This is a genomic window from Salmonella bongori NCTC 12419 (genome assembly GCF_000252995.1).
In the GTDB taxonomy this organism is placed as follows: Bacteria; Pseudomonadota; Gammaproteobacteria; order Enterobacterales; family Enterobacteriaceae; genus Salmonella; species Salmonella bongori.
Window position 1 is genome coordinate 1,557,131 of sequence record NC_015761.1, and the last position, 115,343, is coordinate 1,672,473.

Here is a 115,343-nt window from a genome sequence, read left to right on the forward strand (position 1 = left end):
GCATTATAGCCGCTGACCAGACCGCAAAGCGGAATTCGCGCCGAGGTGTTGAGTAGCGGCAATACAGCATCAAAGACTTTACCGCCGACATTCTCATAATAGATATCAATTCCCTGTGGGCAGGCCTGAGCAAGCTGTTGCGAAAAATCACCGGCGTGATGATCAAGGCACAGATCAAATCCCAATACTTCCGTTGCGTGACGGCATTTTTCCGCGCCGCCGGCAACGCCAACAACCCGACAGCCCTTCAGCTTGCCAATTTGTCCTACCGTTGCGCCTACGGGGCCGGTAGCCGCAGCGACTACCAGTGTTTCCCCCGCTTTCGGCTGACCGATATCCAGCAGGCCCATATAAGCGGTAAATCCCGGCATCCCTAATATCCCCAGTGACCAGGATGGATGTTCCGGATTATCGCCCAGTTTTACCAATCCCTTGCCATCGGAAATGTCGTAATCCTGCCAGCCATTGTCACTCAGCACCCAATCACCCGGCCGATAATCAGGATGGTTCGATGCGACAACGCGGCTAATCGTGCCACCAACCATGACACAGCCAGGCTCGATGGGCGGCGCATAGGACGGTTCATCGCTCATGCGACCACGCATATAGGGGTCGAGCGATAAAAAAACGGTACGTAATAGCACCTGTCCTTCACCGGGCGTCGCGACCTCATCTTCCTCGAGGCGGAAGTTATCCATCTGGGGCGCGCCGTGGGGACGCGAAGCCAGAACCCAACGACGATTTCGGTGTGCGTGTTGCTCCATTATGTTCTCCTCATGCCTGGAATAATCCATTAATAGTAGTCGAACATTAGCCGCCCGGATGAGGTAAACTTGCTCAGATACAGGGATGGTTTTCCCGCTTCTGTGCATGTCAGGTATTATTCCCGGCGCCTCGTTGGCTGTCTCACACCCAAGACATATCCTTGTGCTAATTCGTTGATTTATGCCGTCTTCAGTAGTATTTCTAACGCTATAGTGACCCTTCTCTGGAGTACCCTTATGACGATTCGCTTTGCTGATAAAACAGACTGCGCTGCGATTACTGAAATCTATAACCATGCTGTATTACATACCGCAGCCATCTGGAATGATCAGACGGTTGATACGGATAACCGCCTTGCCTGGTATGAGGCCCGTCAGTTGCTGGGTTATCCGGTGTTGGTCAGCGAAGAAGATGGTGTTGTGACTGGCTATGCCTCGTTTGGCGACTGGCGCAGTTTCGAGGGTTTTCGCTATACCGTCGAGCATTCAGTCTATGTCCATCCGGCCCACCAGGGAAAAGGGCTGGGGCGAAAACTGCTCAGCCGGCTCATCGACGAAGCCCGGCTCTGCGGCAAACACGTGATGGTGGCAGGTATTGAATCACAAAATAGGGCTTCAATACGCTTGCACCAGTCGCTGGGGTTTACCGCCACAGCGCAAATGCCGCAGGTCGGCGTGAAGTTTGGTCGCTGGCTGGATCTCACCTTCATGCAGCTCCAGCTTGATAAGCGCGCTGCACCGGACGGGGGCTGTTAACCCCGTCCCTGACGCTATATTGCAGCGCCAATGTTGATGATTTACAGGATCGTGCCGCCTTTAGTGAACTGCTCGCGGCGCGCATCCCGGTCTTCTTTATGTTGCCTGCCATGATGTGCAATCGCCGTGCGTAAACGCTGTTGCTGCGCATAACGATCTTCCCGGCTTAATTCAGTATCATCGCTCAGGGCGATCAGTAATTCATTCATATGGGCAATAACGCTCTCTTCAATGGCGGCATCCACGCGAGCGCTCACTTCCTCCAGGTGCGACATAAACTCTCCTTCTCTTTATTCTGTAACAGCATGATTCGCCTATTATACGCGTTATTATCGCCCAATGCGGCAATTCGCCGCCGTTCTGATTTAACTTAAATCGTCAAGCGAAAACACGACGCGTAATAGACCGAGAATTCGCGCCTTTTTAGCTTTCTTCCGCCGTTTGCTTGCGTACAGACGCCGTAAAGTAGATGCGTGAAGAAGTCTAAGGGATAACAACGTGGCAAAAACTCTCTTGCGCAGCGGCAATCTGGATGATTATCAGGCCGTGGGCGGCGGCGGGCAGGCCGTATTTGAATCAGCATTGCAAATTCGCGAAACGCTTCGTCTGCGTAAACAGCAGGCGATGGCCGATTGTCTGGCCATACCGCAGCTTAACGATAATGGCGAGCGGGTCGACTGGTATTCGCCGATTGAAGGCCAGGCGATAGCGTGGAAAGCGGCTGATGAAGAGACGCGTTTTCGGGCATTACGTTACTTAGCCAGTACATTTGAAAACGCGGCCGCACTGAGCCGGAAAAGCCTGCAATCCGGCAAAACACCGTTACAGCTATTTGGTTCGCTGCTTGAAAAAGCAACGCAATTTCCCGGCGAAAATCATGTGTTTCTGGTGAACGGAAAACCGATTATTACCTTCTGGGGATTCGTTAATCTGAACGAAAACACACGCGAGGACGTCCTGGACTGCCTGCGGATAACCGAGGCGATACCCGAAATCTCTCTGGTGGAACCGGAACAGAAGCAGGAACCCGAAGAGGAACCGCTTGTGGAGGCGACATTCAACCAGGCGGATGAGCCCTTGCTGACCGCGGTTATCGAACCGCTAAAAACGCCAGAACCTGCTGCGCCGTCGATGATTGTCAGCGAGCCGGAACCCTCCTCCGCTGCCCTCCCTGTTGACCAGTGGAAACCGGCACGACGTCTGCCGCGGTGGAGCTTACCTGTTGCTGCGGTGGTTATTGCCGTTGCCGTCACGCCTTTTTTCTGGCCTCACTCCTCCGCTGAAGATCCCTCTCCTGTTCGCGCCGCACCTGTCGCTATCGCGAAAACCAGGGTTAACCCGTTGCCGGAGTTGATGGCGCATTTACCATTGCATCGCGCTGATGTGACGCCCGCCGTCAAAGCAGCGCCACAGCCGGAAGCGTCTGTTGTTATTGCCGCGATCCCAAAAGATACGCTGGTAATGGATGGTACGCAGATGAAACTTGGCACTACGCGATTTTTAAATGGTAACTGGCGAGTCAGCCTGGATGTCAAAGATCCGATTACTGGCAAGCCGCCCTCTCTACGCTATCAGATTCAAAATAATAAAGGTACCGCGCGCGTAGTACATGGCGATAACGTGATTTGCCGGGCGGAGATTTTCTCTGGCCTGCATCAAACGGGTGAACTGATGATAAAAAGTCGCGGTAATGCGCGTTGCACCGATGGTTCACGTTATCCGATGCCGGAAATTACCTGTGAAGCGGGCGCAAATGACGTTGCAACCTGTACTGCCCGTTATGACGACCACGCGGAGATTCCGTTGACGTTTAAAAAGATAGGTGCCTGATTTTATGTTGGTCAATCTGTGTGATTACAAACAGAGCGTCACGCTCATTGCGAACAGCGGCGTCCAGTTCCTTGATTTTGGCTTAACACCGCAAGAATCTGCCCACTACGGGCGCTTTGTGCGCAAAACAGCAAATGGTCCGCTACTGCGCCTCAATTTTGATTTGACCAGCGGGCGCTACACGTTGCCCGGACGCGCAGGCGGACAGTCTGAAGTCGTGAAACCGGAAAGTACCCAGGCGCTGCATTATTCGTTAGATGTGCTGGACGGGATCTGGCTTCCCCTGCCGTTCCTGCGCTTTAATCCGCCGCGTACCTTTATCGAAGGGCCTGATAACTGGGCACGCATTCAGGTACGTAAACTCAAAAAAACCGATAGCGCCGGAAACACGCACCGAATCACCCTCGCCTTCGACAGTCAGCTGGCAAAAAACAGGCCACCGGCATTAGCGCCTTGTGAAAACGATTTGCTTAACGGCACACGTTTTGCGCTTGCCTGGCGTGATGATGAAGTTGCCGATTTTCTGGATCAGACATGGATTGACGGCTGGCTGCGCGAGGTGTTTCTTCAGTATGCCACCCAGGTGGAAAACCGCCCGGAGCAGGCCATTCAACAAGCGCTGCGTAGTTTTGAGTATCAGGCGCACTGGCTGAATCTCCTGACACTGCTAGGCGAACAGCTTACGGTGCCGGAAGTGAAGTTTGTGACACATACCTTAAGCACGCCTGCGATCCCGGTCGATTTGATTCTGGATGTCGGCAACACGCATACCTGCGGCGTGCTGATCGAGGATCATGGCAATGCGAATGACGGATTACGCCAGACGGCAGAGCTTCAGGTGCGTTCTTTAAGCAAACCGCAGTATCTGAACGATCCTTTATTTACCAGCCGGGTGGAATTCTCCGAGGCGCGTTTTGGTAAACAACACTTTTCTGTTGAAAGCGGACGGGACGACGCCTTTGTCTGGCCTTCCATTGTACGTGTGGGCGACGAGGCTCGCTTGCTTGCTATGCAGCGTCTGGGAACCGAAGGCAGTAGTGGTATCTCCAGTCCGCGCCGTTACTTATGGGATGAAACGCCCGCCTTGCAGGACTGGCGCTTTAGCCAGATGAACGGTAAAACGCAGCGCGAACCGCTTGCTACCGCGTTTCCGTTGATGAATCTTATGAATGACGACGGGCAGCCGTTATTCAGCCTGCCGCATGAGGAGAGATTGCCGGTTTTTTCACCGCAATACAGCCGCAGCACCGTGATGACGCATATGCTGTGCGAAATTCTGGCCCAGGCGCTGGGGCAAATTAACAGCGTCGCCACCCGGCTGCGACTCGGCTTTCCCGCTTCGCCACGCCAGCTTAGAACGTTGATTTTAACGCTACCTTCCGCCATGCCGAAACAGGAGCGAGAAATTTTCCGCCAGCGAATGTTTGAAGCGTTGGCGCTGGTCTGGAAAGCCATGGGCTGGCACCCGCAGGACGAAGATTTTACCACGCCTAAGCAACGCGAAAAAAGCGTGGTTCCGGTACCGGAAATACAGATGGAGTGGGACGAAGCCAGTTGTGGCCAACTGGTATGGCTTTATAACGAAGCCGTTTCGCATTATGCCGGACGTACCGAAGCCTTTTTCAACGCGCAGGCCAGGCCGGATCGCCAGTCTGAACCCGGCGTTGGCCCCAGACGCGATCTGCGCGTGGCATCGATTGATATTGGCGGCGGCACAACGGATATGGCCATCGTTCACTATCAGTTGGATGATGGTGTGGGAGCTAATGTTAAAATTACGCCTCACCTGCTGTTCCGCGAGGGTTTTAAAGTCGCCGGGGATGATCTGCTATTGGATATCATTCAGCGTTGCGTGCTTACTTCCCTGCAAACGGCGCTGCAACAGGCAGGCGTTACCGATGCCGCCGCCCTGCTGGCCACTTTATTTGGCGATTCAGGACGCATGGATACCCAGGCGATTTTACGCCAGCAAACGGCGCTGCAATTATTTATGCCGCTGGGCCATGCAGTACTTTCCGCCTGGGAACAAAGCGACATTAACGATCCGTTTGCCGGTTTACATGCAACGTTTGGCGACCTGCTGTCCAGTCGTCCAACGTGTAACGTGATGAATTATATTCAGCAGGCGATCGATCATGCCTTACCATCAGGATCGCCCGCCTTTGACGTGCTCAATGTGCCACTGCAAATTCAGTTTAGCCAGCTTCAGGAGGCACTGCTGGCCGGACAGTTTACGTTGACGACGCCGCTCCACGCGGTCTGCGAGGCCATTTCCCATTACCACTGCGATATCTTGCTGGTAACGGGAAGGCCTGCCTGTTTACCCGGCGTGCAGGCGCTGATTCGACACTTACAGCCGGTACCCGTTAGTCGCATTGTCTGGATGGATAAATATCGGGTACATGAGTGGTATCCCTTTAATCAACAAGGGCGTATCGGTAACCCCAAATCCACTGCCGCGGTAGGCGCGATGCTATGCAGCCTGGCGCTGGATTTACGTTTACCACGCTTTAACTTTAAAGCAGCTGATATCGGCGCATACTCGACTGTGCGTTATCTCGGCGTACTGGATAATACTGTCAATACGCTTCGCGATGAAAATATCTGGTATCACGAGATTGATCTGGATAAACCCGGCGCAACTCTGGACGCTCGCCTGCATTTTCCACTGCGGGGCAACGTGACGTTGGGCTTTCGTCAGTTGGCCAACAGCCGCTGGCCAGCCACCCCGCTCTACACCCTGAGCATTAATTCCGCCGAACTGGCAAAAACCATCGCTGGCGACGGCGTACTGAATGTCCGACTGAAATTACGCAGCAGTAGTAAAGATAGCGCTCCGGAATCTTTTATATTACGTGATGCCTGGCTCCAGGACGGGACGCCGATCGCCGCCGATGCGTTGACGTTAAAATTGAATACGCTGGCTGACCGTCGCCATAGCGGTAGCCACTACTGGATAGATAGCGGGAGTGTATATCTGAAATGACAACGCCATTAAACACTACCCAGGCGGTTATCGAGTGGGTTAATCACACGCGTCGTTACGCAACGCGGCTGGATGACGAAGCTGATGCGTTGCTGACACAGCTTACTCTTGCCGCGGCGGATCAGTCGGCGCTCAATGCCGCCTGTACATCGCATGGCTGCGTCGGTCTGTATGGGCATTCCCAATCTGCAAAAGCACATCTGTTAACGACGCTATGCGGTAATGAGCATGGCAAGCTGGAAATTATTACACCAGACCGTCATTATGATTATTTTAACCATCTCAACCCCGGTCATGCACCCGCGAATATGGCCATTCGCTTTACGCGCAACGTCTGTTCAGATGACAGCGACTGGCCGTTACGCCTGCGCTTACTCACTGAAGCAGAACTGGTACAGGTCTTTATCGCCCGAACCTGTTCTTCCCCCGATTATCGCCAGGTTGAAAACTCCATTATTCTGTCGCGCCTGGAAAAATGGCAATCGCTCCGACAACCGCAGCCCGTCCCTGGCGTTACCGCTGAAGAGGTGGCGGTCATAGCTCGTTTCTGGCGTTCCTGTCTCCCTTTCGCCAGACAGCATATTGATGATGCGACATGGCAACGCTTTGCCTCTCTCTTACCTGCGTTGGATCTCACGACACGGGCGCACGCCTGGTCATTACTGTGGGGAGAACAGCCGGAAATTACACAGCAATGGCTGGCGCTGGCGCATACATTGCAACAAACCGGTCATGCACAGGAACTGGCAGCGCCGCTCAGCCTGCTGGTTGATCATTTTGGTTTACCAACGGAAAACTTCCTGGTGCAAACGGCACTGAGCGTCAGCAATACACAAAGCGATGTAGTGGTACATCCTGTTAAGCAGGGGCGCCTGCTCAATGCGGTTAGTCTTTCACTCGATTCGCTGGCGTTACTCACCTGCGAGCTGGTGCTGACGGTGGAAAACAGCGCGCTGGATAACGTTGATCTACTGGATATTCCGGCTGCGCCAGATGATCATCCTCATCCGTTATGGCGGGCGAAATTAGGCTGGATGTTGGCCCATTACCGCCAACAGATGCAGCCGGATGTTCTGGTGATCTGTAATGCTCTGGCGTCACGCTCACAAACATCCACCGCCGCCCGTCACTTGCTGAAGTGGGTTAACGCCACCCAGCCGCAACGTGAATCGGCGCTACCCGGCCTTGTCTGGGCAATTACCCCACAGGATTCCCGTTTTGCCACCCGGCAGAATCTGGACGAAGCCGTTCAGCAGTTGATGGGCAAACCTGGCGTGCATTGGGGAACATTGCAGGCGCTGGATAAACACAGTATGCAGCGTCTGGTGGAGTGGCTATCGCAGGCGACATCGGCGCCACAACGACAGGCGCGTTTACAGGCGTTACGCGAACAACTGCGACGCCATGTGCGCACTCTATTACCTGGGCTTAATGATGAGCCACTACCGGTTGAAACCGTAATCCGTCGTCTTCAGGCCCAGGCTGCCAGACATGGCGACCTGCTGGCCGGACTGCTACCGCCAGCCCAGTGTTTTGAAGCGCTGCTATGCACCCAACAGCCGCGAGAAGAACAGGTCAGTGGTTTATTTAATGACATTATCGATCTCTTTACCGATGAACCGGCGCGCCCCACCGCGTCAGAAGGTCGCAACACGGGTTATCAGGCACACAAAATGTGGATCAATTATCTGCGACAGTGGGCCCGATGCGAGGATAATGCACAGCGCCTGGGGCTGGAATCACCGTTGCTTAACGCCGTGGTGGATATTTTAATTACCGCCAGCTATCGCCTCGGTTTACCCCAACAGCTACAAAAAATTATGCAATGTGAGAACGTGAGCGGCGCGCAACTTCATGCGCTAATCGGTAACTTCATCGCCTGGCTTGGCTACGCCAGTGTCAAAGAAGTACACCGCCCGTCCAGCCGCATTCAGAAAGGCACAGCTATTTTCGCCGCCACGCCACACTCAACGATGCAGCGATTAACAAAGCTGGATGAACAGCCCGTTCACGCCGCCAGCCGTTATGTCTACGACTGGCTGGTTGCGCTATATACCCTGGCAAATGACAACACGGGATACCGCCATCCGCAGGACGTCACAGATGTGGACAGAGAACAGTTGATTGCCCTGATAGACTGATTTGGCACAAAACCCATGCCCGGTAACATTTATCGGGCTGGCTATGTCAGAAAAGCGAAAACAGCAATGCCACAGGGAAGCTCATCGGCCAGGTGGCACCCACCAAAAAAGCGCTCAGAAAGCGAATCCGTTTTTTATCATGAGTCAAAAACCAGGTGATGATAAATGCTATTACTGCCATGACGGCATAAAAAACTAACATCTTTTGATAGAGGGACATTTCAGGCATCCGCGCCAGCCAGAGGAAAAAACGCGCGCAATATGCTCTTTTTTTTGACACACATCAAGGTTTATCCGCATGAACAGCAAAACGTTCTTAATCTACAGCCCCGCTCACAGAATGACGTGTTTAAGTATTATTGCGGATCTTACCAACCCGTACTATACCCATAGGGGTTATGATGAAAGGTGGCAAAAATGAATGTTTCCAGTAAAACCGTAGTGCTGATTAATGTCTTTGCTGCTGCAGGACTTTTGGGGCTGATCTCACTGAGATTCGGCTGGTTTGCTTGATGTATTCAACCTTGAGTACTTGCTGCGCATGTTGACGGAGAGGTATCCCTCTCCGCCGACACCCGCTTATTTTTCCACGATTTTTCTGAACAGTAAATGGTCCTTAATGCTTGACCATGATATGGCGGACAATGGTGTAGTCTTCCAGACCATACAGTGACATATCCTTACCGTATCCTGACTGTTTCTGCCCGCCATGCGGCATCTCGCTAACTAACATAAAATGGGTGTTAATCCAGGTACAGCCATACTGCAATCTGGCGCTAAACCGGTGCGCCCGTCCAACGTTTTGAGTCCAGACGGAAGAAGCCAGACCATAGCGAGAATCGTTGGCCCACGCCAGAACTTGTTCTTCATCATCAAAGACAGTGATACTGACCACCGGGCCAAAGACCTCACGCTGTACGATAGCGTCTTCCTGTTTCGCGCCAGCCAGTAACGTTGGGGCGAAATAGTAACCGTTACCTTCCACTTTATTTCCGCCGGTAATCACGCGTATATGGCTGAGCGCCTTCGCCTCTTCCACTGCCGTTGTGACTCGCGCAAGATGCGCCAGCGAACTTAGCGGCCCCAACTCTGTTGATTCATCCTCCGGCGCGCCCATTTTCAGGCTGCTTACCGCCGCCCCCAGTTTTTCGACTAACGCGTCGTAGATACCGCGTTGCGCATAAATACGGCACGCCGCAGTACAATCCTGCCCGGCATTATAGAAACCGAATGTCCGGACGCCCTGGGCGACGGCATCCAGATCGGCATCCTCAAATACAATAACTGGCGCTTTACCGCCGAGTTCCATATGCGTGCGTTTTATCGCTGGCGCGGTATGACGCAGAATATGCTCTCCGGTAGCGATAGAGCCAGTTAAAGAGACCATGCGTACTTTTTCATGTCCGGTTAATACATCGCCAACAGTTTGCCCCCGTCCGAACAGGACATTGAGTACCCCTGGAGGGAAAATATCCTTCGCCAGCGCGGCGAGTTTAAGCGCCGTTAGCGGCGTAATTTCGGAAGGCTTAATCACTACGCAGTTGCCTGCCGCCAGTGCGGGCGCCAGTTTCCATGCCGCCATCATGAGTGGATAGTTCCACGGCGCGATAGAAGCCACTACACCAACAGGATCCCGGCGGATCATTGATGTATGTCCTTCCAGATATTCGCCTGCCGCCAGTCCATTCAAACAACGTGCGGCACCCGCAAAAAAACGAAAGACATCGACAATTGCAGGAATTTCATCATTGACTACGCAGTGCAAGGGTTTGCCGCAGTTTTGAGACTCCAGTCTGGCGAACGCCTGGGCGTTTTGCTCGATACTTTGCGCCAGTTTTAACAGACATTCCGCGCGTACTTTGGGGGACGTTTGCCCCCATTCGGTAAACGCGTTATTTGCAGCCAGCACAGCGGCATCAACCTGTGCGGGCGACGCCTCCGCAATCTCAAGGATGATTTCGCCGGTTGCCGGGTTATAAACGGACTGCTTTTCTCCCTCGCCGTCCACCAACACGCCATTAATCAGTAATTGATGTTGCATAGCATTTACCCATATCGTCGTTAATCATTTTTCCGGCGAAAAGGCCGCCGCTTTCCTAAAAATAGACGGCACACCAACGGCGCACCCGGTGCGGTGGGGAAATTTAGTCAGGTTGTGAGCTAACCCGCATTACACCTGCTACGGTAAGATTTTTATTGCAACATCTCGCGAATCAGGCGACCAAGCTGTTTTACGGCCTGCTCTTCCCGCTCTCCCCAGTGCCACGCGGTGTTAAAGCGAAAGAAACGCGTCCAGGTGCCAGACGTTGAAAACATTTTCCCCGGCGCGATACTGATATGGTGTTCAAGCGCTTTGGCGCTAAGTTCGCCGGCATCCAGCGGATCAGGTAACTCCAGCCAAAGAAAATAACCGCTATCGTTATGATGAATTTTTACTTCCGCCGGGAGATAGCGCAGAAGGGTTTGCCAGGCCTGCTGTTTGCGCTCAGCAAGCTGTCTTCTCAACCGACGCAGATGCGCGTCATAGCGGCGCGTCGAGAGATAATCTACTAACGCCAGTTGCATAGGGGAACTGGTGGATAATGTGCTCATCAGTTGTAAACGCTGAATTTGTCTGGCATGTTTGCCTGCCGCAACCCAGCCAATTCGAAAACCAGGCACCAGACATTTTGAAAAAGATGAACAGTGCAGCACCCTGTCGTCACGATCCCATGCTTTGGCGGGGAGTGGTTTTTCACGGCCAAAGTAAAGTTCGCTATAGACATCATCTTCAATTAGCGTCACGTTATAATGCGTAAGTAACGCAACCAGCCGCGCTTTTTTCTCCGGACTCAGCGTAAAGCCTAACGGGTTCTGGCTGTTGGTCATTACCCAACATGCCTTCACCGGATATTCTTGTAATGCCTGTTCCAGCGCGATGAGATCGATGCCCTCTTTGACATCTGTAGGTATCGACAGCGCTTTCAGGCGTAGCCGCTCCAGGGCCTGTAGCGCACCATAAAAACAGGGATTCTCCACCACGACCCAGTCTCCTGGCTCCGTCACCGCCTGTAGGCTGAGATTCAATGCCTCCAGCGCGCCAGCGGTAATTACGATCTCATCAGGAGAAACTGTAATTCCCTGCTGTGCATAACGGCGCGCTATCGCGTAGCGCAACTCTGCATTACCCGGCGGTAAATTTTCAATCACGCTCATTGCCGTAGCGGTTTTACTGACCTGCGCCAGAGAACGGTTCAATTGCGGCAAGGGAAACAGACGCGGATCGGGAAAAGCGGAAGCAAAGGGGACGACTGACGGGTCGCGGCTGGCCTGGAGCATCTCAAAAATATAGGTATTGATGTCGACGGCTTCATCCCGGACTACTTGTGCTGTGGTTGCTGTTGACCGACGAACAGGATGCGGCGCAACGTAATAGCCAGATTGTGGACGGGCAATGATCCGCCCCTGACTTTCCAGCAACTGATACGCATGGCCAACAGTCATAAAACTCATACCGCTACTGGCAACTTGTTCTCTCAGGGAGGGTAACCGATCGCCGGGTTGCCAAACGCCAGAGGCGATTTGTTCACGTATTTGCTCCGCCAGACGTTGATATTTTTTCATTACGCATTCTCATCGATCGCTGCTTGCAGGTGGCAACCGCAGTGTATATCAGTTAACAAAATTAACAACATTTTGCTAACTGTTATAGTATTTTTTAATCGACATCATGAGCCGATATCACAACATGACGTCGTTTCAGAGACGTTATTCCACGGGAAAGTCAAACCAGGTCTCCGGGTATGGTTCATTAGCAAGGGTGAAATGCCACCATTCGGTGTCCAGTGGCATAAAGCCTGCCTCACGCATCAAAGTTTGTAATAACAACCGATTCGCGCGTTGCTGAGGGGTGATCATAGTATTATCGGGATGGGATAATGGGCTAAAACAGTCAAAACCGGTACCAAAATCCAGGCTATTATCTGGTGAACGTTGTTCCGCTGGCGCAGCACAATCCATCAGTGGTTGCCCTGGTTCGTAAGTTGGTATCTCACTGCCGAGCGGAACGATGGTAAGGTCAAGCGTACTTCCCCGGCTGTGGCTGGAGTGGGCGGCAAGATAGCCCTCTTCAAACAGGCGGCTTTTCTCTACCTGCGGGTAAAATTCGTTTTTCATTTGCTCTTGAGAGGGATCTTTGGCCCAGGCGAGAAAATCGTTCACTGCCGTTTGCGGACGGTAACAGTCATATATTTTTAAGGTAAGGCCGAAGGGATGCAAACGATCGGCGACCTGTTTCACCGCGTTTGCGGCTGAGCGTGTTAACAGGCAAACAGGGGCGTTATAACCTTTAATCGGGCGACCAATAAAATTATGGGAAGTAAAGTATCGAATATCTACCTGTACATCGGGAGCAACGGTGGTTATATCAACAAAATCTTTTGGCCGACGGGAATCAATATGAACTTCAGTTGCCATCGTCTGACGTGACAACAGACTGAACAGGAAAAAGGGAAGTACGCGTTTTACCATATATTCACCTCGTAGTTATCATAGCGGTGGCTATGTATTGCTTTATAGCATTTTGATGAGAGTAATGGATTGTGTTTAAACAGATGGTTAAAATAACTATTTTTCTATTATGCAATAACGAAAAATCGTGTCAGCGTTCATGGGATGAAACATCGATGCTTTTCTTGCATAATATTAACAGACCAGTGAAAACGTCACTACTCCCCACTTACCCTATGGACAATGTACCTGTATGTCGATACGTCAGACCATTATGACCCATATCTTCTGGTCAACTGGTAGGCCTGTTTTAAGCCTTTATTTAGCGTACATCCCAGCATAAAAACAAAACCAGCGATGACACCATAATGCCATGTACATAATTTAAGCGTATGCCATAACTCAATCGAGACATGGTTTAACTTCTCGGTAGTTGCAATAGCTTGTACGACAGCAGCAGGATAGAAGAGCAAAATACCTAATAATAATGTTCCTAATACGATAATTGAAACCAGCTGGAATAACAACCATCCGATCACAAAGCGCCATACTAACAACAATAAAAATCGCAACGGGTTGTTTAGCAAATCCGATTCCAGCACATACCAAAGTGGCCTTTTCCCATGCGTATAGCGATCTGATTTCCTCATAATTAGATACCTCACAGGTTTTAATATTATTATCAACTAACTGATTAATGCAGTCAGCAATAATTACCATCAGAAGCATTGTAGTTTTTTATAGCGAAAAAATATTTTTCATACCCCTGCCGGAGTTGGTACCATGCCTGCACAGCTTAAGACATCACATCCTTGTTAATCTAATAATACATTCAGCATGATTTTTTGTAGCACAATATTTATATTGGTTGAGTAAAAGTTTACTTTTTTAAAAAATAATGCTGACGAGAATTAATGCATATAGTAATTATAAGAAAAGGTTCGAATGTGAGCGTACTAAGCAGTGAGTTGTTACTTATAATCAGGAAATATAATATAAACCAAAGTGTTAAATGAGATTTAACTAATAGCGAAACGTTTCGCCACGTCTGAGAATTTTACTATTAATCCCTTAATTTTGCTAAAATAAGCATTCTGCTGTGAGTTAGATTCCTGATCAATACCAGATATGTTCTTAAGTGGTATCATGACACTATTCATAATAGACTCAGCCACTCTATCGCTTTACTCATCTGTATATACTGATGGTGATTTCTCAACATGAGATTCCGCAACTGTTATTATCTCTAAACCACACTGAAACCACCAGGTCAGTTTTTAGGGACAAAATCAACTTTGACAAGTATACTTGTTTACGTTTCATGGCGCACTGTGAGTTACTTTCAGACCATAATCCTTCTCTACCACGATCAGCGTTCGGAATCACGAGTACGCAGTAGAGGAGACTCTTCAATTTTAAAATGGTCCTCTACTATTTCATCCGGAGCGATAGCGCCGGCTAAAAATATCTCATCGGCTATTTCGCTGGGGTCAGTTAACTGCATAATCCACTCATCAAGGGATTTAAAACGATCGTTTGGATCAAGTGCGTAAAATATCGTTTCAAACTCCTCACAAAGATTGCGCAATCCTCCTTCAACAATGAGGGTAGTTTCGCTTTTTTTAATCAGTACATTATTCTGTCTTAGTCCCTCTATAAACTCGACCTCCCCCACTTTGTCCAGCCCGTCATGTAACGGAACACTTACACTTGTATTCCCTTCGGCAACGGTCTGGCAAAGAAATTGATGAATAGTTCTCATATTACTGACATAAATACTTCTCGGCCGAACGTGAGATTCTGAATGGTTAATAACAGGCGCCATTTTGCAAATACTCATCTCGGAAAATGAGTCCAGCGTTCTATAACGTCCGCTAAGGTCGTAAAGCGCTGGCACCATGTCAAACTCTTTTTCCAGTTTTGCACAGATATCCTGAAAGGTACCGACAATTTCTTCAGTGTATGTGCCGTCAGATATTTGTACATATTTCTCCCCACTCGGCCAGGAGGTAAGCTCCTGTAACGTCAGAAGCCGGCCATCGCTAAGATAGACCCCTACCGCATCATCTAAACTTTGTAAGGCGACATGTACGGCAAGCGCAGCATGAATTTTTTCTGCATTAGCGCAAAATTCAGCCACTTTAGGCCGCACATTACGACATTCCTCAATTAACCGAAAAATACCGTAACCTATTCCCAGGGTCAGTACGCCCACAATACCTTTCGCAAACTTTGTTGCTAATGTATTCTTATAATTTCCTGCAGCGTAATGAAGTTTGTCCTCTGCTTTAAATGCTCTGGCATACGTTCCGGCTGATGTGACTGGCATACCCATTCCCCCCTTATTGATGAAATTGATTTTTACATCAAAAATATCCATGCATTAGCAAATCACTCCTTAAAAATAAGCGGCGTTTTTCCAGGAGGATTATTTACCCCATAGGTTGCGTTGAACCGCTGAGTGGCATCTGCGAGGCGTTTTGCGACCGCATCAGCCATACAATCTGCATCACGATCATAGACACTTTGTGGTGGAATCGCTCCTGCCGAGTTTTTATTTTTATTTACCCAAGCTTCAAATGTTTCAGCTTCTTTATCAGCATCTCTTAGATAAATTAAGAAATCCATGTCCTGACAGAGAGAGACAAAAGTGCTTTCCAGTTCAATTACCTGCTCTCCATTAATAACCCTTACCATACTCTGCCCGGAGTCAGGATTTAAAAAAGTTAAAAACTCAACCTCCTCTCCTCCGCATAATGCTACTTTCGCGCTGGATTCCCCACTATTGGAAGCCTGTAACAGGGCTGTATATATATTGTCAAGATTATATCCATATAAGTTCTTATATTGCTGCTTTGAAGGTATATAGTTGATAACTTCAGCTATTTTACAGGCGCACATCTCCATGAAAAATTCTGGAGGCTTATAATTATTACTGACATCATATATCCCGGGTGCGCTCTCAAATTCCCTGCTTAACCTTATCAGAATATCTTTAAAATTCCCTTTAATCACCTCTACATGCTTACCCTCTGATATCCGGACGTATGACTCGTTGTCATCTTTATTGACAACCTGTTCTAATTTTAAAACTCGTTTATCCGCAAGCGTCACCCTGACAACCTGCTCTTCTGTCACAAGCGTTCTTGCGAGACTATGATAGATATTCTCTGCATTAGCACGATATTCTTCCATTTTAGGAAGGACGTTGTGATAATGTTCAATTAATCGAATAATCCCGTATCCAATTCCTAGCGTCAGCGCCCCCACAATACCTTTCGCAAGTTTAGTTCCCAGCTTGTTTTCATAATTACCTGCTGCATGGTAAAGCTTTGACTCGGCGGCAAAAACTCTGGCGTAGGTGCTTGCTGACGTAATTGGCATCGCTTTTCTCCAGTTCTAATTATCTCCCGGTATTACAAGTTATGGCTGATGATCAAGATAAACATTCAAATAATGTCCACATCCTGAACGCTGTATGTTGACAGGGTATCCGCAAGGAAGAGACAGAGATGAACTCACCCATTAACAGGTGACTACCACCGCCTGCTATTATGCCAGTCAGGCTGAAAGGTTATGCTTACCCTTCACTGACATCATCTTATCGTTACCCGGTTCAGTATTACCTGTCACCATGGCTGAAGCATTGTGATTAGGGAGAAGACCATAACAGTAGAAAAACTGTTATGGGAAAATAGAACGGTTCTGTTTCTGCAACCCGGTCGTGCCGCGGCCTAGAATGCGCTGGATCAATTTTTTATGCGGAGTCAGACATGTTTGGTCTTGATGCATTTCATCTGGCGAGGATCCAGTTTGCGTTTACGGTTTCCTTCCACATTATTTTTCCTGCCATTACCATCGGCCTCGCCAGCTATCTGGCGGTCCTTGAGGGGCTTTGGTTAAAAACAAAGAATCCGGTCTGGCGCTCGTTGTACCATTTCTGGTCAAAAATTTTCGCCGTTAACTTTGGCATGGGTGTTGTTTCCGGACTGGTCATGGCCTATCAGTTCGGTACTAACTGGAGCGGTTTCTCTGAATTTGCCGGCAGTATCACGGGTCCCCTGCTTACCTATGAAGTGTTGACCGCCTTTTTCCTTGAAGCAGGCTTCCTCGGCGTGATGTTATTTGGCTGGAACCGCGTCGGTCCCGGACTGCACTTTTTCTCTACCTGTATGGTTGCGCTCGGCACGCTCATGTCTACCTTCTGGATACTGGCGTCAAATAGCTGGATGCAGACACCACAAGGCTATGAAATCGTCAACGGCCAGGTCGTACCGGTAGATTGGTTTGCCGTTATTTTCAACCCATCATTCCCTTATCGCCTGCTACATATGACGGTGGCAGCCTTTCTCAGTAGCGCCCTGTTTGTCGGCGCTTCCGCGGCCTGGCACCTTTTACGCGGCGCTCATACTCCCGCCATCCGCGCGATGTTTTCAATGGCGCTGTGGATGACATTGCTGGTCGCCCCCCTGCAGGCTGTGATCGGCGATATGCATGGTTTAAATACACTCAAGCATCAACCGGCAAAAATCGCCGCCATTGAAGGTCATTGGGAAAATTTCCCCGGTGAGCCAACGCCACTTTTTCTTTTTGGCTGGCCAGATATGGAACAGGAACGAACCCGGTATGGGCTGGCGATCCCCGCGCTGGGTAGCCTTATTCTGACGCATAGTCTGGATAAACAGGTGCCTGCGCTAAAAGAATTCCCGAAAGAAGATCGCCCTAATTCCGCAATGGTGTTCTGGTCGTTTCGCATTATGGCGGGGCTGGGAATGTTAATGATACTTCTTGGCGTTTGTGCCCTGTGGCTGCGTCACAAACAGCGACTTTATACTTCACGTCCGTTTCTGCGCTTTGCGTTATGGATGGGGCCCTCCGGATTAATCGCTATTCTCGCGGGCTGGGTCACGACTGAGGTGGGACGTCAACCGTGGGTGGTTTATGGCCTGCAGCGCACGCAGGATGCCGTATCCGCACATGGCGATCTGCATATGAGCATCAGCTTATTGACCTTTTTTGTGGTTTACAGCGCCGTCTTTGGCGTCGGATACAGTTACATGATCCGTCTGATCCGAAAAGGCCCGCAAGAAAATGACGATGCTATTCCGGCGACGGGTACACCAGCACGACCACTTTCGGCTGCGGTTCTTGATGCGCCACATGAGGGAGAACGCTAATGGGTATGGATTTATCAGTTATCTGGTTTGTTATCATTGTTTTCGCAACGCTTATGTACATCGTGATGGATGGTTTTGACCTGGGAATCGGTATTTTGTTTCCAGCCGTTCAAAACGCTGACGATCGCGATGTGATGGTGAATAGCGTAGCGCCAGTCTGGGACGGGAATGAAACCTGGCTGGTGTTAGGCGGCGCAGGATTGTTTGGCGCTTTTCCGCTGGCTTACGCGGTGATTATCGATGCGCTGACAATTCCGCTAACACTGATGCTTATCGGACTTATTTTCCGCGGCGTGGCGTTTGAATTCCGTTTTAAGGCCACGCCAGCACACCGCCCATTCTGGGACAAAGCCTTTTCAGGTGGTTCATTTCTCGCGACGTTTACTCAGGGAATCGTCGTGGGTGCGGTGATTAATGGTTTTACCGTGACCGGGCGAGCCTATAGCGGCGGACCGTTCGACTGGCTCACGCCTTTCACCCTGTTTTGCGGCCTGGGTTTGGTCGTGGCTTATGCGTTGCTGGGCGCGACATGGCTGGTGATGAAAAGTGAAAATCCGTTACAGGACGAAATGCGCAGTATTGCGAAAAAGTTACTGATCGCTCTGCTGTTGACTATCGTAATCATCAGCCTGTGGACGCCGATTGCACACCACGCCATCGCTGAGCGTTGGTTTACCCTGCCGAATCTGTGGTTTTTGATGCCGGTTCCACTGTTCGTCGCTCTGTTCAGTTCAGGGTTGTGGCGTTCCCTTAACCAACAGCACCACCATGCGCTGCCATTTATATTGACCTTAGGCCTGACTTTTTTAGGCTTTAGTGGATTGGGTATCAGTATCTGGCCGCATATTATTCCGCCGTCTATTACCCTGTGGCAGGCCGCAGCACCTGCGCAAAGCCAGGGATTCATGCTGGTGGGCGCCTTGCTGATAATCCCCATCATTTTGGTTTACACCTTCTGGAGCTATTACGTTTTCCGTGGAAAAGTGCAACACGGCGAGGGCTATCACTGATGCGCCACGAAATCTGGAAACGTTTACTGTGGATGGTTATCCTGTGGGGAGGCAGCGTTCTGGCGCTAACGGTGGTAGGAATGTTTTTCCGCCTGCTAATGACGGCCGCCGGTTTTAAATCTTGATCTTATCGCCGGGTAGCATAATCGTTTACCCGGCTACGCTTTCCCACACAACTCACCGCACTTATTGACAATCTATTTTCGCTAATTTGAAGTGTTAAATAATAACTCAAAAAAATGATTGGCATCATAACCTTACTACGTAACTGGAAGGTGGCATGATGTTTACAAAAGCGTTATCAGTAGTCTTACTTACCTGCGCGTTGTTCTCAGGTCAGTTACTGGCGAAACAGCAAGGCCATGAGTGTGTATGGTTTGCAACGGGAGGGCATCAGCTCAGACATGAAGCCGACAGCGACGAGCTACGGGCGGCGGCGGAAGAATCAGCGGAAGGCTTGCGCGAGCACCATAACTGGCAGAAATCGCGCAAACCAGATAGCCATTTCCGTTAACTAAACCTCTCTGCGCTTCGGCAGCGTTTTCATCAGCGCTTCAGGGCTGACTGAAGCGACAATGCTGCCGGGCTGCGGCATTTTCAAGATATGGTTTTTAATTTTGCCAATCACATGCATTTCACAAGGCCGGCAGTCAAATTTTAGCGTCAGCACCTCATCACCATGCACCAACTGCATCGGCGTTGCTTTCCAGCTCTTAATATTTCCTTTCGCCTGTTTTGGACAGAGATTGAACGCAAAACGCAGACAATGTTTGGTGATCATAACCGGGACATCGCCCTTTTCCTGATGAGCCTCATAAGCCGCATCAATAAGTTGTACACCATAACGGTGATAAAATTCCCGCGCTTTGTGGTTGTACACATTAGCAAGAAAGCTGAGATGCGTTTGTGGATAGACGGGCGCAGGCTGCGCTACGGGTTTCCGGCGGCCTCGTTGATAATGGGCCAGACGCGCTGTATCCAGCATGTCTGTCGCCTCCCGGCGAAACTGATTGAGCAGGCTGTTCGGCACGAATAATGCCATTGGCAATGCCACCTGTACATCGCGAGCGTAGTAGAGCGTTTGCCCCAGCTTCGCCAGACTATCTTTGAGGTTATCTGACGCTTTTTCAGGGTTATTGGCCTTTGCAAACGGCCCATCAAGCGTGTGCGTGACGGACACGCCGTCTTCACTGGTTAACGTCAGAATAAGCTGTTCCTGCCAGCCGCCCAACGTGATATCTACCGCCACACGACGCTCACTGGAGGGTTTTGTCAGCGCTTGCTGCCAGTGATGGTCCAGGTTGCGATTCAGCGGATGATGCGGCCGGACTTTATGCAGGTCGGCGGGCATTTCATTTGGCCAAACGCGGTAACGGTGATGGCCCATTTTTTCGACCGTATTGGCGCGGAACCCTACCACTTCACGCTTAATCAACACATTCAGGCCATCGCCATTGGCTAACGGCTCCGTGGCTGCCACATCAAGATAGTCCTTCGCGACATTAAGGACCTCGCCTACCGGCAACCCGATAAATTTCGGCGAGTCGAATGCGCCAATATCGCCTTTACGCGCGTTAACAAAATAGTCAGTGCTGCCGCGATGGAAGGTTTTCTCCGTGGAGGGGATAAAAAAGTGTTCGGTCCGGCCAGCCGACGCACGCGCCAGATCGTCGCGCTGCTCAATAATCGCGTCCAGCATCTGGCGATAATGCGCGGTGATATTTTTGACATAGCTCATGTCTTTATAACGACCTTCAATCTTGAAGGAACGTACACCAGCGTCGATCAGCGCGCTGAGGTTTGCGGTCTGATCATTATCTTTCATCGACAGCAGATGTTTTTCGTAAGACACCACCCGCCCCTGATCGTCTTTCAACGTATACGGTAAGCGGCAGGCTTGTGAACAGTCGCCCCGATTAGCACTGCGCCCGGTTTGTGCATGAGAAATATAACACTGTCCGGAATAAGCGACACACAGAGCGCCATGAATAAAGAACTCAATCGTGGCGTCGGTAGCCTGATGAATAGCCGCTATCTGGCTTAAGTTAAGTTCGCGCGCCAGTACGATCTGTGAAAAGCCGACATCAGCAAGGAACTTCGCTTTTTCCACGCTGCGAATATCGCACTGGGTGCTGGCGTGCAGCTCAATCGGTGGGATATCCAGTTCCAGAATCCCCATATCCTGTACAATCAGCGCATCCACGCCAGTTTCGTATAAATCCGTAATTAACCGTTGCGCGGGCTCCAGTTCATCATCATGCAAAATCGTATTGAGCGTGACAAAAATCTTAGCGCCGTAACGATGGGCAAACGGCACCAGGTCGGCGATATCGCGCAGACTGTTACTGGCATTATGACGTGCGCCAAAACCCGGCCCGCCAATGTAGACGGCATCCGCGCCATGCAAAATCGCTTCGCGGGCGATCGCCGCGTCACGGGCCGGACTTAATAGTTCGAGATGATGAGGTTGCTGGCGCATACAGTCTTTCTTATCCAATAGCAGCAAAATAGCGGCTATTGTAGTCAGAAGCGCAAACTAACGAAATAGTTTTCCCGCCTAATCGCGTGGGTAATGGATTAGCGAGTGAAAATGAACCGTCTGATCACTGCTGTTACGGTAAGTATGCGCCTCATCGCCGGCAAAACGCAGACCTTTACCTGTGTCTATTGTTTGCCATGCCCCCCCAGTACACATGTCCAGCCGCCCCTGAATCACGACCACATGTTCGATAACGCCGGATTTATGTGGCGTCGATTCGCTGACTGCGCCTGGCGCCAGCAATATAGAAAAATGGTCGAAACAGAGTTCAGGGTCCCAGGGAAATAGCGGCGTTATCACCATCGCTTGTTGTTGAGGATCGAATGCCGGTGGAAACTCAGCCTGCGGAGGCGAGATAAATATTGAAAATGGAACATTCATGCCAGTCGCGATTTTCCACAGCGTAGCGACCGTCGGGCTGGATTCATTACGTTCGATCTGGCCCAACATGGCTTTTGATACGCCGCAGACATCTGCCAGACGCGATAAACTCCAGCCTCGCTGTTGGCGTAACGCTCTTAACGTGGTTGCCAGATAGTGTGTCAGGTTATCCATTTTTCTCCTCCTGTAAAACACGAGCGTATCACTTGTGCGCTATAACGCACAATGCTACATTGATTGACCGTTATAACGCACAAGAGGCAATTATGCGTCTGGTCTCACTGCCATTACCTACTTTACTATCGGGTCTGGTCGCCGTTCTGGTCGGCTATGCAAGCTCTGCTGCCCTTATCTGGCAGGCGGCGCTTGCCACTGGCGCAACTGCCGAAGAGATCGCAGGCTGGATGACTGCCCTTGGTATAGCGATGGGAATAAGCACACTGGTATTAACTTTATGGTATCGTGCACCGGTTTTAACCGCCTGGTCGACACCTGGCGCCGCTTTGTTGGTGACCGGACTTCAGGGAGTATCGTTGCCAGACGCCGTGGGTATATTCATTGTCGCTAATGCGCTTATTGTACTGTGCGGCGTCACCGGCCTGTTTGCGCGTCTGATGCGCATAATCCCCCACTCTCTCGCCGCCGCGATGCTGGCTGGCATACTGCTACGTTTCGGGCTGCAGGCCTTCGGGACACTTAACGAAGAGTTTTTGATAAGCGGCAGTATGTTATTGGCATGGCTACTCTTTAAAGTATCTGCTCCCCGATATGCCGTGATTGCCGCCATGCTGGCAGGAATACTGACGGCGTTTATTCAGGGAAAATTAACTGTGAGCGGCGTTCATTTCGCCCCTGCGCTGCCTGTCTTTGTGGCTCCCCATTTTTCACTTGCTCACAGTCTGAGTGTCGCAGTACCGCTCTTCCTGGTCACGATGGCGTCACAAAATGCCCCTGGCGTCGCTACCATGAAAGCGTCAGGCTATCAGCTTCCTGTTTCCCCGTTAATCGTTTTTACCGGCGTGATGGCGTTGCTGCTTTCACCATTTGGTGTCTATTCCATCTGCATTGCCGCCATTACCGCTGCCATTTGCCAGAGTCCGGACGCGCATCCTGATCCAAAGTGTCGCTGGTTAGCCGCTGCCGCAGCAGGTGTATTTTATTTACTCGCCGGATGGCTTGGCGGTTCGATAACCAGTCTGATGGCTGCCCTGCCGGTTAGCTGGGTACAAATGCTTGCGGGCCTGGCTTTATTAAATACCATTAGCGGTAGTTTGTATCAGGCGCTGACCAACGAAAAAGAGCGCGACGCGGCAATTATCGCGTTTCTCGTCACCGCAAGCGGGCTAACGTTGACAGGTATCGGATCGGCATTCTGGGGGGTGATCGCCGGTGGGATCGGCTACGTAATATTAACGAGATGTCGTCGCCTGTTATTGCCTGGTTAAAAGGAGTGTGCGCCATCTTTTGATGGCGCAACAATATTATTTTTTGTTAACGTCAAACATTGAAGTATCTGTTGCCATGTCATCCACAACCTGTTTCAACGTGTCAAATGCCATCGGCGTGTTCGCGTTGCTCAGGTCCTGTCCTTCGCCCTGGCGCACCACTTTGACGACCGGCTTGTTGGTAGCGGCATCAATCAACTCACCCTCAAAATAGAGGTGGGTATCCATTGTCCGGTGACCCGTCGCCATTTGCGTGCCCGCCACAATCAGCGCCACAGGAATCACTTCATAGAACTGCAATCCCTCTTTGCTGGTATCAACGCCTGTAATTGCGCCACGGAAAATTAAACTGCGCGGCCCAGGTTTCGTCACCAATGGTTTGCGCTGTTCAATCGCCGATTTCACTTTGGTATTAGTATAAGCCAGCAGTTTATCAAGCACCTGCTGCCCTACCTGGGTCGTTGGTTTAGGCACCGGATAATACGTTATCGGATTATAAACAATGCTGTCATAGTGAGAATCATTGAAATTTGGATCAACCCAACGCAATACAGGTTTCCCCGTGGCGGAGGTGGTTTCCTTCAGATCCGAGTAGTTTTTTAAAAATCCAGAATATTTATCCGGCTGTGTGATTTTGGATGCACACCCGGATAACGCCAGCAAGCCAGTAAGCACTGCAACTTTAAATAAAGTATGAGTACGCATGAAACGATCCCTTTAGTCTTCGCAATGATGCAAAAAAAAATCATAGCAAAACGAAATCATTTTGGATGCACTAAAAATGGTAGCGACAGCACAATTTGCGTGCGGCGTTCGCCAGAAAAAATGCCGAACGCCGAAAGACTTACCTCGATTATCCTGGTCAGACAGGTTTCCGCGCCAGCATGGTGGCAAAACGCAGTTTGATACGGTTGCCGTTTTCATCTGTGCGGTGAAGTTCGCCGACATCTTCGTTATATTTCAGCATGTCCCACCCCTCGTAATAGCGGCGTAATTCGCCTTCTTTAAAGGCAAACGGGAATCCCACTGTACAGGGAAAATCTTCGGTATCCATAGCCGCGACGATTAAATTGTAACCGCCGGGTTTTGTACAGCGTTGCATATTGGCGAGTAAACCGGGGATGGTCTGCGCCTCAAGAAACATCATGACCACTGTCGAGAGAATAAAATCGTATTCGCCATCAAACGACAGAGTATTCAGATCGACGATGCTGGTTTGCAGATTATCCAGCCCCTCTGTCGCTTTAATACGCTCAAGATTAGCCATACTGACAGGATTTTTATCCCACGCGGTAACGTCATAACCGTTCGCGGCCAGATACAGACTATTGCGACCATTGCCACACCCTAAATCCAGCGTCCGGCCCGGCGCGACGACCTTCGCTGCAGCCAGTACCTCGGAATGCGTGCGGGTTAAACCGTATTTTTCAGTAAAATAATTTTCGTCACGAACGGTCATTTTTTTCCTCCGTTTTCAAGAGTGCAGCGCGCTCAGAGCGAATGAGCAGCTTCCCCTGCACCAGCAATAGAAATGTACGCACCAGTAGTAAGGCGATAATGGCGTTAGTGAAAATAAACAGGGGAAGCGCCAGCACATGGAAAAGCCCCGATTCACTGCTGTGACCAAGGTGTAATCCCGTGGTCGCCAGCGCAGAAACGCCGAAAGAAAAGCTCCAGAAGGAGGCATTAAACGGTTGTGATAAATACCAGGGCATTAATCGCAGCATAAATAAAAGCTGCAGCAGACCATAGCCGAATAACATTTTCGCTACTGTGTCGCCCTCCCCGCCATTCACACTTAGCCAGGCGCTACAGGCAACCAGCGCAGGCGCCAGTTGGATCCCCAGTGAAGTACGTAATACCGCCGGCAATTCGCCGCAGCTACGTAATCGCTGTAAAATAACCGGCTCCAGACTTAACCACGAAAAGACGCCCGCACCTAAAAATACCAGCCCGGCATCATTGTAGCCGAGCGCCCCACAGGCCATAGCGCTGATAAAATTGTTCGCCACCGTCGGCAGATAAAGCCCTGGCGTCGTCGCCTCTTCCGGATGCGCGCCGCGCCAAAGCCCGGCTGTCTGCCAGGCTGCGTATGCCAGTTGTATCACGACGCCAATGCTGAACAATGCCACCGCCAGCGGTCGAGACCAGGGAATAAACCCCATCGCGACCAACATCGTGGTGGCGGGAAACAGGCTGACAAAACTGCTCATTACCGGATGTCGTACTTCAGCCAGCACACTATGAGGAAAGCGCACCAGCCGACTCAGAAACGCCAGGGTCAACAGTCCCCAGACAATCATTGCCAGGATCACCATAATGTCGCCGGGCCAGTGGCTTACTGGCCATATCTGGCTGGCGTAACGCCAGGCGAATCCCATTCCGATAGTGCCAAGAACGATGCCAAAATAGCCGGCAGGCAGATTGAGAACACGATTGCTCTGCTTGTGATTACGCATTTTGTTTAATTTATAAAGTATATTTGAAATGCATTTTATGGAATTTCTGGTGGTTTCGCCAGTATCTTTGCTACGGTTATCTTAATCGTTGACACGGAAATTCCCTATGACCAAATATCGATTGAGTGAAAAATCCCAGGCGTTTACTTATCAGGTAGATGGTGAGAAAAAAAGCGTCCTACTGCGACAACTTATTGCTGAAACGGATTTTAACGATGTTAAAGCCGGTACACCCGGCGGCTGGGTTGATGCGGAGAGCGTACTGTCGCAGCAGGGGAACTGTTGGATTTATGATGAAAATACAATGGCTTTCGCTGGAACGCAAATTTCGGGCAATGCGCGTATCACACAGCCATGTATACTTTATAACCATGTGCGGATAGGCGATAGCGTCTGGATTGATCGCGCTAATATCAGCGATGGCGCCTGTATCAGTGACAACGTCACTATTAAGTCATCTACCGTACGCGGTGAATGTGCGATTTATGGCGATGCCCGTGTGTTAAACCAGTCAGACGTGTTCGCCGTGCAGGGGTTAACGCGTGAACATGCGCAGATTCTGCGAATTTACGATCGCGTTACCCTACGGTATTCACGGGTTGTGCATCAAGTCCAGCTTTATGGCGACGCCATCATCACGCACGCTTTTATTGAACACAGGGCGGAAGTTTTTGACTTCGCGCTGATAGAAGGCAATCAAAAAAATAACGTTTGGATTTGTGACTGCGCCAGGGTCTATGGTCATGCGCGAGTTATCGCCGGTACAGAGGAAGATGCGATTCCTACTCTGCGTTATAGCTCGCAGGTCGCAGAGCATGCATTCATTGAAGGCAACTGTGTGTTAAAGCATCATGTCCTGGTAGGCGGACATGCTGAGGTACGCGGCGGCCCGATTCTACTGGACGACCGCGTGTTAATTGAAGGTCATGCCTGTCTTCAGGGCGAAATGGTGATTGAGCACCATGTTGAAATTACCGGACGGGCAGCGGTGATGGCCTTTGACGGCAATACCATTCACCTTCGCGGTCCAAAAGTGATTAATGGCGAGGAGCATATTACTCGCACGCCCTTAATTGGTTCACTTTAAACCGCATTCAATAATGCGGGCATAGATATTAACGTCATGATAATCGCCGTTAAGATACTCTGCCTGCCTCATACAACCTTCCAGAATAAAATGGTTGCGTCGGGCGACCGCATTACTGGCCAGATTATCGACCCGGCATTTAATGACGAAGCGCCGGAGCTCTCCACGCCGGGCATAATGTGTTACCAGCGCCTGTAATGATTGCGACATTATCCCTTGTCCCTGGAGGGACTCATCCAGCCAGTAACCGATATACGCGGTTTTGTTTAACGGTTCGATGACATTAAATGAGAGAACGCCCGCCACGACATCATGGTAAAAAATCAGATACATTTTGGCGTAACCACGCTGGTGCAACAGCATATTGCCCTGGACATGCTTACGCGTTTCTTCCTGAGAAGTGACATATTGTGGCCAGTCCAGCGACTGCTGTAACCACGCTTTATTCTTAAGCACCAACTGGTGCAGTGCCGGAACATGGCTTTCCTCTACCGCTCGCAGTTCCAGCGTCGTGTTCACAGGAATAATTTCCGTCATCGCATTGCCCTTTCTCGTTGTTAGCCGTGATCACATAAATAGCCTGGTTTACCGATAACTCGCAGGCGACATGAGCGTTTTTATTGTATCGCCATCACATTATTTTTTACTGGTTATATTTAGCGCATTTTCGCGTGACATATTTCACACTTATCCAACCATTCTCCGCCTATAAAACGCTCAGTGACTGATTGTTTTATCATCGACGGAGACGCCAATGTCTTTTTCTGTGCAGGAAACACTTTTTTCATTATTACGGCTAAATGGGATTTCGGGTCATGAAAGCAGCATTGCAAACGTAATACAGCACGCATTTGAACAGCAGGCCAAAGAAGTCTGGCGGGATCGCTTAGGTAACGTTGTCGCCCGCTATGGCAGCGATAAACCTGACGCCCTGCGCCTGATGATTTTCGCGCATATGGATGAAGTCGGTTTTATGGTGCGAAAAATTGAACCCTCCGGTTTTTTACGGTTTGAACGCGTGGGCGGCCCGGCGCAAATTACCATGCCCGGATCGATTGTGACGCTTGCCGGACGCACCGGCAATGTCATGGGCTGCATCGGCATTAAAGCTTATCACTTCGCGAAAGGTGACGAGCGTACCCTGCCTCCCGCGCTCGATAAACTCTGGATTGATATCGGCGCGAAAGATAAAGCGGATGCTGAAAAAATGGGTATTCAGGTGGGGACACCGGTAACGCTTTATAACCCTCCGCAATGCCTGGGCAATGATCTGGTATGCAGTAAGGCGCTAGACGACAGATTGGGGTGTACGGCGCTACTGGGCGTCGCAGAAGCCCTCGCTTCCACGCCGCTTGATATCGCCGTGTTCCTGGTCGCCTCGGTGCAGGAAGAGTTCAATATCCGTGGTATTGTTCCCGTTTTACGCCGGGTACGGCCCGATCTGGCGATAGGTATTGATATTACCCCCTCCTGCGACACGCCAGATCTGCAGGATTATTCGGACATACGGGTCAACCACGGTGTCGGTCTCACCTGCCTGAACTATCACGGACGCGGCACGCTGGCGGGGCTTATTACGCCGCCGCGTTTGCTACGGATGCTGGAGACGACCGCGCACGAAAATCATATTCCCGTTCAGCGAGAAGTCGCGCCAGGCGTCATCACCGAGACAGGCTACATTCAGGTTGAACTGGACGGCATTCCCTGCGCCAGTCTTTCTATTCCCTGCCGTTATACCCATTCGCCCGCCGAAGTCGCCAGTCTGCGCGACCTGGCCGATTGTATTCGTTTACTGACTGCTCTGGCCAAAATGTCGCCAGAACAGTTTCCTATTGAGCCTGAAACAGGCACTACACAAGAGGCACGACAATGATGAAAAAGATCCTTGTGGCATGTGGTACCGGCATGTCGACATCCACCATGATTGCGCAAAAATTGCAGGACTTTCTCTCAGAGCAAGGTATTGCGGCAACCACGGCGCAATGCTGTCTGAATGAGATCCCGCTTAACTGTAACGGAATGGATCTCATCGTAACGTCTATGCGTACACAAAATGACTACGGCATCCCGACGCTCAACGGCGCCGCCCTGCTGACAGGCATCAATGACGACGCATTGAAACAAGAAATCAAGGCACTGTTAACGCAATAAAGGGGGCATCATGTTTGATTACATCCTGTCTCTCGGCGGTACCGTATTTGTGCCCATCATTATGATTATCATTGGCTTAATCTTTCGTATCCCATGGCTTCAGGCGGTGAAAGCTGGGGTAACGGTTGGCATCGGCTTTATCGGTATGGGGCTGGTGATCGTTATGGCGATCGACAGTCTCAGTCCGCCGATTAAAGTGATGATTGAGCGTTTTGGCCTGACGTTACATGTCTTTGATGTCGGCGCCGGTCCGGCGTCCGGCGTCGGCTATGCGACGGCCATCGGCGCAATGATCATCCCTATTATCTTTCTGCTCAACGTCGGTATGCTGGTGACTCGCCTGACGAAAACCATGAACGTTGATATTTATAACTACTGGCACTACGCCATTACCGGAACGGTTGCTCAAATGATGACTGGCAGCCTGATCTATGGCGTGCTGGGTGCCATTTGCCATGCCGCGTTGTCATTAAAAATGGCCGACTGGACGGCGAAGCGGGTGCAAAATATCGTCGGGCTGGAAGGGATTTCTATCCCGCAAGGATATGGCTCCAGTTCCGTGCCGTTGTTCGTATTGCTGGATGCGATATACGAAAAAATCCCGTTTATGAAAGGACGTAATATTGACGCTCAGGAGATCCAAAAACGTTATGGGATGATCGGCGACCCGGTGATTATTGGTGTTGTTCTTGGGCTGATCTTCGGTCTCGCCGCCGGCGAAGGTTTTAAAGGGTGCGCAACCTTAATGATTACCGTGGCGGCAATTATGGTGCTGTTCCCGCGAATGATCCGCCTCATCGTGGAAGGGTTAATGCCCATCTCCGACGGCGCGCGTAAGTTCTTTCAGAAGCACTTTAAAGGACGCGAAGTCTTTATCGGTCTGGATACCGCAGTAACGTTAGGTCACCCGACGACCATCGCCGTCGGATTACTGTTAATTCCCATTATGTTAATTCTGGCGAGCATCCTGCCGGGAAACAAAGTTCTGCCGCTGGCGGATTTACCGGTCGCGCCATTTTTTATCTGCATGGCCACGGTTATCCATCGCGGTGACCTGATCCGTACCCTGATAAGCGGCATCATTGTCATGATCACTGTTCTGCTGATAGCCACCCAGTTCGCGCCCTACTTTACCGATATGGCGCTCAAAGGCGGCTTCAGTTTTGCCGCTGAAAATACGCAAATTACCGCGCTGTCGGTGGGTAATATGTTTGGCTGGTCAATATCTGAACTGATGTCGCTTGGCATTATTGGCGTCGTGATTGTCGTCGGTATCGTCGCCAGCATTGTACTTGTCTTACGTAAACGTGAACTACCGGAATAAGGAGCAACCCAGAATGAGTTGGCTTAAAGACGTAATAGGAACAGAGAAAGTGGTTATCGCCATGTGCCATTTACGGGCGCTGCCGGGCGATCCGGGATTCGATGCAGATAAAGGCATGAACTGGGTAATTGACCGCGCCCATGACGATTTAATGGCGCTACAAAACGGCGGCGTGGATGCGGTGATGTTTTCCAACGAGTTCAGTCTGCCTTATTTAACACATGTCAGACCGGAAACCACTGCCGCAATGGCAAGAATTATCGGGCAATTAATGAGTGAAATTCGCGTCCCGTTTGGTGTAAATGTGCTATGGGATCCCGTCGCCTCTTTTGATTTGGCGATGGCTACAGGCGCAAAATTTATTCGCGAAATTTTTACCGGCGCCTATGCCAGCGATTTTGGCGTCTGGGATACCAATGTCGGCGAAACCATTCGTCATCAGCATCGCATCGGCGCAGGTCAGGTAAAGACGCTATTTAACATCGTTCCGGAAGCCGCTGTGTATCTGGGAAACCGGGATGTCTGTTCAATTGCAAAATCGACAGTATTTAATAATAACCCTGATGCTTTGTGCGTTTCTGGCCTGACGGCGGGCGCCCGTACAGATAGCGCCATCCTAAAGCGGGTAAAAGAGACCGTACCCAATACGGTAGTACTGGCGAATACCGGGGTTTGCCTGGAAAATGTCGAGGAGCAGCTCAGCATTGCCGACGGGTGTGTAACGGCAACCACGTTTAAAAAAGACGGCGTCTTCGCCAACTTTGTCGACCAGGCGCGCGTAACGCAGTTCATGGAGAAAGTTCGCCATATCCGCCAATAAAATGGGGATAAGCCAAACGCTTATCCCCTGCAGAGAGCGATAACCCTTCTGCCGATCTCCGCCGCCTTCGCCAAAAGACACGACGGGGATCGGTTTTAGAGTAACCCGAACCGGCAAGGAGTCAACGATCAATGATTAATGATGTTAAGTGGGTTCAGGCGCAACGCCATGCTGACAACTGGCAACACGCGCTGGCTATCGCCGTTCGTCCGCTGATTACCTTCGGCGCTGCGGCCCCCTGCTACCTGGACGGTATCATTGAGAACACGCTTAAATGGGGGCCGTATTATCTTATCGCGCCAGGAATCGCGCTGCCACATGCCAGACCGGAGCAAGGCGCCAACCACAACCAGATTAGCGTCACCACGCTGTCTACACCCGTCGCCTTCGGTAATACGGATTGTGATCCCATCTGGTTGCTGCTTTGCGCCAGCGCCACAGACGCCGATACACATATTCGCACCATTCAACGCATCAGCCAGTGGCTCGATACGCCGGAAAACGTCGTGCCGTTGCAAGATGCGCCAAATGATGCTGCACTCTTTGCTCAATTAACGGCATTTCGCTGAGGGAGGTTCCGATGATTCTGCATCCCTCGCTGGCCTCAGCCGATCCGCTACGCTATGCCGAGGTACTGACCGCGTTGCACAACGCGCCTCTCGGCTCGCTGCATATGGATATCGAAGATACCAGTTTCATTAATAATATTACCTTTGGCATGAAAACCATCCAGGCAGTTGCGCAATATACTCGCCATCCACTCTCATTTCATCTGATGGTCTCCTCTCCACAGCGCTGGTTGCCCTGGCTTGTAACCACCCGCCCCGGCTGGATTTTCATTCATGCTGAGAGTGTGCAGTATCCCGCAGAAATTCTGGCGGAAATACGCGCTATGGGGGCGAAAGCAGGGCTGGCGTTTAACCCAGGCACACCGCTGTTGCCCTATCGCTATCTGGCGCCGCAGATGGATGCGCTGATGATTATGACCAGCGAACCCGACGGATGCGGGCAGCAATTTATCGCCGCGATGTGTGAAAAAGTCAGCCAGAGCAGAGAATATTTCCCTGCTGCGGCGTGCTGGGCGGATGGCGGTATTACGCTTCGCGCCGCGCGGCTGCTCGCGGCGGCAGGCGCACAACATCTGGTCGTTGGCCGTGCGTTATTTACCACGTCAGATTACAACGTGACGTTGTCACAATTCAGTGCGGTATAAAGGAGTCATATGCTGATGAGCCAACAGCGCCCCGACCGTATCAAACAGATGTTGCATTATCTTTGGCAGCATCGGCACCTCTCCACACAGCAGGCTATGGAGCTTTTTGGTTACGCTGAGGCAACCGTACGCCGGGATTTCCACTATATTGCCAGTCGTTATCCCGGTATGGTCCGCGGACATGGTTGCATTGACTTTGATAACAGCACGGAAGATAAGGAATACGTCTTTGACGTTAAGCGGACGTTGCAAAGTGAGGCAAAACGTGAAATCGCCGCCCTCGCCCGCACGCTCATAAAGGATGGCGACTGCTTTTTCCTTGATTCCGGCTCCACGTGTCTGGAACTGGCAAAATGTCTGGTCGACGCCAAAGTAAAAGTGATTTGCAATGACATTAAAATCGCCAATGAGCTGGGCAGTTTTCCACATGTAGAGAGCTATATTATCGGCGGACTTATTCGCCCCGGTTACTTTTCGGTTGGCGAGAGTCTGGCGCTGGAGATGATTAATGCGTTTGCCGTTGAACGCGCCTTTATTTCCTGCGATGCACTATCGATAGAAACGGGCATTACTAATGCCACGATGTTTGAAGTCGGCGTTAAAACACGTATTATCCAGCGCTCACGCGAGGTTATATTGATGGCCGATCACTCAAAATTTGATACTGTAGAACCTCATGCGGTTGCGACGCTGTCGTGCATTACCACCATTCTTAGCGACAGCGCTCTGCCGTCTGCCATCGCCCGGCGTTATCAACAAGCGGGGTGCCGCCTCATCATGCCAGAACCGCCAGCAGGAGCGCGTTAATGGAAATCAGAAAAATGAATAAAACCGATCTGGAGCACTGGCGCGAATTGCGAAAACAGCTTTGGCCTGGTCACCCGGATGACGCTCATCTGGCAGACGGTGAAGAAATCCTGCAAGCCGATCATCTGACATCCTTTATTGCGCTGGATGGCGGTGTGGTAATTGGTTTTGCAGATGCGTCAATTCGTCATGATTATGTCAACGGTTGTGACAGTTCGCCCGTGGCTTTTCTTGAAGGCATTTTTGTTCTTCCCTCGTGCCGCCAACGTGGCGTAGCGAAACAATTGATTGCAGCAGTGGAACAATGGGGAGCCGCTAACGGTTGTCTGGAAATGGCTTCCGATACCTCGCCGGAGAATACGGTTTCACAGAGCGTTCATCAGGCATTAGGATTTGAAGAAACGGAGCGCGTAATTTTCTACCGGAGGCGTTGTTGAGCACAGGGACAGGAACGTTGAGCAGTAAAAAAGGTCGGGTATGATACCCAACCTTTTTATTATTGCTACAGATCTTTTTCAGATAATAAACGTGTATTTTTCACTTGCTCAATATTTCTGGCGCCACCCAGCATCATATTGATCGTCAGTTCTTTATTTAACTGTTCAATCACCGATGCCACACCCTGTGCGCCTCCCAGATTGAGTCCGTATAATACAGGGCGTCCAATGGCCACAATATCCGCCCCGCTGGCTAATGCTTTAAATACGTGCGAACCACGGCGTACTCCACTATCAAAAATAACAGGCACCCGTTTGTTGACGACTTTCGCAATCGCAGGAAGCATATCGAATGAGGATGGCCCGCTATCTAATTGCCGACCGCCATGATTAGAAACCCATATTCCTGCTGCTCCAGCCTGGATAGCAATTTCGGCATCTTCCGGCGATTGAATGCCTTTTATAATAACCGGCAGTCCGGAAATTCGGTGTACATAGGCGATATCCTCGGGCGTAAAGGCTTGTTTAGCCTGTGCGTAAATTTCGCTTATGCCCGCCCCTTTGCCGGTTTTTGAACCATCGTCATTTTTTCTGGCGAACATTTCCAGGTTTGCAAAACCCAACGGGAACTGGAAATCATTTTTAATATCCTCTTCCCGATAACCACCAACAGGTGAGTCTACGGTTAAGATAATCGCTTTAGCGCCATGCTTTACCGCTTGAGAAAGAATAAATTCATTAAACTTATTATTCTTACTCATATAAAGCTGGAAGAAGAACGGACTTTTCCCCGAAACCTTCGCCACGTCTGCAATGGTCTTGTTGCCATAGGTGCTCAACGAGAAAATCGAACCGACCTGCGCCATGCCTTTCGCCGTCGCCAACTCCCCAGAGGCGTGGGCCAGGCCCTGCGCCGCCATCGGCGCCTGGATTATTGGCGTTTTAAGCGGAATACCCAGTAGCTGCGTTGATAAATCGATCTCTTTTAACTCAATGCCCTGTAATACGCGCGGCATAATATATTTTTTGTCAAAGCTTTCAGTGTTGCTGCGAAGGTTATTCTCATCTTCGGCTCCACCGCGAATATAACCAAATGCCCCTTTATCCATTCTGGCCTGAACGCGCGCTTCCAGAGAGGCTACGTTCGTCATTTTTATTGTTTTTTCGTCCGTGCTGGCTTTGTACTCTTCAGCATAAGCCAGGCCTGACGTTGCCAGCATCGCCAGCGAGGCCACTACCCGAATGAGGTGACTACTTTTCATTATAATTCCTTTTATTGCTTAACCGCTTCTGCCTGGATTTTTATATCGACAACTTTCGTCATCCCCATATCGACCAGATAATCTACACCCCACTGGGTGCGATCTATTTGCGTGACAAAATCACCGCCGCAAACCTGCTTCTTGAATATCGGGCTCATATAACAACCAAACTTCGTGGTCGTTAATGTGACGGGCTTAGTTACCCCCTTCATTGTTAGCAAACCATCAATAGAAACCGGTTCACTATCTGCAAAATGCCATTTTGTCGATTCAAATACTATTTCTGGGTATTTTTCCGCATCCAGAATATCGCTGCTGCGGATATGTTTATCAAACGCATCCACCCCAGTATTTAAGGCGCTCACGGGAATCGTCACGCGCATCTCTGCGACTTGCTTTTCCGGTTGATATTTTAGTTCACCGCTAATAGCATAAAAACCGCCGTGATTGGTTGAGGTCTGGAAATGATCAATATTAAATACCGCATTGGTATGCGTATTATCAAATTTATATACATCTGCATGAGCAGCACTCAACAAACCCAGAGACAGAACAGCACCAAGAAGACTCTTTTTCATTATATTCACTTTATATCTTAAATAAGGTGAAGCTATCTTAATGTTCCCTGTTCGCGGGATCGAGAGGGATAAACAGGAAGGACTGTTGCAAAAATGGAACGATGGAAAGGCCGTGTCACAAAAACAGACAGCTTACGAGTGAGTTTATGTCAGGGCTATTTCCGGGACCTGTACCGCCTTTGTGGCGGTACAGAAGATAAACTGACTAACGCATGATACGATCGTCGACATAACGACGCTTATCCGGCGCGGGTGGGAAATACTGATACAGCCAGGTTTCGCTAATAGCCTCGCCCTGGCAACGCAGGAACATACGCATATCCACCGGTGCCGTAGAATCTGAGGTCGGATACCAGTCAAACTGGATACGATAACCGTCGAACGGCTCAACGTAGAGGATCTCAATCTGCTTTGCCTCGCCGCTGGAAAGTGTAATCACCGGCTCAATGCCTTTTGGCGCGGCCGCTTTCAGATCGCCGCCGACAAAATCAATAGCAAAACGGCGCGCCCACTTATCCGGGTAATGTTCACCCGGCGCCCAGCCTTCCGGGAAACCGCCCATCCCTGTGCGGGTCGCCATGACCCGTGCAAGCGGCGATTGCACGGGCGGCTGCGCGCTCCAGTACAAACGGTAGGTGAACGCCAGCGTATCCCCGGCTTTAATCGCTTTTTCCGGTTGCCAGAAGCACACCACATTATCCAGAGTTTCGCCAGTGGTTGGGATCTCCATCAGGCTAACCGCTCCTTTCCCCCACTTACTGCGCGGCTCCACCCACAGGCTCGGACGTTTGTTGTACCAGCCCATGACATCCTGATAATGCGAGAAATCGCGATCGAGTTGCAGCAGGCCGAACCCTTTCGGGTTGTCGTCCATATATGCATTGAACTGCAATTTCTGCGGATTATTCAGCGGGCGGCAAATCCACTCGCCGTTACCCCGCCACATCGCCAGCCGATCGGAATCGTGAATTTGCGGATGAATGGTGTCGCATACCCGGCGTTCATTATTTCCACAGCTAAACATACTGGTCATCGGCGCAATGCCAAGTTGCTTAATGTCTTTACGGGCGTAGAGATGGTTTTCTACATCCATGATCACCTGTGATTTTTCGCAATGGATCACGAACTTATACGCGCCTGTCACGCTGGCGCTATCCAACAGAGCATAAACGGTAAATGTGGTGTCGCCCGGCTTTGCGGCGTCAAACCAGAATGCGGTGAAGTCGGGAAACTCTTCCTGGCCGTCAGTATAAGTATCTACCGCCAGTCCACGAGCCGACAGGCCATACTGATAAGTATCATCTACCGCCCGGAAATAACTGGCGCCAAGGAAGGAAACGATATCGCGCCGCGCCAGTTCCGGCGCTTTAAAAACACGGAAACCGGCGAAACCGAGATCGGTCTGCCCCTCCAGCTGCGCCGTGTCAACGCCTGCATCGTTGTATTTGAACAACGCCGGACGAAAATGGATCTCGCGAGCAAGATGGGTCTTCGGATCAACGGAAAACATGCGTACACGACGGCGAAATCCCATCCCCACATGGAAAAACTGGATATCGAGCTGCCGATTAGCAACGTTGTTCCACAGTGAATGCGCCGCGTCATACTGGATACTGTTATAAGCCTGAGGCGTCAGATTGGCGAGCGTATCCGGCAGAGGTTTCGGCGCGCCGCCCCAGGGGGTTTTCGCTAAATCCTGGGCCATTGATTGCAGAATAGAAAAATCAAAGCGTACAGTCTTACCATCCGCAATGTCGGAGTCCGCGGCAAACGCCGCCTGGGAAAAGAGTGACGCAATACCGCTGGAACCGCACACGGCGGCCATTGCCATTGAACCTTTAATAAATCGTCTACGATTCATACCTGAAAATGAGTCCTTCTGGTCTGGTGAATGGTCCCGCGCTGGTTTTTTCAGCAGCAAGAGTGTGCCCGTTTCTGACCGCCCACTCTAGACAAAATTCATTAATAATCCAATTGTGGGTGGCCTGGAATCTGTTCAAAAGCGTAAATTTTTTATGTCGATAAGAACCGACTGAATCGGATGTAAACCAGGTAATGGCATTCTTCAGTTTATGAAAAGCTTAATCAAGGCTAACGTGATGTTTCATGACACGTTTAAACAGCGCCAGGCGCGCGCGCATAAAGCGATTTTCCACTTTAAAACCGGCAAACTTATTCAACCCAATTCGTAACAGGCGATCCCGCCCACGAACGCAAGCAGGCCAGCGAACCGGACCGTGCAGCATGTCACACTTCCGGCTGGCGTGGCGAGCAAAACTCACCCAGTAATCGGCAACCTGAGAGGCAAAGGCAAGGTCATTATCATTCACATAATGACACGCAGGTTCAGCCAGCGTTAACGTATCAAAAACATACGGAACTTCATTGCCATGCCAGGCGCCGTTAGCATAGGTGTCATGCGCCGCTTCGGCGACATAATCAAACCAGTAACGCCAGCACGGTTCGCCGATCCGCTGCTGCGCCTGCATGACGACGTAGCCCAACGTGGTAAACGCCATATCCCGACACACCTGCCGCCCTAATGCTTCGTCCCCCTTTACGCCAGGATAAAGCAGCCGGATTAACCCCAGCCCCAAACGCCGCTCGCGGCGCAGTTTTTGAATTTTTCCGGCAATATCGACGCCAAAAACCGCCATCACGCTGGCTTCATCGCTATTCGAGCCAATCATTACCGGCATCGGATGCTGTTTAGCGGCAAAGAAAGTCTCCAGCATCGGTTGCGGCAGCACTGCGTCGCCGGAAATCGGTGTTGGCGCAATGCTAAAAGGCGCGCCCAACGGCCAAAACGACTCCGCCGGTAAAGCGCGTAACTGCGCGGCAGTGGCATTGGCCAGGCCAACATGTTCCGCTAACGCCACGCCGTTTTTGAGCGCCACGTCGCGGGGTGTATCCGGCAGCGTATAACCGCTCTGAATAATTGCTTTATGGAAGAGTCCTTTCGCCAGGGGGGAGGTCATTAACGACAGCACGCTACGGGCGCCGGCGGATTCGCCAAAAAGAGTCACATTTTGCGTATCGCCGCCAAACGCGGCAATATTATCCTGTACCCAGCGCAGCGCAGCGATTTGATCGAGTAAAGCGAAATTATAGAGACGTTCCGCCTCTTCGCCTTCCAGCGCCGGGTGGGCGAAAAAGCCCAGATGCCCAAGCCGATAATTCACCGTCACCACGATCGCGCCACGCTTCGCTAGTGCATAGCCGTCATAAGGTGGCAGACTGCCCGCCCCAATGGTATAACCGCCGCCGTGTAGCCAGACCATTACCGGCAAGGGTTCATGGCGCACAGCAGGAGCCCAGACGTTCAGGTAGAGACAATCTTCTGAAAAATTTCCCGGATCGCCGCCGCCCAGTTCGCGACACCAGGTAATGTCCTGCCAACTGGCGCAGGAGAAACAATCTGCCGGGCGCACATCCTGCCAGGGCGTAACGGGCTGTGGCGCACGCCAGCGTAGTTCCCCTGTTGGCGGCGCGGCATAAGGTATACCACGCCAGATATGGATGTCATCCTTTGCGAGACCCACGACTTTACCGTGGCGCGTTTCCACTAATGGGATGGAGGGATTCAACATAACGCCTTCCTTATTACAGCATCCTCACAACCCGTGAAGCTTACCGTTTTTAAAGCAGACCGCAACGGCGTTTACTACGTTCCTCCGCCTCCTGATAGAGTGAAAACTCATCCAGTACCGGACACCCCAGCGCCTGTTCAAACGCATCGCGGCTGGCATTGCCATGGCCTCTGGCCTGCGTTTCATTTCCCAGATTTGACTGGAAAATGCCGGCAGCGCTAACCGGTAGAAAATCTTCATATGTAATAGGTTGCGCAATGAGCCAACCGCGTTCGATCAATGGTTGCGGATCGTCGCCAGGGTGAATCGCCTGGCGATGAGCCTCACCGGACGGTGTCAGGCGATAGCGAAACCAGGCAAGCCCCTGCTGACGGAGCAAAAATTCACTATCCGGAAAGGCATTAAAGACCTCCTGTAAATGGAGTTGATGTGTGAAGTTGTCTTTACCCGTTCCCGCCTTTTGTAACAGTTCATCATAGAGCTGACGACCTTTTGGCGTCAGTGCGACGCCACGTTGCTCAATTTCGCCGAAGCGTGCCGTGTGTGTACCCTGCTTTTCACCGACGAAAAGCACCTGTTCTTCCAGAGCTTTAAAACTGGTTTGACGCAGCAAAATGGGGACTTCACGGCGTGGCGGACCTTCGATAAGGGTTTTCGGCGTAATGCCGCACTCCGGCATCATCGCCTGTACCCGGTCAATATCCAGAGTACGTGGCGTCAAATGGTTTATATGACAGCCAGAAAAACAGACTACGTCCGCAATTAAGCGGTGTTCACGATGCAAGGCGCGGTACGTATCCTCATCAACGGTAGCCTGACGATGCCAGCGAAAGGTCTCCAGCGTTTCACGGACAAACACTTCCGCCTGCGCAGGATTGAAAGCGCCCTGTAGATCGTACTCATCCAATAATTGCCGGCAACGTGGCGTAAAAATATCCCGCTGCGCTAAAATATCCGCCGCCCGCTGGCGCAATGCAGTGTCTTCAATTAACTCCAGGCGTAATAACGAAGTGAATACGCGGAAGGGATTGCGAGAAAGCGAAGCGTCATCAACAGGACGAAACGCCGTAGAATGCACCGGTACGCCAGCCTGTGAGAGGTCATAATAGCTCACAGGATACATCCCCATGATAGCGAATATCCGACGTAATGTAGACAGTTCGTCTGCGTTGCCAACGCGAATAGCGCCATGTCGTTCCACGTTCAGCCGCGCCAGTTCATCGGCATTTGCCAGTTGTTCATGCAGTTTTGGATTATTTTCCAGCACCGCCAGATTCACGTCAGCCACAAGTTCCAGTAACGTACCGTACTGCGGAACTTCCTGCTGGTACATTGCCGACATTGCCTGCGAAAAACGTTCCCGAATCTCATCTGCCGTGATGGTGTTCGCCATAATGTCATGTCTCCAGTGAATGTTACCTGGAGTGTAGAAAACCTCGACCATTCCGGGGAGAAGAATTTACAAAGTGTGATCGCGCCTGAAGTGATCATTGCCGAACAGATTAGCGTGATTTGTCATATTCCCGGTGTTCAACGCTCGACCTCCAGGATTATCACGCGTCACGGCGGTTGAATCACCAACAAAATAAAATAGTTGTAACTTGAAATGGTAAAATGTTAATAATATTTTGCTATCAAGTTATCAAAAATAAACAACTTCACTTGTCACTCGCACGGCTCTGTTTTTAACATCGCTTATGGAAAAAAATGGTCTGTTTAGTCAGCGCATTCGGTTGCGCCACCTTCATACATTTGTCGCCGTTGCACAACAGGGAACTCTGGGGCGCGCGGCTGAAACCCTTAACCTGAGCCAGCCAGCACTCTCTAAGACGCTGAACGAACTGGAACAACTCACCGGAACCCGCCTCTTTGAACGCGGACGCCTTGGCGCGCAATTAACGGTTCCCGGCGAACAATTTTTGACCCATGCGGTAAAGGTATTAGATGCATTAAATACTGCCGGACAAGCGCTGAATCGCAAAGAAGACGCCAGTACCGATGTGGTACGTATTGGCGCGCTCCCTACCGCGGCGCTAGGTATCCTCCCGGCAGTCATTGGCCGGTTCCATCAACAACAAAAATCGACCTCTTTGCAGGTTGCCACCATGAACAATACGATGCTGCTTGCAGGTCTGAAATCAGGTGACATCGATCTGGGTATTGGTCGCATGTCAGATCCAGAACTAATGAGCGGTTTAAATTATGAACTGCTATTTTTAGAATCGCTGAAACTGGTCGTACGCCCAGGCCATCCACTGTTACAGGAGACGATTACCCTCAGCCGAATCATGGAATGGCCGGTTGTCGTCTCGCCAAAAGGCACCGTGCCGCGCCAGAATGCAGAAGCGCTATTACAGAGCCAGGGATGCAAGTTGCCTGCCGGATGCATCGAAACACTATCTGCATCGTTATCACGTCAACTGACTGTGGATTACGATTACGTCTGGTTCGTCCCTTCTGGCGCGGTTAAGGAGGATCTTCGCCAGGCAACGCTGGTCTCATTGCCCGTGCCGACCCAGAGCGCAGGCGAACCGATAGGTATTCTTACGCGGGTGGATACCCTGCTCTCAACCGGAGCGCAAACGTTAATTGCGGCCATTCGTAAATCTATGCCGTTGTGACAAAATCAATAAATATAAAAGCGCCTGCGGCTAGAAGTAGCCCGTAGGCGCTTGTTAATGATTAAAGGAAAGAGGGATCTGTCCCCTGTAAACGAAATGCGCCGACGGCTTGCGTCAGGCGGGCGGCTTGTTCTTCAAGTGAGGCCGCCGCTGCTGAAGCCTCTTCTACCAGCGACGCATTTTGCTGCGTAACTTTGTCCATTTCGGAAATCGCCTGACTTACCTGAACAATGCCACGGCTTTGTTCATCGGAAGCCGCCGCGATCTCAAGCATGATATCGTTGACGCGCTTTACGGCTTCCACAATCTCATTCATGGTGCTCCCCGCGGCGACAACCTCGTCAGCGCCCTGTTCTATCAGGTTGACCGATTCGCCGATCAACCCCTCAATTTCTTTTGCTGCCTGCGCGCTGCGGCTGGCAAGGGTTCGAACCTCACTGGCGACCACCGCAAATCCCCGTCCTTGCTCCCCGGCGCGCGCAGCTTCAACCGCCGCATTCAGCGCCAGGATATTGGTCTGGAAAGCAATACTATTAATGACAGCGGTAATTTCTGAGATTTTTTTCGAGCTGATGGAAATATTTCCCATTGTTTGAACCACCCCGGAAACGATCTGGCCTCCACGACTGGCTTTACCGGAGGCATCTTCCGCCAGTTTACTGGCGTGATGCGCATTATCCGCATTCTGTTTAACGGTTGCCGTTAACTGCTCCATACTGGCGGCGGTCTGTTCAATGGCAGCGGCCTGCTCTTCCGTTCGAGAAGACAAATCCGTGTTACCGGCAGTAATTTCGCTGGTGCCGCGATAAATTTCCTCCGCGCTCTGACGCACTGCCCCTACCGTTTGCTGCAACGAATGCTGCATCTGCTGTAGATGACGGCTCAGGCGGCCGATTTCGCTGCGTCCTGCGGGCTCGTCATCCATGGTGAGATCGCCCGCTGCAATACGTTCGATACGTAATGCAGCCTGTTGTAGCGGTCTGATCACCGTACGGCGCAGCACCATAAAGGTCATTAATGTCAGCACCAGCGCTAACGTAAATGCGCCAATCATAAACATCATACCAAGCCGGGTACGTTGGTACGCCTGCTCGCCCAAAAGCTTCGCCCGCCCGGTGCGCAGTTCAATGGCTTTCAGCAGGACATGATTATATGCCGTATCCAGTTGTTTTGCGTGCTCGTTTTCATGGTTAATAATCGCTTCGAACATGCCATTTTTGGCAAATTTCAGCATCGGTTGTAACCCATTGATATAGGCGGTGTAGCGGGCGTTAAGTTCGTTATCCAGCGCCTCATCTTCAGGTGTTTTAACTGCTCTGGACATATAAGCGTTAAAGCCATCCTGAGATTGCTTGATCTGCATTTCTGCGGCGGCAATATTGGCCTTCATTTCATCCATTTCGGCAATACGGCTCGCCGCGCCGGCGTGGATCATATTGATACGTGCGGTGCGCAAGTGGTTAGCGCTGTTGGATAATCCCATCCGGACCTGGATTTCGTCCGTTACATCACGCTGATCACGATCGGCTTGTAGCAGAAAATAGCCTGCCAGCCCGGCGCTTAATGCGAAAAGAAGAAGGATGCCACCGAGAATGGAGGAAAACAGCGGAACCAGCCGAATGTGATGCAGGAAGCCCCGCTTATGCGAGGCTTGTATCGATAATGTGTTGCCCATGACCTTCTACTCTCTTGTAGGTTTAATGCGTGTAAACACGCCCGTTAGAGAGTCATCGGCACGTCATGACGTTTGCTTACCACGAAAAGCGCAGCCTTCATCACATTTTCACAACATTCATTCCAGAAAATTCAGCAAAGCGCCAGCAGAAAATCCGCTGGCGGATGAATCAGTTATCACCAAAATGGATAACGGTACGGATGGATTTGCCCTGATGCATGAGTTCAAAGGCATCGTTAATCTGCTCCAGCGGCAGGCGGTGAGTAATAAAAGGATCTAAGCGAATTTTGCCGTTCATCGCATCTTCTACCATGCCTGGCAACTGCGTGCGCCCTTTCACACCGCCAAATGCGGAACCGCGCCAGACGCGGCCTGTCACTAACTGGAAGGGGCGGGTTTTAATTTCTTGCCCTGCGCCCGCGACGCCAATAATAATGCTTTCTCCCCAGCCTTTATGGCAGCACTCCAGCGCCGCACGCATCACATTAACGTTACCGATACATTCAAAGCTGAAATCCACGCCGCCATCTGTCAGCTCAATAATGACGTCCTGAATCGGTTTGTCATAATCATTCGGATTAATAAAGTCTGTAGCTCCCATTTCACCCGCCAGCGTAAATTTTTCCGGATTGGTATCAATAGCTAAAATACGCCCTGCTTTAGCCTGAACCGCCCCCTGAATGACTGCCAACCCGATACCGCCTAAACCAAAGACGGCAACGGTATCACCCGCTTTCACTTTGGCGGTGTTATGGACAGCGCCAATACCGGTCGTTACGCCACACCCCAGCAAACACACTTTATCCAGCGGTGCCTGCGGATTAACTTTCGCCAGAGAAATTTCCGCACAAACAGTATATTCACTAAAAGTACTGGTTCCCATGTAGTGATAAACAGGCTCACCATGATAGGAAAAACGGGTGGTGCCATCTGGCATAAGCCCTTTTCCCTGCGTTGCGCGTACGGCCTGGCAAAGGTTAGTTTTACCGGATTTACAGAACTTACACTCGCCGCATTCCGCCGTATACAGTGGAATAACATGGTCGCCAGGTTTCAGGCTGGTCACCCCCTCGCCGACCTCAACCACCACACCGCCACCTTCGTGTCCCAGTACTGCCGGGAATACGCCTTCCGGGTCGTCGCCGGAAAGCGTAAAGGCATCGGTATGGCAAACGCCCGTATGGGTGATTTTGACCAGGACTTCACCTTTTTTCGGCGGCGCAACGTCAATCTCGACAATTTTTAATGGCTGACCGGGACCAAAAGCAACTGCTGCACGTGATTTCATATGTCTCTTCCTGTTACGGTGAGGGGAATTGTTATTTTAGATAAGCACGAAGGAGATGACCGATTTCCGCCATCCGGAGCGCGCGCTGATCTGGCGTGGTATCCCCGCTGACCAGCTCATCTTTCAGGTGGATTTCAACCATTTCACCCATTAAACCATTGGATGCACCGCGTACGGCGGCTATCTGTTGCAAAATTGCCAGACAAGGTTCGCCGGACTCAAGCGCTCGCTCCAGCGCCTCGACCTGCCCGCGTATACGACGAACACGAGTAAGAATACGTTTTTTATCTTCAGGTGAATGCGGCATACCACTCTCCATATACTATAGAGGGGTATACTATCAGAATTTTTATTTAATTGTAAAACATAAGATTTTTTAATATCAGGGAGTTAGCAAATACGGGTGATGGACATATTGGGAGGCGCGCTTAAACGCCTGTACTATTTATTCGTAGTATTTCCAGTCCCGTGAGCCGCCGGGGCAACCCGGGCGGATACGCATAAACGTCAATAGCGTGTCCTGTCAGGTGGCGGCTCTTCATTGTCTGGCTCTTGCCTGCCGCCACCAGTTCTATTTGGCGCTCTTTCGTGCGCAAACTCTCAGTTACGCAAAAATCTACTGGCGAGAGCGAAAGCGTCACGCCTGCCAGACTCTTCTCACTGCATTTATTGAATTGAAAGGTCATATTTATCTCGCATATCGCAAAACGCAGTGGGTTATTTCATGAATTTATTTTTTAAACACATAAACGATCCCGATATTGGTTAATATCGACACAAAATTAATTACAAAAACTATTAAATTTTTGGCATAACGTTTCTGGGTTGTGTTTTTTATTATAAAGGGAAGTTTTATGGACTGGGATAAACACAGAGTTGTTGAATATGCACGAATGCACGCAGGCAGTTCAAGCCAACGCAAATGCGCTCATTTTGTTTCAAATGCGATCCGCGCTGGTGGGGCACGGCTAATCAACACTCATTTCGCAAAAGACATACGGGCAAATTTATACGCCGCAGGTTTCCGGCCAGTATCGGGCTCACCACAGGAGGGGGATGTCGCAGTTATCCAACCCACCCACGGACGCACGGAGGGTCATGCCTGTATATATGACGGTCACGGCACCTGGTATTCAGATTTCAAACAACGAACTATGTACCCAGGTGACACCTATCGTGCTCAACAACCACCCTATCAACTCTACAGGCATAACTGACATGAAACCCCTGATTATTTTCGGCGTGTTAATCTGCCCCACCGCTTTTGCAGGCGTGCCCTCTGACGGGCCTGAGGTGGCCGCCCTCAAATTCAATCACTGGTATATGTCCCAGCTCGCACAGGACAAAAACCCCCTGGCAGACTATGAGGGGCTCCGTCCCTACGTCACATCAAACACAATCACCGCCCTAAAAAAATCAAACTCAGCAGACCCTAACATCGGGGACGCTCCTGACGCCGATATGTTTATAAAGGCGCAGGAGTGGGATGATGACTGGCAGCAGATTGAGATCGTGTCATCAGACTATGATCCAGTCTGTATGCAAATCTACGTTTCGTTCGGTGTAAAGCAGAAGCACACCGTTATTGACTGCATGGTGCAAGAGGACGGGGTCTGGAAGGTCCAGTCTGTTGCTGGTCAGGCGATTCTACGAAACGTGAGCCTGAAATAACCCACCTGAAAACCCGCGAAATGAACTGCCCCCAGAAGTTGGACACTAAACCAACCGATGGGTGTGTAGTTCATGGTTTACCGGGTGTACTCATCGTGGATTAAAGAATTTAACGGTGGCCAGGTGAGTATGCTCAATGATAAATATAGCATTGTCCCCATTGCGCCCCTGAAGGCGGTAAATAACTAAAAAATATTAAAATTCAAATTGTTATGTAAACCACTCTATACAATAGAGGGGTTTACTATCATGTTTTTTAATTAATAGTAAAAAATCCAGACTCGGTCTTAACCTATACTTTTAGTCTAATGACTGGAGGTTTCTATGTGTGGACGCTTTGCACAAACTCAGGCACGTGAAGAATATCTGGCTTACCTGGCCCATGAGCCTGGGCGTAAGATCGCGTATGACCCCGAACCGATCGGACGATACAACGTTGCCCCGGGCACCAAAGTCCTGCTGCTGAGCGAACGTGACGGGCAACTGCATCTCGATCCGGTCTTCTGGGGATACGCCCCCGGATGGTGGAATAAGCCACCGCTTATCAATGCGCGCGTCGAAACTGCGGCCACCAGCAGAATGTTTAAACCTTTATGGCAGCATGGGAGGGCAATCTGTTTTGCTGATGGTTGGTTCGAATGGAAAAAGGACGGCGGCAAAAAGCAGCCTTACTTCATCCATCGCGAGGATGGTCAACCCATCTTTATGGCGGCAATCGGCAGTACACCGTTCGAACGCGGGGATGAAGAGGAAGGTTTTTTGATTGTGACGGCAGCAGCAGACCACGGTCTGGTCGATATTCACGACCGCCGCCCGCTGGTTCTGTCACCAGAGGCCGCACGGGAATGGGTGTGCCAGGATATTAGCGGAAAAGAGGCAGAGGTGATAGCAGCAGAGGGGGCCGTGTCCGCCGACAAGTTTATCTGGCATGCCGTAACGCGCGCTGTAGGAAATGTGAAAAATCAGGACCCGGAGCTGATCGAGCCAGTTACTTAACATGTAGCAGATCGGAAAACCTTGTCGTGTACCGCGGTGACAGCATTTCACGTTTCATTTGCCACTGCTGCTGTATCCCTTGCCCGGCGAAATACAGAGTGCCTTTTCCTTCCTTTGCATTAAGCGCATCGAGCGCTTGCATCAACTTCTCGCTGCCGGGACGAGGCGCATTGTCATCAAATAAATTAAGCTGGGCTAATCCCTGGCTGAAAAAGTCACCCAACAGTACCCCCGCTTTCTGATACCAGTGCCCATCCTGCCAGATTGCATCCAGACAGTGTGTCGCAGCGCTAATAATATCTCTGCTATCCTGGGTTGGCGTAAGCAGCTTTACCGATGCATGGTTACTGTAATACGGTTCGTTAAGCGCAAACGGAGACGTTTTGACAAAGGTCGATATAAAGCGGCAATATTGGTGTTCGCTGCGTAGTTTTTCCGCCGCTCGCGAAGCATAACAGCAGATAGCCTGGCGCAGAGAATTATAATCAGTAATACGTTCGCCAAATGATCGAGAGCAGATGATTTCCTGCCTTACGGGAACAAATTCCTTCAGATCCAGACAAGGTTCGCCACGTAACTCCCGCACTGTTCTTTCGAGTACGACATTGAAGTGTTTCCGGATAAAGTGAATATCGCTGTCAGCCAGATCCAGCACCGTTCTGATCCCCATGGCTTCAAGCTTCTTGCAGATACGGTGCCCCACTCCCCACACCTCCCCCACCGACAGTACCGCCATCAGTTTACGCTGACGCTCAACATTCGATAAGTCAACTACGCCACCCGTCGATTGATGCCACCGTTTTGCTGCATAATTAGCCAGCTTTGCCAGGGTTTTGGTCTGCGCAATACCTACCCCCACCGTCAGGCGGGTACGTTGTTGTATCGTGGCGCGAATTTCCCTGCCAAAATCGGTCAGATCACGGCAGTTTCTTACCCCTGTCAGATCGCAGAATGCCTCATCAATACTGTAATGCTCCACCTGGGGTGAGAGGGCTTCCAGAATGGACATCACCCGGTGGCTCATATCGGCATAAAGCTCATAGTTACTACTGAAACAAACCACGCCATGTCGGCTGAATATCGCTTTCTGTTTAAAATAGGGAGCGCCCATTGCTGCCCACGGCTTTGCTTCTGCCGATCGTGAAATGACGCAGCCATCATTATTTGACAAAACGACAACCGGTCTCCCTTTCAGGTCAGGCCGAAAGGCCTGTTCACAACTGGCATAAAACGCGTTCACATCAACCAGTGCAAACATGGTTACCCTGCCGTTTTCACGATAAAAGTCACGACGCCGAATATATCCAGTATATCCTCGCTGCCGATAATAATAGGCGTGTAGGCGCTATTCTCCGGTTTGAGCATGACAACCGGGTGGAGTTGTAGCCGTTTCACCGTGAATTCCCCCCCGACGGCAGCGATAACAATGTCGCCATGCGCAGGATTGCGGGCACTATCAACAATCAGTAAATCACCATCACCGATGCCCGCCCCAAGCATTGAATCGCCTGCGGATTTTACAAAATACGTGGCACTGGGATGCTGCACCAGTAGCTCGTTGAGGTCGATACGTGTTTCAACGTAATCCTGAGCTGGCGAGGGAAAACCGCAGGGAACAAGGTCGCTGAATAACGGAAAGGTTCTGAGTGTGCGACATTCCGCAGACTGAAAAAACATCATGGCAATCACCCTTTTAATTTACTGTTTTTATATACAGTAGTTTTTCATAAAGGATAGATCAAGACAGCCAAAGCTATCAATCTTTATGTCTGTATAACGCCATGATTTTTTACTCAGAAGACGGTGTCTGTTCAATGTACAGGCCCCTTAAACCTTGTTGAAGGTTTCCTGAGTGTGCATTGTACGCCAGCAAAGATCCTGACGAAGTTCAGGCAGGTGAAAATGGATAGAACTGATAAGCCACCACCATCATTGAAATACTGATTATCACACTGAAGATGAAGTATGTTTTAAAAGGTTGCTTCTGCGTTTTATGGCGGAAGAGCCGTTGACCAACGATCGCGCCAGGCCACCCTCCTACCACCCCAAAGACCAACAACGTGGATTCCGGTACTCTACGCCAGGCTTTACGTGCCGCCAGTTTGTCTACTCCATAAATCACCAGCGTTAACACATTGGCGAGCAGAAACCACATCACGAAGGGATGCAACGTAAAAAAACTTCCTGCCGCCGCGCAGGCCAGTAGCAAATAGCAAAAATGGTTAAGATTCATATCATTAGTCACAACAATGCTGAGAGGATATCAAAGCCGCATTATACGCAATATACAGAAATGCGTCATATAACTGTCACATGAATAACTTATACAATGAGAAAGGAAGGGATATTTATCGCCTAAATATCCCTGTTAATTTACTAAAGTCTGACCTTAACGAGGGCGATTTCATAAGAGTGACCATCATCTGGTCTAAAGATAATAAACCTATTATTATTACTGGTAAAGGATTTTGATAAAACAAAACTATCATGATACCTGGCCAATACATAGTACCAGCCACCGTCATATAATATCATCTCATACTCTTTTTTTAATTGCGGCTTATAAGCCCCAACAAAAAAAGAAAAGAGCCAAAAATATATAATAAAACCAACCATAATTATGGCCAAACAATTCTTTCGCACCCAGGTTAACTGAGTAAGGCAAATTACTGGCATCAATTTACTATAAAACCGCATTCCCACAGACAAGCATAAAGCCACCAGGAAAACGATAAGCAAAAACTCCCATAGAAATGTCTTCGTTAATATAGAAAATTCAACAACCAGAGGAATAAAAAACAAAACCGCGGCTAAAAAAAGACGTACAAAACTAAGATCTTTAATACGCGCTTTCTGCTTTACTATAAAAAATAATAAAATACCAACCCCCCATGCCATTATAAAAATAGCCATCAGGCTAATAGCATGAAATAGACTTCTGGCAATATTATCTGGTCCAACCCCCACATACCACCAGGGAAAACCATAATAAGCAGACACACCCCAACCATAAAAATAAGCGCTCCCCCAACCCAGACCACCTAAATAAGCTAAAAGTATCGAAGAATTTTTAATAATCGAATCATCATTCATTCTATATTAACCTGTATAAAATTATTTCAATAACTGACACAAAATCAAGAATACATCTTCAGGTTACATCAAGGTGATTAATAGATAGTATATGATAAGCACTCAAATTATTCAGTTTACACCCTCTCTATGAATCCATGAGGATATACTGTTAATTAAGATGACAGTCAATAACGAATAATAGCAGCCAGCCATTACATTTCTAAGATTAATTCCCGTTCGTTGACAATATATTTACTTTCATTATTAATAATAAAGAGTAAATGCATTTCATCTCTATTAATCTTCAATCACATTAGCCATATTAACTCCATAACGGTTCATAAACGGTGCGCCCCTTCTCACTCACTCAATCGGTGCAATCTCCATAACGAATCATAGCCTGCGAAGAAAACATTCTCGTACAGTAATGACATTCTGTCATTCCGTAAACGTTCCATTGCCAGCCGCTTTTCGTTAGCATGATAACAATATGGTGGTAATGTATTTTTGGGAGGGGAATGCGCAAAACCGACAAAAATATCACCGATTTTACCATTGGCAAGATAACTTAATGGAGAAACCACGTTACGCCTGTTTGTTATCCGGATAGAAATATTAATCCTGGATTTATTAGTTGTATTTATGTTTATCTCACAAGGTATATGATACTAATTTAAGAGTTTTGCATCTGTATCAATACATATTAAGAAATTTCTTAATTAAGGATTTTATCTATTAAAACAAGTTAACATTTTGATAACTATACTAACGTTGAAGGGGATACTGCCTGACTTTGACTGTCTGAACAGCCAAATAATCTATATGCTTACAAATATAGATAACGAGAAAACCAATAGCGCTCAAAAAATGTATTTGACAAGAAAAGATAAGCCGTTATATTGGCCCTGAATAGGTTGGTAAGATGATAATTAGAGACATTAAAACCCCGGTCACTGAAGTATTTATCTGCTTATCATAGATAACATGTAAACGTAAATGGAGCATAAACAATATCATATTGTTTATGTCTGCATATGTCAGGCGCAATCCTGATTGTTAATTTATAACACGTATGACCTTTCTACAGGAGCATAAATAACATGTTGTTCAAAAAAATCGTCTTACCGGTAGTATTAGGAATAATGTCATCATCAGCTTTTGCGGGCAGTATCGTTGAAGGAAAAACGCTTAATGTTGCAGTATCACCGGCCTCGCCTCCCATGTTATTTAAAAACGCTGATGGAAAATTACAGGGAATGGATCTGGAACTTCTCTCATCTTACTGTCAGTCACGGCATTGTAAACTAAATATCACCGAATATGCCTGGGACGGGATGCTTGGCGCGGTGGCCAGTGGTCAGGCAGATATCGCGTTCTCGGGCATTTCAATCACAGACAAACGTAAGAAGGTTATTGATTTCTCAGATCCTTATTACCTTAACTCTTTTTATTTAGTCAGTATGGCCAATAATAAAATAACCATAAAAAATTTAAGTGAATTAAATCAGTATTCTATTGGGTATCCCCGGGGGATGGCTTACTCTGACCTTATCAAAAACGATCTGGAGCCCAAGGGTTACTACTCGTTAAACAAAGTAAAACTGTATCCAACGTACAATGAAACCATAACCGATCTAAAAAACGGCAATCTTGATTTGGCATTCATAGAGGAACCTGTTTACTTTAGTTTCAAAAACAAACAAAACATGCCGATAGAAAGCCGTTATGTTTTCAAAGGAGTTGATCAACTTGGCGTCGCCTTTAAGAAAGGTTCTCCAGTGCGTGACGATTTTAATTTATGGCTTAAAGAACAGGGACCACAGAAAATATCCAGCATCGTTGATAAATGGATGAAATAGTAATTTATGTCATCACATAATATGCTGACAATATTTTATTTCTTACTGGAAGGAGTGAGTAACACTCTGCTTGTAACATTTACCTGTTTTCTCTCAGCTTTTTTTGTCGGGCTTGCAGTCGCCGTATTACGGCGGCTATGCCCTCGCCCACTGCAGCGAATGCTCGATATCCTGGTTTTTACACTTCGTGGAATTCCGGTATTAATTGCTGTTTTTCTTGTTTATTTTGGATTGCCATCGATTAGTATAAATGTTTCCCCGCTGATGGCCATGAATATCAGTATTGGCTTAATCAGCGGAAGCTATCTTGCAGAAGTGTTCAGGGGAGCACTGACCCTGGTTGAACCCGTTGAAATAACGGCAGCGAAAATTGCTGGCATGAGTCGATTACAAATTATCCTAAACATTGAACTACCACAGATGTTGCGTTTTTCTGTACCTGCCATTATCAATGAATTTTCTTCTGTATTAAAAGCAACGCCCTTTGCTTATACAGTTGGTATCGCCGAGATAACGAAGCAGGCCATGTCTCTGACCGCCTTCACAATGAACGGGTTGCAGATCTACGCCCTTTCCGGAGTCTTATATTTTACTATTTATAAAATATTTATTCTTCTGGCTGGATTCTTTGAAAAAAAGTATCGCATTGATTGAAGTATAAAATAAAAGGTAACTCATATGTTTTTAATCGAGTTAAAAGAAATAAGCAAAGAATATTCAAGCAAACGAATCCTTGATGCAGTCAACCTGAAGATTCAACGCGGGGAAATAAAAGTTGTCATGGGGCCATCTGGATGCGGAAAAACCACGCTTTTACGTTGTCTGGTCCGACTGGAACAACCTGATGATGGGACTATTTATTTTCATGGCAGGAATATTTATGATAAAGGATTTAATATTCTCGAGTTCAGGAAAAAGGTCGGTTGCGTATTTCAGAATTACGCTTTGTATCGTCATCTTACTGTCATGGATAATATTACTCTTGCGCTGTGTAAAGTGTTTAAGATGCCCCGAGAGGAGGCCCGGGATAAGGCCTTACATGAACTACAAAAACTTGACATGGTGTCACATAGCGAGAAATATCCTTCCCAACTTTCAGGTGGACAGCAACAGCGCGTTGCCCTGGTCCGTACAATGGTTACCGATCCCGAACTCATTATTTTTGATGAACCAACGTCTGCGCTTGACCCACTCATGACCCGCGAAGTCGGGATGTTGATCAAACAGCTTCACAGCAATGGCGTAACCATATTATGTGTTACTCATGACGTTCGTCTCGCCAGACAGCTAAGCAATGACGTAACATTTCTTAACCGTGGCAGGATTCAGGCAGAAGGTGCTTTTACAGATATTACTTCACAGGAAGCAGATCCGGAAATTCACTTTTTTTTTAGTGAGGCAAAACAATGATCGCTGGCTGGCTCCTTTTCTTTAATGACCTGGCTGAACAGCTTCCACTGGTCCTGGATGGCATAAAGGAAACCTGTAAGCTTGCGCTTATCGTTTCTGTTACCGGTTTTTTATGGGGAATTGTCATTTTTTTCCTGAGACTTAGTCATCGGGCAGTAGTAAAAACGATAGCCAAAATGTACATGGATTTCTTTATCGGCACACCACTTATTCTCATTTTATTTGTTATTTATTATGGCCTACCACCAATCGGTATTAATCTATCCCCTTTTACTGTTGCGGTGACAGGATTTACATTAAACGTGGGGGCTTATAATGCCGCATACATGACCACCGCCTATAATGCATTGAGTAAATATGAAACTGAAGCGGCAATCGTTCAGGGATTTAACAAACAGCAGGTGTTTTTTTTGATAATACTACCTCAGGTATTCCTGTCCTCTATTCCAGCCTTAACCAATCAGGTAATTAATAACCTTAAAGACAGCTCCATCGTTTTCCTAATCCAATACACGGAATTTTTTGCACGTATTCAGGAAGTTGCAGCAACAAACTTTAAATTTTTTCATGCCTATTTTTTTGCCGCCATTGTGTATCTTACGGGCGTTACGTTTATTGTCATTTTGAGCAGACTTCTGGAGCGTAAGTTGCTACGCCTCTACGATAAGGATTATTGAATTGAGCTTAATTCATTACTGAGTGCGATCAATATCACACCTATTGTTGATTGGTGTTTTAAGTTATATTATTGCGTTATATATATTCACTATCATGAGCTTCGCTATTATATGTATGTTTATTAACTGTCATAATATAATGGCCGCTTAATATATGCGATGAATTTCAACTACCGAATCATATTACTCACCCCCCTGATTAATGCTTGCCTAACGATTATTTCATTGTTTTAATCCCACCGCGAAACTATTTAGTGAGAGAACAATGAAGCATACACAACAATCAGGCGCAAAAGTCTATAACCCATTTACGCTTAGCTTATATGACTGGTGGGTACTCAATATTTCCAACAAATATGCCTGGAAGTGCCCTACTGATACGCGGCTCCTTCCTTTTTTCCTGCATCATATGGGCGAGACTCATCTGGATATTGGTGTAGGCACAGGATATTACCTGAAACATGCACCTGAGAACCATGCCATTTCACTGATGGATTTGAATCCGGATAGCCTGAAAATAGCCGCCGGCCGTGTGGGTGATGAAAAAATCCGCGACACACTACAACATGATGTTTTCGAAACGTTTCCCGCGGACTGGCAGGGACGGTTCGATTCCGTCTCAATGTACTATCTCCTGCATTGCTTACCTGGTGATATGGCAACGAAAGCGAAAGCAATTAAAAATGCCGGTATGGCGCTTAAACCTGGCGGCACGCTTTTTGGCGCCACTATTCTGGGCAAAGCGGTTTCTCATAACGCCTTTGGCAAGAAATTGATGGCGGTATACAACAAGAAAGGGATATTCAGCAATACCGATGATTCAGCTGATACGTTACACAGCGTATTAGATGAGCACTTCGCTAAAGTGACTCTGGAGCAACACGGAACCGTTGCGCTATTTTCCGCAACCGCACCTCGCCTGGCGTAGGTTTTGTTCGCTTCCACATCATCGGTGCAACACAGTTTTTATATTTAACGCATTGATTAAAATAAAATAGCAAGATATAAATTGCTTGTTTTATTTGTCATACAAATAAGTATAATACTTGCTTCCGATGTAGACCCGCTCTTCTTCGCCTGCGTCACGGGTCTCAATTAGACGCAGGCGTTTTCTGAACAGCACACGTTGTAAGCTATGATATCTGCTTTGGATTTCTGACGATAACAGGGAAACGTATCGCCCCGCCTGACGCGGGGCTGAGGGAAATGTCAGGAACGCTTACGCGGCATCATGCGTAACAGCGTATTGTCTTTCCAGAAATAATGATGCATCAGCGCAGCGAGGGCATGAAGTCCAATCACAAAATAGCCCAGATTCGCCAAAGTAACGTGCCAGGACTTTAGCATATCCACACGTTCAAAGTTAGCTTCAACGGCATACGGCATTACGATACCAAATGCGACCCAGGGATTGCCTCGGTTATACATCATGATCAGGCCAATAACAGGCAGCGCTATAAACAACAGGTAAATAACCAGGTGTCCCAAATGCGCCATTCCTGTCATCATGGGTTTTGGGCGGGGAGCAATCGGCGGCGTTGGATATTTCAGCCGGAGACACAAACGCGCCACCATTAAAATCAAAATCGTAATACCACATGAAACGTGCGTGATATTAAACCAGGGTCGATAACTGCGCGGCACGAACCCACGTAATTCCATCGCAGCGTAAGCCACAATAACCAGAAAAAAGACTAACCAGTGAATACCAATTTGCAGGCTGGAATACTTATTGCCCATAATACGTCCTGAATAGAAAGTATAAAGCGACAACATAACCAGCTTTTATAAATAATTCATCAATTTTGTGAGATGTTTTCGCCCTTGTCCGTGTGCATACGCTAACGGACGATCTTTAGCGCAACACTCGCTGACCAGCTATACCGCACAACGTCGTATCCGATTGCAATATATGCCATGCTGTTTCGACATCTTGTGGAATATCGACGTGAATAATAAAATTTTTACCGCGCGGCCCGTATCCTGTTTCATCGTCACGCAAACGTGGCAGCTCACCGGCAATCAGGGAAAGGTAACGCTCTACCGTCCAGACCCCCTCTTCAGCATTAACAAAATCTGTACCGTCGTTAAGATGACAGAGTTCCGGAATAAACCCGGGAAAACTCAGCCAGCGCGGCGCATCAATATCGTCGCCCGTCACGCGACGAAACGTCGCCATCGTGCGCCGCTGCATAGTGGGATCTTGCACAACGATAGCGGTGTTAATACTTTCTTTTGCCTGACGGAGTAATGCACAAGAAAAACGGGCATTTTCACCACAATTGGTAGACTGATCTTCCACCCAAATTTTCTCTGCCGGAATATGCCAGAACTGATTCGCAATATCAGCGAGGATTGCAGCTTCGGTACGTCCGGTGGTACGAATAATATTGTAGCGGGGATGCCGGGCGATCGCGGCGTACAAAAATGGCGTTGAATGGCCAATGCCGCCGCTAATCAGTAAAGGAACGCCCTGCGCTTTGGCGATACGACAGGCTGCATCGATAGTGGGGATCACTGCGTTGCCCGCCAGGATGACACAATCCGACGAATAAGGTTGTTCGCCGGAAAAATCATTTTGCGCCAACCACTGCCCAACGGTATTCACCGCAAATAATGTTCTTCCGGAGAGTACTGGAAATTGCCTCATTTGCATTGTTCCTCCTTTTTGCTCTCAATAGGCTACCGGACGCATACAGAATGAGTACCGGATCTCTCCGAAAGACGGCGTTATGCCGTAATCTGATCCATCGCCTGTAAAATACGCTTATCAGAAACAGGATACGGTGTACCAAGCTGTTGGGCAAAATAACTGACGCGAAGCTCTTCGATCATCCAGCGAATTGCTTTCACATCATCATCTTCTCGACGTGCCGGGGGCAGTTTGTTTATCCACTGCTGCCACGCTTGCTGAACGCTTTCAACTTTCAGCATCTGCGCCCGGTCACGGTGCGGATCGATCGCCATTTTTTCCAGCCGCTTTTCAATTGCCTGCAGATAACGCAGCGTATCGCCGAGGCGTTTAAAGCCATTGCCCGTCACAAAACCACGATACACCAGCCCGCTCATCTGCGCCTTGATATCGGACAGCCCCAACGCCATGCTCATATCCACTCGCCCTTTCAGACGTTTGTTGATATTGAATACGGTTGTCAGGATCTGTTCAACCTGCTTCGCGATATCCACTACAGTATCGTTCAGCCCGGCGCGCACCTTTTCGTGCAACGTGGCAAATCCCGCTTCTGTCCACACCGGTCCGCCATTGGCGTCGATCAGTTTGTCTACGCCGCAGGAAATACAGTCGTCGATCAGTTCCAGCACCTTGCCGTATGGGTTAAAGTACAGCCCCAGCTTGGCTTTGTTCGGCAACTTCTCATGCAGGTACTTAATCGGTGAGGGAATATTCAGTAATAGCAGACGGCGTAAACCGCACCACATCGCCTGCTGTTGTTCCAGCGGGTTATCAAACAGTTTAATCGCGACGCTGTCACGCTCATCTACTAACGCTGGCCACGCTTTCACTTTGTAATTACCGCGTTTCTGTTCGTAGCTTTCCGGCAACACACCGAAGCTCCAGATATGCAGCCCACTCTGCTCAATACCGTCATCCGCCACCGCAGAGAGCGTCTCCTGCACTTTACCTTTCAGCGCATTTTTAAGTTCAGCGAGCGAACGCCCCTCCTGCAGTTTCTTGTTTTTATCATTTACGACACGAAAGGTGATTTTCAGGTGATCGGGCACCTGATCCCACTGCCAGTCTTCCCGGTCAACCGTGACGCCAGTCATACGGCGTAACTCACGCTCCAGCGCGTCCAGTAATGGCAACTCCAGCGGCGTTACGCGACCTAAAAATGCTTCAGCATAGTTTGGCGCAGGCACGAAATTGCGGCGTACCGGTTTTGGCAGCGATTTAATCAACGCGATAATTAATTCGCGACGCAGTCCCGGGATCTGCCATTCAAAACCGCTCTCGTCTACCTGGTTAAGGAGCGGCAACGGAATATGGACGGTGACGCCGTCAGCATCCGCGCCCGGTTCAAACTGATAGCTCAAACGCAGTTTAAGATTGCCCTGATGCCAGAAGTTCGGGTAATCCAGTTTGCTGATTTTTTCCGCACCTTCTTTAATCAACATACTTTTTTCAAAGTTGAGTAAATCCGGCGTCTCGCGGCTAACTTTTTTCCACCAATTGTCAAAATGACGGGCAGAAATCACATCATGACTAATACGCTGGTCATAAAACTCAAACAGAGTATCGTCATCCACCAGAATATCGCGGCGACGTGATTTATGCTCAAGCTCTTCAACTTCCGCTCGCAATTTCAGATTCTCACGAAAGAAAGCGTGGCGGGTTTGCCAGTCCCCCTCCACCAGCGCATGGCGGATAAACAGCTCGCGACACAACGCAGGATCAATCTGGCTGTAATTTACCTTACGCGCAGCGACAATCGGCAGGCCGTAAACAGTCACTTTTTCCGTCGCCATCACTGCGCCTTGCGCCCGTTCCCAGTGCGGTTCGCTATATGACCGCTTAATCAGGTGCTGGGCTACTGGCTCTACCCATTCTGGCTCAATGCGGGCAGCGGTGCGTCCCCACAGACGGCTGGTCTCCACCAGTTCTGCGACCATCGTCCATTTCGGCGGTTTTTTAAATAAGCCGGACCCGGGAAAGATGGAGAACCGGGCATTACGCGCGCCGGTATACTCCTGCTTATCGGCATCTTTCATTCCGATATGCGACAACAGTCCCGTTAATAACGCAACATGAATTTCCCGGTACTCTGCCGGTTCGCTGTTTACCGGAATACCCAGTTCTTTTACCACCTGACGCAATTGAGTATAGATATCTTGCCACTCACGCACACGCAGATAGTTCAGGTAATCGGTGCGACACAAGCGACGGAATTGATTTGACGACAGGGCCTTTTGTTGCTCACCGAGGTAATTCCACAGGTTCACAAACGCCAGGAAATCAGATTCTTTATCGTGGAAACGTCGGTGCTTTTCGTCCGAAGCCTGCTGTTTATCCATCGGCCGCTCGCGCGGGTCCTGAATAGAGAGCGCGGAAGTAATGATCATCGCTTCACGCACACAACCGTGTTTTTGCGCTTCCAGCACCATGCGCGCCAGTCGTGGATCGACCGGCAACTGGGATAATTGTCGGCCCAGCGGCGTTAGTTTATACGTCGTCTGCTGCTCGCTGGTGGTAATTGCCCCCAGCTCCTCTAACAGACGTACACCATCCTGGATATTTCGCTTATCCGGTGCTTCGACAAACGGGAACGCAGCAATATCGCCCAGTCCCAGCGCGGTCATTTGCAAAATGACCGACGCCAGGTTAGTACGCAGAATTTCCGGATCGGTAAACGCCGGACGCGACAGGAAGTCGTTCTCCGAATACAGCCGAATACAGATCCCTTCCGACACGCGTCCACAACGCCCTTTACGTTGATTAGCGGAAGCCTGCGAGATCGGTTCAATCGGCAGGCGCTGGACTTTAGTACGGTAACTGTAACGGCTAATACGCGCCGTGCCTGGATCGATAACATACTTGATGCCCGGCACTGTCAGCGAGGTTTCCGCCACGTTAGTCGCCAGCACAATACGGCGTCCGCTATGCGACTGGAAAACGCGGTTCTGCTCGCTGTTTGACAAACGTGCATAGAGCGGTAACACCTCGGTATGCCGCAAATTCAGCTTACTCAATGCGTCGGCGGTATCACGGATTTCCCGTTCCCCGCTCATAAAAATCAGGATGTCTCCGGCGCTTTCATGCCCTAGCTCCTCAACGGCGTCAAAAATCGCCTGCAGCTGATCGCGTTCGGTGTCGTCGGCTTCTTCAACAATAGGTCGATAACGGACTTCAACAGGATACGTGCGGCCAGAGACTTCGATAATCGGCGCGTTATTAAAGTGGCGCGAGAAACGTTCCGGGTCAATGGTCGCAGAGGTAATAATCACTTTCAGATCAGGGCGACGCGGCAGGAGCTCTTTCAGGTAGCCGAGCAAAAAGTCAATATTCAGACTGCGTTCGTGCGCTTCATCAATGATAATGGTGTCATACTGCATCAGCAGCCTGTCCTGCTGGATTTCCGCCAGCAGGATACCGTCCGTCATCAGTTTGACCATAGTGTTACTACTCACATGATCGCTGAAACGAACTTTATAGCCGATGCAGCCGCCCGGCTCTGTTTGTAGCTCTTCGGCAATACGGTTAGCGACGGTGCGCGCCGCCAGGCGACGCGGCTGAGTATGGCCAATAAGTCCTTTAATTCCGCGCCCCAGTTCCATGCAAATCTTAGGTAACTGAGTCGTTTTACCGGAGCCGGTTTCCCCTGCCACAATCACCACCTGGTGATCGCGAATCGCTTCCAGAATGTCCTGCTTTTTCTGGCTAACAGGCAGGTTTTGCGGATAAGCGATCGAGGGGCGAGCGGCTTCTCGTAGCATGACCAGCCCCACGGCCTGTTCAATTTCTTTCGCCATTGCCTGGTAAATGGCCTGTTGTGCATCAGCATTTTTCACTTTCTTCACGCCATGCAAGCGACGCGCAAAGCGCTGCCGGTCACGCAGCATCAGAGAATCCAGCCGCTGCTGTAACGCCTGAAGTGTCAACGTAGATTGTTCTGTCATAAAGTCTTGGGCAGCGTTCTGCCTGTTCAAAATCATTTTAAATAATAGGTATAGAGTACCACATGGAGGCTTTTTTTACGTTGTTCAATAATTTCGAACAAAGAGTTCGATATATTGCACTATCCCTGCGGTGCAATTGTGAATAAAGTGTCAACAAGCAACGGGGCGCGCCCCTTCAAATCCATATAAAGGAAACACCCATGAGCAAGGTATTAGTTCTTAAATCCAGTATTCTGGCAGGGTACTCTCAGTCTGGTCAGTTAACTGACTATTTTATTGAACAATGGCGTGAAAAACACGTCGCAGATGAAATTACCGTCCGTGATCTGGCGGCCAACCCTGTTCCGGTCCTGGATGGCGAACTGGTGGGCGCGATGCGTCCAGGGGATGCGCCTTTAACGCCACGCCAACAAGACGCTCTGGCACTCTCTGACGAACTGATTGCTGAACTGAAAGCCCACGACGTCATCGTTATTGCGGCGCCGATGTACAATTTCAACATCCCAACACAGTTAAAAAATTACTTCGATCTGATTGCCCGCGCCGGTATCACCTTCCGCTATACCGAAAAAGGTCCGGAAGGTCTGGTAACAGGCAAACGCGCGGTGGTTCTGTCCAGCCGTGGCGGTATCCATAAAGATACGCCAACGGATTTGATTGCCCCTTACCTGAAAGTGTTCCTCGGCTTTATCGGTATCACCGACGTGAATTTTGTCTTTGCCGAAGGCATTGCCTACGGGCCGGAAGTAGCAGCTAAAGCCCAGTCTGATGCAAAAGCTGCGATTGACAGCGTAGTGGTTGCCTGATAGCGCAAACTGCCCCGAAAGTTGACGCTCAACGAGTAGGGGTTTAATCAAACAGCAAGCGCGAATAGCCATATCCCCCACAGCGCGGCTATCGTGACCAGAGTGCGGCGGAATTGTTTGAGCGCCCCCTGCTGACGCTCGCTTAGGGTTATCGCTCGTACTCTTTCGCGCCGCCAGATAATAAAAAGCCCTTCGCCAGCCTGGAAGTTATTCTCCAGCGTAATCAGCGCGAAATAACGCCTATCCAACCAAATCCGCCAACTACCCAAACAGGCCATACCGCTCAGCAATGCGATAACGACGCGCAGCGAGCCCGGCGGAGAGATAAATATCACCCATACCCCAGGAGGGAGGGTAAAAAGCAGGAAAAATCGCCAACTTGCTAATGTATGCGACAATAAATCACGCTGAAGTACATTCTCACTTATTACCTTGTCACTTTTTGTTGCCATTGCCGCAGTCCTTCCAGGTGTTCATCCATCAAAACAATTTGTGGCCGACACGCACGAATATGCGCTACCGCCTGTTCTACCGTTGTCGCATGGCCGTAGCTCAATAGCCATGCCGCAACCACCATCGCACTACGAGATAGCCCCAGCGAACAATGTACCAGCACCGTTCCGTACTCCACACGCAACGCCTCCAGCATGGCCACCGCCAGCCGGAGCTGCGCATCGTCCGGCGGGACCAGATCCAACATGGGTACGCAATAATAGGTCTTCGAGCTTGTTACCGGGGGGCGAGGAAACTCGCAGGTCACATCCAGCACCGCGTTTTGTACAGGAGTGCGGCGTGGATAACTGCCAAAATAAACGTCTGCGGCGATGTGATTGGCCAGCGGCTGGCGATGCGTAAACCAACGCATCGCCAGCCACATCCCCCAGCGCCACGGAAACGTTAACCAATAGACGGCAGGCGACAGTCGCCCCTCTTCATCTTTACATAGCGCTGCAACACCGACGCCCCCATAACCGCAGCCCACAATCAATAAGGACAACGCCAGCCAGCACAAACACACCGACGGCCAGAATGACCATGGCGCCAGCAGCACTCCCACGATAATGCATAGGGACATCCCGAATAAGTAACGACGCATTAACCGGAACCGAACCGTATTCGGCACCTGCCAATGCCAGCGACACTGTGCCGGTACCATCCAGTCGATCAGCATCCCCGCCATCAGACCGGTAATAATATCAATAAAATGGTGTTGCCAGGTTGTCAGTACCGAAATGGCAATCAACAGAAACCAGACATCGCACAGCCTGCGCCAGATGCCGGAAAGATGGTGGCTAAAATGTCGCCACAGCAGCCAACAAAGGATAATATGCAGCGATGGCGACTGGTTATATGGCAAGTCGAACTGTTCGAGTTGCGTGAACAGCCACCCCGCTGCGCCGGTAACAGTCGGACGCGTGAAACTAAACTGTAAAGGGAAAAACAGAAAGCCGACGCAGGCAATAACCGACGCCAGTACCAGACGGCGCACCAGCCGACATTGCTCAAAAGTTGTAGCGCAGATAAATAACGACAGTCCGTAGAACAAATCCAGACTCCAGTAGGGAACAATGCTCCACGGAATAAAGGGGATGGCAGATTCCCAGCCAAGCACCATGCTCCCGATATCATGAAATTGGGCATCCCGCCAGGCGGTAAATTGATTTACTTTTCCGTAGGTAAGAAAGAAAAACGGCGCCAGTAGCAGCAACCACGCAGTACCCTGCATAAGTACTTTGCGACGTTCAGACTCCACGGCGCACCGCCATCGAAACGGTAAAAATCCCGGACTCATCAATAAGCTGCGCGCATTTATCAAATCCCGCCTCATGTACTAAAGCATCCATTTCCCCCTGCGTGCGTATACGCATGACCCATGCTTTACCATCTTTGTGGCTGGTGAGTGACCATGCGATGGTTTTCAACTGAGGATGCCAGGGTTGTCCGGTATATAACAATACGCCTCCAGGTTCGATAGCAGCAGCCAGCCCGGCAAGCGAGCGGCGAACCACTGCGTTATCAGGAAAAAGTTCATAAAGCCCAGAGACAATACCTAATGTTGGACTCGGTTCTAGCGCCGCCAGTTCGTCGTAATTGAAGGCATCACCACGTTCAAAACGCACTCTGCCGGACATTCCCCGGCTCGCAATCATTTCTTTCCCACGCGCGACATTAAGTTCGCTGAAATCACGCAGTAATATATCGCTAACCGCCTCCTCATCTTCTAGCGCATCCATGACATAACGTCCGTGCCCAGCAGCGATATCCACTACCCGGATCGGCATTCCCTGCTCTATCAACTTTTCAACCGCCTGACGGATAAGAATTTGCAAATGGATCTTACGCTGGCGAATACCTTTCCAGCCGATACTATTAAGGTAATTTTTATCAATCAAACGTCCGACTATATTGTTGCCCTGCGGTAGATTACGGTAGACATAATCCAGCGTACTGCCGGAATCAAACCCCGTCTCAATCCCCAGACGTATGCCAGCCGACTGCGTACCTAACCTCTTCATACCATAACGCAGACCGCGATAAGCAATATCTTCTAACGTACAGGGCGCAGGCCCACCGCTTAGCACACGCCAGGTATCCGCTCCCGGGCTCCAGCGGTCTTCATGTTGATAATCAAAACGCTGTGGCGGCAAGTCATATAGCGTCTCAATAAAACAACGTATTTTCTCAAATGCCAGATGCCTGTTTTTTTCGCCAAGCGTATCGTGAAAAAAGCCAGATAAAATATGAAGCTCTTTCAGAGGACTACGTAACCCCTGATAAAAATCTATCTGCGGCTGGCGATGAACAACATAATCCTTGCCAGATACCAGAAGCAGCGTAGGTAAGGTAATCGCACTGGCATCAGCGACCACTCGCGCCGATGTTTTGTACAAATCGAGGAGGATATTCACTGCGATGGAGCGGGTAATCAGCGGATCATGATTAAAACTCGTCACGCGTTCAAGGTCATGCGTCAGATATTTACCTTTGACATAGGAATTGACGTAGAACAGACCACGCAAACGATACCACACAGCGAGTCCCGTCCGTGCAAACGGTACATAAAGTTTCACTTTAAACGCTGGCGAAGCCAGTATCAGGCCACGAATGTTTGGCGCATAATCGTGCGCCCAGGTTGCGGCTAATACCGCACCGACGCTCTGCGCCACTACAACGATATTTTCCAGCGCGGTTTGACTATCCGCGGCGACAAAACGAATAAATTCTTCTACATCCTGTACCGAACGGGCAAGAGACGGACTATAGCCGCGTTGGCCTGGAGAATTTCCATGTCCTCTGGCATCCCATGCGTAAAATATCGCCTCTGGCATCGCCAGTTCATCGACTATATGCTGTAGGCGACCTGAGTGCTCATGCCCGCGATGAAATAAAACAATGACTTTTGGCGTCGCGCTTACCGACAGTGCTGGCCAGTAGCGATAAAAGAGTTCGGAGTTGTCGCCCGTTAAAAAATACCGCTCATCCGGTGTGCGGGTATGGTGCATAAGTACGATTTCCCTGTGTCTGTTGTTGAAGCTCCAGCAAGCGATGCCTGAGATCATCCATAAATGGCTTTTTTTCAGGGTGAGAATGCAGCGCATCGCCAATGGTGACATCAATAAATAGTGGAAGTGGAATACGATTGCCTTTCGCCATTATCCGTTCCGTGCCGCAAAGCCAGACGGGAACAATGCTCGCCTCCGGTACTCGCTGGCTTAAATGCCAGATTCCTGACTTCAGCGGTGATAATATTCCCGGTTCGCCGCGCGTGCCTTCAGGAAACAAGATCAGGATCTTATTCATACGCAACGCTTGCTCGCACAATGCCAACGGATTTGTCTCCCCGCCTTTCCGGGTCACAGGAATAATATTGAGAATATTGATAGCAAACCAGCGCATCCATTTATTCCGCAAAAAATAGTCGGCGGCAGCGACCGGATGAACATAAGCTTGTTGACGTAGCGGGAACAGCGACAGCAGCGCAAACACATCCATATGGCTATTATGGTTAGCGACAATGATCAGTGGGCCGCGATGAGGAAGCCGCTCCCGGTATTTAACTCTCAACCCAAGCCATAAGCGGATTACGGGCCAGACAAGACATAACGTAAATAAGATGCGAAGAAATCGGTTCATAACGACTTAGTAGCAAAAATAACGAATAAAATGGAAAAATACCGGTGCAGTAAAAATCAGCGAGTCGAGCCGATCAAGAAGGCCACCATGACCGGGTAACAATGTACCGCTATCTTTGACGCCGATATCACGTTTGACAGCAGACATCACCACATCGCCGCAAAAACCGGTGATGCCAATAATCACCCCGGCCAGCAATGACATTGACGTATTCAATGGCGTGAGTAACGGCCCCAGCACCAGACCAGCCAACGCAGTTGTCATCACGCCGCCCACAAGCCCTGCCACCGTTTTATTCGGACTTACCCTCGGCGTTACTTTGATGCGTCCGAATGATTTACCCCACAAATATTGCGCGATGTCGTTAAACTCCGTCAGCCCGACCAGAAACAGGACCAGCAGCGCGCCAGTTTGTTTGTCGTCCGCAGGCAGTACCAACAGAAAGGCGACATGGCTGAAAGCAAAAACCGTTGTCATCAGGCTCCAGTGAAGCTGCGACGCGGTACGTAAAAAACCCTGCGTATCGCCCGCAATTACCATGCGTGCCGGTAAAAATAAGAAAACATAAACCGGAATAAACACCACGAACATCCCATACCAGCCAATGCCAATCAGCCAGTAATTGGCAGGTATCGCAATAAACATCCACAATAGCGGCATTCGGTCAGAATGACGGGAGGGAACCAGCGTCAGAAATTCTTTTAACGCCATAAAGCTGACCAACGCGAAAAAGGTCAACGCCAGCCAGACCGGACTTAATAGCGCCAGCGAAAACAAAATAATAATCAGCCACCAGGTACGAATACGTAGCGTTAATTCGTGCCAGTCTCTCTCAGGACGGCGCCATAACAGTATACGATTCACCAGAGTGGCAACCAGCAAAAGCATAAAAATGACGATAAGCGATTTTTCGAGCAGCATCATTTTGTGACCGTCACAAGTAATGCGCTTTGGCAACGGTTCACTATCGTCCAAAGGAGCAGTACGACAGCAATACCCCATACTATATTGCTCCAGTGCGCCGCCTGAGGCCAAAGGGCCAGCACCAGCCCCCATGTGCCAAACACCAGCGCCCTGTCACTTTTGCCAAACGGCCCGGCATAACTGCGTACACCGTTGATTGTTTGCGCCAGTATCCCGCAAAACTCAGTCATCATCATGGCCAAAAGCATGGTGAGCACCAACAGAAAACTACTGTCAGCCAGAAAAAGAAATGGCAGATAAAGCGCAATGTCTGAAATCACATCGCCTGTCTCATTCAGAATAGCGCCTAAGCGGGATTGCTGGTGGCATTCGCGCGCTAACATACCATCCAGCGCGTTAAGCGCCATACGCACAAACAATACAACGGGTAACAGAAAGTACAGGGGAAACACGGTTAATATCAGGCCGGTCACCATAGAGAGGACTATAGCGGAAAGGGTGATCTGATTAGCTGTAATATGATGCCGATATAGCCAGGCCATTAAGGGACGTAATAATGCCTGAAAAGCGGGTTTAATTTGATAAAGTGTCATCGATATTCTCTGAAACATGACTAAACGCGAGATAGTCCGTCAGAGATAATACCGCGCTGTTATCCTAATTACAGCGTAAACGGCTAAATTCAGAAATTTTCAAAATAAAAATGCATGGTCTGGAGAAAAAGCGGTCGAGCCTCGACTATTTACGCAGCCATTTACCATTAATTCCCTGCACATATTCACCCGGCCTGGCACGCTCAACCAGTTTTTGCCCGGCCATCTTCGCCACTTCATCCACGGGAAGACGGTTGCTATCCGCTAACTGTTGATAACTGGCACGCCGCGCTTGATTAATATCAAGCACCAGTTTTTGCGTTTCGGCATCAGGCGTTAAGGCAGCCAGATAACCATTTAGCGTTTCTCCTACCCGTCCCTGTGTACGCGCCTCCTCAAGGGTCAGGGCCCATACCGAAGGCGTTAGTAAACTCAGCATCAGCGCCCATAGTATTACGTACTTTTTCATTATGGCCTCAGAATAGATCGCTACGTGATTTCAGAAGTTCTTCTACATCTTTATCAACTTTAATGTGTATTTCATGCTCGATCTTTACGTTCATATTGATGGTAATCGGCTGCTCAGGCGCGGCGACTTCAATGCGCGGTGTACAGCCCGCCGCCATCACCGCTGCAAGCGCTAACAGCATAGCAAACATCATTTTCATTATTTATCCTCACAGTCCTTATCTCTCAGACAAGGCAGTTGCGGCAATGCTGCGTTTTGTTCAAGCCATGCCTGTAAATTGTCGCCAAAACGCAAACTGCGCCACAGCGTAAATATATTTTCTTCATGGGTATAGTTCAAATTAACGATCGCTGTTTTACCCTCCACGCGGCTTTTACCGGTAATGGCCGCCTGCATCGTTAATACGCCCAGGTTATCGACATTGATTTTCGTCCATGAATGCATAATCTCCATATAGCGCAGCCAGTTAATGGCCGAGCCTGCCGTGACATTATCTTCCACCACCGCGTCTGCGGTGTCTTTATCGATACGCAGCGTCATTGGCCCTGGATTCGTCAGCCAGCCATCTTTAATTATCCATTTTTCATTGTTCAACCACAGCGGCAGCGCGCCGCTGACCGGACCAGACATAACGAATTGTTTGGGATTTATAGCACTAATCAATTCGCTGGAAGAAATATTCTGCACCCGTAAAAGCGCCGGATCGTGCTGCGGCATCCGCAGCTGTTTCATGATGATTTTACCGCCCAGTACGTCTACGCTGACATCGCTTAGCAACAATGGATTCGACTCACTCCAGGGATAACTGCCCTGTAAATCGGCGGTGATATGTCTCGCCGTCACCTGGTTTACTATCTCAGCAATACGCAGTGAGACCGGCCCACGCGTCCCCAGTTGCCACGTTCCGTTGTGTAAGCGAAATGGCAGAATGAAATCGACGCCATTGATTTTGTTATCCGGCATCCAGGCGCTGCCGCCTTTTAGCACACCGTGTCCGCCCGCTTCAAACCCCTGATCCTGCGCGGCGGAGAAAGCAACCTGTGCATACAGTGCGCCTTCACGTAGCGTCATTTTCCACGCCGGCGGGAGTAGCGGCTGAAAAACGACGAGCGACTGCTTCGGCCACCAGGCCTGCCCGCGAAGGCGTTCGCCGTCCCAGCGCCCATTCAACCGTACCGGACCTATCGCGCCGGCATGAAGATCGCCTTTAAACTGGAACAGGGTCGGGTCGCGACCGTCAATATTAAAATGAAGGATAGAAGGTGGCAGCAAACTTCCGCTGGTGAATATGGTTTTCCCCGCCTCTAAAGATAGCGCGCCCTGTAGCGACGGCGTTGTCGCGTCGCGAACCCAGACAATCGGTTTATCCAGTACCAGTCTTGGCGATGTAACTGTCATCGCGCCATATTGCAACCGATCAAAACCGGTAGACAGACGGGTCAGTCTGATGGTGTCATCGCGCCATTCACCTTGCCCGGTGATGTCCCAACGGGCGTGCATCGGCGTAAAACTCCCTTGTCCCCAATAGCGCCAGCGCCAGCGTCCGGCATCAGGAAGAAAGTCATTCGCCAGGCCGTCAAGATGGAGAACAAAATCGCCCATTTCATTTTCGTGCGCCCGTAAAATAGCCTGTAACCGACCATCAACGCCGCGCTGCGTCACCTTGACACCCGCCAGCGGCCAACGAATTTCATCAATATCAAGCGCATTAATCAATCGCCCACGAGAGCGCAGCAAGGCACCTGGCTCAAAGATGAGCTGCGGATCTGCCAGACTACCGCGGAGCATAGCCGGCAACACCGCATAAAAGATTAAATCCTTCTGTTTAGCCTCACCGGTAAGCTGTAGCGGCATCGCACTGCTATCCATGCTGAGTTTTCCCGGCCCGATAGTCAGTACGGCGTTCGCTTTACCTGCATCGCCCTGAGTCAGAATATTCAGGCGGCCACTGACCCGCGCATTGTCCAGCCCTGCCGGCCAGTTATCAATGTTAAAAGCCAGACGTCCGCTCAGAGGGAATCCCTGATATGGCCAGTTCCAGCGACCATCGCTGATGACCAGCCGTTGACGCGTCACCACCCAGGGCAGATCGAGAATCGGATCAGGATTGCCCCGCGCCATCACAACCAGTTGCCCGGCGTTATCGCGCCATTCCAGTTCCGCATCCAGCAAGGAGGGTTCCTGCGGCAAACGCAGCGTCGCCGCCGTATGGCCGCTCACTGGCAGGCCATCCGGTACCAACGGTAAAGTAAATTCCCCCGCCAGAGTCACTGGTGGTTGATTCGCTACCGCGGCAATCTCCAGTTGGCTTACCGTCAATGCCTGACCGCGTACCTGCCCTTGAAATTTTACTTTTTCGCCCTGATAACGTATCTGTTGAACGATCGGCGTCACGGCGATCGTCAGCTTGCCCTGCCATTCTTGCCAGGGCGCAAGAATGACATTATCGATGTTAATCCAGGTATTGGGCAACATGGACTGCCACTGCGCCAGCGTACGTGGCGCGGCGGGAGATGCTTCCGAGGCCGGCAGTTTCGCCAGACATGCAGCGTCCAGCTCAAGACTTTTGATATTAAGTAACCATCGGCTGGGACGTGACAATTCCGCCCCGGTCACGTGGGCTAACGAACAATCATTCACCAGATAACGGAGATCGGGGATCACTAATCCATGACGTGTCAGGCGAGGACTTTCTTCCATTGCGATACGGGTGCCGACGGGTAGCCAGATCCCTGCCAAAGTGGGAACCCATAACCCCAGGGTCATTAGCAGAGTCAGCGGCACAAGAATCAGCAGTAACAGTAGCGCGAGGGCGGCTTTATATTTACCCTTCATGGGCCCATAATTTCCTGATTTAACGAAAAATTAAGTCGGCTATCATCTTATTTTGGCATGATTACCCGTCGATAGCCTAATAGTTCATGCGGCAAACGGACATGACGGAGCCGCAGATCGTCCCTTCATCTGCCATTTGCGGTATCCTGGGGAATGTTAGCCTAAAATTATTCATTATATGTATGGCTATCAATTATTTTTGATTTTTTGTAAGATAATTTTAATCGTATTTGTGTGATTCTGACATCACTGGAGAAGGTCATATGAAACTTGCCGTCTATAGTACCAAACAGTATGACAAGAAATATCTACAGCAGGTTAACGAAGCATTCGGTTTTGAACTGGAGTTTTTTGATTTTCTGCTAACGGAGAAAACGGCGAAAACCGCCAATGGATGCGAAGCGGTTTGTATCTTCGTGAATGATGACGGGAGCCGCCCGGTATTGGAAGAGCTCAAAAAACACGGGGTGAAATTTATCGCGCTGCGCTGCGCCGGATTCAATAATGTCGACCTGGATGCAGCTAAAGATCTGGGTCTGCAGGTGGTGCGCGTTCCGGCTTATTCACCGGAAGCCGTGGCTGAACATGCGGTTGGCATGATGATGACGTTGAACCGACGCATTCACCGTGCTTATCAACGCACGCGCGACGCTAACTTTTCCCTGGAGGGCCTCACCGGTTTTACGATGCATGGAAAAACGGCTGGCGTCATTGGCACCGGTAAAATCGGCGTCGCCACGCTGCGTATCCTGAAAGGCTTTGGCATGCGCCTACTGGCGTTCGATCCCTATCCCAGCGCTGCAGCGCTCGACCTTGGCGTAGAGTATGTGGATCTGCAAACGTTGTTTGCCGAATCGGACGTTATTTCGCTGCACTGCCCGCTCACGCCGGAAAATTACCATTTGCTGAACCATGCGGCATTCGATCAAATGAAAGATGGCGTTATGGTCATTAATACCAGCCGCGGCGCATTAATTGATTCTCAGGCGGCTATTGAAGCCCTGAAAAATCAGAAAATCGGTTCCCTGGGGATGGATGTCTATGAAAATGAACGCGACCTGTTCTTTGAAGACAAGTCAAACGATGTTATCCAGGATGATGTATTCCGCCGCCTGTCGGCCTGCCATAACGTGCTGTTTACCGGCCACCAGGCCTTTCTGACAGCGGAAGCGTTGACCAGTATCTCCGAAACCACATTACAAAATTTAAGTCAGCTTGAGAAGGGTGAGCCCTGCCCCAACGCGCTGTTTTAATCCTGTCGCTCCCCTGCGCTCAGGGGAGCATTTTCGGATAACCCCTGAAGATCTATCCGGCCATATCATTACCATAGTCAGTGTTAACTATCAGATTACAGAGAGTATCAATGAAGAAAATCGTCACGCTGGTCGCCCTGAGCATCATGATGACGGGCTGTGTGAGCAGCGGAAAAGTGTCCGTCAAACGCGAACAACTGGAACACCACCGCTTTGTTCTGGAAAGCGTAAACGGTACATCCGTCACTGGCCCGGAGCTTAGCTTTGGCGAGGACATGACGGTATCCGGGAAAATGTGCAATCAATTCACTGGCGAGGGTAAGCTGTCTGACGGCGAATTAATAGTGAAAAATGTCGCGATGACCCGCATGATGTGCGCCGATCCGCAATTAAATGCGCTGGATAACACCATTAGCGACGTATTCCGCAAAGGCGCGCAAGTCGACCTGACTGCCAACCAATTAACGCTGGCGACGGCAGAAACAACACTGATGTATAAGCTGGCGGATTTAGCGCACTAAGCCTGGAGCGAAGGCGCATACCGCCTTTAATAGCTACCGCAACTTCCGGCGGCAAGCGATTGTTCACTACAACGTTTGCCGTTGGGAAGCGCGCACATCCCAATCACTGAACCATCAAGCTGCCGCGCTGCCGAAAGTGAGCCGCCAATCATGGCGCAATTGGCTTCTCCGGCACTGGACATCGCCGCTTTCATCCCTGGCGAAACATGCGCCGCAGTAGCCTGCTGAACTGGTTCGCTACTGCAAGCCGACAATAATAACGCGGCACATCCCACCCAAAACGCTGCGCGCATTTCTCTCCCCTCTGTTTATTCATCCAAACGACACCGCCCTAAATAATAGGCAGCAGAGGCTGACGCGTCGAGAGGCAAATTGCGCATTTATGCGGTTCATTAACATTTATTGGCAATTTTTTTGCGCCTTTTCGGCGAAAAACCACCATTCTCCTCGCGCCAGGGACACAAAAGCGAAAATGGCGCTTGAAGGGCTTTGCTAAAATAAAGGGATAACTACAGGATGCGCTCACGGTTAGGCGTATCCCTCTTTTTTGCGCAATGTAAGGTGTCATATGCAAACAATCGACGGTAATGGCGCAGTGGCGTCAGTGGCGTTCCGTACCAGTGAGGTTATCGCCATTTACCCGATTACGCCCAGTTCGACAATGGCTGAACAAGCGGATACCTGGGCGGGTAACGGGCTTAAAAATGTTTGGGGCGATACGCCGCGTGTCGTAGAGATGCAGTCGGAAGGCGGCGCGATCGCCGCCGTTCACGGCGCGTTACAAACCGGCTCGCTTTCTACATCATTTACATCATCACAGGGGCTGCTGCTGATGATCCCAACACTGTATAAACTGGCGGGTCAGCTTACGCCGTTTGTACTGCACGTTGCCGCACGTACCGTCGCCACCCATGCACTCTCTATTTTTGGCGACCATTCCGATGTGATGGCAGTCCGTCAGACAGGTTGCGCGATGTTATGCGCCGCCAGTGTTCAAGAAGCGCAGGATTTTGCGCTGATCGCGCATATAGCTACGTTGAAAAGCCGCATCCCGTTTATTCATTTCTTTGACGGTTTCCGGACATCCCATGAAATAAACAAAATTATACCGCTGACGGATGAAACTATTCTGAATCTGATGCCACAGGCGGAGATCGACGCCCACCGTGCCCGCGCGCTGAACCCGGAACATCCGGTGATTCGGGGAACATCAGCGAATCCAGACACTTACTTCCAGTCTCGCGAGGCGACTAATCCGTGGTACAACGCTGTTTATGACCATGTAGACCAGGCGATGAAGGCGTTTGGCGCTGCGACAGGCCGCCAGTACCAGCCGTTTGAGTATTATGGGCATCCTCAGGCTGAACGCGTCATTATTATGATGGGCTCCGCCCTCGGCACTTGCGAAGAGGTTGTGGATGAACTGCTTGTACGCGGAGAAAAGGTCGGCGTCCTTAAAGTCCGGCTGTTCCGCCCCTTTTCCGCCAAACATTTGCTACAGGTATTGCCAGAAACTGTACGTGCGATTGCCGTCCTGGATCGTACCAAAGAGCCTGGCGCGCAGGCCGAACCGCTTTATCTGGATGTGATGACCGCGTTAGCAGAGGCATTCAGCAATGGCGAGCGCGAAACGTTGCCACGCACCATTGGCGGTCGTTATGGGCTATCGTCAAAAGAATTCGGTCCGGCGTGTGTATTGGCCGTCTTCAATGAGCTCAACAGCGCCAAACCTAAACCACGGTTTACGGTGGGTATTTATGACGACGTCACCCATCTCTCACTGCCCTTACCGGAAAATACCCTACCCGGCAGCGCGAAACTCGAAGCGCTGTTTTACGGTCTGGGTAGCGATGGAAGCGTATCCGCCACGAAAAACAATATTAAAATTATCGGCAACTCCACATCGTGGTATGCGCAAGGCTATTTCGTTTATGACTCGAAAAAAGCGGGTGGACTTACGGTATCGCACCTGCGCGTCAGCGAAAGCCCTATTCGCTCCGCCTACTTAATTTCTCAGGCGGATTTCGTCGGTTGCCATCAATTACAGTTTATCGATAAATATCAAATGGCAGAGCGCCTGAAGCCAGGCGGTATTTTCTTGCTCAACACGCCTTATAGCGCAGACGACGTCTGGTCGCGTTTGCCACAAGAGGTTCAGGCGGTACTGAATCAGAAAAAAGCCCGCTTTTATGTGATAAACGCGGCGAAAATCGCCCGCGAGTGCGGGCTTGGCGCACGTATAAATACCGTTATGCAAATGGCATTTTTCCATTTGACGCACATTCTTCCTGGCGATAGCGCGCTGGTTGAGTTACAGGGCGCAATTGCCAAAAGTTACAGCAGCAAAGGCCAGGATTTGGTTGAGCGAAACTGGCAGGCGCTGGCCCTGGCGCAGGCGTCGCTGGCGGAAGTGCCATTGCAGGCAGTCAATCCGCACAGCGCACATCGCCCGCCAGTGGTCTCCGACGCGGCGCCGGATTTCGTTAAAACCGTGACCGCCGCCATGCTGGCGGGGCTTGGCGACGCACTGCCGGTTTCAGCCCTGCCGCCGGACGGAACATGGCCGATGGGAACAACCCGCTGGGAAAAACGCAATATCGCCGAAGAGATCCCCATCTGGAAAGAGGAGTTGTGTACGCAATGTAATCATTGCGTCGCCGCCTGCCCTCACTCGGCGATTCGGGCGAAAGTCGTGCCCCCACAAGCGATGGAAAATGCGCCAGCCAGTCTGCATTCGTTGGATGTGAAGTCCCGTGACATGCGCGGACAGAAATATGTGCTGCAAGTTGCACCGGAAGACTGCACTGGCTGTAATTTATGTGTTGAAGTCTGCCCGGCTAAAGATCGGCAACAGCCAGAGATCAAGGCGATTAATATGATGTCGCGCCTTGAGCATGTGGAAGAGGAGAAAGTGAATTACGACTTCTTCCTCAACTTACCGGAAATGGATCGCAGCAAACTGGAGCGTATTGATATCCGCACGTCGCAACTGGTTTCGCCACTGTTTGAATATTCCGGCGCCTGTTCCGGCTGCGGCGAAACACCGTATATAAAACTGCTGACGCAGTTATATGGTGACAGAATGCTGATCGCTAACGCCACAGGATGTTCTTCTATTTACGGCGGTAACTTGCCGTCTACGCCTTACACCACCGATGTCAATGGACGCGGTCCGGCGTGGGCGAACTCGTTATTTGAAGATAACGCGGAATTTGGCCTCGGCTTCCGTCTGAGTGTGGATCAACACCGGGCGCGCGTCATGCGTTTACTGGCACAATTTGCCGATCGCATTCCGGCGGAATTAAACGAGGCCTTGCATACAGAAGCAACGCCTGACGTTCGGCGTGAACAAGTCGCCGCTTTGCGTCAACATTTGAAGACAGTCGCGGGCGCTGATGAACTGTTAAAGGATGCTGATGCGCTGGTGGATAAATCCATCTGGCTAATTGGCGGCGACGGTTGGGCTTATGACATCGGCTTTGGCGGCCTGGATCATGTGTTAAGCCTGACGGAAAACGTCAATATTCTGGTGCTGGATACGCAGTGTTATTCCAATACTGGCGGTCAGGCGTCGAAGGCGACGCCGCTTGGCGCCGTCACGAAGTTTGGCGAGCATGGCAAGCGTAAAGCCCGTAAAGATCTCGGCGTTAGCATGATGATGTATGGCCATGTTTATGTCGCGCAAATTTCCCTGGGCGCGCAGTTAAACCAAACGGTGAAAGCGATTCAGGAGGCTGAGGCCTGGCCGGGCCCGTCGCTGATCATTGCCTATAGCCCCTGTGAAGAGCATGGCTACGACCTGGCGCTGAGTCACGACCAGATGCGTCAGTTAACCGCCACTGGATTCTGGCCGCTATACCGCTTTGACCCCCGTCGTGCCGATGAAGGCAAGCCACCGTTGGCACTGGATTCTCGACCACCGTCAGATGCTCTGGCAGAAACGTTACTCAATGAACAACGTTTCCGCCGTCTGAACGCGCAACAGCCTGAAGTGGCGGAGCAATTATGGAAAGATGCCGCGATGGATCTGCAGAAACGCTATGACTTTCTTGCACTACTGGCGGGAAAAGCGGAAAAAACCAGCACAGAATAAAAATAGTGATAAGGCTTAGCCTGGAAACAAAAAAAGCCCGAACATTTGTTCGGGCTTGTCAATTTATACGCTGGAAAGCAAAGGTTAACGCAATGGCCCAACGACAAAATGAATATGTGACAATAAAGGCATATAACAGATATAGAGTAACGTAACCGAATGATATTGTATAATTTTTATTTTATATAAAACACCCAAAAGCATTCGTATGAATTATATTTATTTCACTGCGAATTATTTCATTAATTATTGAATTAAATAGCAACATCTTTTTTTACTGGCTCTTCATCAGGGCAAGAATATAGCTTATCGACAACCCAATGATTATTTTCAGAGAATCTCCTGGATATTATGCCGTCATCCCTTGTTGCTGACATGCTCATACCTGGGGATACCCGCGCTTGAAATGTGACCTGTGTCATTGTACATAAAGTGCCATTAGGGAGTAGAATTTCAGTGGATACTTAAACAGGAGGTTTTATGAACAGAACGATTCTTGTACCCATTGATATTTCCGATTCAGAATTAACTCAACGTGTGATTTCGCATGTCGAAGCAGAAGCAAAGATTGACGACGCTGTGGTGCATTTTCTGACTGTAATACCATCGTTACCCTATTACGCTTCACTGGGGCTGGCTTACTCAGCGGAGCTCCCCGCCATGGACGATCTGAAAGCCGAAGCCAAATCTCAACTGGAAGCGATTATCAAGAAATTCAATCTTCCCGCCGATCGTGTGCAGGCTCATGTTGCCGAGGGTTCTCCTAAAGATAAAATTCTGGAAATGGCGAAAAAATTACCCGCCGATATGGTGATTATTGCCTCGCATCGCCCGGATATTACGACTTACCTGCTGGGCTCCAATGCCGCAGCTGTTGTGCGTCATGCGGAGTGTTCCGTCCTGGTTGTACGCTAAATGCCCGAGCCCGCACTAATGATGCGGGCTCAAAACAACAGTGATTATCGCCTAGTGGCTCACGCTTTTTGAAAACAGATTAATCACAATTACGCCGCAAATGATAAGCAACATACCAATGATTGCCGGTATATCCAGTTTTTGGCCCAGAAACAACCAGCCAATCACTCCAATAAGAACAATCCCTACTCCGGACCAGATAGCATAAATGATGCCAGCAGGAATCGTTCGCATTGGGATGGTGAGACACCAGAAAGCAATGCAATATCCGACAATGGTAACGATGCTCGGTACCAGACGCGTAAAACTATCCGACAGTTTTAATGAAATCGTGGCGATCACTTCTACCACAATGGCAATAAATAGAAAAATTACAGCTTCTTTAGTCATACATTTCTTCGTTCCGGTATTTTTCAGGCCTGGATGCTATCTTAAGTAATCCGGGTGACGGAACAAATACGTTTTGACCGGTTGCGTATCTCGCCGTAAAACGTGCTAGCATTCGTCGCCGTAATCCGTACCATAGCAAATACTTTTCCTGGGCCCCCCTTTTATCATGCCCCCTTTTACTCTACAGATTTTACACCCAGCACGCTTCAAACAGGATTCCCCTTGGCGGCGCGGCGCCAGACAGACGCAGCGCTTTCTTACATACAACACAGGCTTAAAAGTAACCTTTCATACACGAGAGATGACTACAATACCTGTTCAGGATTTATGATTACTTAGAAGCGTTTGCCTGCCCAATATTTTCTGCATTACCATATGTCCTATCAATTATACCAACAGGCTCCACTGGTGTGTTTTGTGGCATAACCCAGCCGCTTTCACTTACACTACCTCGTGTAAGATATTTGGCTTTTACCTTAACGATAACAAGATAATGCTCCCTGCTGAACCTGTCTGCAACACTAAGGTCCGTGGTATATTCAGGTACGATTCTTCCACTTCTAACCTGCTCTCTGGCTATTTCAACAGAGACAGGCAATACCTCGACATCGGCCCCCTCCATACCTCCTGCTGTTTTAAAACTCACAATCTTTTCAGCCTGCGGACCTATTGTACCTCGGCATAATACAACTTCGGTCTCCCCTGCTGCAGCATCACCACTCTGGTATTTCTTATAAATACTTTGCACATTTTCTTCTGATGTAGGGTATAAATCTTCTGACAGGGAGGGCAGTATGTCTTCCAGTAAGGGTGAATCATCAGAAATCTCCAGAAGATCTTCATCATAACCCACGTCTCCTTCTCTTAACTCTGAATAAGGTTTATCAATATGGCGAATAAGCCCCCCTCCTTTCAGCCCTGACGCCTGATAAAATTCTCCATCAGAAGTTCTGTAAAATGTCATACCTGAATTTTTTCCGCTATCCGAAAAGGTTGCCTGATAGGTTTCTGAACCGGGTTCTTTAGTTAAAACGAGCTCTCTGTCGCCATATTTTATCGTATTAGGCGCTTCCGCTGACAGCGGTGGATATGAGGCTTGTTTTCTGTAAAAGCCTTCTCCTGACTGTTTGTAGTAACCATACGTTTCTTTATCAAAATCTGTAGCTCGATAGAGCCCATCGTTTCCCACTGGACCTAACTCAAGAACTTTCTGATTACTTTTTTGATAAATAAAATCTGTATTTTCTATTGACTCTATAACTTTATAATTACTCCCTTTTTGAATCGGTTCTCGTATTACACCTCTTTGTATTTTATTTTCAACAAATCGGAGGCCTATATACTTTGCATTTGACGCTCTTTCTGTGAACTTCGCTTCAGCAACAGGAACAGCCTCCATACCGATACGTATAATATCTTGCACGTAACCGCATACATCCGCAGAGTTTTCCACAACAGCCCGGTTAAGAATACTGCTGGTACCAGCCAGAGCGTTAAAACCAGGGACAATACTCATTACAATATTCCAGACCGTTCCTAAGAGATGAAGTCCTGCTCTTGCAGCTGGATTTAATGAGGATGTTGTACGATGATGCATAGTATCATCAAGATCAAAACTCAGCTCAATTAATCCTCCCAGCCCCTCCTGAATAACCTTATTAAATCCATAAACAAATTGTTGACCGCCATTCATGGAGAAAACTTTCTTCTTGAACGATTCGAGAGCCTGAACCTGTCTCTCATGTTGTTCTTCTACCGTCAGCCAACTGTCTTGCGCAATATCATTGATCTCGTGAATAAGCCCAACAACGGCCTCTCGCACCATTTTGTTGGTGTCCATTAGTCCTAAGATATCACACTCCTGCATATGTTCCTTCATATGAGTCTCTGCTCGATAATATTTCTCCGCCCAGTCTAGCTGTTTATTGATAGCGGCCTTCATTAACAAACTTAAAGGCTCGTAAGTTTTGGGAAGTGTTGATTTAACACTGTTGGAAAAATTATTATTAACCACAATCTTTCTTGCTATTGTGTTTATTTTTTTATCATTAACTGGCCCTGTTATCTTTGCACACCAAAAAATAATATTACGCATAATAATAAAATTATTTTTTATGCCTTCAGGACTAAGCAATACTCTATCACCACCATTCCTGGATAAATGGTGTATCACTAATTGAACCAGCTTAAAAAGATTCTTCATTGTTTTATTATTAAAAGCGCTCTTTCCTCTTTCTTTTCTACCGAAAGAGACTATTTCTAACGCTGTAATAATAGCCTTCTTACCATAGAATGCCTCAAAGCTTGAACCAGAAATAGCAGGAAAATTTTCATACAGGACTTTCGTATAATGGCTTTCCCTTGCCCATAAAGGCCTCCCTGGCATAGGTGGTTCATGTTCAGTGCTGAAATGCAAAGGATGAACCAGCATATCACGCGCAATTATTTCATATATTTTATATTGATGTTGAATGTTTTCTTTTACAAAAGATAGAAAAGAAACGTGACTTCCATCATCGAGGATAATGAGTTTATCTCTTAAATGAACTAAAAGACCTTTGAACATATATTCAGCAGCAATAGTCCTTCCATTATGGGTCCACTGCCCAATTTGAGAAAATGCGAGTAATTCATGATAGCCTCTTTTATAACTATTTGCCTCTTGTTCTTCTCCAAGCTGTTTGAGTATTGCGACAAACGGTCCTCCTGCAACAGATGTAAAATGATCAAATACGTTATCTAACGCCTTACCTAGCGGATGAGGCTCCATATTCGGGGCAGGATGATCCTCCGGGAGAGCCCTTTCATATCTGTGTAATTCTTTAACTGGTAAAAAATCATTCTCACCTTCTGAATTACCATTTTCTATCCTGGAATTACCAGATGTTACTGCTAACCTTGATGATAATAACAAACCAGTTACTGCAATGTTTTTAATACTCCTATCCATTTTATGAATGGTTGCTGACTGAAAATCATTGTTGCTATGAGAGGATAAGAAAATTTTCCTTTGAATTTCCTTTCCCTCAAATATAATTTGCTCAGTACTTTTAGGTGGAATAGTTACGCTATCCACATTAAATAACTCATGTTCACCACTCATCGTTGCCTGAGAAAAACACGATGGTGTATGTGCAATTGCAGCGGGATCAATCTCTTTATGAATAACATTAGAGTAAATGTTTGTAACTTCATCGTTTGCATTTAAATGATCGTGCAAAATATGTTTTAGAAATAGATCTAGCAACAATTTTTCTGATGTAATACTATTTACACAGTTGTGAACGTCAGGGGGAATTGGATAGCCATTTTTATCAAATGGAAGAGATAAATATCCTCGCTCCCCATCAATATTTTCGTAACTATAGTTTGGAGATATTTTTACCTCGCATTTATTGGTGTCTACATTGTCATTTATATTGTTCTCTACTTTATAATTAACCAGCCTACGGAAGGTTGCACTATTCAAATAATAAAAATCCAATGTTGATTTAATATCTTCACATATAATCTCAGGTGTTGGCTCAAAGAAGAAGTCATAAATATTTAAGCTGTACTTTTTTTCATCGTTGGCTATCTTATCCAGCTTAATATAAGCTTCTGGTAAATTAGACACTTGCTCATGAAAGATAGCATCATGATAAAGTCCATCTAGCATTGAAAGGTACTGTAAGGTATCACAGCTTCTGATAGCTTGCATCTTTACCGTCTGCTGTGATTCTCTGATTGATATATTACTTAATGTTATACGCATCACGTTCTCCTGCCAGAATTATGGCATACATAATAAGGTGTAGATATCAGGTAGCAATTCTAATCGAAATAATTTGTCTGAAATGTATATATGAAACATGCTATTTTTAATTCAACAAGACCATCAGAATAGGCAAGAAAATTTTAAATAGTATACAGTAAGCTGATCTTAACCAGCAATAGGGACACGCGACTAAGTGAGTAAACTCGCAACCAGAGGTCGCTCACATGACAAAACCAGCATCAACCATTAAAAAGATCCGCAGGCATTACACGCCTGAATTTCAGTTGAGCTCGTTACTTCTTAACGGACCTGGCTGCGTGATGTATATAGTCGACAATATCCGAAGGTAATATCCCTATTAAGTTGAAACAACGCTGTAAAACGTGCTGGCATTCGTCGCCGTAATCCGTACCATACGCGACATGCTTTTGCCTGCTGGCTGTTGACAGCAGGAGCGAACCCGATACTTATAGTCGGTCAGATGGGGCATGAAACTGCGCAGATGGTGTATGAAATTTACGGTATGTGGATTGATGACATGAACGACGAACAGGTAGCGATGTTGAATGCGCGGTTGTCGTAGTAACAAAGCTTGCCCCCAATTTGCCCCATTTAGTACCAGAGAACTGAAATAATGCAAGAAATTCAAAATCATACAAAGAAAGAACAATACAACCTGAACAAGTTGCAAAAGCGCCTGCGCCGTAACGTTGGTGAAGCGATTGCCGATTTTAATATGATTGAAGAAGGCGATCGCATTATGGTTTGCCTTTCTGGCGGTAAAGATAGCTATACGATGCTGGAAATTTTACGCAATTTACAGCAAAGCGCCCCGATCAATTTTTCTCTGGTCGCCGTTAACCTTGATCAAAAGCAGCCGGGCTTCCCGGAGCATATTCTGCCAGCTTACCTGGAACAGTTGGGCGTAGAATATAAAATCGTTGAAGAAAACACCTACGGCATTGTTAAAGAGAAGATCCCGGAAGGAAAAACCACCTGCTCGCTGTGCTCTCGTCTGCGTCGCGGTATTCTGTATCGTACAGCGACAGAACTGGGCGCCACTAAAATCGCCCTGGGCCATCATCGCGACGATATTCTACAAACACTATTTCTGAATATGTTCTATGGCGGAAAAATGAAAGGGATGCCGCCGAAGCTGATGAGCGACGACGGCAAGCATATCGTGATCCGCCCGCTGGCTTACTGCCGCGAAAAAGATATTGTCCGTTTTGCAGAGGCGAAAGCCTTCCCTATCATTCCTTGTAATCTGTGCGGTTCACAACCTAACCTGCAACGTCAGGTGATTGCCGACATGCTGCGTGACTGGGATAAACGCTATCCAGGACGTATCGAGACAATGTTCAGCGCCATGCAAAATGTGGTGCCTTCTCATTTGTGTGATACCAGCCTGTTTGATTTCAAGGGGATCGCTCACGGCTCCGAGGTCATTGATGGCGGTGATCTGGCATTCGATCGCGAAGAGATCCCTTTACAACCCGCAGGCTGGCAGCCGGAGGAAGATGACATGCCTTTAGAGGCGTTGCGACTTGATGTTATCGAAGTGAAATAGACTGCAGGCGTCTCAGCGTTCTGCTGAGACGCAACTTTATCTGTTACGTTAACAGTCGAACCCGGCAAGATTTTCCTTTAATCTTCCCGTTCTGCAACTGTTTGCACGCTTTTTGCGCCACCGACTGACGTATGGCGACGTAAACGTGCATCGGGTGCACGTTAATTTTGCCGATATCTGCCCCATCCAGTCCTATGTCGCCGGTCAACGCCCCCAGGATATCGCCCGGACGCATTTTCGCTTTTTTACCGCCATCAATGCATAAGGTTGCCATTTCTGCGGCCAGCGGGAGCAGCGGTTGCTGAGCGGGCGCATTCAGCCAGTTCAGCTTAAGTTGCAGCATGTCTGAAAGTATATTCGCCCTCTGCGCCTCTTCCGGAGCGCAGAGGCTGATCGCCAGCCCGTGGCTTCCGGCGCGCGCTGTACGGCCAATACGGTGGACGTGAACCTCCGGGTCCCAGGCCAGCTCATAGTTAACGACCAGCTCAAGCGATTTTATATCCAGGCCTCGCGCGGCGACATCGGTGGCAACCAGAATGCGCGCACTACCATTTGCAAAACGTACCAACGTCTGGTCACGGTCGCGTTGTTCGAGATCGCCATGAAGCGATAACGCGCTCTGCCCTACTGCATTAAGCGCTTCACAGACAGCCTGGCAATCTTTTTTAGTATTGCAAAACACCACGCACGAGGCTGGCTGATGTTGGCTAAGCAACCTTTGCAGCAGCGAAATTTTTTCATTCGTGGATATGTCAAAGAAGTGTTGTTCGATAGCCGGTAGCGCATCTACCGTATCGATTTCAATATGCACTGGCTGTTGCTGTACACGACCACTAATCGCCGCGATAGTGTCCGGCCAGGTGGCTGAAAACAATAACGTCTGGCGTGCCGCGGGCGCATAGCGGATCACCTCATCAATGGCATCACTGAACCCCATATCCAGCATTCTGTCTGCTTCATCCATCACCAGAATTTGCAGAGCATCCAGCGAAACGGTTCCTTTTTGTAAATGATCGAGCAGGCGCCCCGGCGTTGCGACAATAATATGAGGCGCGTGCTGTAGAGAGTCGCGTTGCACGCCAAAAGGTTGCCCGCCGCATAGGGTCAGAATTTTGGTATTCGGCAGAAAACGGGCCAGCCGACGTAGTTCCCCGGCGACCTGATCTGCAAGCTCCCGCGTCGGGCAAAGCACCAACGCCTGCGTCTGAAACACGCTGGCGTCAATTCGATGCAAGAGTCCAAGACCAAACGTTGCCGTTTTGCCGCTGCCGGTCTTTGCCTGCACTCGCACGTCACGTCCCGCCAGTATAGTCGGTAATGCAGCGGCCTGAACAGGCGTCATCTCAAGATAGCCCAGCTCAGTAAGGTTACTGAGTTGGGCGGCGGGCAAAATATTCAGGGTTGAAAAAGCGGTCACAATTTAGTCTCGCGGTAACGACTCATAGTCAGCAGGCGCGTATCCTCGCAGATCCGGGCGCTTGATGCGACATTTTAATCGGTTCTTCGTCCGGCGGGGGGTCAGGCATTGGCTGAGGACGAGGAAGCGGCTCGGGAATGGGGACGGGATCCGTTGGAATTGGGTCCGACAAGGTTGTGCGCAGATACAATAAGGTCAAAAGACAGCTCATATTACCCTCCGGAATGGCAATCAGACTCTTAAAGGGTAGACGCGGATACTCTACAGGCAAAAAAAAAGCCGACTAATCTAAGCCGGCGTTGTACGAATCAATTGTGCTATGCAGTAATTCAAAAAAGGAAGTAAGACAATATGGAGCGCAACGCCCATCGCTTGACGTTGCATTCACCTGCGGATGAGATATTGCCCCGAATAGGGAGATGGTTTATTGACTTCGCTCAAATTTCTCGGCGTTTTTTCATCCCAACAGGCTTAAAAAGCGTTGTTGTTACAACCATTTACTGCGATGCAACCATAAAGTAACACCACCGATCAGGACAACTAACAGAATGCAAAACAGCGAAAAACCAAACCGCCATCCGCCGCCGGGAATCCCTCCCAGATTGACGCCAAATAATCCGGTTAAAAAGGTGCTGGGAAGAAAAACCATTGCCATAAGCGACATTGTATAGGTTCTGCGCGCCAGCGACTCCTGCATCACCTGGGCAATTTCATCCGCCATGATGCCCGTACGTGCTATGCAAGCGTCGATTTCATCCAACCCTCTTCCCAGTCTGTCGGCGATATCCTGCATTCTGCGACGGTGATCGTCGGTCATCCATGGGAGACGTTCGCTCGCCAGCCTTGCGTACACATCACGCTGCGGCGCCATATAGCGGCGCATGACAATAAGTTGCTTACGGAGCAACGCCAGGAAACCGCGCGGCGGAATTTGCTGGTCAAGAAGGTTATCTTCCAGATCAATAATTTTATCGTGGAGTTGTTCAATAAATTCACTGGCATGATCAGTTAATGCATCGCACACATCAACTAACCAGCTGCCACAATCTGCAGGCCCCGTCCCTTCTTGCAGATCGCTCACGACATCGTCCAGCGCCAGCACCTTTCGCTGACGGGTGGACACAATAAGACGCTCGTCCATATATAGACGCATGGCGACTAATTGGTCCGGTCGCTCGTCTGTGCTGCCATTAATACAGCGCAATGTAATTAGCGTCCCCTCTCCCATACGGCTTACCCGCGGGCGCGAACTTTCACCCGCCAATGCATCGCGCACATTATTGGGGAGTAATGGCGTTGAAGCCAGCCAGCGGGCGCTGTCCGGATGGGTATAATTGAGATGTAGCCAACAAGGATGCTGGCTATCGATCACATCATTATCTTCGAGCGGTTTTACTCCACCACGGCCATCCAGTAGCCATGCGAAAACGGCATCCGGCACGTTCACATCTGATCCCTTAATGGCTTTCACAGCGCCTCCACATTACGACTCTCATGCCGTTAGTCTAGCTTTCAGCGAAGGTTAAGCAATCTCTCATTTTCGCAATGTCTGAAAAGATGACTCAAGCAAAATGATGGGAACCTCAGTAAAAAGCGTCTTAACAACAAGTAGTTACCCAAAACGTATTAATCGGCCTTTCCGCGTTTGCTGGCTACAGCGAGAGACGACACATGAGGAGGAGACAGAAGAAGCACGCTATCATCTGCCTGGCCTAAGTGAAATTTGTCCGTTTTAGTCTGTAATTCGATCACTTGCGCTTTTAGCACATCAGAAGAAGCCGATAACGCTTCAACCATTAAAAGATGGCTATGGGTTGTACTTTCCAGATGGCTTAACGCCAGAGTTATCTGACTGATACCTTTCTCTTGCTCCCGGGTGGTAGTCGATATGTCATTCACCAGCAAATTTAATTGTCCGGCGCCACTGACAATCTCCTGCATATTTTTTTCCGCCTCCTGTACAATAGCAGCCCCCTGTCGCACATTGTCATGCGTAACGTCAATCAGCGCTTTGATGCTTTTTGCCGCTTCCGCGCTGCGATGTGCCAGATTACGCACTTCCCCAGCCACGACGGAAAAACCTTTTCCATGATCGCCCGCACGCGCTGCCTCTACCGCCGCGTTGAGCGCCAGAATATTAGTCTGAAATGCAATACCGTCAATTAACGAAATAATCTCCGTCATCTGCGACGCGCAGTGAGTAATAGAACGCATATTTTCTGCAACACGCACCATTAGTTCTCCCCCCTGACGGGCGTATTGGGTTGCAGAATCCGCCTGAATACTCACCATTCGGGTATTGTCCGCATTGTTTTTAGTACTTGCCACCATTTCGTCTATACTGGCGGCGGTTTGACTTAACGAGGCCGACTGTTGTTCCGTCTTTATCGATAACGCCATACTGCGCGCCGCCAGCTCTTCAGAAAGCGTCATTGCCGTATGTGAAGAGGAACGGATTTCGCTCACCAATGCGGAAATATTTTCCGACAGACTATTAATACCAGGAATCAGCCGTCCTGCACAATTATTGCCAAATTCGGATATATGAATAGACAGGTTCCCCGCCGTGACTTGTTCAATACTTTTTTTAACGGTGTTAATAGGCACAACCAGATAGTGAGTTATATACCACCAAAGTAGTAATATTGAGATCAGATAAATGACATTGCACGGAATTAATACACGATAATCGCGAAGAAATATTATTTGTAAAATATCCAGCAGCAAAAACGTACACAGTATGAACAGAGTAATACAGGTCCTGATACTAATATTTCTTAACATTTTTGGTAGCCTACGACCAGAGCAGGAGACAGATTTTATTTTTATAGCATTTCAGAAATCTATTACCATTTATTTTTTTACATTCTTTATATTCAATAGCAGGCAATCACAATTTCACTTAGTGCAACAGATAAATCCACCACGTTTATCATAATAGTATATTTCTCTATAAGCGTTGACAATTGACGCCTTTATCACCATTTTCTACTTAAAAATTAAGTTGGATGCCCCTACCTCTTAATAGATGCTTAAACCGGTAAAGGAATTAATGGCCAGGAGTGATAGAAATTGATGGCAGAGCCAACGCGTTGAGAAGCGGAGCACGCTGTTACGACTATGTCCGCTTAATGTTGTGGCGAAAATTACGGTATCATGTTCCTGCGCCGGCAGTCCGCCCCACCAGGATCAGGGACTTAGCGGCTACGCTTCGCATGACGTTCCCAGTTATCCTGTTTCGCCTGAGCAGTTTTACGTAGCGCAACATAACAGGCTCCCCCACCGCCGTGGTGTGGTAACGCCGAACAATAAGCCTGTACGCCCTCAAACTCTGTCAGCCAGCGAGCCACATAGCTACGGATGATATTGGCATGCGATTTCTCCTCTCGTCCTTTGCCATGAACAATCAGGACATTACGCAAGCCTTCTTTCTGCGCTTCAACAATAAATCTGAACAGCATTTTCCGGCACGTCTCAACCGGCTGGCGTAACAAATTGAGGCTGGCCTGCTGCGGGTATTTGCCACTACGCAATTTGTCGATAACCCCCTGCTGCAATCCTTCCCGGCGAAATTCAAGCGGTTCATTCAGCGGCAAAATATCCAGAAACCCCGTTGTCAGAAAGTTATCAAGCTGAAGCGTGTCGATACGCTGGGGCGCTTTAAGGTTACGCGTTGGCTGCCAGTGTACATCAGTACGGCGTTTAAGTGGCTGGACATCCTCCATGGCGTCAAGAAACAGCGCTTTGTCGTCAAGGTTCATGATTCATCCTCCAGCGTGTTGCGACTGTCGCTATCATAACCGCGCCCTGTTATACCGACAACGGTTTACAGTTATTTCCAATAACAGTGTCATCCGGTGAAATAAAACGCTTCGCCTTAATGGGGTTCGATACGGGTAAGGAGGTCGTTTATTTTTTCTCCGCCAGCGCTATTACTGTCGCTAAATGTGTTATCCCTGACTCGCTTTTAAGGAGTATGGTTGCGGATATTCCTGGCATGCTATCTTATCTCTTATGTAAGGCTAAAATAATGTGAGAGAACGGATGCTAAGATTACTTGAAGAAAAGATAGCCACGCCATTGGGCCCCTTATGGGTGATATGCGACGAACAGTTCCGACTCCGGGCCGTAGAGTGGGAACAGTATCGCGATCGTATGGAGCAACTGCTGGACATACATTATCGCTACGAAGGCTATGAACGCATCACTGCGACGAACCCCGGTGGACTCAGCGATAAGCTTGCAGATTATTTTGCAGGTAACCTCGCCGTAATTGATACTTTGGAAACCGCCACAGGGGGAACACCGTTTCAACGGGAAGTATGGCAGACCTTACGTACGATCCCCTGCGGTCAGGTAATGCACTATGGCCAGCTGGCAGAGCGACTGGGCCGACCGGGAGCGGCGCGCGCAGTGGGCGCAGCGAACGGCGCGAATCCAATCAGTATCGTTGTACCGTGCCATCGCGTCATCGGTCGCAACGGCACCATGACCGGATACGCTGGTGGCGTTCAGCGAAAAGAATGGCTATTACGCCATGAAGGCTATCTTTTATTATGAACATACAGGCAAAAAGTGCCTTATTGATCACACTTTTATGTAAAGCAAATACAAATAAATCCAGTATTTTCAAATAGATAAAAACATTCATTAAACTTATACTTGAATTATTCCTTCTCCGGGATAGCTCAGACTTACGCGCTCACCAAAAAGATGTTAAAATTGACAAATATCAATTACGGCTTGAGCAGACCTATGATCCCGGAAAAGCGAATTATACGGCGCATTCAGTCTGGCGGTTGTGCTATCCATTGCCAGGATTGCAGTATCAGCCAGCTTTGCATCCCGTTCACACTTAACGAGCATGAGCTTGATCAGCTTGATAATATCATCGAGCGTAAAAAGCCCATTCAGAAAGGGCAAACTCTGTTTAAAGCAGGTGATGAACTGAAATCGCTCTATGCTATCCGCTCCGGAACGATTAAAAGCTACACCATTACCGAGCAAGGCGACGAGCAGATTACTGGATTCCATTTAGCAGGCGACCTGGTGGGTTTTGACGCCATTGGCAGCGGCCATCATCCGAGCTTTGCGCAAGCGCTCGAAACCTCAATGGTATGTGAAATACCGTTTGAGACGCTGGACGATCTGTCCGGCAAAATGCCTAACCTGCGTCAGCAAATGATGCGTTTGATGAGCGGTGAAATCAAAGGCGATCAGGATATGATCCTGTTATTGTCAAAGAAAAACGCCGAAGAACGTCTGGCTGCGTTTATTTATAATTTGTCCCGCCGTTTCGCGCAGCGTGGTTTTTCACCGCGTGAATTCCGCCTGACGATGACCCGCGGCGATATCGGCAACTATCTTGGCTTAACAGTCGAAACGATTAGCCGGTTATTAGGGCGTTTTCAGAAAAGCGGTATGCTGGCGGTGAAAGGTAAATATATCACTATTGAAAACAATGACGCACTGGCGGCCCTGGCTGGCCATACGCGCAATGTTGCTTAAACATCGATTAAACCATTGATGTCATCTTCTGCCATATCGCTAAATTTTTCTGATTTATTGATCTGGCAGAAGCTCTTCCTGCTGTTTCATTTACCATATTTGAGTTACTCTTTAGTTACAAACTGCGATGACAGTTGTAAGGAGACCCTGTATGGCTATGTATCAAAATATGCTGGTGGTCATCGATCCCAACCAGGATGATCAACCCGCATTACGGCGAGCAGTTTATTTGCATCAACGGATTGGCGGCAAAATTAAAGCTTTCCTGCCTATTTACGATTTTTCGTATGAGATGACCACCCTACTTTCTCCTGATGAGCGCACTGCTATGCGCCAGGGTGTAATAAGTCAACGCACGGCCTGGATACGTGAGCAAGCGAAATATTATCTTGAGGCTGGCGCCCCTATTGAAATAAAAGTGGTCTGGCACAATCGTCCCTTTGAGGCCATTATCCAGGAAGTAATCGCCAGCGGTCACGATCTGGTCCTGAAGATGGCGCATCAACACGATCGACTGGAAGCGGTCATTTTTACCCCCACCGACTGGCATCTGCTGCGTAAATGTCCAAGCCCGGTATGGATGGTCAAAGATCAGCCGTGGCCTGAAGGTGGTAAAGCACTGGTTGCTGTGAATCTGGCCAGTGAAGAGCCTTATCACAATGCCCTCAACGAAAAACTGGTAAAAGAAACGTTGCAATTGGCGGAACAGGTTAACCATACAGAAGTTCACCTGGTCGGCGCCTATCCCGTTACACCAATCAATATTGCCATTGAGCTGCCGGAATTTGATCCCAGCGTTTATAACGACGCCATTCGCGGTCAGCATTTACTGGCAATGAAAGCGCTGCGGCAAAAATTCAGCATTGATGAAAAAGTGACGCATGTAGAAAAAGGATTGCCTGAAGAGGTTATCCCGGATCTTGCCGAACATCTCCAGGCGGGGATCGTTGTGCTTGGCACCGTTGGCCGTACCGGTCTCTCCGCCGCATTTCTGGGCAATACAGCAGAACAGGTTATCGACCACCTACGCTGCGACCTGCTGGTCATTAAGCCTGATGAGTATCAAACGCCGGTTGAGTTGGACGACGAGGACGACTAACCACACCTGTTATGCCGGATGGCACGCCGCTATCCGGCATAACGGCGCAATTAATGGCTCTCATCCCCGCCGAGGAAATAAATTCCCAGGGGAATAGCCAGCAGAACAGTAAATACCAGACTATAAACGCAAATCATTGCTGACTGAATGGCATACATGGAGCTTGTCCACTCAGACAGGGGAATATGATATTGTTCAATCACGCCGCCAATAGTCGCACGCGTCACCACCGATGCGGCAACGATAAACACCGCCAGCAGGCATAACAGAAATTTTTTCCCCTTTGCCGATTTCAGCTTCATCATGATCATAATATCGTCCTTTACAGATGGCCTTTGTTACCTGAAAGTAACAATACCATGACAATCGCACAATGTCTGCCCTGTAAAGGGTGACATTATATTTACATGAAAAGCAACCTGCTGAAATTAAAGCCAATAATGCTATTTCTCCTTTTGACTTATCGATGCACTGAACGATTATCCTGGGTAAAATACCTGTTAATAAGGTCATTCTGAGCTGTTATCGCAGGAAGGAGCAGAAACACTCATGTTCACTGAATTTTTTCTCAAAAACGCGTTTAATCTGACGATACTTTTCAGTTGCGGCATGGCGTTACTGGTCGTGAGATTCTGGCTAAGCCGTAATGTACAGTGGAAAAAAGGATTCACATTCCATGCGGCGCAGTTTTTTATTTATGCGATCATTATAGGAACCGTTGGGAGCATCCTGAATAATGCTATTGAAGATTATAATTTACGGTTTATCTCTTCCGGGGTTATTGATTTTATCTGTACTTCACTCATTGCGCTTATCCTGACGATAAAATTGTTCCTGATTATTAACCAGTTTGAAAAAGCGCAGGTCAATAAAGGCCGGGACGTCACCAGCACCCGTATTCTCGCGCGTGTCATAAAAATTACTATTATTGTTGTGATTGTCTTACTGTATGGCGAACACTTTGGTATGAGTCTGTCGGGCCTGCTTACCTTTGGCGGGATCGGCGGTATCGCCGTCGGTATGGCGGGCAAAGATGTCCTCAGCAATTTTTTCTCCGGTATTATGCTCTATTTTGATCGCCCTTTTAGCATTGGAGACTGGATTCGCTCACCTGACAGAAATATCGAAGGTACGGTCGCTGAAATCGGCTGGCGTATCACGCGGATTAACACTTTTGATCATCGTCCGCTGTACGTGCCTAACTCCGTCTTTTCATCGATTAGTGTGGAGAACCCAGGTCGGATGACAAACCGTCGTATTAAAACGGTGATCGGTTTGCGTTACGAAGATGCGGATAAAATTGGCGTCGTCGTTGATGCCATCAGAAATATGCTACAGGCGCATAACGATATCGATCAAAAACAGACGTTGCTGGTCTATTTTAATGAATTCGCCGATTCTTCATTGAATATTATGGTGTATTGCTTTACCAAAACGACAGTATGGCAGGAATGGCTTGCCGTACAGCAGGATGTGTACCTGAAAATTATTGCGATTGTCCAGGAAAATGGCGCAGACTTCGCATTCCCAAGCCAGACGCTCTATATTGATGACCCTGAAGCCGTACCAGCGATAAAATAAAAATAACCTGTGCCCGGGAGTGCTTATTGGGCACAGGCGCTCATTATAGTGAGATACTGCGCCATTCAGCCACTTATGCGCGCCACGCCGTCTTTCAGGGAAGTAGGTTGTACTCTTCATCCGCAACAGGTTCCAGCCACTCATTAGAGGCGCCTTCTGCCGGAATTTCTACCGCAATATGAGCAAACCAACGGTCGTGAGCCGCGCCATGCCAGTGTTTTACGCCTGGTGAGATATGCACAATATCGCCCGTTCTCAGCTCCCGCGCGGGTTGATTCCACTCCTGATACCACCCTCGTCCTCCTGTCACCAGGAGAATTTGTCCACCGTGATGATGAATATGCCAGAAGTTACGACAGCCAGGCTCAAAAGCGACATTACCGATCACAACGCCCTGGGTTGACAACATCGTCAGATAGCTGTTGCCGGTAAAATATTTCGCATAGGTTACATTTTTCTCTCCGCGCGGAAAAATCGTATTGCCGTCAAATCCCGCATCTCTTTTCTCCTGCGGAGAAATAGCGGATGCGGAACCCTCATCGTTATCCGCCAAAAACTGTGCGAGCGTCATACCAGCGTTGGCTGCGATGGTTGAATCACATCTCATAGCCAGAACACGGATAAAATCCCCCAATTGCGCAGCGGTTAATCCATTATGCATACTAATCGCGAAATGGCTCATTAACTGGCTATTAACGCCTTCCATCGCCGATAATGCTGCAATTGTCACCAGTTCACGGGTTTGCCAGTCCAGCACATCACGCTGAAAAATATCGCCAAAAAGATGTGCCTTTAAATAAACATCAATGGCGGGCGAAAAAGTAAACAAGGCACCACTCACCGGTTGACCAACCAGTCTGGTCTGGTTCTCTGTGCCGAACTGCAAGCTATTCCAGTCTGCAGGCATCGGTGTCGCGGTAGCCCCCTCTTCGTCCTGGATGCCCTCTTTTTTACGCGCCTCTACAACGTTCATCAAACATGAGAGCGCGTTCAGGCTACGGGGAAAGCCACAATAGGCATACAGTTGAACAAGAATTTCTTTCAGCTCATTAATTGTCAGGCCCATAGTTAGCCCATCGTTGAGCGCATTTTCTAGTTTTTCAATATCCCCTCGGGCAGTAAAAGCCGCCACGGGAATGGCGGCCTGTTGCCTGACGCTTAACGACATTGACATAGTGGGTTCTCCGGTAGACAGACTGAATCACTTAATGGACGAAAAGTATAGGTCCCTGACATACCGATGATTAGATGGGAAAAGAAAAACAAACTTATGATTACCACTCATAAATGACGACGGAACGTATCAACGCCCCGCCTTTCTGTTAATGATCAGCGATGCTTTTCACTCACCGTCATGGTAAATTCAACCACCTCATAAGTGTCATTAAGGTAGGCATGAGGCATATCGGTTCTGGCTACAGCGGAGCACCCCTCTCCAATAATAAAGCGGCTATCGTCCACCGTTAACGTTAGCGTTCCCCGATTAACAAACAGTAGCTCGCAAGTGCCAACCGGATGCCCTTCCGATGCATATTTTTCACCAGGATGCATTACCCATTGCCACAGCTCTACCATATCTGGCCCGCTGGTCCCCGCCATCAATTTCGCGCTTCCGCCTTTTTCACCGCGCCACAGTACCGCAATGTCATTCCGGTCAATAAGATGAACTCGCGGTTCGCTGGCAACATTGACAATATCCGCCACGGCTACGCCCATCGCTGCGGCTATCTTACATAACAGCGCGATGCTGGGATTGGCTTTACAACCTTCAATTTCCACTAACATGCCTTTACTCACACCGGAACACCGAGCAAGCTCATCCAGCGACATCTTTTTCTGGCGACGAAATTGTTTAATACGTTGGGAAACGGCTTCATTTATCGTACTGACATCCGCACTACTGACGGTCGATAAGTTGACTTTTTTGGTCATCGGTCGTTATCATAGCTTAAAATAGTCATTACAGGATTATGCGATGTCTTTTACGTTACCGTCAATCAGCCCGGACCTGGCCCGTATCGCTCCTGGTTTCCGTGCATTAAGTATTAATGTGATTGCCGCGCCGGTTCGTGATGTGCAGGTCGGAGAAACCGCGCTAAAAGAAGCCTGTCAGGCTGTACTTAACGGTCAACCGGCATGGGGTCAGGCGCATATAGACGCATGGAATGCAGTATTTAAAGCCTTTGGCGCAAAACCCAGGCGTACGCCATGCTCCGCAGAAGCATTACGAAAGCGTGTCCTACGGGATGGAACAATGGCGGCGCTGGATCCGGTGGTTGATCTCTATAACGCCGTGAGCCTGCGCTATGCCATACCGGTTGGGGGCGAAAATAGCGCGGCTTATTGCGGTTCGCCGCGACTGGTCTTCGCAGACGGTAGCGAAACATTTGATATTTTAAAAGAGGGACAGCCCGCTACCGAATCGCCGGAGCCTGGCGAAGTTATCTGGCGAGATGATATGGGCGCAACCTGTCGTCGCTGGAACTGGCGTCAGTGTGTACGCACCCGACTAAGCGCCTCGGATAAGACAATGTGGTTTATCCTTGAAAGCTTGCCGGAAATGCCGCTTGATGAAGTGTACGCGGCCGGAAACATGTTGACTGATGGCCTTGAAAAGATGATGCCAGGTGTACGTTTTGAATCCACATTGATCGGTGTTTGACCGGGCAGGAGAAATTTCATGTCGCTGTTTCTGACAAGCTTTATTTTCGAAAAAAAAGAGTACGACGCCACGTTTTATCAACTGGATAGCTGTATTGAACGCTATGTACAGGCCATTGAGGGATACATTGGAATGGAAAGCTACACAGATGCGGCAAGTGGAAGAATAATCAATAATTATTACTGGCAGACTCGCGAAGCGATGGAGTTATTAATCAATAACTTACAACACCAACAGGCTAAATCACAAAGCCACAAATGGCTTTCTGGCTACCAGACGATTATTGCAGAAATTCAGGAAAGCCATAACAGTAATCTGCCCCACCCGCTGGCCCCCTTTTCAGTTCCTTATGCGTGATGCAATAGTATTTGTGTGAAGTGTGGGGGCGCTACAGGAAAACGCCTGTAAAAATATGCGCCCCTGCATTGCCGGTAATTCGGTATTCTGTGCAGGAGCGGAGCTGATATAAGTGATTAGTAAACAGGAATATGAGTGATATCTCGTGGTACAATAACACGCGTAACCACATTGTTTTCATCACACTCTATCAACGCTCTGGCAAAAATACTGAGCTCATTGATTTTTAGTCCGGAATTATGCAAAAACTGGCGACAAGCGTAATCAGAGATAAAGATTATTCCGGGATGAATATCATGTTCGCGAATAAAACGGGCCTGAGCAAATGGCGTATCCATACTCAACACATATACTGCCCGGTTTGAGTGGCTACCCGCAGATTTTAATCTGTCACTGTACTCTTTAACCTGCCATTCACAAACCGGCGTATCCAGGGACGGGACGACAATAATCCGCTTTTTTATACCCGGGATACAGTAACCCGGCAATAAATCATGGTTCACCAGCCCCTTTGTGCAGGGTAACGTTTTACCTTCAGCCAGTATGCCAGGGTGAAGTGTCAGTTGCGTTTTTCCAAAGGCCACTGAGTACTCCTGCCCCAATGAAATATAATCTTGTGCTATTACGGGTGTCATAAAAGTCCTTTCTTTTAACATTTATATTATTTCAACCATAATAATTATTTAGCACCCCGCTAAAAAACCACATGAATATCCATAATAATAAGATGATGATAGCAAAATTATTAATCATTCCTGTTTTTTTATTCTACTTTTCCCTACCCCGGATATACTCAAGCCACTTTTAACCTCCATTCCAAAATATTTATATCCTAATCTTATACTTCCACGTGAAGAACCTCCTTTGTAAGTTATCGTATCAATATACTCTCCAGGATTACTCCCTGCTTTCATACCACCAGTAGTAGCCCAATTCCCTACTAAACCATGGGCCGGCTTGAGTTCATATGGTTTAATATTAATGGGGCTATTATTTATATCTTTAATAATAATCGTTACAACAGCACTTTCTCCGGGCATCAAGGAGGTTTTATCTGTACTAATGGCAGATAGATCAGGGCTCAATTTAACTATACGTTTTGTTTCCAAAGTATGACGCTCAGAAACCGATGGTACAGGACTATATCCTGATGCTGAGGCCGTATCCGTTTCGTTATAATGATCAATTCTTATCTTTGAGCCCACATCATCTTCACCAATACTCATTTTATATTTACACGGTTTTTCGCGTAGAAGCTCATGCAATGAGTTGTCTTTCGTTACACGGTAATAGGTACATACTGTGGTAGCCGTTTCATTAGCTTGATATTTTTCGGTATCAGGATCGCGGACGTGCGCCACCCACCCTGATTTTAAAAGCATACCAGGTATAGGTATAGTTGTTTCAGCATACCCACTATCCCCATTCAGATTTAAGCTATAATCACTAAGCGGCGAGCTTGGCCTATGTCCAACACTCGGCGCTGTGGGAGATGAAAGTATCCCGACCGTCGCCGAATCTGCGGAGACGCTTATCGGTACGGCCGCTGAAAGCAGGCTGCAGATGATAAGGTAAGTTTTTGATATGCGCACTATTACTCCTTTTTAATACCTTAATTCGCATAGGATGCTGCGGTAGAACTTTTGGCATTTTCTTTATCAGAAATAACTCTGACGCGGATATACTTATTCTGAAGCGATTCTCCATTAAGACTATAAGGGATAAGCCAGGTGGCTTTTGTCGCCCCCGGTACGGATTTCCAGGATTTCATTTCATCCGAGATTTCCCACTGATAATTAAACGCATCAGTACAGTCCGTGTTATTTACACAAAGCGTTCTGGCTCGCATTTCCGTTCCGATGACTGGCGCGGTAACGCTTCCGTTGGCTTCTTCTGTACCCGGTGTAAAAAGCACCTCCACAGAAGAGATCTTTTGCGCAATAGCGCCTGACGGTGTCTGTAGTAAAATGGCGCCCTTCACCGGATGTTTGTCATCCGGGCCGCTTGCTTCAATGTATAATTTAAGTGAGCGGGCCTCATCGCCAGTATGTTTCACTAAAACCCGTTCGACCCAATGACCGTCACGTTCTGAACCACCCAGTGCTTTAAGTGACAGTCCCGGCGTATCTGAATGATACTTAATATTACGCGGCTTAAGCGATGCCCACTCCTCTTTTGAACGTTCGCGCACATAGTGCCACTCGATAATTTTCCCTTCATCTCCGGCGGGAAGTGGTGTACTGATAACGAAGTTGCCGTCTTCAACCTGAACATCGTCATTGATAACATTTATCCAGGAACGAAAACTGGCCCCATCCTGCAGCACCATTACCGGGATACGTTCGGAGGTCACACGTGTGCCCCGACTGTCGGTTACCGTTAAATACAGACTGAACTCCTGACCGTCGGTCGCCGTCAGCGGAAGCTGTGGCAGAACAAGACCGCTGCCCGAATACCCCTGTTGCTGTAGGCCTGCGATCAACGCCGCATCACCCGACCACTCCATCTTCTCGATCGGATACCGGCTATCGACTGTCGCCATCAGCGTGACCAGCTCCCCGGACAAACCAGACACTGGCATAGCCGTGATCCGGATTTTACTGGCCTGCTCCCGATACGCCATGACGATATCGTAATTACGATCGACAAAGGTATGCCGATTTGTCATATTTGACGGCGCTTTAACGTTGCGATAATCAAGCTGTTCATGCAATGGCGTACCGAACGAATAATTCACTCTTAAACCGCCTTCTGCCTGCGCTCCACCATTACCGGCATCCCGATACCCCGCCCTGACTTCAAGCAAGGGGACAGGATTCCAGACCAGAACCGCGCCTGCAGCGCGGGGATTACGGCTTAACGTACCGTTGCCCAGCAGATCAACTTTATCCCCGTAATACTGCTCATAGGTCAATTCGCCACTAAACCAGGGAAAATCAGGATGTGTGCCTTTTGTTCGCAGATCAAAGCCATACGCCGGACGTTCATCATGCAATTCATGCGCTTCCGATGTTTTCCAGTCAGTGAGAGGGAAATAATAGTTACCAGAAAAGGCCAGACTATCCTTATAGACCTCTCCACCAATGCCGCCACGTAAATGAGAATAGCGAATGTCGGCATCCAGAAAGGTATTGACGCCGAGCAACCAGCCATTGACCTCCTGACGGTAACCCATGCCAACGTTAACAAAGGTGCGCCCATCGAAACTGCTACTGTCGTGATCGCGAAAGCCAAGCTGACCAAAAAGTAAAGAAGACGTTGTTTCATGGGCAGGAATAAATACATCAAACTCTGACGAGCGATACTTCGTCCCGTCTTCAAGGTTGACGCCACCACGAAAAACCATCTCCGGGAAAGCACTCTTCATTCCTTCATTCACCAGTTGGTTCGCCGCCTGTCCAGGTAAGGCCTTTATTTTCCCTTTGGTATAATCCTCCAGCGTTCCCTCTTGCAGATGCGGAGAAATAGACGATGCCGTGCCCGCAATCCACGCCTGAATTTCATTATTGCTATCAGCAATGACGGTTTTCCGATTATCGGCAATGACCGGCAGTGAAATCTGACTGGTAACAATGGCCCATGTTATATATTTAGCGATGGGTTTTTTAGAAAAAACCACTTTATTATCTCCTGCTTAATCCCCCTGCCAGACAGGCAGGGGAAATACTTAAATAAAGTTTTTATTTAGCGATAACCATCAACGACGAGTGGCACGTTTATTTTCCGGCGTTACTTTCGTCGTTTTAGGCGTGACGTGAACACGGAACAATTTATTTTGCTCAGTCCCCTTAATAATATATTTATGTTTTTCAGCGTTAGTATTATTCAGATCGGTGAACGCAGTTGGTGTCCCGGCGTCCGCCATCTGCCAGGTAAAGTTATAGTTACTAACCTCACATTCAGCCGCTGCTGTGGTGGCGCATTCCAGTACCGCTTCAAGGGTGCCGCCCACCACAGGGGTGTTGGCGTCATTGGTACCGTTGAGTTTATCAGTTGGTTTACCACTTTCATTCACCACATTGATAGTGACAGAACGTAGCTTATTAGCGATTGTACCGTCTGCGGCTAAATCACCGCTTACCCCAGAAGTTGTGGAAGTCAATAACACAGTCTCAGGCAAGAATGCACTATCCGGCGTTCCTGTCGCTGTCTTAATTCGATAGACCAATTTAATTTTTTTACCGCCAGCATCAGCAGGGATAATAAAAGACGTACCGGTGGCGGCTGGCGTGCCGGAAGGAACTTCCGCATCATTATCCACCAGATACCATTTAATATCGTCAGCGTTATTCATTTTATCCAGCGATAAAACATCCTTGTCATCATCTACAATAAAAATATTATTGATCTGAAGAGCCGAACCGGTCGTTAGTTCGCCGGATACTTCTACCTTTTTTGCCTCTTTGGTTGCCACAGGGCGGTGACCAACAGAAGCTGGTGTTGCAGAAGATGCCATATCATTGGCTCTGGGGTTTGCCGCCACGTCTACAGAAATCACCGATGCACAAATGGCTAATGCTAATAGAGATCTTTTAAAATACAAAATAATTTCCTTTTATCACAACATGTATAATGTCAAAGACCATGTGAAATAGACTCACTGTCCCTCTTTAACTGCCTGTTAAATTATGCAGTTCGCTAAACCAATTACTTAGCTTTACTGGCAAAAAGAGACTTTTGACTGTAAAGTTTATTTAGAAGTGTCAATCAACTTAAATTTTTCTTGTTTTGCCAGGAAAGCTAAAAACTCCCTTCCATTTAATCACACAGTATAACGCACATATTAGCGTTTAATTTAAATGTGTTATTCAATGCCTATAAAGGGGAATAGTGATGAAAAAAGCCATAATAATCTCGGTATTAGAACAAATAGAAAAAAACCTTGAAGAAAAAATAGATATTGAAAACCTGGTTATCAAAACTGGCTATTCACGAAGAAGTTTACAAGATTTTTTTAAAGATAAGTGCGGCGTGTCTATGGGCAAATATATCAGGCAACGCAGATTGAGCAGAAGCGCCACATTACTGAAGCTGACCTCTCAGTCGGTCACAGACATTGCTTTCAGAATGGGATTTGATTCAGTGCAATCATATAGTCGTGAATTCAAAAAAATGTTTGGCGTCAATCCTAACCATTACCGCAAGGAAGATTTCTGGGATCTTAGAAATCTACGACCGCCTTACTGGTTTGACACCCATGAGCATTATCACTTCGAGATCTGCCAACTTAAAACAAAAGAAATTTTTGGATTTCAAACATATCATCAGATTTCAACAAACGACCTTCCTAAAAAGGCGTCTCCTATCAAATGGAAAATCATCCATGAGACGCTCAGAACATGGGGAGAAAATGTGTACTGTCTCTCCTCTTTCAGACCAGATAACGTGAAAGAACAGGTCATTTCCGTAAGCAGTTTTTTTGGTATGGAACATAATACCTTTGATGGTAATAAAATACCGATGTCCAGAGAAATAAAGGGGGGCAAGTATGTAAAATTCCACTTCATAGGCCATAAAGAACAATACCAACACTTTTCCAATACAATATATCTTTGTGTATTACCAAGACTAAATTTAGTCAGGAGGCCAGGGGAAGATATTGAACATTTCTACTGGCCATTACCGCAAGAGCAGAAAAATAACGATAACATTGTAGAGTTTAACTATTACATTCCCGTCTTATAATGTTTTTAATTTATTTTCGCGCTGGTCAAGATTATACCTTAAAGTTATTTATGTTTTATGGCGAAAAATAATAGCAGATAAGGGATTGACTAAAAACACACCATGTCTAAATAAAGTAAAATGTTAAAATAATCGATAAAATAACAGGTTGCGGTCAGCTATTACCGGAAACAAGTTTAATACCTGTTTCCGGTTTTTGATATTTGCGTCTCCTTGTCATTATTCGTTCTGTCTCCTCCCGACCAGAACCTTTTCCGTACAGTAAAACCCGCACCTGCAGAACAGGTGAGTGAGAGGAGCACCATGTCAGTATGGATTTATTCAGCCACTTTGATGACTATCTTACCGAAGGCGCCACGTGAGAGATGATGAAACGCCTGAACGGCCTCTTCAAACGGATAGACGCGCTCAATTTCTGGATTAATATGGTGCCAGGCGAGGAACGGATTCATGCGGTCAAAAGATGTGCGTGGCGCAACCGCAATGCCCCGAATAGTCATTTGGCGGAAAATAACTGGCATTAGCTCCAACTGAGCTGTCTGCCCGGTCAGAAAACCGACCTGCGCAATGGTCCCCGCTACCTTTGTGGCTGCTACAGACTTATTAATCCCGTTACCGCCAGCCACTTCTATGGTGATGTCCACCCCTTTTCCATCGGTGAGTTCAAGCACTTTCTGCTCCCAGTTCGGATGCGTTTTATAATTAATGCCTTCATCAGCGCCGAGAATTTTAATTCGCTCAAGATTCTCATCTTTGCTGGAGGTGGCGATCACGCGCGCACCGTGCGCATGGGCAATCTGCGCAGCAAATACGGCAACCCCACCAGTGCCTTGTACCAGTACGGTCTGACCTGGTTGCAGATTACCTACGTCCATGAGAGAGTACCATGCCGTCAGCGCGGCGATAGGCAAGGTAGACGCCTGTTCATCAGACATATGCGCTGGCGCTTTCACGGCAGTATTTTCATGAATAATCATGTACTCCGCCAAACCGCCCGGTAGTGGCATTCCCAGACACCATGCAGGTTCATCAGATGCCGGCTCGCCGTCGATCCAGCGAGAATAGAGGTGAGAGTTGACGCGATCGCCTACAGCAAAACGCGTGACGCCCTTGCCCACCGCCACAACCGTACCGGCTGCATCTGAGACCGGTATCAGGGGGTTCGGTACCAGATGAGGCTCGTAGAAGCCCTCAACGATAGCCTTATCCCGAAAGTTAAGGGAGACGGCTCCCACTTTCACCAGCAGTTCGCCCGGACCCGGCGTTGGCGTCGGGACATCTTCAAGCTTAAGGTTTTCCAGACCGAACCCTTTCAATAGCCATGCTTTCATCGTGATATTTCCTCATAATCGCGCATTTAAAAACCAGCGACAGTTTCCCCGTAACAAGTCAGGCGAGTGGTTTCGCCATACTGTTAGTGTCTGGAGGCCCTTTTATATGGGCGAGCGTCGTAATCACTGTAAAAGGAATTGAACTGCCGCTATGAATGAGCGACGATCATAAAAAGCGCCTTACGAACGAAAAAGAGGCCGAGGAATACTTCAGTGGTATGGGGCAGGAAACAATCTGCATAAAAATCAGAATGAGATCGTTATAAGATCAGGTATTCCCTACAAGAAATGGGTAAACGATCTGGACATCGCAGGCAGAAAATGCGTACAAATATGCTGGAATATATGGGGATTTTCGTACAGGTCGTTGAGCAAGGCAGTTTTACGCGAGCGGCCGACACATTGCAGCTACACCGTCCCGCAGTCAGCAAAGCCATCCAGCAGCTTGAAGATGAGTTGGGTGTAAAACTTCTTCATCGCACCACACGAAAACTGAACATGACGGCGGAAGGTGACGAATTTTATCAGCGAGCCCGCCAGGTGCTGGCTGATGTAAATGATATGATGGCCTCGTTTTCCCCTACACAACCGCCACGCGGCCGTCTGCGGCTTGACGCACCGCTAGCGCTGGCACATACCATAATTATCCCTGCGATCGCAGAATTCCAGGCACAATATCCCGATATTGACATTGTCCTGTCCGCATCAGACAAAATAACCGATCTGATTACCGAGGGAGTTGACTGTGTTATCCGGCTGGGCGAGCTGGAAGATTCCAGCTTTGTGTCGCGTCGTCTGGGGCAGGTCAGAATGGCGACCTGCGCTTCACCGGATTATATCCGTCAATATGGGCAGCCGAATACTCCTGATGATCTCGCGCACCACAAAGCCGTTAATTTCTTCAGAGAGCACAGCCGCGAAGTGATGAACTGGAAGTTTGTTGAGAATGGTGAGGTCGTATCCCGGCGCCCGGTGAGTAACGTCCTGGTCAATAATTCAGATGTACTGTTGAGTAGCGGACTGGCAGGGCTCGGTATCTTACATGCCCTGCGTGCGGCTTTGGAGCCCTATATCCGTTCAGGAGATCTGGTCGAACTACTGCCTGGCTTTCCAACTGTGCCCAAACCCGTTTCTGTGCTGTGGCCCAATAAACGTTATCTTTCCCCTAACGTCAGAGTGTTTATTGACTGGATAAGTGAGCTTTTTCGCCGCCGGCAGGATGAGTATTAAGTAAACGGAATCAGCGGGTACACGATCGTCACTTTGTTTCTTAACGTTACCACGCTGATTTTTGAGCAGATATCACCAGTTCAGCTTAGATGCCCCTTCTGTCGTCTGCACTATTTCACTGGTTTTTATGACGCGATGGTAACCATAAGCATCGGCGTATTTTGTCATTCCGGTTGCAGTGTCAACCTCCGGTTTCCCCTGCGTTTCAATAACTTCTCCCGACCGGGTCGTCAGCGTATAGGTTGTTGTACATCCGGCCAACATCAATGCTGACAGACTAAATACGGCAATAAGAATATATTTTTGCACTCAGGTTTCCTTAGGGTATTTTTTTTCATGCACTTTACCGGATACCTTAAAAGCGGGATGGATGATTAGGGCTATTCCTTTCTGTTTTACCCGAATCCCCCTTACGCACCTGCTGTACGGAGCAAAAATACGAGGTTGTGAACAGAGAGACCCCATGATGAAAAGTGCCAGGCCTCATTACAACATGCAGAAAACCAATCAAGCGCGGGATACTATCGTGGCAGGTGATTGCGACCCTGCGCCGTTCAGGCACGTGTCGGACGCTAATTTCAGGAAAGGGTCTGCGACATAGCACAGACCTTTTCACTGTGAAGCTAGCCCGCCAGGTGCTTCTGCAGCACTTCCCCGGCAAGGCGCACGGTCTCCTGCAGGCGATCCAGACTATATCCTGCCCGTGCTTTGGCGGAAAGACCCGCCATCAATGTTCCCATAAAGTCCGTAATCCGCTCAGCTTGTTGTGGGTACTGTCTCGCGACACAGGCGCGGATCCGGTTTTCAGCAGCAGTATAAAACTCACAAGCGGCATCTCGCGCTTGCCGATCATTACAATGAACACCTTCCAGAACCAGACATCCGGTGGCGTCAGGATCGGCAACGTAACGTCTCGCCGCTTCCGTCAGCACCTCAATAAGGCATTCAGCCGCTGGACGATCGTGACGTAAAAGCGCCTCGAACGGAATCGCGTCGGTTGTTCTGTAACGATTCAAAACGCGGGTATAAAGCCCCAGCTTGCTACCAAACGCAGCATAAAAACTGGGAGGATTGATCCCAAACGCCTTTGTCAGATCCGCCACGCTCACTGCATCGTAGCCGCGTGAATGGAATAAGTGTTGAGCAGTTTCAACGGCTTGCACCGGATCGAATCGACGGGGACGACCCGGCGTTCGGCCATGTTTTGTAGTCATTACTACATAACTCCTTGACGGGGGGAATTTCATTACGCATATTGTAGTGACTACTACAATATCATAAAGGACGATCTGATGACTGTATTTCGCAATAAATCCGTACTGGTTTTAGGTGGGAGTCGCGGTATCGGCGCGGCTATTGTACGTCGCTTTCGCGCCGACGGCGCATCGGTTGTTTTTAGCTACGCCGGCTCGCGTGAAGCCGCAGAAAAACTGGCAGCGGAAACTGGAAGCACCGCCATTCGGACAGATAGCGCCGATCGTGACGCCGTCATCAGTCTCGTGCGTGAATACGGGCCGCTGGATATTCTGGTGGTCAATGCAGGCGTCGCGATTTTCGGTGATGCGCTGGAGCAGGATAGCGATGCGATAGACCGTTTATTCCACATTAATATCCATGCGCCTTACCATGCGTCGGTTGAAGCGGCGCGTAACATGCCAGAAGGCGGACGTATTATTATTATCGGCTCCGTGAATGGCGATCGAATGCCCGTACCGGGAATGGCCGCCTACGCCGCCAGTAAGTCGGCTTTGCAGGGAATAGCGCGTGGACTGGCCCGCGATTTTGGCCCGCGTGGAATTACGATAAACGTCGTGCAGCCTGGTCCCATTGACACCGACATAAACCCTGAAGATGGCCCTATGAAAGAACTGATGCACAGTTTTATGGCGATCAAACGCCACGGGAGGCCTGAAGAAGTGGCAGGAATGGTGGCCTGGCTTGCCGGCCCGGAAGCCGCTTTCGTCACCGGCGCGATGCACACCATTGATGGTGCCTTCGGTGCCTGACGGCGCGACAGCGCTTCCGATTAGGGACCCGGTTGCCCCTTTCCCCGGCAACCGGCATTTAACGCTCACTCTCCTTCCCACGTGGTGTCACCACAACGTCCACGCCTGTTTTGCCCGCTTATCCATCACTTCACTAACAAAGTAACCTATTGATATTAATCATAAATATTACGTTATATTTCCGATTCTTTTTGTTTTAGTGAACGATATGTGAACAACCTCAACGCATTAACACAAATAAAACAATAATATAACCTTCAGAGGTGACATTATGCTTAATAAAGAACGGCATTATGCAATACTGACCTGGCTTAACCGGTATGAACGCGCAACAGTGAATCACCTCGCCAGGCTCTTTGGCGTAACAAAAGAAACGATCCGCAGCGACCTTAACACCTTGTCGCGCGAAGGGTGCATTGAGCGTTGCCACGGCGGCGCCATTATTAAACGTCGTATTTTTCATACTCAATCAGTCAATAACTTAGATAGCAATATCATGCATTTTTTTGACAGTCCTCCGTCAAAAAAAATAGTCAAATCTCGTCATAAAGGACGGAAGATGAAAGGTAAAGTCTGTATTCTGGGTTCATTTAATGTTGATATTATTGCGAATGTGGATCGTTTCCCGCAAAGCGGCGAATCTATTTTTTCAGAAAACACGGTTATTGGCCCGGGTGGAAAAGGCGCAAATCAGGCGCTGGCAGTCAGTAAATGCCATGTTAAAACACACTTTGTCGGAAAAGTCGGCAACGATCAATTTAGCCAGTTGGCTTACGAACACCTTTCATCCTCTGACATTGACAGCTTTATGTTATATCAGGATAAAAAGGCAAAAACCGGTACAGCGTTAATTTATGTTTGCCAAAGCGATGGTGAAAATATGATAGCCATCAGCCCCGGCGCGAATCAGTCTATTACTGCCGATGAAGTAGAAGCTATTACCGCTGAAGTCAAAAACTCGGATGTCTTTTTAACGCAACTGGAAAATAATCTTCCGGCCACCTTCAGAGCGATCGAAATTGCCCGACGCTGCGGCACTAAAGTCGTCTTAGACCCGGCGCCTTACTCGCCAGAAGTCGTTAATTGCCTACAAAATGTCGATTTTCTGACTCCCAATGAGACTGAAGCGTCGTTACTTTCCGGGATTCATGTCACGGACCTTGCCAGCGCAAAAACGGCGGCCAAAGCCATCAAAGCCAAAGGCGTAGGCCAGGTTATCATCACAATGGGCGCCAAGGGAGCGCTAATCTACGATGGCCTTGAGTTTATTCATGTTCCGGCGCTAAAAGCGTTGTGTGTTGATACGACTGGCGCGGGCGATGCGTTCAACGGCGCCTATACCGCCGCGATGGCCAAGGGCCAGTCAATCTTGCAGGCAGTAAAATTCGCCTGCGCATTTGCCTCGCTGGCCGTCGAAAAAGAAGGCGCATCAAATATGCCGGAATACAAAGATGTACTGACCCGCCTGGCGCAATATGAAAATATCACCATTATGGCTGAAAAAAATTAGCATTGATATTTTTCCCTTTTTTAACGGAAATTTTATTTCGTATGCAGATTTTATATTGCACCTGCGACAACCATTAATGTAATGGGAGTATGTTCAATGAAGGTCCTGGCAGAAACAAAATCAACCGAGCGGATACCGGAGAGTGGTAATATGCCGCGACCGTACACAATATCTCGTTCTACGGCATTTTGGCAAAAGCTGCGGAGATGGTGGCCGTTTTATCTGATGGCCTTTCCCGGAGTGGTCTATTTTTTTATCTGGCACTACTTACCTGTATGGGAAGCGAAAATTGCCTTTGAGCAATACAGGATTATTCCCCCCAATATTTGGGTCGGAATGCAATATTTTGCCACGCTGATGTCATCGCCGGTTTTCTGGCAGGTGATACAGAACACGATCATTATTGGCGTAATGAAGTTAGTTTTTATTTTCCCGGTGCCTATTTTGGTCGCATTACTGCTCAATGAAGTTCGCTCATCAGGTTATCGTAAATTTGTTCAGTCGGTTATTTATTTACCGCACTATCTGTCCTGGGTAGTCATCGCCAGTATTGCTATTGCCACTTTGTCGCCTGTCGATGGCGCCGTAAACGACATTATAAAGGCAATGGGTTATGACCCTATTCCGTTTATGACTGATAGCGGTTCCATTCGCTGGGTACTGGTATTCACCGAAATGTGGCGTAGCGCAGGTTGGGACTCATTGCTTTATATGGCGGCGATATTTGCCATCGATCCGCAGCTTTATGAAGCGGCGGAAATGGATGGCGCCGGACGCTGGCGTAAAATCTGGCACGTTACCCTACCGGGCATTGCGCCAACCATCGCCACGCTCTTCATTCTCAACGTCGGGCTATTCCTGAGCCAGGGATTTGATCAGGTCTTTAATATGACCAATGACGTAGTAAACAGCCAGATAGACATCATTGATACCTACGTTTACCGCATGGGCCTGCGTACAGGCGAATTCTCGCTGGCAACCGCCGCTGGATTATTTAAAGGCGTGATAGGCATGATGCTCATTGTGCTTGCTCACACTGTCTCTAAACGTCTGACGGGCAAAGGAGTCTGGTAATGCGTAAATCTTCACGAAGCACGCCCTTTGAACGCGTTGAGTATGTCCTCATTCTCTCCGTGCTGTTACTGCTGGTCGTCGTGACGTTACAGCCTATCCTGAACCTGGTGGCGATATCCTTTTCCAGCCCAGAGAAAGTACCGGGTATGAGCGGTCTGGAGATCATTCCCCAGGGTTTCTCGCTGGATGTCTGGAGATTATTACTGAACAACGACGCTGTTCTGCGTGGCTTCGGCAACGCCATGCTGATTACCGTAGTCGGCACTGTGATTAATGTGGTGCTCACCACCCTACTGGCCTGGGCGCTGGCGCAGAAACGTCTCCCGGGACGGCGCTGGCTGTTTATGTTCGTGCTTTTCACTATCGTTTTTGATCCCGGCATCATTCCGGATTTTCTGGTCATGAAAAAGCTGGGGCTGCTGAACAGCTACTGGTCTGTCATTCTTTACCGCGCCATATTTGCCTGGTATCTGATTATCCTTGTACGTCTGTTCGAGGAAATTCCGGAAGAGCTGCTGGAGGCGGCTGAGCTTGACGGCGCGAATCCGTTCCAGACGTTGTGGTACGTCATTCTGCCTGTTGCTAAATCCTCTATCGCCATGATTACGCTGTTTTATCTGGTACTTCACTGGAATGAATTCTTCCGGGCGATGATCTACCTCAACGATCCTGATAAATGGCCATTACAGGTCGTACTGCGTCAGTTTGTGGTAGAAGGCGATAAGTTGTCTATGGTCGGCGTAGAGAGCATGTCTAACTATACCGATGCCAGCCAAATCAGTATTAAGGCGCTCAAAGCTGGCATGATCACCCTGACCATCGCCCCACTCATCGCCATCTACCCGATTATTTTGCGTTTCTTTACCAAAGGCACCATGTCCGGCGCAGTGAAAGGTTAACAGGAGCGATGACAATGAAAATAGTAAAGACCCTCGCCAGCGCGCTGACCGGCGGCCTGTTATTGTGCCAGACCGCCCTGGCGGAGCCGGTCACGATCCGGGTGGTACAAAAAGATTTACTGACCACTAACCGCGAAGATGTCGCGCATATCCAGCGTATAGAACAGGCGCTGGCGCGCCAGGGGCATGACATTAAGATTGAAATTGTTAATCTGTCATCTTCTGGTTATTCCGACGTATTGAACGTGATGCTGCTGTCCGGCACCATTCCCGACCTTATCTATTTCCACGGTAGCGATCAGAAAATGGTCGAACAGGATATTCTGGAAGACTGGCGTCCCTGGATTGCGCAAACCCGTTACCTGAAAGAGGCGCTATGGCCGCATAACACCCTGCGTCTGCAAAACCACCCGACTCTCCTGTATGTCTTTCCGCTGCGCGCACGACAGCCAGTTATTCGTGAGGACTGGCTGGAAAAGAGCGGTTTTACGGCATCGCCAAAAACCGTCAATGACTATGTAAAGCTGTTTAACGCCATTCGCGGCGGCGACTATAACGGCAATGGAAAAACAGACACATGGGGGATCACCTCCGAAAAAGACTTACGGGATCTCGACGGCGTTTTCAACCGCGCGTTCGGCATTCACGCCACCTGGCTGAAGGATGACCAGGGGCGCTGGATCAACGCGCAGATAAGCCCGCAAGAGCGAGAAAAACTCCTCTTTTATCGTTCGTTATATCAGCAGGGACTGCTGTCCTCCCAGTACATCACCACCAACTGGGAACTAAAAGAAGATGAGTTTTATACCGGCAAAGTCGGCGTGGTTTCCGTGACGTCATCAGGCAACGTCGGCGTTTATCAGGAAAAAATGCGTCAGCTTCATCCTGACGCCGCACTCACGTTGCTCGACCCACCTGAAGGGTCTGCGGGACAAGGATTAGCTGCGGTCGATGTTTCAATGGAAACGCGTGGTTTTGCGATGTCTTCTCTCTCAAAACATAAAAAAGAAGTCATGATTCTGCTCGACTTCCTGGCCAGCCCCGAAGGACAAATGATGGATCGTATGGGATTTGAAGGCACCCATTACCTTCGTGAAGGCCAGTCGCTAAAAGTGATGCCAAAGATTAACGCCTGGTATCCACGGTTTATGGAGGCGGCAAACTGGACGCCACCAGTGGAATGGCGTACGCCTGCAATGCTGCGCTATATCGCTAATTCACAACGTTATTTTATCGCGGACAACGCCTTTATCTATCCGTCGAGGTTTGCCGCTGCGATGGATTCAACCAGCAATATTTATAACGAATGGACGTACAGATTTGTCTCAGGAAAATCCTCATTTGACATGTGGGAACAGTATGTCAGTGCCTGGAAGGCCGCTGGCGGTAATGCCATGACTGAATATGCACAGGAAAAACTGAAATGACTTTAACAACATCCCCTGATTTATCTTTCGCTTCCCGGGTTCTGGGTATGCTGTACGGCGTTGCGTTCGGCGATGCGCTGGGCGGACCGGTAGAAAAGCTTTCTGCCCGGCAAATCGCGGAAAAATATGGCCGGGTAGCGTCCCTCAATCAGCGCTGGCACCGGATGGATGAGCCATCCGCGCGACGCAATAATCGCATTCGCGGCAACGGTATTGTTACCGACGATACGCTGATGACGTTGTGTCTGATGGAAGTTTACGATGAACTAGGCCGCCATATCGACGCGTGGGATATGGCACAGACGTTTGTCCGTAAGATTGCCTGGGAACCCCGCTGGGTACCGGAGCTGGATCGGGAAGCGTTGGTCATTGAGCGTCTGTTTTATCCGGAGAAATGGATCTTCCATCGCCTGCAACTGGCGGCCTGTGATCCCCGCCAGGGCGGCATTGGCAATATGGTGAACTGTGGCGCCGCCATGTATGCCGCGCCCATTGGTCTGATTAATGCCTGCCATCCTGAAGCCGCCTATCAGGAGGCTATCAACTTCACCCAGGGGCATCAGCAAAGCTATGGACTTGAGGCCGCGGGGGTCTTTGCCGCTTGTGTTTCCGCCGCCTGTATTCCCGGAATCGGTATGGACGGTATCATTGAGGTCGCCCTCAGACAGGCAAAAGATGGCACTCGCCAGGCTATTGTTGCCACCCTTGATGTTGCTCGTCGCTATTGTGGGCACGCGTGGGACTATCAGCAGGTCGTCGACGCCCTGCATGAGGCGTTGCTGCCGTTCTCGCCAATGGGCGATGATCTGATGCATGGTCCGGAAAAAGCAGGTGTTCCGACAATGGCCTATCAGCCTTCGCGACTGATGTCGATTGAAGAACTGCCGATGGCGCTGGCTTTCTGTCTGCTGCGTGAAGGCAAATTTCGCGACGCAGTAGAAGACTCGGTTAACTCAGGTCGCGATACCGACTCTATCGGTGTGATGAGCGGCGCCATTCTGGGCGCGCTGCACGGCGAGACAATTATTGAACCTGACGTGCTTGCCGGTATCAATCGCGTTAACCGTCTCGACCTGCGGAACGCCGCCCAACGCTTCACCAGGACGGCGCAAAAAATTATTCAGCAGGATCTTTACGCGGCGGAAAAATACCGTCAGAACGTGATGCCATTATTGTCGTCTGACCAGACCGTCGGACAAGGGAGTTAACATGAGCCAAATCGTCCTGAACAATCTGGGAAAATCTTACGGTAATGTTAATATTATCAAGGGTATATCGCTGGATATTCACGAAGGGGAGTTTATTGTGCTGGTCGGCCCTTCCGGATGCGGTAAGTCAACATTGCTGCGCATGATTGCAGGGCTGGAAGATATCACCTCCGGCGAGTTACTGATGCATGGCAAAATCGTCAATACACTTCCGGCTAAAAAGCGCGATATTGCAATGGTATTTCAGAGCTACGCCCTCTATCCGCATATGAAGGTACGGGACAATATGAGCTTTGCACTTAGGCTTGCTAATGTCTCTAAGTCCGAACGTATGGCCAAAGTTGAACAGGCAGCGGAAATTCTGGGATTAACCCATTTACTGGACCGTCTGCCGCGCGAACTTTCCGGCGGTCAGCGTCAGCGAGTGGCGATGGGACGCGCACTGGTGCGTGATCCAAAAGCATTTTTATTTGATGAGCCACTATCCAACCTGGATGCAAAATTACGCCATAAAATGCGCGGGGAGATTCGCAAGATCCACCAGCGAATGGGGCGCACCACAATCTACGTCACTCACGATCAGACAGAAGCCATGACGATGGCAGACAGGATTGTCGTACTGAACGCCGGCCATATCGAGCAGGTCGGCACGCCGGAAGCGCTCTACCGTAACCCGGATAATCTTTTTGTCGCAGGATTTATCGGCACGCCGGAAATTAATACGATTAAAGGCGTCATACAGAATGGTGATATTGTGCTGCATAACGGCTACCGTTTCCCCTGCCCTTTATCCTTACCTACCGAAGGGCGGGAGATTATCTGCGCTGTACGACCGCACCATATCCGGTTAAGTGATTCCGGAATGCCAGCAGAAATCGTGTTGATAGAGATGACCGGCGAGGGTCAGGAGATTCAGGCGCGTAGCGAAAATCAGGAATTGATTATGGTATCGCATGAAAAGCAGGGAATGAGTATCGGCGAAAAAGTATGGCTGGATTTTGACGCCACAAACGTTTTTTTATTTGATGCACAAAGCGGTGAACGTCTGAGACCATAACCACCGCATTGCCCTTACAGGAATATTCTCGCCCTTTCTCATCATGTAAAAGGGCGAGAAAACATCAGCAAGCACCGCGATCAATCGTGGATTCTAACGCCAGGACAACCGCGAACAAATTCAGGATTAAAATGCTTCACCGCTTCGCCAGTATAACCTAAATCAAGTGTGTTGATTTGAGCTATTTCGTTATCCGTTAGTGAAAAATCCCAGATGGCAACGTTCTCTTCAATACGTTCCTGTCGAGTGGATTTAGGGATAACCGTGACGCCACGCTGCACGTTCCAACGCAGGACAACCTGAGCGATGGTTTTTTGATGGGCATCGGCAATCCTTTGAAGCATTTCATTTTCATACGGTTTATGTCTCCCGCCGCCTAACGGTGCCACGCTTCAGGCTGAACGTTATAATGCTTCATGGTTTCCAGCGTGGCAGGTTGTGCAAAGTATGGATGCAATTCGACCTGGTTTACCATCGGCGTAATTCTGACGGTTTCACAGAAGTTGGCTAACACATGAGCATAGAAGTTGGACACACCAATGGCTTTTAATTTACTGGCTTCATAAGCGTCTTCCAGCGCGCACATATTTATACAAAAAGTTCATTAACAACAGTTGTACAAATTTTTTATTGCATCCAAACGTTCAGTGCTTGCTATATACTCGCCGTGTCGCATCCTGTTTGATAATGACTTTTTCTTATGCGTCAAAACCAGTACCGTTATTTTGTACCATCTGTGAAAAAGTTTTCTGAACAGGCGATGCTACATCAGGAATGATATTTTTTAGCGAAGAGGCTCCGGCTGGCTCAGCGCCGTTTTGCACCAGTTATAAAAAGCGCGTACCGCAGGCGGCAGAAACCTGTTTTGCGGATAGACCAGCGCAAGCGGCAAATCATAAGAATGGTTGTCCATGCAGGTCACCAGCGCCCCGCTGTGCAGATACGGCGCAACCAGATAGCTGGCGACGCGAATTAACCCCAGTCCCTGTATTCCGGCCTGAATATAAGCGTCCGTATCATCGACAACCAGCGTCTCCTGCACCCGCATCGCGTAATCCTCCCCCTCACGCGTAAAAAACCAGTCGGTAGTACGTCCGGTGCGGTGGTTCAGGTAGCCGACCGCATGGTGTTTTTGCAGATCATCTAAATTTTCAGGGCTACCGTAACGCTCAATGTAAGTGGGCGATGCGGCTATCACCCAGTTAAAGCTGGCGAGCGGACGGGCAACCAGAGTGGTGGAATCATCGATCCTGCCAGCCCGAATCACGCAGTCATACCCTTGAAGGATAATATCCTCCACGCTATCGCTGGAACAAAGTATCAGCTCCAGCTCCGGATACTGGCGCAAAAAGGCCGGGAGCGTGGGAATAATGCAATGCCGGGCGAGAGATTGCGGCATCCCCACTTTAAAACGCCCTTTGGGTTGTGCCGCCCGTCCGGGAAATGACGACTCCATGGCCGCGATATCTGCCAGCACTCTTTTGCACTCTTCGTAGTAATGCCGCCCCTCTGCGGTCACGCTAAGTTTGCGGGTTGTACGTTGCAAAAGCTGAATCCTAAGCCAGGATTCCAGTTCTTTAACCACCCGCGATACCGTTGAGCGCGGCACGCCCAGTACTTCGGCGGCTCTGATAAAACTATGGGTATCCACCACGCAAACATAGACCTGCATCGCTTCCAGCTTGTCCATTTTCCCCTCGCCAATTATCCCATTTATCAGAACAGTCTAACCCGTCTTCGGCGTCTTATCGAACGCAGATCCCTGACGTAATCTCTATCTACAGGTGAATCAACACAGAGAGGTGCAAATGAAACAACCCAATAATCAGGCAGGTGAAAAAGTATTGGTGCTGGGCGCGGGAGAACTGGGGGCGTCAGTGCT

Annotated in this window: 108 protein-coding genes and 5 pseudogenes (2 of these 113 running past the window's edge); 52 read left to right on the top strand and 61 right to left on the bottom strand. The window is 49.1% G+C overall.

The features are described from left to right. A protein-coding gene (locus SBG_RS07330; protein WP_015702875.1) for an NADP-dependent oxidoreductase crosses the window boundary here: on the bottom strand, positions 1-764 show its 5' portion. Its footprint begins 274 nt before the window's first position; the window shows 764 of its 1,038 coding nt (coding positions 1-764); the start codon lies at positions 762-764; its stop codon lies beyond the left edge, outside the window. A gap of 237 nt (positions 765-1,001) precedes the next feature. On the opposite strand from SBG_RS07330, the gene mddA reads away from it, so the two are divergent. Further along, entirely contained in the window at positions 1,002-1,520 is a 519-nt protein-coding gene (mddA, locus tag SBG_RS07335; protein ID WP_000155379.1) for an L-methionine sulfoximine/L-methionine sulfone acetyltransferase, read from the top strand. A 41-nt stretch (positions 1,521-1,561) separates the two neighbouring features. On the opposite strand, the gene SBG_RS07340 is transcribed toward mddA, so the two are convergent. Then, entirely contained in the window at positions 1,562-1,795 is a 234-nt protein-coding gene (locus SBG_RS07340) for a YdcY family protein (protein ID WP_000018723.1), read from the bottom strand. Positions 1,796-2,018: 223 nt separating this feature from the next. Between SBG_RS07340 and srfA the strand changes: the two genes are divergently transcribed. Genes srfA through srfC form a run of 3 tightly spaced genes read left to right on the top strand, consistent with a single transcriptional unit; the run spans position 2,019 to position 8,477 of the window. Continuing rightward, positions 2,019-3,350, top strand: a complete 1,332-nt coding sequence (gene srfA, locus SBG_RS07345) for a virulence-associated effector SrfA (RefSeq protein WP_001140600.1) — start codon at positions 2,019-2,021, stop codon at positions 3,348-3,350. Positions 3,351-3,354: 4 nt separating this feature from the next. Further along, positions 3,355-6,336, top strand: coding sequence for a virulence factor SrfB (locus tag SBG_RS07350; RefSeq protein WP_015702877.1), 2,982 nt, complete (start codon positions 3,355-3,357; stop codon positions 6,334-6,336). Next, on the top strand, positions 6,333-8,477 hold the full coding sequence (gene srfC / locus SBG_RS07355) for a virulence-associated effector SrfC (RefSeq protein ID WP_000211078.1): 2,145 nt from the start codon (positions 6,333-6,335) through the stop codon (positions 8,475-8,477). Before SBG_RS07350 ends, srfC begins: the two co-directional genes overlap by 4 nt. Before the next feature lie 46 nt (positions 8,478-8,523). On the opposite strand, the gene SBG_RS07360 is transcribed toward srfC, so the two are convergent. Next, positions 8,524-8,697, bottom strand: coding sequence for a GhoT/OrtT family toxin (locus tag SBG_RS07360; RefSeq protein ID WP_038391480.1), 174 nt, complete (start codon positions 8,695-8,697; stop codon positions 8,524-8,526). 197 nt (positions 8,698-8,894) lie between these two features. Between SBG_RS07360 and yncL the strand changes: the two genes are divergently transcribed. Continuing rightward, a complete protein-coding gene (gene yncL, locus SBG_RS21590; RefSeq protein WP_001103198.1) occupies positions 8,895-8,990 on the top strand; it encodes a stress response membrane protein YncL in 96 nt (31 codons plus the stop codon). 103 nt (positions 8,991-9,093) lie between these two features. Here yncL and patD read toward each other — a convergent pair whose 3' ends face one another. The 6 genes from patD to SBG_RS21090 form a co-directional block, all read right to left on the bottom strand. After that, on the bottom strand, positions 9,094-10,518 hold the full coding sequence (patD, locus tag SBG_RS07365) for an aminobutyraldehyde dehydrogenase (RefSeq protein WP_001164657.1): 1,425 nt from the start codon (positions 10,516-10,518) through the stop codon (positions 9,094-9,096). A 152-nt stretch (positions 10,519-10,670) separates the two neighbouring features. Next, a complete protein-coding gene (gene ycdR / locus SBG_RS07370) occupies positions 10,671-12,080 on the bottom strand; it encodes a GntR family transcriptional regulator YdcR (RefSeq protein ID WP_000760702.1) in 1,410 nt (469 codons plus the stop codon). Positions 12,081-12,224: 144 nt separating this feature from the next. Next, positions 12,225-12,986 carry a M15 family metallopeptidase gene (locus SBG_RS07375; protein WP_000240869.1) on the bottom strand — a complete coding sequence of 254 codons (762 nt, stop codon included), beginning with the start codon at positions 12,984-12,986 and terminating at the stop codon, positions 12,225-12,227. A 251-nt stretch (positions 12,987-13,237) separates the two neighbouring features. Then, positions 13,238-13,615, bottom strand: coding sequence for a regulatory protein UgtL (ugtL, locus tag SBG_RS07380; RefSeq protein WP_001231955.1), 378 nt, complete (start codon positions 13,613-13,615; stop codon positions 13,238-13,240). 719 nt (positions 13,616-14,334) lie between these two features. Beyond that, a complete protein-coding gene (locus tag SBG_RS21085; RefSeq protein WP_000350751.1) occupies positions 14,335-15,345 on the bottom strand; it encodes a hypothetical protein in 1,011 nt (336 codons plus the stop codon). Positions 15,346-15,356: 11 nt separating this feature from the next. Next, positions 15,357-16,349, bottom strand: coding sequence for a hypothetical protein (locus SBG_RS21090; RefSeq protein WP_001123165.1), 993 nt, complete (start codon positions 16,347-16,349; stop codon positions 15,357-15,359). Positions 16,350-16,738: 389 nt separating this feature from the next. On the opposite strand from SBG_RS21090, the gene SBG_RS07395 reads away from it, so the two are divergent. The 4 genes from SBG_RS07395 (at position 16,739) to SBG_RS07405 (ending at position 19,666) form a co-directional block, all read left to right on the top strand. Then, the gene (locus tag SBG_RS07395) at positions 16,739-18,142 is read left to right on the top strand and encodes a cytochrome ubiquinol oxidase subunit I (RefSeq protein WP_000467294.1); all 1,404 of its coding nucleotides are present in this window, start codon (positions 16,739-16,741) and stop codon (positions 18,140-18,142) included. After that, positions 18,142-19,152: a cytochrome d ubiquinol oxidase subunit II gene (gene cydB, locus SBG_RS07400; protein WP_000525093.1), complete on the top strand. Its 1,011-nt coding sequence runs from the start codon at positions 18,142-18,144 to the stop codon at positions 19,150-19,152. Before SBG_RS07395 ends, cydB begins: the two co-directional genes overlap by 1 nt. Next, positions 19,152-19,277 (top strand): DUF2474 domain-containing protein, encoded by a 126-nt coding sequence (locus SBG_RS21595; RefSeq protein ID WP_001215519.1) that lies wholly within the window; start codon positions 19,152-19,154, stop codon positions 19,275-19,277. The genes cydB and SBG_RS21595 overlap by 1 nt, the downstream gene beginning before the upstream one ends. 158 nt (positions 19,278-19,435) lie before the next feature. Beyond that, complete coding sequence (locus tag SBG_RS07405; RefSeq protein ID WP_015702880.1) at positions 19,436-19,666, top strand: DUF2554 family protein; 231 nt, start codon at positions 19,436-19,438, stop codon at positions 19,664-19,666. On the opposite strand, the gene SBG_RS07410 is transcribed toward SBG_RS07405, so the two are convergent. Next, positions 19,667-21,631: a peptidase U32 family protein gene (locus SBG_RS07410; RefSeq protein WP_001249737.1), complete on the bottom strand. Its 1,965-nt coding sequence runs from the start codon at positions 21,629-21,631 to the stop codon at positions 19,667-19,669. A 78-nt stretch (positions 21,632-21,709) separates the two neighbouring features. Beyond that, a complete protein-coding gene (locus tag SBG_RS07415) occupies positions 21,710-22,246 on the bottom strand; it encodes a helix-turn-helix domain-containing protein (RefSeq protein WP_000369535.1) in 537 nt (178 codons plus the stop codon). A 92-nt stretch (positions 22,247-22,338) separates the two neighbouring features. Between SBG_RS07415 and SBG_RS07420 the strand changes: the two genes are divergently transcribed. Further along, entirely contained in the window at positions 22,339-23,517 is a 1,179-nt protein-coding gene (locus SBG_RS07420; RefSeq protein WP_001241699.1) for a benzoate/H(+) symporter BenE family transporter, read from the top strand. Positions 23,518-23,553: 36 nt separating this feature from the next. Here the strand turns inward: SBG_RS07420 and SBG_RS07425 are convergent, their stop codons facing one another. From SBG_RS07425 to tehA, 3 genes are all read right to left on the bottom strand, one after another. Then, positions 23,554-24,222: a DUF3313 domain-containing protein gene (locus tag SBG_RS07425; RefSeq protein WP_001259014.1), complete on the bottom strand. Its 669-nt coding sequence runs from the start codon at positions 24,220-24,222 to the stop codon at positions 23,554-23,556. Between the two features lie 157 nt (positions 24,223-24,379). Beyond that, positions 24,380-24,976, bottom strand: coding sequence for a tellurite resistance methyltransferase TehB (gene tehB / locus SBG_RS07430; protein WP_000218286.1), 597 nt, complete (start codon positions 24,974-24,976; stop codon positions 24,380-24,382). Beyond that, on the bottom strand, positions 24,963-25,976 hold the full coding sequence (tehA, locus tag SBG_RS07435; RefSeq protein ID WP_001244005.1) for a dicarboxylate transporter/tellurite-resistance protein TehA: 1,014 nt from the start codon (positions 25,974-25,976) through the stop codon (positions 24,963-24,965). The genes tehB and tehA overlap by 14 nt, the downstream gene beginning before the upstream one ends. Positions 25,977-26,082: 106 nt before the next feature. Between tehA and ydcK the strand changes: the two genes are divergently transcribed. Next, positions 26,083-27,063 (top strand): YdcK family protein, encoded by a 981-nt coding sequence (ydcK, locus tag SBG_RS07440; RefSeq protein WP_000170591.1) that lies wholly within the window; start codon positions 26,083-26,085, stop codon positions 27,061-27,063. Here the strand turns inward: ydcK and rimL are convergent. Then, positions 27,055-27,600 carry a 50S ribosomal protein L7/L12-serine acetyltransferase gene (gene rimL, locus SBG_RS07445; protein WP_000135000.1) on the bottom strand — a complete coding sequence of 182 codons (546 nt, stop codon included), beginning with the start codon at positions 27,598-27,600 and terminating at the stop codon, positions 27,055-27,057. The genes ydcK and rimL overlap by 9 nt on opposite strands. 217 nt (positions 27,601-27,817) lie before the next feature. On the opposite strand from rimL, the gene SBG_RS07450 reads away from it, so the two are divergent. The 8 genes from SBG_RS07450 to aac(6') all read left to right on the top strand — a co-directional run bounded on the left by SBG_RS07450 (position 27,818) and on the right by aac(6') (position 33,815). Next, entirely contained in the window at positions 27,818-28,936 is a 1,119-nt protein-coding gene (locus SBG_RS07450) for a M42 family metallopeptidase (RefSeq protein ID WP_000010836.1), read from the top strand. Then, positions 28,933-29,214, top strand: coding sequence for a PTS sugar transporter subunit IIB SgcB (gene sgcB, locus SBG_RS07455; protein WP_000976133.1), 282 nt, complete (start codon positions 28,933-28,935; stop codon positions 29,212-29,214). The genes SBG_RS07450 and sgcB overlap by 4 nt, the downstream gene beginning before the upstream one ends. Before the next feature lie 10 nt (positions 29,215-29,224). Then, the gene (gene sgcC / locus SBG_RS07460) at positions 29,225-30,538 is read left to right on the top strand and encodes a PTS sugar transporter subunit IIC SgcC (protein ID WP_000460830.1); all 1,314 of its coding nucleotides are present in this window, start codon (positions 29,225-29,227) and stop codon (positions 30,536-30,538) included. Positions 30,539-30,551: 13 nt separating this feature from the next. After that, positions 30,552-31,358 carry a BtpA family protein SgcQ gene (gene sgcQ / locus SBG_RS07465; protein ID WP_000118607.1) on the top strand — a complete coding sequence of 269 codons (807 nt, stop codon included), beginning with the start codon at positions 30,552-30,554 and terminating at the stop codon, positions 31,356-31,358. 131 nt (positions 31,359-31,489) lie between these two features. After that, entirely contained in the window at positions 31,490-31,927 is a 438-nt protein-coding gene (gene sgcA, locus SBG_RS07470; RefSeq protein ID WP_000606450.1) for an SgcA family PTS sugar transporter subunit IIA, read from the top strand. Positions 31,928-31,938: 11 nt separating this feature from the next. Next, positions 31,939-32,571: a ribulose-phosphate 3 epimerase family protein gene (locus SBG_RS07475; RefSeq protein ID WP_000600621.1), complete on the top strand. Its 633-nt coding sequence runs from the start codon at positions 31,939-31,941 to the stop codon at positions 32,569-32,571. A gap of 15 nt (positions 32,572-32,586) precedes the next feature. Continuing rightward, complete coding sequence (locus SBG_RS07480; RefSeq protein ID WP_015702882.1) at positions 32,587-33,378, top strand: DeoR/GlpR family DNA-binding transcription regulator; 792 nt, start codon at positions 32,587-32,589, stop codon at positions 33,376-33,378. Continuing rightward, on the top strand, positions 33,378-33,815 hold the full coding sequence (aac(6'), locus tag SBG_RS07485) for a cryptic aminoglycoside N-acetyltransferase AAC(6')-Iy/Iaa (protein WP_000405803.1): 438 nt from the start codon (positions 33,378-33,380) through the stop codon (positions 33,813-33,815). Before SBG_RS07480 ends, aac(6') begins: the two co-directional genes overlap by 1 nt. 65 nt (positions 33,816-33,880) lie before the next feature. Here the strand turns inward: aac(6') and SBG_RS07490 are convergent, their stop codons facing one another. From SBG_RS07490 to hglS, 5 genes are all read right to left on the bottom strand, one after another. Beyond that, complete coding sequence (locus SBG_RS07490) at positions 33,881-35,077, bottom strand: lactate oxidase (RefSeq protein WP_000842513.1); 1,197 nt, start codon at positions 35,075-35,077, stop codon at positions 33,881-33,883. Positions 35,078-35,088: 11 nt separating this feature from the next. After that, a complete protein-coding gene (locus SBG_RS07495; RefSeq protein ID WP_001024331.1) occupies positions 35,089-35,664 on the bottom strand; it encodes a YceI family protein in 576 nt (191 codons plus the stop codon). 196 nt (positions 35,665-35,860) lie between these two features. After that, on the bottom strand, positions 35,861-37,516 hold the full coding sequence (locus SBG_RS07500) for a glucan biosynthesis protein D (protein ID WP_001081937.1): 1,656 nt from the start codon (positions 37,514-37,516) through the stop codon (positions 35,861-35,863). Positions 37,517-37,736: 220 nt separating this feature from the next. Beyond that, complete coding sequence (locus tag SBG_RS07505) at positions 37,737-39,245, bottom strand: carboxylesterase/lipase family protein (protein WP_000934002.1); 1,509 nt, start codon at positions 39,243-39,245, stop codon at positions 37,737-37,739. Between the two features lie 49 nt (positions 39,246-39,294). After that, positions 39,295-40,638 (bottom strand): 2-oxoadipate dioxygenase/decarboxylase HglS, encoded by a 1,344-nt coding sequence (hglS, locus tag SBG_RS07510; RefSeq protein ID WP_000024107.1) that lies wholly within the window; start codon positions 40,636-40,638, stop codon positions 39,295-39,297. 6 nt (positions 40,639-40,644) lie between these two features. Between hglS and SBG_RS22810 the strand changes: the two genes are divergently transcribed. Both SBG_RS22810 and SBG_RS07515 read left to right on the top strand, forming a co-directional pair. Continuing rightward, positions 40,645-40,818, top strand: coding sequence for a hypothetical protein (locus SBG_RS22810; protein ID WP_020844301.1), 174 nt, complete (start codon positions 40,645-40,647; stop codon positions 40,816-40,818). Between the two features lie 124 nt (positions 40,819-40,942). Then, on the top strand, positions 40,943-41,866 hold the full coding sequence (locus tag SBG_RS07515; RefSeq protein WP_000414261.1) for a LysR substrate-binding domain-containing protein: 924 nt from the start codon (positions 40,943-40,945) through the stop codon (positions 41,864-41,866). 61 nt (positions 41,867-41,927) lie between these two features. Here the strand turns inward: SBG_RS07515 and SBG_RS07520 are convergent, their stop codons facing one another. From SBG_RS07520 to SBG_RS22540, 4 genes and pseudogenes are all read right to left on the bottom strand, one after another. Continuing rightward, entirely contained in the window at positions 41,928-43,541 is a 1,614-nt protein-coding gene (locus SBG_RS07520) for a methyl-accepting chemotaxis protein (protein ID WP_000528557.1), read from the bottom strand. Positions 43,542-43,710: 169 nt separating this feature from the next. Then, positions 43,711-44,829, bottom strand: coding sequence for an S-(hydroxymethyl)glutathione dehydrogenase/class III alcohol dehydrogenase (locus SBG_RS07525; protein ID WP_000842136.1), 1,119 nt, complete (start codon positions 44,827-44,829; stop codon positions 43,711-43,713). Positions 44,830-44,860: 31 nt separating this feature from the next. Continuing rightward, positions 44,861-45,136: a metal/formaldehyde-sensitive transcriptional repressor gene (locus tag SBG_RS07530; RefSeq protein ID WP_001120767.1), complete on the bottom strand. Its 276-nt coding sequence runs from the start codon at positions 45,134-45,136 to the stop codon at positions 44,861-44,863. A gap of 187 nt (positions 45,137-45,323) precedes the next feature. Next, positions 45,324-45,521 (bottom strand): annotated as a pseudogene (locus SBG_RS22540) (M15 family metallopeptidase); the annotation flags it as partial. Positions 45,522-45,885: 364 nt separating this feature from the next. Here SBG_RS22540 and SBG_RS07535 point away from each other — a divergent pair. Then, positions 45,886-46,500: a DUF3828 domain-containing protein gene (locus SBG_RS07535; RefSeq protein ID WP_000080859.1), complete on the top strand. Its 615-nt coding sequence runs from the start codon at positions 45,886-45,888 to the stop codon at positions 46,498-46,500. Between the two features lie 324 nt (positions 46,501-46,824). Continuing rightward, a complete protein-coding gene (locus SBG_RS07540; RefSeq protein WP_000334633.1) occupies positions 46,825-47,496 on the top strand; it encodes an SOS response-associated peptidase in 672 nt (223 codons plus the stop codon). Here the strand turns inward: SBG_RS07540 and SBG_RS07545 are convergent. The 4 genes from SBG_RS07545 to SBG_RS07560 form a co-directional block, all read right to left on the bottom strand. Next, the gene (locus SBG_RS07545) at positions 47,489-48,754 is read right to left on the bottom strand and encodes a Y-family DNA polymerase (protein WP_000457827.1); all 1,266 of its coding nucleotides are present in this window, start codon (positions 48,752-48,754) and stop codon (positions 47,489-47,491) included. The two genes, SBG_RS07540 and SBG_RS07545, sit on opposite strands and share 8 nt — an antisense overlap. Positions 48,755-48,756: 2 nt before the next feature. After that, positions 48,757-49,176, bottom strand: coding sequence for a translesion error-prone DNA polymerase V autoproteolytic subunit (locus SBG_RS07550; protein ID WP_000971106.1), 420 nt, complete (start codon positions 49,174-49,176; stop codon positions 48,757-48,759). A 208-nt stretch (positions 49,177-49,384) separates the two neighbouring features. After that, entirely contained in the window at positions 49,385-49,729 is a 345-nt protein-coding gene (locus tag SBG_RS07555) for a DUF1294 domain-containing protein (protein WP_020844308.1), read from the bottom strand. A 143-nt stretch (positions 49,730-49,872) separates the two neighbouring features. Continuing rightward, positions 49,873-50,589: a hypothetical protein gene (locus SBG_RS07560; protein WP_000997194.1), complete on the bottom strand. Its 717-nt coding sequence runs from the start codon at positions 50,587-50,589 to the stop codon at positions 49,873-49,875. A 1,082-nt stretch (positions 50,590-51,671) separates the two neighbouring features. On the opposite strand from SBG_RS07560, the gene SBG_RS07565 reads away from it, so the two are divergent. From SBG_RS07565 to SBG_RS07585, 5 genes are all read left to right on the top strand, one after another. Next, positions 51,672-52,430, top strand: a complete 759-nt coding sequence (locus SBG_RS07565) for a transporter substrate-binding domain-containing protein (RefSeq protein WP_000897696.1) — start codon at positions 51,672-51,674, stop codon at positions 52,428-52,430. A gap of 6 nt (positions 52,431-52,436) precedes the next feature. Continuing rightward, positions 52,437-53,084 (top strand): amino acid ABC transporter permease, encoded by a 648-nt coding sequence (locus tag SBG_RS07570; RefSeq protein ID WP_000094608.1) that lies wholly within the window; start codon positions 52,437-52,439, stop codon positions 53,082-53,084. Between the two features lie 24 nt (positions 53,085-53,108). Continuing rightward, positions 53,109-53,840 (top strand): amino acid ABC transporter ATP-binding protein, encoded by a 732-nt coding sequence (locus tag SBG_RS07575; RefSeq protein ID WP_000478543.1) that lies wholly within the window; start codon positions 53,109-53,111, stop codon positions 53,838-53,840. Further along, positions 53,837-54,517, top strand: a complete 681-nt coding sequence (locus tag SBG_RS07580) for an amino acid ABC transporter permease (RefSeq protein ID WP_000560157.1) — start codon at positions 53,837-53,839, stop codon at positions 54,515-54,517. The genes SBG_RS07575 and SBG_RS07580 overlap by 4 nt, the downstream gene beginning before the upstream one ends. Positions 54,518-54,782: 265 nt before the next feature. Continuing rightward, entirely contained in the window at positions 54,783-55,445 is a 663-nt protein-coding gene (locus SBG_RS07585; RefSeq protein WP_000683310.1) for a class I SAM-dependent methyltransferase, read from the top strand. A gap of 281 nt (positions 55,446-55,726) precedes the next feature. Here the strand turns inward: SBG_RS07585 and cybB are convergent, their stop codons facing one another. The 3 genes from cybB to hrpA form a co-directional block, all read right to left on the bottom strand. After that, complete coding sequence (gene cybB, locus SBG_RS07590; RefSeq protein WP_000527285.1) at positions 55,727-56,257, bottom strand: cytochrome b561; 531 nt, start codon at positions 56,255-56,257, stop codon at positions 55,727-55,729. A 115-nt stretch (positions 56,258-56,372) separates the two neighbouring features. Continuing rightward, positions 56,373-57,173 (bottom strand): YdcF family protein, encoded by an 801-nt coding sequence (locus SBG_RS07595; RefSeq protein ID WP_001178455.1) that lies wholly within the window; start codon positions 57,171-57,173, stop codon positions 56,373-56,375. A gap of 74 nt (positions 57,174-57,247) precedes the next feature. Beyond that, entirely contained in the window at positions 57,248-61,150 is a 3,903-nt protein-coding gene (gene hrpA / locus SBG_RS07600) for an ATP-dependent RNA helicase HrpA (RefSeq protein ID WP_000139699.1), read from the bottom strand. A 200-nt stretch (positions 61,151-61,350) separates the two neighbouring features. Between hrpA and azoR the strand changes: the two genes are divergently transcribed. Continuing rightward, a complete protein-coding gene (gene azoR / locus SBG_RS07605; RefSeq protein WP_000048925.1) occupies positions 61,351-61,956 on the top strand; it encodes an FMN-dependent NADH-azoreductase in 606 nt (201 codons plus the stop codon). A gap of 47 nt (positions 61,957-62,003) precedes the next feature. On the opposite strand, the gene SBG_RS07610 is transcribed toward azoR, so the two are convergent. From SBG_RS07610 to SBG_RS07650, 9 genes are all read right to left on the bottom strand, one after another. Beyond that, positions 62,004-62,408: a hypothetical protein gene (locus tag SBG_RS07610; protein WP_024135015.1), complete on the bottom strand. Its 405-nt coding sequence runs from the start codon at positions 62,406-62,408 to the stop codon at positions 62,004-62,006. Beyond that, positions 62,384-63,709 carry a phosphatase PAP2/dual specificity phosphatase family protein gene (locus SBG_RS07615; protein ID WP_000443270.1) on the bottom strand — a complete coding sequence of 442 codons (1,326 nt, stop codon included), beginning with the start codon at positions 63,707-63,709 and terminating at the stop codon, positions 62,384-62,386. Before SBG_RS07615 ends, SBG_RS07610 begins: the two co-directional genes overlap by 25 nt. Then, positions 63,699-65,459, bottom strand: a complete 1,761-nt coding sequence (locus tag SBG_RS07620; protein ID WP_000546553.1) for a bifunctional alpha/beta hydrolase/class I SAM-dependent methyltransferase — start codon at positions 65,457-65,459, stop codon at positions 63,699-63,701. The genes SBG_RS07615 and SBG_RS07620 overlap by 11 nt, the downstream gene beginning before the upstream one ends. Beyond that, positions 65,434-66,090, bottom strand: coding sequence for a lysophospholipid acyltransferase family protein (locus SBG_RS07625; RefSeq protein WP_015702890.1), 657 nt, complete (start codon positions 66,088-66,090; stop codon positions 65,434-65,436). The genes SBG_RS07620 and SBG_RS07625 overlap by 26 nt, the downstream gene beginning before the upstream one ends. A 6-nt stretch (positions 66,091-66,096) precedes the next feature. Beyond that, the gene (locus SBG_RS07630) at positions 66,097-67,014 is read right to left on the bottom strand and encodes a phosphatidate cytidylyltransferase (RefSeq protein ID WP_000979290.1); all 918 of its coding nucleotides are present in this window, start codon (positions 67,012-67,014) and stop codon (positions 66,097-66,099) included. After that, positions 67,011-67,607, bottom strand: a complete 597-nt coding sequence (locus SBG_RS07635) for a CDP-alcohol phosphatidyltransferase family protein (protein WP_000177491.1) — start codon at positions 67,605-67,607, stop codon at positions 67,011-67,013. The genes SBG_RS07630 and SBG_RS07635 overlap by 4 nt, the downstream gene beginning before the upstream one ends. Before the next feature lie 145 nt (positions 67,608-67,752). Next, positions 67,753-68,076, bottom strand: coding sequence for a YdbL family protein (locus SBG_RS07640; protein ID WP_000761047.1), 324 nt, complete (start codon positions 68,074-68,076; stop codon positions 67,753-67,755). Between the two features lie 7 nt (positions 68,077-68,083). Beyond that, positions 68,084-68,275, bottom strand: coding sequence for a YnbE family lipoprotein (locus SBG_RS07645; protein WP_000783278.1), 192 nt, complete (start codon positions 68,273-68,275; stop codon positions 68,084-68,086). Beyond that, positions 68,275-70,911 carry a YdbH family protein gene (locus SBG_RS07650; RefSeq protein ID WP_000677043.1) on the bottom strand — a complete coding sequence of 879 codons (2,637 nt, stop codon included), beginning with the start codon at positions 70,909-70,911 and terminating at the stop codon, positions 68,275-68,277. The genes SBG_RS07645 and SBG_RS07650 overlap by 1 nt, the downstream gene beginning before the upstream one ends. Before the next feature lie 263 nt (positions 70,912-71,174). Here SBG_RS07650 and SBG_RS07655 point away from each other — a divergent pair, with 263 nt between their 5' ends. Both SBG_RS07655 and hslJ read left to right on the top strand, forming a co-directional pair. After that, positions 71,175-72,164, top strand: coding sequence for a 2-hydroxyacid dehydrogenase (locus tag SBG_RS07655; protein WP_000762203.1), 990 nt, complete (start codon positions 71,175-71,177; stop codon positions 72,162-72,164). A gap of 110 nt (positions 72,165-72,274) precedes the next feature. Then, entirely contained in the window at positions 72,275-72,685 is a 411-nt protein-coding gene (hslJ, locus tag SBG_RS07660) for a heat shock protein HslJ (protein ID WP_000725245.1), read from the top strand. 26 nt (positions 72,686-72,711) lie between these two features. Here hslJ and SBG_RS07665 read toward each other — a convergent pair whose 3' ends face one another. Further along, on the bottom strand, positions 72,712-72,978 hold the full coding sequence (locus tag SBG_RS07665; RefSeq protein ID WP_001200680.1) for a putative hemolysin: 267 nt from the start codon (positions 72,976-72,978) through the stop codon (positions 72,712-72,714). On the opposite strand from SBG_RS07665, the pseudogene SBG_RS21605 reads away from it, so the two are divergent. The 3 genes and pseudogenes from SBG_RS21605 (at position 72,915) to uspF (ending at position 77,693) form a co-directional block, all read left to right on the top strand. Continuing rightward, positions 72,915-73,194: pseudogene (locus SBG_RS21605) on the top strand (reverse transcriptase). The gene SBG_RS07665 and the pseudogene SBG_RS21605 sit on opposite strands and share 64 nt — an antisense overlap. A gap of 59 nt (positions 73,195-73,253) precedes the next feature. Then, positions 73,254-76,778 carry a pyruvate:ferredoxin (flavodoxin) oxidoreductase gene (nifJ, locus tag SBG_RS07670; protein WP_001193270.1) on the top strand — a complete coding sequence of 1,175 codons (3,525 nt, stop codon included), beginning with the start codon at positions 73,254-73,256 and terminating at the stop codon, positions 76,776-76,778. 480 nt (positions 76,779-77,258) lie between these two features. After that, positions 77,259-77,693, top strand: coding sequence for a universal stress protein UspF (gene uspF / locus SBG_RS07675; RefSeq protein WP_001082300.1), 435 nt, complete (start codon positions 77,259-77,261; stop codon positions 77,691-77,693). A gap of 51 nt (positions 77,694-77,744) precedes the next feature. Here uspF and SBG_RS07680 read toward each other — a convergent pair whose 3' ends face one another. Beyond that, positions 77,745-78,083 (bottom strand): SMR family transporter, encoded by a 339-nt coding sequence (locus tag SBG_RS07680; RefSeq protein WP_000159239.1) that lies wholly within the window; start codon positions 78,081-78,083, stop codon positions 77,745-77,747. Between the two features lie 331 nt (positions 78,084-78,414). Further along, positions 78,415-81,837, bottom strand: a complete 3,423-nt coding sequence (locus tag SBG_RS07685) for a DUF4765 family protein (RefSeq protein ID WP_001223323.1) — start codon at positions 81,835-81,837, stop codon at positions 78,415-78,417. 370 nt (positions 81,838-82,207) lie between these two features. Here SBG_RS07685 and SBG_RS07690 point away from each other — a divergent pair. Next, a pseudogene (locus tag SBG_RS07690) lies at positions 82,208-82,423 on the top strand (tyrosine-type recombinase/integrase); the annotation flags it as partial. 51 nt (positions 82,424-82,474) lie between these two features. Further along, the gene (gene ttcA / locus SBG_RS07695) at positions 82,475-83,410 is read left to right on the top strand and encodes a tRNA 2-thiocytidine(32) synthetase TtcA (RefSeq protein WP_001156227.1); all 936 of its coding nucleotides are present in this window, start codon (positions 82,475-82,477) and stop codon (positions 83,408-83,410) included. A gap of 43 nt (positions 83,411-83,453) precedes the next feature. Here ttcA and dbpA read toward each other — a convergent pair whose 3' ends face one another. The 5 genes from dbpA to smrA all read right to left on the bottom strand — a co-directional run bounded on the left by dbpA (position 83,454) and on the right by smrA (position 88,588). Then, positions 83,454-84,827, bottom strand: a complete 1,374-nt coding sequence (gene dbpA, locus SBG_RS07700) for an ATP-dependent RNA helicase DbpA (protein WP_000123670.1) — start codon at positions 84,825-84,827, stop codon at positions 83,454-83,456. Positions 84,828-84,855: 28 nt separating this feature from the next. Continuing rightward, on the bottom strand, positions 84,856-85,038 hold the full coding sequence (gene ynaL, locus SBG_RS23565; RefSeq protein ID WP_024135019.1) for a proline-rich small protein YnaL: 183 nt from the start codon (positions 85,036-85,038) through the stop codon (positions 84,856-84,858). Positions 85,039-85,314: 276 nt separating this feature from the next. Further along, positions 85,315-86,298 (bottom strand): zinc transporter ZntB, encoded by a 984-nt coding sequence (zntB, locus tag SBG_RS07705; RefSeq protein ID WP_000644150.1) that lies wholly within the window; start codon positions 86,296-86,298, stop codon positions 85,315-85,317. Between the two features lie 155 nt (positions 86,299-86,453). Next, positions 86,454-87,611 carry a methyl-accepting chemotaxis protein gene (locus tag SBG_RS07710; protein ID WP_000945591.1) on the bottom strand — a complete coding sequence of 386 codons (1,158 nt, stop codon included), beginning with the start codon at positions 87,609-87,611 and terminating at the stop codon, positions 86,454-86,456. A gap of 413 nt (positions 87,612-88,024) precedes the next feature. Next, complete coding sequence (gene smrA / locus SBG_RS07715; protein WP_001046806.1) at positions 88,025-88,588, bottom strand: DNA endonuclease SmrA; 564 nt, start codon at positions 88,586-88,588, stop codon at positions 88,025-88,027. Between the two features lie 283 nt (positions 88,589-88,871). Here smrA and ogt point away from each other — a divergent pair, with 283 nt between their 5' ends. From ogt to uspE, 3 genes are all read left to right on the top strand, one after another. After that, the gene (gene ogt / locus SBG_RS07720; RefSeq protein WP_000945023.1) at positions 88,872-89,387 is read left to right on the top strand and encodes a methylated-DNA--[protein]-cysteine S-methyltransferase; all 516 of its coding nucleotides are present in this window, start codon (positions 88,872-88,874) and stop codon (positions 89,385-89,387) included. Between the two features lie 195 nt (positions 89,388-89,582). After that, positions 89,583-90,335, top strand: coding sequence for a fumarate/nitrate reduction transcriptional regulator Fnr (gene fnr, locus SBG_RS07725; protein WP_000611909.1), 753 nt, complete (start codon positions 89,583-89,585; stop codon positions 90,333-90,335). Positions 90,336-90,486: 151 nt separating this feature from the next. Continuing rightward, positions 90,487-91,434, top strand: coding sequence for a universal stress protein UspE (gene uspE / locus SBG_RS07730; RefSeq protein ID WP_001262137.1), 948 nt, complete (start codon positions 90,487-90,489; stop codon positions 91,432-91,434). 50 nt (positions 91,435-91,484) lie between these two features. Here the strand turns inward: uspE and SBG_RS07735 are convergent, their stop codons facing one another. Continuing rightward, the gene (locus tag SBG_RS07735) at positions 91,485-91,745 is read right to left on the bottom strand and encodes a DUF2534 family protein (protein ID WP_000605644.1); all 261 of its coding nucleotides are present in this window, start codon (positions 91,743-91,745) and stop codon (positions 91,485-91,487) included. 238 nt (positions 91,746-91,983) lie between these two features. Between SBG_RS07735 and SBG_RS07740 the strand changes: the two genes are divergently transcribed. Continuing rightward, complete coding sequence (locus SBG_RS07740) at positions 91,984-93,015, top strand: mechanosensitive ion channel family protein (protein ID WP_000493677.1); 1,032 nt, start codon at positions 91,984-91,986, stop codon at positions 93,013-93,015. A 94-nt stretch (positions 93,016-93,109) separates the two neighbouring features. On the opposite strand, the gene SBG_RS23105 is transcribed toward SBG_RS07740, so the two are convergent. The 3 genes and pseudogenes from SBG_RS23105 to SBG_RS07750 form a co-directional block, all read right to left on the bottom strand. After that, entirely contained in the window at positions 93,110-93,535 is a 426-nt protein-coding gene (locus SBG_RS23105) for a cupin domain-containing protein (RefSeq protein ID WP_231845629.1), read from the bottom strand. 66 nt (positions 93,536-93,601) lie between these two features. Next, positions 93,602-94,189: pseudogene (locus SBG_RS23110) on the bottom strand (carboxymuconolactone decarboxylase family protein); the annotation flags it as partial. A 155-nt stretch (positions 94,190-94,344) separates the two neighbouring features. Then, a complete protein-coding gene (locus tag SBG_RS07750) occupies positions 94,345-94,947 on the bottom strand; it encodes a helix-turn-helix transcriptional regulator (protein WP_000163377.1) in 603 nt (200 codons plus the stop codon). Positions 94,948-94,990: 43 nt separating this feature from the next. On the opposite strand from SBG_RS07750, the gene SBG_RS07755 reads away from it, so the two are divergent. Both SBG_RS07755 and SBG_RS07760 read left to right on the top strand, forming a co-directional pair. Then, positions 94,991-95,677, top strand: a complete 687-nt coding sequence (locus SBG_RS07755; protein ID WP_000011090.1) for a B3/B4 domain-containing protein — start codon at positions 94,991-94,993, stop codon at positions 95,675-95,677. A gap of 18 nt (positions 95,678-95,695) precedes the next feature. Continuing rightward, positions 95,696-96,034 (top strand): antibiotic biosynthesis monooxygenase family protein, encoded by a 339-nt coding sequence (locus SBG_RS07760; RefSeq protein ID WP_000051807.1) that lies wholly within the window; start codon positions 95,696-95,698, stop codon positions 96,032-96,034. A 116-nt stretch (positions 96,035-96,150) separates the two neighbouring features. On the opposite strand, the gene SBG_RS07765 is transcribed toward SBG_RS07760, so the two are convergent. The 4 genes from SBG_RS07765 to zirU all read right to left on the bottom strand — a co-directional run bounded on the left by SBG_RS07765 (position 96,151) and on the right by zirU (position 100,577). Beyond that, positions 96,151-96,690, bottom strand: a complete 540-nt coding sequence (locus tag SBG_RS07765; protein ID WP_015702893.1) for a redoxin family protein — start codon at positions 96,688-96,690, stop codon at positions 96,151-96,153. A gap of 93 nt (positions 96,691-96,783) precedes the next feature. Continuing rightward, positions 96,784-97,620 (bottom strand): ZirS family two-partner secretion-like system exoprotein, encoded by an 837-nt coding sequence (locus tag SBG_RS07770; protein ID WP_024135022.1) that lies wholly within the window; start codon positions 97,618-97,620, stop codon positions 96,784-96,786. A 26-nt stretch (positions 97,621-97,646) separates the two neighbouring features. Beyond that, complete coding sequence (gene zirT, locus SBG_RS07775; RefSeq protein WP_000232021.1) at positions 97,647-99,653, bottom strand: two-partner secretion translocator ZirT; 2,007 nt, start codon at positions 99,651-99,653, stop codon at positions 97,647-97,649. A gap of 78 nt (positions 99,654-99,731) precedes the next feature. Continuing rightward, positions 99,732-100,577, bottom strand: coding sequence for a two-partner-like secretion system exoprotein ZirU (gene zirU, locus SBG_RS07780; RefSeq protein WP_000273681.1), 846 nt, complete (start codon positions 100,575-100,577; stop codon positions 99,732-99,734). Positions 100,578-100,861: 284 nt separating this feature from the next. Here zirU and SBG_RS07785 point away from each other — a divergent pair, with 284 nt between their 5' ends. Next, the gene (locus SBG_RS07785) at positions 100,862-101,719 is read left to right on the top strand and encodes a GyrI-like domain-containing protein (RefSeq protein ID WP_162007805.1); all 858 of its coding nucleotides are present in this window, start codon (positions 100,862-100,864) and stop codon (positions 101,717-101,719) included. A gap of 317 nt (positions 101,720-102,036) precedes the next feature. Here the strand turns inward: SBG_RS07785 and SBG_RS07790 are convergent, their stop codons facing one another. After that, positions 102,037-103,050, bottom strand: coding sequence for a zinc-dependent alcohol dehydrogenase family protein (locus SBG_RS07790; protein ID WP_000649248.1), 1,014 nt, complete (start codon positions 103,048-103,050; stop codon positions 102,037-102,039). Positions 103,051-103,371: 321 nt separating this feature from the next. Between SBG_RS07790 and SBG_RS07795 the strand changes: the two genes are divergently transcribed. Further along, a complete protein-coding gene (locus SBG_RS07795) occupies positions 103,372-104,280 on the top strand; it encodes a LysR family transcriptional regulator (RefSeq protein ID WP_001260037.1) in 909 nt (302 codons plus the stop codon). A gap of 72 nt (positions 104,281-104,352) precedes the next feature. Here SBG_RS07795 and SBG_RS07800 read toward each other — a convergent pair whose 3' ends face one another. Together SBG_RS07800 and SBG_RS07805 are read right to left on the bottom strand one after the other, a co-directional pair. Beyond that, positions 104,353-104,589 carry a YgdI/YgdR family lipoprotein gene (locus SBG_RS07800; protein WP_001174925.1) on the bottom strand — a complete coding sequence of 79 codons (237 nt, stop codon included), beginning with the start codon at positions 104,587-104,589 and terminating at the stop codon, positions 104,353-104,355. Positions 104,590-104,903: 314 nt separating this feature from the next. Next, the gene (locus SBG_RS07805) at positions 104,904-105,494 is read right to left on the bottom strand and encodes a TetR/AcrR family transcriptional regulator (RefSeq protein WP_000208467.1); all 591 of its coding nucleotides are present in this window, start codon (positions 105,492-105,494) and stop codon (positions 104,904-104,906) included. Between the two features lie 78 nt (positions 105,495-105,572). Here SBG_RS07805 and bdcA point away from each other — a divergent pair, with 78 nt between their 5' ends. The 7 genes from bdcA to SBG_RS07840 all read left to right on the top strand — a co-directional run bounded on the left by bdcA (position 105,573) and on the right by SBG_RS07840 (position 113,461). Beyond that, positions 105,573-106,286 carry an SDR family oxidoreductase gene (gene bdcA / locus SBG_RS07810; RefSeq protein WP_000215692.1) on the top strand — a complete coding sequence of 238 codons (714 nt, stop codon included), beginning with the start codon at positions 105,573-105,575 and terminating at the stop codon, positions 106,284-106,286. Between the two features lie 271 nt (positions 106,287-106,557). Then, positions 106,558-107,796, top strand: coding sequence for a ribokinase (gene rbsK / locus SBG_RS07815; protein WP_000932419.1), 1,239 nt, complete (start codon positions 106,558-106,560; stop codon positions 107,794-107,796). A gap of 150 nt (positions 107,797-107,946) precedes the next feature. After that, a complete protein-coding gene (locus tag SBG_RS07820) occupies positions 107,947-108,870 on the top strand; it encodes an ABC transporter permease (protein WP_001137955.1) in 924 nt (307 codons plus the stop codon). Next, positions 108,870-109,769, top strand: a complete 900-nt coding sequence (locus SBG_RS07825) for a carbohydrate ABC transporter permease (RefSeq protein WP_001232348.1) — start codon at positions 108,870-108,872, stop codon at positions 109,767-109,769. The genes SBG_RS07820 and SBG_RS07825 overlap by 1 nt, the downstream gene beginning before the upstream one ends. A gap of 14 nt (positions 109,770-109,783) precedes the next feature. Continuing rightward, positions 109,784-111,196, top strand: coding sequence for an extracellular solute-binding protein (locus SBG_RS07830; RefSeq protein ID WP_000706733.1), 1,413 nt, complete (start codon positions 109,784-109,786; stop codon positions 111,194-111,196). Further along, positions 111,193-112,404, top strand: a complete 1,212-nt coding sequence (locus SBG_RS07835) for an ADP-ribosylglycohydrolase family protein (RefSeq protein ID WP_000176940.1) — start codon at positions 111,193-111,195, stop codon at positions 112,402-112,404. The genes SBG_RS07830 and SBG_RS07835 overlap by 4 nt, the downstream gene beginning before the upstream one ends. A gap of 1 nt (position 112,405) precedes the next feature. After that, positions 112,406-113,461, top strand: coding sequence for an ABC transporter ATP-binding protein (locus SBG_RS07840; RefSeq protein WP_000078465.1), 1,056 nt, complete (start codon positions 112,406-112,408; stop codon positions 113,459-113,461). Positions 113,462-113,541: 80 nt separating this feature from the next. Here SBG_RS07840 and SBG_RS07845 read toward each other — a convergent pair. Both SBG_RS07845 and SBG_RS07850 read right to left on the bottom strand, forming a co-directional pair. Further along, positions 113,542-114,041: pseudogene (locus SBG_RS07845) on the bottom strand (aldo/keto reductase); the annotation flags it as partial. Positions 114,042-114,245: 204 nt separating this feature from the next. Further along, positions 114,246-115,151: a LysR family transcriptional regulator gene (locus SBG_RS07850; RefSeq protein ID WP_000359218.1), complete on the bottom strand. Its 906-nt coding sequence runs from the start codon at positions 115,149-115,151 to the stop codon at positions 114,246-114,248. A 118-nt stretch (positions 115,152-115,269) separates the two neighbouring features. Between SBG_RS07850 and SBG_RS07855 the strand changes: the two genes are divergently transcribed. Continuing rightward, a protein-coding gene (locus tag SBG_RS07855; RefSeq protein ID WP_000812960.1) for an aromatic alcohol reductase crosses the window boundary here: on the top strand, positions 115,270-115,343 show its beginning. Its footprint extends 844 nt past the window's final position; 74 of the gene's 918 nt are visible here — the first part of the coding sequence; its start codon is at positions 115,270-115,272; the stop codon falls past the right edge of the window.

Coding starts and splice junctions, on each gene's coding strand:
- mddA (WP_000155379.1), top strand. CDS start 1,002: ATGACGATTCGCTTTGCTGATAAAACAGACTGCGCTGCGATTACTGAA.
- SBG_RS07340 (WP_000018723.1), bottom strand. CDS start 1,795: ATGTCGCACCTGGAGGAAGTGAGCGCTCGCGTGGATGCCGCCATTGAA.
- SBG_RS07350 (WP_015702877.1), top strand. CDS start 3,355: ATGTTGGTCAATCTGTGTGATTACAAACAGAGCGTCACGCTCATTGCG.
- srfC (WP_000211078.1), top strand. CDS start 6,333: ATGACAACGCCATTAAACACTACCCAGGCGGTTATCGAGTGGGTTAAT.
- SBG_RS07360 (WP_038391480.1), bottom strand. CDS start 8,697: ATGTCCCTCTATCAAAAGATGTTAGTTTTTTATGCCGTCATGGCAGTA.
- yncL (WP_001103198.1), top strand. CDS start 8,895: ATGAATGTTTCCAGTAAAACCGTAGTGCTGATTAATGTCTTTGCTGCT.
- patD (WP_001164657.1), bottom strand. CDS start 10,518: ATGCAACATCAATTACTGATTAATGGCGTGTTGGTGGACGGCGAGGGA.
- ycdR (WP_000760702.1), bottom strand. CDS start 12,080: ATGAAAAAATATCAACGTCTGGCGGAGCAAATACGTGAACAAATCGCC.
- SBG_RS07375 (WP_000240869.1), bottom strand. CDS start 12,986: ATGGTAAAACGCGTACTTCCCTTTTTCCTGTTCAGTCTGTTGTCACGT.
- ugtL (WP_001231955.1), bottom strand. CDS start 13,615: ATGAGGAAATCAGATCGCTATACGCATGGGAAAAGGCCACTTTGGTAT.
- SBG_RS21085 (WP_000350751.1), bottom strand. CDS start 15,345: ATGGATATTTTTGATGTAAAAATCAATTTCATCAATAAGGGGGGAATG.
- SBG_RS21090 (WP_001123165.1), bottom strand. CDS start 16,349: ATGCCAATTACGTCAGCAAGCACCTACGCCAGAGTTTTTGCCGCCGAG.
- SBG_RS07395 (WP_000467294.1), top strand. CDS start 16,739: ATGTTTGGTCTTGATGCATTTCATCTGGCGAGGATCCAGTTTGCGTTT.
- cydB (WP_000525093.1), top strand. CDS start 18,142: ATGGGTATGGATTTATCAGTTATCTGGTTTGTTATCATTGTTTTCGCA.
- SBG_RS21595 (WP_001215519.1), top strand. CDS start 19,152: ATGCGCCACGAAATCTGGAAACGTTTACTGTGGATGGTTATCCTGTGG.
- SBG_RS07405 (WP_015702880.1), top strand. CDS start 19,436: ATGTTTACAAAAGCGTTATCAGTAGTCTTACTTACCTGCGCGTTGTTC.
- SBG_RS07410 (WP_001249737.1), bottom strand. CDS start 21,631: ATGCGCCAGCAACCTCATCATCTCGAACTATTAAGTCCGGCCCGTGAC.
- SBG_RS07415 (WP_000369535.1), bottom strand. CDS start 22,246: ATGGATAACCTGACACACTATCTGGCAACCACGTTAAGAGCGTTACGC.
- SBG_RS07420 (WP_001241699.1), top strand. CDS start 22,339: ATGCGTCTGGTCTCACTGCCATTACCTACTTTACTATCGGGTCTGGTC.
- SBG_RS07425 (WP_001259014.1), bottom strand. CDS start 24,222: ATGCGTACTCATACTTTATTTAAAGTTGCAGTGCTTACTGGCTTGCTG.
- tehB (WP_000218286.1), bottom strand. CDS start 24,976: ATGACCGTTCGTGACGAAAATTATTTTACTGAAAAATACGGTTTAACC.
- tehA (WP_001244005.1), bottom strand. CDS start 25,976: ATGCGTAATCACAAGCAGAGCAATCGTGTTCTCAATCTGCCTGCCGGC.
- ydcK (WP_000170591.1), top strand. CDS start 26,083: ATGACCAAATATCGATTGAGTGAAAAATCCCAGGCGTTTACTTATCAG.
- rimL (WP_000135000.1), bottom strand. CDS start 27,600: ATGACGGAAATTATTCCTGTGAACACGACGCTGGAACTGCGAGCGGTA.
- SBG_RS07450 (WP_000010836.1), top strand. CDS start 27,818: ATGTCTTTTTCTGTGCAGGAAACACTTTTTTCATTATTACGGCTAAAT.
- sgcB (WP_000976133.1), top strand. CDS start 28,933: ATGATGAAAAAGATCCTTGTGGCATGTGGTACCGGCATGTCGACATCC.
- sgcC (WP_000460830.1), top strand. CDS start 29,225: ATGTTTGATTACATCCTGTCTCTCGGCGGTACCGTATTTGTGCCCATC.
- sgcQ (WP_000118607.1), top strand. CDS start 30,552: ATGAGTTGGCTTAAAGACGTAATAGGAACAGAGAAAGTGGTTATCGCC.
- sgcA (WP_000606450.1), top strand. CDS start 31,490: ATGATTAATGATGTTAAGTGGGTTCAGGCGCAACGCCATGCTGACAAC.
- SBG_RS07475 (WP_000600621.1), top strand. CDS start 31,939: ATGATTCTGCATCCCTCGCTGGCCTCAGCCGATCCGCTACGCTATGCC.
- SBG_RS07480 (WP_015702882.1), top strand. CDS start 32,587: ATGAGCCAACAGCGCCCCGACCGTATCAAACAGATGTTGCATTATCTT.
- SBG_RS07490 (WP_000842513.1), bottom strand. CDS start 35,077: ATGAAAAGTAGTCACCTCATTCGGGTAGTGGCCTCGCTGGCGATGCTG.
- SBG_RS07500 (WP_001081937.1), bottom strand. CDS start 37,516: ATGAATCGTAGACGATTTATTAAAGGTTCAATGGCAATGGCCGCCGTG.
- SBG_RS07505 (WP_000934002.1), bottom strand. CDS start 39,245: ATGTTGAATCCCTCCATCCCATTAGTGGAAACGCGCCACGGTAAAGTC.
- hglS (WP_000024107.1), bottom strand. CDS start 40,638: ATGGCGAACACCATCACGGCAGATGAGATTCGGGAACGTTTTTCGCAG.
- SBG_RS22810 (WP_020844301.1), top strand. CDS start 40,645: ATGTCTCCAGTGAATGTTACCTGGAGTGTAGAAAACCTCGACCATTCC.
- SBG_RS07515 (WP_000414261.1), top strand. CDS start 40,943: ATGGAAAAAAATGGTCTGTTTAGTCAGCGCATTCGGTTGCGCCACCTT.
- SBG_RS07520 (WP_000528557.1), bottom strand. CDS start 43,541: ATGGGCAACACATTATCGATACAAGCCTCGCATAAGCGGGGCTTCCTG.
- SBG_RS07525 (WP_000842136.1), bottom strand. CDS start 44,829: ATGAAATCACGTGCAGCAGTTGCTTTTGGTCCCGGTCAGCCATTAAAA.
- SBG_RS07530 (WP_001120767.1), bottom strand. CDS start 45,136: ATGCCGCATTCACCTGAAGATAAAAAACGTATTCTTACTCGTGTTCGT.
- SBG_RS07535 (WP_000080859.1), top strand. CDS start 45,886: ATGTCGCAGTTATCCAACCCACCCACGGACGCACGGAGGGTCATGCCT.
- SBG_RS07540 (WP_000334633.1), top strand. CDS start 46,825: ATGTGTGGACGCTTTGCACAAACTCAGGCACGTGAAGAATATCTGGCT.
- SBG_RS07545 (WP_000457827.1), bottom strand. CDS start 48,754: ATGTTTGCACTGGTTGATGTGAACGCGTTTTATGCCAGTTGTGAACAG.
- SBG_RS07550 (WP_000971106.1), bottom strand. CDS start 49,176: ATGATGTTTTTTCAGTCTGCGGAATGTCGCACACTCAGAACCTTTCCG.
- SBG_RS07555 (WP_020844308.1), bottom strand. CDS start 49,729: ATGAATCTTAACCATTTTTGCTATTTGCTACTGGCCTGCGCGGCGGCA.
- SBG_RS07560 (WP_000997194.1), bottom strand. CDS start 50,589: ATGAATGATGATTCGATTATTAAAAATTCTTCGATACTTTTAGCTTAT.
- SBG_RS07565 (WP_000897696.1), top strand. CDS start 51,672: ATGTTGTTCAAAAAAATCGTCTTACCGGTAGTATTAGGAATAATGTCA.
- SBG_RS07570 (WP_000094608.1), top strand. CDS start 52,437: ATGTCATCACATAATATGCTGACAATATTTTATTTCTTACTGGAAGGA.
- SBG_RS07575 (WP_000478543.1), top strand. CDS start 53,109: ATGTTTTTAATCGAGTTAAAAGAAATAAGCAAAGAATATTCAAGCAAA.
- SBG_RS07580 (WP_000560157.1), top strand. CDS start 53,837: ATGATCGCTGGCTGGCTCCTTTTCTTTAATGACCTGGCTGAACAGCTT.
- SBG_RS07585 (WP_000683310.1), top strand. CDS start 54,783: ATGAAGCATACACAACAATCAGGCGCAAAAGTCTATAACCCATTTACG.
- cybB (WP_000527285.1), bottom strand. CDS start 56,257: ATGGGCAATAAGTATTCCAGCCTGCAAATTGGTATTCACTGGTTAGTC.
- SBG_RS07595 (WP_001178455.1), bottom strand. CDS start 57,173: ATGCAAATGAGGCAATTTCCAGTACTCTCCGGAAGAACATTATTTGCG.
- hrpA (WP_000139699.1), bottom strand. CDS start 61,150: ATGACAGAACAATCTACGTTGACACTTCAGGCGTTACAGCAGCGGCTG.
- azoR (WP_000048925.1), top strand. CDS start 61,351: ATGAGCAAGGTATTAGTTCTTAAATCCAGTATTCTGGCAGGGTACTCT.
- SBG_RS07610 (WP_024135015.1), bottom strand. CDS start 62,408: ATGGCAACAAAAAGTGACAAGGTAATAAGTGAGAATGTACTTCAGCGT.
- SBG_RS07620 (WP_000546553.1), bottom strand. CDS start 65,459: ATGCACCATACCCGCACACCGGATGAGCGGTATTTTTTAACGGGCGAC.
- SBG_RS07625 (WP_015702890.1), bottom strand. CDS start 66,090: ATGAACCGATTTCTTCGCATCTTATTTACGTTATGTCTTGTCTGGCCC.
- SBG_RS07630 (WP_000979290.1), bottom strand. CDS start 67,014: ATGATGCTGCTCGAAAAATCGCTTATCGTCATTTTTATGCTTTTGCTG.
- SBG_RS07635 (WP_000177491.1), bottom strand. CDS start 67,607: ATGACACTTTATCAAATTAAACCCGCTTTTCAGGCATTATTACGTCCC.
- SBG_RS07640 (WP_000761047.1), bottom strand. CDS start 68,076: ATGAAAAAGTACGTAATACTATGGGCGCTGATGCTGAGTTTACTAACG.
- SBG_RS07645 (WP_000783278.1), bottom strand. CDS start 68,275: ATGAAAATGATGTTTGCTATGCTGTTAGCGCTTGCAGCGGTGATGGCG.
- SBG_RS07650 (WP_000677043.1), bottom strand. CDS start 70,911: ATGAAGGGTAAATATAAAGCCGCCCTCGCGCTACTGTTACTGCTGATT.
- SBG_RS07655 (WP_000762203.1), top strand. CDS start 71,175: ATGAAACTTGCCGTCTATAGTACCAAACAGTATGACAAGAAATATCTA.
- hslJ (WP_000725245.1), top strand. CDS start 72,275: ATGAAGAAAATCGTCACGCTGGTCGCCCTGAGCATCATGATGACGGGC.
- SBG_RS07665 (WP_001200680.1), bottom strand. CDS start 72,978: ATGCGCGCAGCGTTTTGGGTGGGATGTGCCGCGTTATTATTGTCGGCT.
- nifJ (WP_001193270.1), top strand. CDS start 73,254: ATGCAAACAATCGACGGTAATGGCGCAGTGGCGTCAGTGGCGTTCCGT.
- uspF (WP_001082300.1), top strand. CDS start 77,259: ATGAACAGAACGATTCTTGTACCCATTGATATTTCCGATTCAGAATTA.
- SBG_RS07680 (WP_000159239.1), bottom strand. CDS start 78,083: ATGACTAAAGAAGCTGTAATTTTTCTATTTATTGCCATTGTGGTAGAA.
- SBG_RS07685 (WP_001223323.1), bottom strand. CDS start 81,837: ATGCGTATAACATTAAGTAATATATCAATCAGAGAATCACAGCAGACG.
- ttcA (WP_001156227.1), top strand. CDS start 82,475: ATGCAAGAAATTCAAAATCATACAAAGAAAGAACAATACAACCTGAAC.
- ynaL (WP_024135019.1), bottom strand. CDS start 85,038: ATGAGCTGTCTTTTGACCTTATTGTATCTGCGCACAACCTTGTCGGAC.
- SBG_RS07710 (WP_000945591.1), bottom strand. CDS start 87,611: ATGTTAAGAAATATTAGTATCAGGACCTGTATTACTCTGTTCATACTG.
- smrA (WP_001046806.1), bottom strand. CDS start 88,588: ATGAACCTTGACGACAAAGCGCTGTTTCTTGACGCCATGGAGGATGTC.
- ogt (WP_000945023.1), top strand. CDS start 88,872: ATGCTAAGATTACTTGAAGAAAAGATAGCCACGCCATTGGGCCCCTTA.
- fnr (WP_000611909.1), top strand. CDS start 89,583: ATGATCCCGGAAAAGCGAATTATACGGCGCATTCAGTCTGGCGGTTGT.
- uspE (WP_001262137.1), top strand. CDS start 90,487: ATGGCTATGTATCAAAATATGCTGGTGGTCATCGATCCCAACCAGGAT.
- SBG_RS07735 (WP_000605644.1), bottom strand. CDS start 91,745: ATGATCATGATGAAGCTGAAATCGGCAAAGGGGAAAAAATTTCTGTTA.
- SBG_RS07740 (WP_000493677.1), top strand. CDS start 91,984: ATGTTCACTGAATTTTTTCTCAAAAACGCGTTTAATCTGACGATACTT.
- SBG_RS07750 (WP_000163377.1), bottom strand. CDS start 94,947: ATGACCAAAAAAGTCAACTTATCGACCGTCAGTAGTGCGGATGTCAGT.
- SBG_RS07755 (WP_000011090.1), top strand. CDS start 94,991: ATGTCTTTTACGTTACCGTCAATCAGCCCGGACCTGGCCCGTATCGCT.
- SBG_RS07760 (WP_000051807.1), top strand. CDS start 95,696: ATGTCGCTGTTTCTGACAAGCTTTATTTTCGAAAAAAAAGAGTACGAC.
- SBG_RS07765 (WP_015702893.1), bottom strand. CDS start 96,690: ATGTTAAAAGAAAGGACTTTTATGACACCCGTAATAGCACAAGATTAT.
- SBG_RS07790 (WP_000649248.1), bottom strand. CDS start 103,050: ATGAAAGCATGGCTATTGAAAGGGTTCGGTCTGGAAAACCTTAAGCTT.
- SBG_RS07795 (WP_001260037.1), top strand. CDS start 103,372: ATGCGTACAAATATGCTGGAATATATGGGGATTTTCGTACAGGTCGTT.
- SBG_RS07805 (WP_000208467.1), bottom strand. CDS start 105,494: ATGACTACAAAACATGGCCGAACGCCGGGTCGTCCCCGTCGATTCGAT.
- bdcA (WP_000215692.1), top strand. CDS start 105,573: ATGACTGTATTTCGCAATAAATCCGTACTGGTTTTAGGTGGGAGTCGC.
- rbsK (WP_000932419.1), top strand. CDS start 106,558: ATGCTTAATAAAGAACGGCATTATGCAATACTGACCTGGCTTAACCGG.
- SBG_RS07820 (WP_001137955.1), top strand. CDS start 107,947: ATGCCGCGACCGTACACAATATCTCGTTCTACGGCATTTTGGCAAAAG.
- SBG_RS07825 (WP_001232348.1), top strand. CDS start 108,870: ATGCGTAAATCTTCACGAAGCACGCCCTTTGAACGCGTTGAGTATGTC.
- SBG_RS07830 (WP_000706733.1), top strand. CDS start 109,784: ATGAAAATAGTAAAGACCCTCGCCAGCGCGCTGACCGGCGGCCTGTTA.
- SBG_RS07835 (WP_000176940.1), top strand. CDS start 111,193: ATGACTTTAACAACATCCCCTGATTTATCTTTCGCTTCCCGGGTTCTG.
- SBG_RS07840 (WP_000078465.1), top strand. CDS start 112,406: ATGAGCCAAATCGTCCTGAACAATCTGGGAAAATCTTACGGTAATGTT.
- SBG_RS07850 (WP_000359218.1), bottom strand. CDS start 115,151: ATGGACAAGCTGGAAGCGATGCAGGTCTATGTTTGCGTGGTGGATACC.